This window comes from Roseobacter sp. EG26 (assembly GCF_049830555.1).
In the GTDB taxonomy this organism is placed as follows: Bacteria; Pseudomonadota; Alphaproteobacteria; order Rhodobacterales; family Rhodobacteraceae; genus Roseobacter.
In genome coordinates, this window is record NZ_JBNBLH010000006.1 from 170,665 (window position 1) to 281,216 (window position 110,552).

The 110,552-nt window shown below is 58.0% G+C and carries 114 protein-coding genes (2 of these 114 only partly in view); 48 read left to right on the forward strand and 66 right to left on the reverse strand.

From position 1 onward, the window contains the following. The 3 genes in view from ACOTTU_RS15055 to gspK are tightly spaced (each overlapping or abutting the next) and all read left to right on the forward strand, a layout consistent with a single transcriptional unit that may run on beyond the window. A protein-coding gene (locus ACOTTU_RS15055; protein WP_425659212.1) for a penicillin-binding protein activator crosses the window boundary here: on the forward strand, window positions 1-67 show its 3' end. The gene continues 998 nt to the left of window position 1, outside the view; only the last 67 of its 1,065 coding nucleotides appear in the window; the start codon falls outside the window, past its left edge; the stop codon is at window positions 65-67. Next, entirely contained in the window at window positions 64-546 is a 483-nt protein-coding gene (locus ACOTTU_RS15060; RefSeq protein WP_425659214.1) for a PulJ/GspJ family protein, read from the forward strand. Before ACOTTU_RS15055 ends, ACOTTU_RS15060 begins: the two co-directional genes overlap by 4 nt. Further along, window positions 543-1,376 carry a type II secretion system minor pseudopilin GspK gene (gene gspK / locus ACOTTU_RS15065; RefSeq protein WP_425659216.1) on the forward strand — a complete coding sequence of 278 codons (834 nt, stop codon included), beginning with the start codon at window positions 543-545 and terminating at the stop codon, window positions 1,374-1,376. The genes ACOTTU_RS15060 and gspK overlap by 4 nt, the downstream gene beginning before the upstream one ends. A 53-nt stretch (window positions 1,377-1,429) precedes the next feature. On the opposite strand, the gene ACOTTU_RS15070 is transcribed toward gspK, so the two are convergent. Together ACOTTU_RS15070 and ACOTTU_RS15075 are read right to left on the reverse strand one after the other, a co-directional pair. After that, the gene (locus ACOTTU_RS15070; protein ID WP_425659218.1) at window positions 1,430-1,657 is read right to left on the reverse strand and encodes a hypothetical protein; all 228 of its coding nucleotides are present in this window, start codon (window positions 1,655-1,657) and stop codon (window positions 1,430-1,432) included. Window positions 1,658-1,682: 25 nt separating this feature from the next. Beyond that, on the reverse strand, window positions 1,683-3,266 hold the full coding sequence (locus ACOTTU_RS15075) for a DUF4331 domain-containing protein (RefSeq protein ID WP_425659220.1): 1,584 nt from the start codon (window positions 3,264-3,266) through the stop codon (window positions 1,683-1,685). A gap of 263 nt (window positions 3,267-3,529) precedes the next feature. On the opposite strand from ACOTTU_RS15075, the gene ACOTTU_RS15080 reads away from it, so the two are divergent. Next, window positions 3,530-3,976, forward strand: a complete 447-nt coding sequence (locus ACOTTU_RS15080) for a prepilin peptidase (RefSeq protein ID WP_425659222.1) — start codon at window positions 3,530-3,532, stop codon at window positions 3,974-3,976. Here the strand turns inward: ACOTTU_RS15080 and ACOTTU_RS15085 are convergent. From ACOTTU_RS15085 to ACOTTU_RS15110, 6 genes are all read right to left on the reverse strand, one after another. Beyond that, the gene (locus ACOTTU_RS15085) at window positions 3,973-4,491 is read right to left on the reverse strand and encodes a cupin domain-containing protein (RefSeq protein WP_425659224.1); all 519 of its coding nucleotides are present in this window, start codon (window positions 4,489-4,491) and stop codon (window positions 3,973-3,975) included. The two genes, ACOTTU_RS15080 and ACOTTU_RS15085, sit on opposite strands and share 4 nt — an antisense overlap. Then, window positions 4,488-5,087 (reverse strand): RNA polymerase sigma factor, encoded by a 600-nt coding sequence (locus ACOTTU_RS15090; protein WP_298914546.1) that lies wholly within the window; start codon window positions 5,085-5,087, stop codon window positions 4,488-4,490. The genes ACOTTU_RS15085 and ACOTTU_RS15090 overlap by 4 nt, the downstream gene beginning before the upstream one ends. 48 nt (window positions 5,088-5,135) lie before the next feature. After that, window positions 5,136-5,663, reverse strand: a complete 528-nt coding sequence (locus tag ACOTTU_RS15095) for a hypothetical protein (protein ID WP_425659226.1) — start codon at window positions 5,661-5,663, stop codon at window positions 5,136-5,138. 207 nt (window positions 5,664-5,870) lie between these two features. Continuing rightward, window positions 5,871-7,385 carry an ABC-F family ATP-binding cassette domain-containing protein gene (locus tag ACOTTU_RS15100; RefSeq protein WP_425659228.1) on the reverse strand — a complete coding sequence of 505 codons (1,515 nt, stop codon included), beginning with the start codon at window positions 7,383-7,385 and terminating at the stop codon, window positions 5,871-5,873. A 454-nt stretch (window positions 7,386-7,839) separates the two neighbouring features. After that, a complete protein-coding gene (locus ACOTTU_RS15105; protein ID WP_425659230.1) occupies window positions 7,840-9,057 on the reverse strand; it encodes an MFS transporter in 1,218 nt (405 codons plus the stop codon). A 224-nt stretch (window positions 9,058-9,281) separates the two neighbouring features. Then, window positions 9,282-13,286 carry a CARDB domain-containing protein gene (locus ACOTTU_RS15110; protein ID WP_425659232.1) on the reverse strand — a complete coding sequence of 1,335 codons (4,005 nt, stop codon included), beginning with the start codon at window positions 13,284-13,286 and terminating at the stop codon, window positions 9,282-9,284. A gap of 272 nt (window positions 13,287-13,558) precedes the next feature. On the opposite strand from ACOTTU_RS15110, the gene ACOTTU_RS15115 reads away from it, so the two are divergent. The 4 genes from ACOTTU_RS15115 to ACOTTU_RS15130 all read left to right on the forward strand — a co-directional run bounded on the left by ACOTTU_RS15115 (window position 13,559) and on the right by ACOTTU_RS15130 (window position 17,516). Further along, entirely contained in the window at window positions 13,559-14,629 is a 1,071-nt protein-coding gene (locus ACOTTU_RS15115) for an extracellular solute-binding protein (protein WP_425659234.1), read from the forward strand. Window positions 14,630-14,693: 64 nt separating this feature from the next. Next, on the forward strand, window positions 14,694-15,794 hold the full coding sequence (locus tag ACOTTU_RS15120; RefSeq protein ID WP_425659236.1) for an ABC transporter ATP-binding protein: 1,101 nt from the start codon (window positions 14,694-14,696) through the stop codon (window positions 15,792-15,794). Continuing rightward, window positions 15,795-16,652 (forward strand): ABC transporter permease, encoded by an 858-nt coding sequence (locus ACOTTU_RS15125; protein WP_298914565.1) that lies wholly within the window; start codon window positions 15,795-15,797, stop codon window positions 16,650-16,652. Between the two features lie 12 nt (window positions 16,653-16,664). Then, window positions 16,665-17,516 carry an ABC transporter permease gene (locus ACOTTU_RS15130; RefSeq protein ID WP_425659239.1) on the forward strand — a complete coding sequence of 284 codons (852 nt, stop codon included), beginning with the start codon at window positions 16,665-16,667 and terminating at the stop codon, window positions 17,514-17,516. 30 nt (window positions 17,517-17,546) lie between these two features. Here the strand turns inward: ACOTTU_RS15130 and ACOTTU_RS15135 are convergent, their stop codons facing one another. The 3 genes from ACOTTU_RS15135 to ACOTTU_RS15145 all read right to left on the reverse strand — a co-directional run bounded on the left by ACOTTU_RS15135 (window position 17,547) and on the right by ACOTTU_RS15145 (window position 20,045). Beyond that, window positions 17,547-18,680, reverse strand: coding sequence for a saccharopine dehydrogenase NADP-binding domain-containing protein (locus ACOTTU_RS15135; RefSeq protein ID WP_425659241.1), 1,134 nt, complete (start codon window positions 18,678-18,680; stop codon window positions 17,547-17,549). Window positions 18,681-18,756: 76 nt separating this feature from the next. Continuing rightward, window positions 18,757-19,404 (reverse strand): DUF4166 domain-containing protein, encoded by a 648-nt coding sequence (locus ACOTTU_RS15140; RefSeq protein ID WP_425659243.1) that lies wholly within the window; start codon window positions 19,402-19,404, stop codon window positions 18,757-18,759. A gap of 71 nt (window positions 19,405-19,475) precedes the next feature. Further along, window positions 19,476-20,045 (reverse strand): GbsR/MarR family transcriptional regulator, encoded by a 570-nt coding sequence (locus ACOTTU_RS15145; protein WP_425659245.1) that lies wholly within the window; start codon window positions 20,043-20,045, stop codon window positions 19,476-19,478. Between the two features lie 208 nt (window positions 20,046-20,253). Here ACOTTU_RS15145 and ACOTTU_RS15150 point away from each other — a divergent pair, with 208 nt between their 5' ends. After that, on the forward strand, window positions 20,254-21,318 hold the full coding sequence (locus tag ACOTTU_RS15150; protein WP_425659247.1) for a Hint domain-containing protein: 1,065 nt from the start codon (window positions 20,254-20,256) through the stop codon (window positions 21,316-21,318). Between the two features lie 131 nt (window positions 21,319-21,449). Here the strand turns inward: ACOTTU_RS15150 and ACOTTU_RS15155 are convergent, their stop codons facing one another. Next, the gene (locus ACOTTU_RS15155; RefSeq protein ID WP_425659249.1) at window positions 21,450-22,025 is read right to left on the reverse strand and encodes a TlpA family protein disulfide reductase; all 576 of its coding nucleotides are present in this window, start codon (window positions 22,023-22,025) and stop codon (window positions 21,450-21,452) included. A gap of 24 nt (window positions 22,026-22,049) precedes the next feature. Between ACOTTU_RS15155 and argH the strand changes: the two genes are divergently transcribed. From argH to ACOTTU_RS15180, 5 genes are all read left to right on the forward strand, one after another. Further along, window positions 22,050-23,462 carry an argininosuccinate lyase gene (gene argH / locus ACOTTU_RS15160; protein ID WP_425659251.1) on the forward strand — a complete coding sequence of 471 codons (1,413 nt, stop codon included), beginning with the start codon at window positions 22,050-22,052 and terminating at the stop codon, window positions 23,460-23,462. Beyond that, window positions 23,459-23,632: a hypothetical protein gene (locus ACOTTU_RS15165; RefSeq protein WP_298914591.1), complete on the forward strand. Its 174-nt coding sequence runs from the start codon at window positions 23,459-23,461 to the stop codon at window positions 23,630-23,632. Before argH ends, ACOTTU_RS15165 begins: the two co-directional genes overlap by 4 nt. Before the next feature lie 4 nt (window positions 23,633-23,636). Beyond that, window positions 23,637-23,969 carry a DUF2834 domain-containing protein gene (locus ACOTTU_RS15170; protein WP_425659253.1) on the forward strand — a complete coding sequence of 111 codons (333 nt, stop codon included), beginning with the start codon at window positions 23,637-23,639 and terminating at the stop codon, window positions 23,967-23,969. A gap of 122 nt (window positions 23,970-24,091) precedes the next feature. Further along, window positions 24,092-25,357 carry a diaminopimelate decarboxylase gene (lysA, locus tag ACOTTU_RS15175; protein ID WP_425659254.1) on the forward strand — a complete coding sequence of 422 codons (1,266 nt, stop codon included), beginning with the start codon at window positions 24,092-24,094 and terminating at the stop codon, window positions 25,355-25,357. Between the two features lie 40 nt (window positions 25,358-25,397). Further along, window positions 25,398-28,004, forward strand: a complete 2,607-nt coding sequence (locus tag ACOTTU_RS15180) for a TIGR02302 family protein (RefSeq protein WP_425659256.1) — start codon at window positions 25,398-25,400, stop codon at window positions 28,002-28,004. Window positions 28,005-28,018: 14 nt separating this feature from the next. Here the strand turns inward: ACOTTU_RS15180 and ACOTTU_RS15185 are convergent, their stop codons facing one another. Beyond that, window positions 28,019-28,897, reverse strand: coding sequence for a zinc-ribbon domain-containing protein (locus ACOTTU_RS15185; RefSeq protein WP_425659258.1), 879 nt, complete (start codon window positions 28,895-28,897; stop codon window positions 28,019-28,021). Window positions 28,898-29,063: 166 nt separating this feature from the next. Here ACOTTU_RS15185 and ACOTTU_RS15190 point away from each other — a divergent pair, with 166 nt between their 5' ends. From ACOTTU_RS15190 to ACOTTU_RS15205, 4 genes are read left to right on the forward strand one after another with little or no spacing between them, the layout of a single operon-like run. After that, window positions 29,064-29,741, forward strand: coding sequence for a cell division ATP-binding protein FtsE (locus ACOTTU_RS15190; RefSeq protein ID WP_298914606.1), 678 nt, complete (start codon window positions 29,064-29,066; stop codon window positions 29,739-29,741). Next, window positions 29,738-30,643 carry a cell division protein FtsX gene (locus ACOTTU_RS15195; protein WP_425659260.1) on the forward strand — a complete coding sequence of 302 codons (906 nt, stop codon included), beginning with the start codon at window positions 29,738-29,740 and terminating at the stop codon, window positions 30,641-30,643. The genes ACOTTU_RS15190 and ACOTTU_RS15195 overlap by 4 nt, the downstream gene beginning before the upstream one ends. Next, a complete protein-coding gene (locus tag ACOTTU_RS15200; RefSeq protein ID WP_425659264.1) occupies window positions 30,643-31,374 on the forward strand; it encodes a lysophospholipid acyltransferase family protein in 732 nt (243 codons plus the stop codon). Before ACOTTU_RS15195 ends, ACOTTU_RS15200 begins: the two co-directional genes overlap by 1 nt. Beyond that, window positions 31,358-31,975, forward strand: a complete 618-nt coding sequence (locus ACOTTU_RS15205) for an MSMEG_1061 family FMN-dependent PPOX-type flavoprotein (RefSeq protein WP_425659267.1) — start codon at window positions 31,358-31,360, stop codon at window positions 31,973-31,975. The genes ACOTTU_RS15200 and ACOTTU_RS15205 overlap by 17 nt, the downstream gene beginning before the upstream one ends. Window positions 31,976-31,991: 16 nt before the next feature. On the opposite strand, the gene lpdA is transcribed toward ACOTTU_RS15205, so the two are convergent. The 14 genes from lpdA to mdh form a co-directional block, all read right to left on the reverse strand. Next, window positions 31,992-33,380, reverse strand: coding sequence for a dihydrolipoyl dehydrogenase (gene lpdA / locus ACOTTU_RS15210; protein WP_425659269.1), 1,389 nt, complete (start codon window positions 33,378-33,380; stop codon window positions 31,992-31,994). Window positions 33,381-33,502: 122 nt separating this feature from the next. After that, window positions 33,503-33,916 carry an MAPEG family protein gene (locus ACOTTU_RS15215; RefSeq protein ID WP_425659270.1) on the reverse strand — a complete coding sequence of 138 codons (414 nt, stop codon included), beginning with the start codon at window positions 33,914-33,916 and terminating at the stop codon, window positions 33,503-33,505. Next, the gene (locus ACOTTU_RS15220; protein WP_425659272.1) at window positions 33,913-34,296 is read right to left on the reverse strand and encodes an MAPEG family protein; all 384 of its coding nucleotides are present in this window, start codon (window positions 34,294-34,296) and stop codon (window positions 33,913-33,915) included. Before ACOTTU_RS15220 ends, ACOTTU_RS15215 begins: the two co-directional genes overlap by 4 nt. 684 nt (window positions 34,297-34,980) lie before the next feature. Continuing rightward, window positions 34,981-36,492, reverse strand: a complete 1,512-nt coding sequence (gene odhB / locus ACOTTU_RS15225) for a 2-oxoglutarate dehydrogenase complex dihydrolipoyllysine-residue succinyltransferase (protein WP_425659274.1) — start codon at window positions 36,490-36,492, stop codon at window positions 34,981-34,983. A 22-nt stretch (window positions 36,493-36,514) separates the two neighbouring features. Next, the gene (locus ACOTTU_RS15230) at window positions 36,515-39,469 is read right to left on the reverse strand and encodes a 2-oxoglutarate dehydrogenase E1 component (RefSeq protein ID WP_425659276.1); all 2,955 of its coding nucleotides are present in this window, start codon (window positions 39,467-39,469) and stop codon (window positions 36,515-36,517) included. Then, a complete protein-coding gene (locus tag ACOTTU_RS15235) occupies window positions 39,466-40,041 on the reverse strand; it encodes a DUF805 domain-containing protein (RefSeq protein WP_425659278.1) in 576 nt (191 codons plus the stop codon). Before ACOTTU_RS15235 ends, ACOTTU_RS15230 begins: the two co-directional genes overlap by 4 nt. Before the next feature lie 12 nt (window positions 40,042-40,053). Further along, complete coding sequence (locus ACOTTU_RS15240; protein WP_425659279.1) at window positions 40,054-40,485, reverse strand: hypothetical protein; 432 nt, start codon at window positions 40,483-40,485, stop codon at window positions 40,054-40,056. A 1-nt stretch (window position 40,486) separates the two neighbouring features. Further along, the gene (gene sucD / locus ACOTTU_RS15245) at window positions 40,487-41,374 is read right to left on the reverse strand and encodes a succinate--CoA ligase subunit alpha (RefSeq protein WP_425659280.1); all 888 of its coding nucleotides are present in this window, start codon (window positions 41,372-41,374) and stop codon (window positions 40,487-40,489) included. Window positions 41,375-41,428: 54 nt separating this feature from the next. After that, complete coding sequence (locus ACOTTU_RS15250; RefSeq protein ID WP_425659282.1) at window positions 41,429-42,226, reverse strand: class I SAM-dependent methyltransferase; 798 nt, start codon at window positions 42,224-42,226, stop codon at window positions 41,429-41,431. Between the two features lies 1 nt (window position 42,227). After that, a complete protein-coding gene (locus ACOTTU_RS15255; RefSeq protein ID WP_425659284.1) occupies window positions 42,228-42,710 on the reverse strand; it encodes a hypothetical protein in 483 nt (160 codons plus the stop codon). Continuing rightward, on the reverse strand, window positions 42,707-43,144 hold the full coding sequence (locus ACOTTU_RS15260; RefSeq protein WP_425659286.1) for a hypothetical protein: 438 nt from the start codon (window positions 43,142-43,144) through the stop codon (window positions 42,707-42,709). Before ACOTTU_RS15260 ends, ACOTTU_RS15255 begins: the two co-directional genes overlap by 4 nt. Window positions 43,145-43,269: 125 nt before the next feature. After that, window positions 43,270-43,830: a hypothetical protein gene (locus ACOTTU_RS15265; protein WP_425659288.1), complete on the reverse strand. Its 561-nt coding sequence runs from the start codon at window positions 43,828-43,830 to the stop codon at window positions 43,270-43,272. 3 nt (window positions 43,831-43,833) lie between these two features. Next, window positions 43,834-45,027: an ADP-forming succinate--CoA ligase subunit beta gene (sucC, locus tag ACOTTU_RS15270; protein WP_298914653.1), complete on the reverse strand. Its 1,194-nt coding sequence runs from the start codon at window positions 45,025-45,027 to the stop codon at window positions 43,834-43,836. A gap of 329 nt (window positions 45,028-45,356) precedes the next feature. Continuing rightward, window positions 45,357-46,319, reverse strand: coding sequence for a malate dehydrogenase (mdh, locus tag ACOTTU_RS15275; protein WP_298914656.1), 963 nt, complete (start codon window positions 46,317-46,319; stop codon window positions 45,357-45,359). Window positions 46,320-46,492: 173 nt separating this feature from the next. On the opposite strand from mdh, the gene ACOTTU_RS15280 reads away from it, so the two are divergent. Beyond that, on the forward strand, window positions 46,493-47,248 hold the full coding sequence (locus ACOTTU_RS15280) for a sulfite exporter TauE/SafE family protein (protein ID WP_298914659.1): 756 nt from the start codon (window positions 46,493-46,495) through the stop codon (window positions 47,246-47,248). Window positions 47,249-47,333: 85 nt separating this feature from the next. Here the strand turns inward: ACOTTU_RS15280 and ACOTTU_RS15285 are convergent, their stop codons facing one another. After that, window positions 47,334-47,666: a hypothetical protein gene (locus ACOTTU_RS15285; RefSeq protein WP_298914662.1), complete on the reverse strand. Its 333-nt coding sequence runs from the start codon at window positions 47,664-47,666 to the stop codon at window positions 47,334-47,336. Between the two features lie 331 nt (window positions 47,667-47,997). Here ACOTTU_RS15285 and ACOTTU_RS15290 point away from each other — a divergent pair, with 331 nt between their 5' ends. The 15 genes from ACOTTU_RS15290 to ACOTTU_RS15360 all read left to right on the forward strand — a co-directional run bounded on the left by ACOTTU_RS15290 (window position 47,998) and on the right by ACOTTU_RS15360 (window position 59,120). Continuing rightward, a complete protein-coding gene (locus ACOTTU_RS15290) occupies window positions 47,998-48,855 on the forward strand; it encodes an HpcH/HpaI aldolase/citrate lyase family protein (RefSeq protein WP_425659293.1) in 858 nt (285 codons plus the stop codon). Window positions 48,856-48,861: 6 nt separating this feature from the next. Beyond that, window positions 48,862-49,419 carry an NnrU family protein gene (locus ACOTTU_RS15295; RefSeq protein WP_425659295.1) on the forward strand — a complete coding sequence of 186 codons (558 nt, stop codon included), beginning with the start codon at window positions 48,862-48,864 and terminating at the stop codon, window positions 49,417-49,419. Between the two features lie 16 nt (window positions 49,420-49,435). Continuing rightward, window positions 49,436-49,639 carry a DUF1737 domain-containing protein gene (locus ACOTTU_RS15300; RefSeq protein WP_298914671.1) on the forward strand — a complete coding sequence of 68 codons (204 nt, stop codon included), beginning with the start codon at window positions 49,436-49,438 and terminating at the stop codon, window positions 49,637-49,639. After that, window positions 49,639-50,673, forward strand: coding sequence for a MaoC family dehydratase (locus tag ACOTTU_RS15305; protein WP_425659297.1), 1,035 nt, complete (start codon window positions 49,639-49,641; stop codon window positions 50,671-50,673). Before ACOTTU_RS15300 ends, ACOTTU_RS15305 begins: the two co-directional genes overlap by 1 nt. A gap of 42 nt (window positions 50,674-50,715) precedes the next feature. Further along, on the forward strand, window positions 50,716-51,435 hold the full coding sequence (locus ACOTTU_RS15310) for a DUF4344 domain-containing metallopeptidase (RefSeq protein WP_425659299.1): 720 nt from the start codon (window positions 50,716-50,718) through the stop codon (window positions 51,433-51,435). 58 nt (window positions 51,436-51,493) lie between these two features. Then, on the forward strand, window positions 51,494-52,159 hold the full coding sequence (locus ACOTTU_RS15315) for a DUF1194 domain-containing protein (protein ID WP_425659301.1): 666 nt from the start codon (window positions 51,494-51,496) through the stop codon (window positions 52,157-52,159). A gap of 156 nt (window positions 52,160-52,315) precedes the next feature. Beyond that, complete coding sequence (gene sdhC, locus ACOTTU_RS15320; protein ID WP_298914681.1) at window positions 52,316-52,699, forward strand: succinate dehydrogenase, cytochrome b556 subunit; 384 nt, start codon at window positions 52,316-52,318, stop codon at window positions 52,697-52,699. Window positions 52,700-52,709: 10 nt separating this feature from the next. Further along, entirely contained in the window at window positions 52,710-53,081 is a 372-nt protein-coding gene (gene sdhD, locus ACOTTU_RS15325; protein WP_425659304.1) for a succinate dehydrogenase, hydrophobic membrane anchor protein, read from the forward strand. A gap of 59 nt (window positions 53,082-53,140) precedes the next feature. After that, the gene (gene sdhA / locus ACOTTU_RS15330) at window positions 53,141-54,946 is read left to right on the forward strand and encodes a succinate dehydrogenase flavoprotein subunit (RefSeq protein WP_425659305.1); all 1,806 of its coding nucleotides are present in this window, start codon (window positions 53,141-53,143) and stop codon (window positions 54,944-54,946) included. Continuing rightward, window positions 54,946-55,605: a hypothetical protein gene (locus ACOTTU_RS15335; protein ID WP_298914690.1), complete on the forward strand. Its 660-nt coding sequence runs from the start codon at window positions 54,946-54,948 to the stop codon at window positions 55,603-55,605. Before sdhA ends, ACOTTU_RS15335 begins: the two co-directional genes overlap by 1 nt. 17 nt (window positions 55,606-55,622) lie before the next feature. Further along, window positions 55,623-56,318, forward strand: a complete 696-nt coding sequence (locus tag ACOTTU_RS15340) for an FkbM family methyltransferase (protein WP_425659307.1) — start codon at window positions 55,623-55,625, stop codon at window positions 56,316-56,318. After that, complete coding sequence (locus ACOTTU_RS15345; RefSeq protein WP_425659309.1) at window positions 56,315-56,644, forward strand: hypothetical protein; 330 nt, start codon at window positions 56,315-56,317, stop codon at window positions 56,642-56,644. Before ACOTTU_RS15340 ends, ACOTTU_RS15345 begins: the two co-directional genes overlap by 4 nt. A 21-nt stretch (window positions 56,645-56,665) precedes the next feature. After that, window positions 56,666-57,445, forward strand: a complete 780-nt coding sequence (locus ACOTTU_RS15350; RefSeq protein WP_298914698.1) for a succinate dehydrogenase iron-sulfur subunit — start codon at window positions 56,666-56,668, stop codon at window positions 57,443-57,445. Beyond that, window positions 57,445-58,017, forward strand: coding sequence for a hypothetical protein (locus tag ACOTTU_RS15355; protein WP_425659311.1), 573 nt, complete (start codon window positions 57,445-57,447; stop codon window positions 58,015-58,017). The genes ACOTTU_RS15350 and ACOTTU_RS15355 overlap by 1 nt, the downstream gene beginning before the upstream one ends. A 257-nt stretch (window positions 58,018-58,274) precedes the next feature. Next, entirely contained in the window at window positions 58,275-59,120 is an 846-nt protein-coding gene (locus ACOTTU_RS15360; protein ID WP_425659313.1) for an urea carboxylase-associated family protein, read from the forward strand. A 4-nt stretch (window positions 59,121-59,124) separates the two neighbouring features. Here the strand turns inward: ACOTTU_RS15360 and deoD are convergent, their stop codons facing one another. From deoD to ACOTTU_RS15375, 3 genes are all read right to left on the reverse strand, one after another. Next, the gene (gene deoD / locus ACOTTU_RS15365) at window positions 59,125-59,829 is read right to left on the reverse strand and encodes a purine-nucleoside phosphorylase (protein WP_298914708.1); all 705 of its coding nucleotides are present in this window, start codon (window positions 59,827-59,829) and stop codon (window positions 59,125-59,127) included. Between the two features lie 86 nt (window positions 59,830-59,915). Continuing rightward, the gene (locus ACOTTU_RS15370; RefSeq protein ID WP_425659315.1) at window positions 59,916-61,883 is read right to left on the reverse strand and encodes a methylmalonyl-CoA mutase family protein; all 1,968 of its coding nucleotides are present in this window, start codon (window positions 61,881-61,883) and stop codon (window positions 59,916-59,918) included. A gap of 98 nt (window positions 61,884-61,981) precedes the next feature. Continuing rightward, entirely contained in the window at window positions 61,982-62,575 is a 594-nt protein-coding gene (locus ACOTTU_RS15375; RefSeq protein WP_298914714.1) for a GNAT family N-acetyltransferase, read from the reverse strand. Between the two features lie 45 nt (window positions 62,576-62,620). Here ACOTTU_RS15375 and ACOTTU_RS15380 point away from each other — a divergent pair, with 45 nt between their 5' ends. Both ACOTTU_RS15380 and ccrA read left to right on the forward strand, forming a co-directional pair. Continuing rightward, window positions 62,621-63,988, forward strand: coding sequence for a 1-acyl-sn-glycerol-3-phosphate acyltransferase (locus ACOTTU_RS15380; protein ID WP_425659316.1), 1,368 nt, complete (start codon window positions 62,621-62,623; stop codon window positions 63,986-63,988). 149 nt (window positions 63,989-64,137) lie between these two features. Continuing rightward, a complete protein-coding gene (gene ccrA / locus ACOTTU_RS15385) occupies window positions 64,138-65,418 on the forward strand; it encodes a crotonyl-CoA carboxylase/reductase (RefSeq protein WP_425659318.1) in 1,281 nt (426 codons plus the stop codon). A gap of 200 nt (window positions 65,419-65,618) precedes the next feature. Here ccrA and ACOTTU_RS15390 read toward each other — a convergent pair whose 3' ends face one another. Continuing rightward, window positions 65,619-65,792, reverse strand: a complete 174-nt coding sequence (locus tag ACOTTU_RS15390; protein WP_425659320.1) for a hypothetical protein — start codon at window positions 65,790-65,792, stop codon at window positions 65,619-65,621. Here ACOTTU_RS15390 and ACOTTU_RS15395 point away from each other — a divergent pair. The 4 genes from ACOTTU_RS15395 (at window position 65,791) to ACOTTU_RS15410 (ending at window position 69,559) form a co-directional block, all read left to right on the forward strand. After that, window positions 65,791-66,510, forward strand: coding sequence for a helix-turn-helix transcriptional regulator (locus ACOTTU_RS15395; protein WP_298914723.1), 720 nt, complete (start codon window positions 65,791-65,793; stop codon window positions 66,508-66,510). The two genes, ACOTTU_RS15390 and ACOTTU_RS15395, sit on opposite strands and share 2 nt — an antisense overlap. Window positions 66,511-66,624: 114 nt before the next feature. Beyond that, a complete protein-coding gene (locus ACOTTU_RS15400) occupies window positions 66,625-67,263 on the forward strand; it encodes an acyl-homoserine-lactone synthase (protein WP_298914726.1) in 639 nt (212 codons plus the stop codon). A 53-nt stretch (window positions 67,264-67,316) separates the two neighbouring features. Beyond that, window positions 67,317-68,861 carry an ATP-dependent DNA helicase gene (locus tag ACOTTU_RS15405; RefSeq protein ID WP_425659322.1) on the forward strand — a complete coding sequence of 515 codons (1,545 nt, stop codon included), beginning with the start codon at window positions 67,317-67,319 and terminating at the stop codon, window positions 68,859-68,861. Next, entirely contained in the window at window positions 68,858-69,559 is a 702-nt protein-coding gene (locus ACOTTU_RS15410) for an SDR family oxidoreductase (RefSeq protein WP_425659324.1), read from the forward strand. Before ACOTTU_RS15405 ends, ACOTTU_RS15410 begins: the two co-directional genes overlap by 4 nt. Before the next feature lie 42 nt (window positions 69,560-69,601). On the opposite strand, the gene ACOTTU_RS15415 is transcribed toward ACOTTU_RS15410, so the two are convergent. From ACOTTU_RS15415 to ACOTTU_RS15465, 11 genes are all read right to left on the reverse strand, one after another. Beyond that, window positions 69,602-70,360, reverse strand: a complete 759-nt coding sequence (locus tag ACOTTU_RS15415) for a TIGR02186 family protein (RefSeq protein WP_425659326.1) — start codon at window positions 70,358-70,360, stop codon at window positions 69,602-69,604. Continuing rightward, a complete protein-coding gene (locus tag ACOTTU_RS15420; RefSeq protein WP_425659328.1) occupies window positions 70,360-71,271 on the reverse strand; it encodes a sulfite exporter TauE/SafE family protein in 912 nt (303 codons plus the stop codon). The genes ACOTTU_RS15415 and ACOTTU_RS15420 overlap by 1 nt, the downstream gene beginning before the upstream one ends. 96 nt (window positions 71,272-71,367) lie before the next feature. Beyond that, on the reverse strand, window positions 71,368-72,336 hold the full coding sequence (locus ACOTTU_RS15425; protein ID WP_425659330.1) for an ABC transporter permease: 969 nt from the start codon (window positions 72,334-72,336) through the stop codon (window positions 71,368-71,370). Beyond that, window positions 72,336-73,430, reverse strand: a complete 1,095-nt coding sequence (locus ACOTTU_RS15430) for an ABC transporter permease (protein WP_425659332.1) — start codon at window positions 73,428-73,430, stop codon at window positions 72,336-72,338. Before ACOTTU_RS15430 ends, ACOTTU_RS15425 begins: the two co-directional genes overlap by 1 nt. 3 nt (window positions 73,431-73,433) lie before the next feature. Further along, window positions 73,434-74,999 (reverse strand): ABC transporter ATP-binding protein, encoded by a 1,566-nt coding sequence (locus tag ACOTTU_RS15435; RefSeq protein ID WP_425659334.1) that lies wholly within the window; start codon window positions 74,997-74,999, stop codon window positions 73,434-73,436. Between the two features lie 2 nt (window positions 75,000-75,001). Continuing rightward, on the reverse strand, window positions 75,002-76,000 hold the full coding sequence (locus ACOTTU_RS15440) for a BMP family lipoprotein (RefSeq protein ID WP_425659336.1): 999 nt from the start codon (window positions 75,998-76,000) through the stop codon (window positions 75,002-75,004). A 159-nt stretch (window positions 76,001-76,159) separates the two neighbouring features. Further along, window positions 76,160-76,555, reverse strand: coding sequence for a GNAT family N-acetyltransferase (locus ACOTTU_RS15445; protein ID WP_425659338.1), 396 nt, complete (start codon window positions 76,553-76,555; stop codon window positions 76,160-76,162). 11 nt (window positions 76,556-76,566) lie between these two features. Next, window positions 76,567-77,181 carry a tRNA (adenosine(37)-N6)-threonylcarbamoyltransferase complex dimerization subunit type 1 TsaB gene (tsaB, locus tag ACOTTU_RS15450; protein ID WP_425659340.1) on the reverse strand — a complete coding sequence of 205 codons (615 nt, stop codon included), beginning with the start codon at window positions 77,179-77,181 and terminating at the stop codon, window positions 76,567-76,569. Window positions 77,182-77,190: 9 nt separating this feature from the next. After that, window positions 77,191-77,640 (reverse strand): GFA family protein, encoded by a 450-nt coding sequence (locus ACOTTU_RS15455; RefSeq protein WP_425659342.1) that lies wholly within the window; start codon window positions 77,638-77,640, stop codon window positions 77,191-77,193. A gap of 7 nt (window positions 77,641-77,647) precedes the next feature. Next, window positions 77,648-78,211: a NifU family protein gene (locus ACOTTU_RS15460; RefSeq protein ID WP_298914760.1), complete on the reverse strand. Its 564-nt coding sequence runs from the start codon at window positions 78,209-78,211 to the stop codon at window positions 77,648-77,650. A 118-nt stretch (window positions 78,212-78,329) separates the two neighbouring features. Beyond that, a complete protein-coding gene (locus tag ACOTTU_RS15465; RefSeq protein WP_298914761.1) occupies window positions 78,330-78,785 on the reverse strand; it encodes a universal stress protein in 456 nt (151 codons plus the stop codon). Between the two features lie 144 nt (window positions 78,786-78,929). Between ACOTTU_RS15465 and ACOTTU_RS15470 the strand changes: the two genes are divergently transcribed. Then, a complete protein-coding gene (locus tag ACOTTU_RS15470) occupies window positions 78,930-79,325 on the forward strand; it encodes a BLUF domain-containing protein (RefSeq protein WP_425659344.1) in 396 nt (131 codons plus the stop codon). Here the strand turns inward: ACOTTU_RS15470 and ACOTTU_RS15475 are convergent. Together ACOTTU_RS15475 and ACOTTU_RS15480 are read right to left on the reverse strand one after the other, a co-directional pair. Next, window positions 79,320-80,186, reverse strand: coding sequence for a branched-chain amino acid aminotransferase (locus ACOTTU_RS15475; RefSeq protein WP_425659345.1), 867 nt, complete (start codon window positions 80,184-80,186; stop codon window positions 79,320-79,322). The genes ACOTTU_RS15470 and ACOTTU_RS15475 overlap by 6 nt on opposite strands. A gap of 64 nt (window positions 80,187-80,250) precedes the next feature. After that, on the reverse strand, window positions 80,251-80,478 hold the full coding sequence (locus ACOTTU_RS15480; protein ID WP_298914772.1) for a hypothetical protein: 228 nt from the start codon (window positions 80,476-80,478) through the stop codon (window positions 80,251-80,253). Window positions 80,479-80,602: 124 nt separating this feature from the next. On the opposite strand from ACOTTU_RS15480, the gene ACOTTU_RS15485 reads away from it, so the two are divergent. After that, window positions 80,603-81,319: a M48 family metallopeptidase gene (locus tag ACOTTU_RS15485; protein ID WP_425659450.1), complete on the forward strand. Its 717-nt coding sequence runs from the start codon at window positions 80,603-80,605 to the stop codon at window positions 81,317-81,319. A gap of 19 nt (window positions 81,320-81,338) precedes the next feature. Here the strand turns inward: ACOTTU_RS15485 and ACOTTU_RS15490 are convergent, their stop codons facing one another. The 3 genes from ACOTTU_RS15490 to rimO form a co-directional block, all read right to left on the reverse strand. Then, the gene (locus ACOTTU_RS15490) at window positions 81,339-81,689 is read right to left on the reverse strand and encodes a hypothetical protein (RefSeq protein ID WP_425659347.1); all 351 of its coding nucleotides are present in this window, start codon (window positions 81,687-81,689) and stop codon (window positions 81,339-81,341) included. 83 nt (window positions 81,690-81,772) lie between these two features. Then, window positions 81,773-82,015 (reverse strand): CDGSH iron-sulfur domain-containing protein, encoded by a 243-nt coding sequence (locus tag ACOTTU_RS15495; protein WP_425659349.1) that lies wholly within the window; start codon window positions 82,013-82,015, stop codon window positions 81,773-81,775. A gap of 137 nt (window positions 82,016-82,152) precedes the next feature. Beyond that, window positions 82,153-83,526 (reverse strand): 30S ribosomal protein S12 methylthiotransferase RimO, encoded by a 1,374-nt coding sequence (gene rimO / locus ACOTTU_RS15500; RefSeq protein WP_425659351.1) that lies wholly within the window; start codon window positions 83,524-83,526, stop codon window positions 82,153-82,155. A gap of 68 nt (window positions 83,527-83,594) precedes the next feature. On the opposite strand from rimO, the gene ACOTTU_RS15505 reads away from it, so the two are divergent. Continuing rightward, entirely contained in the window at window positions 83,595-85,523 is a 1,929-nt protein-coding gene (locus ACOTTU_RS15505; RefSeq protein WP_425659353.1) for an AsmA family protein, read from the forward strand. 108 nt (window positions 85,524-85,631) lie between these two features. On the opposite strand, the gene kdsA is transcribed toward ACOTTU_RS15505, so the two are convergent. The 9 genes from kdsA to ACOTTU_RS15550 form a co-directional block, all read right to left on the reverse strand. Then, complete coding sequence (gene kdsA / locus ACOTTU_RS15510) at window positions 85,632-86,465, reverse strand: 3-deoxy-8-phosphooctulonate synthase (protein ID WP_425659355.1); 834 nt, start codon at window positions 86,463-86,465, stop codon at window positions 85,632-85,634. Between the two features lies 1 nt (window position 86,466). Continuing rightward, window positions 86,467-88,119, reverse strand: coding sequence for a capsule biosynthesis protein (locus tag ACOTTU_RS15515; RefSeq protein ID WP_425659357.1), 1,653 nt, complete (start codon window positions 88,117-88,119; stop codon window positions 86,467-86,469). Then, window positions 88,097-88,756 carry an ABC transporter ATP-binding protein gene (locus ACOTTU_RS15520; protein WP_298914792.1) on the reverse strand — a complete coding sequence of 220 codons (660 nt, stop codon included), beginning with the start codon at window positions 88,754-88,756 and terminating at the stop codon, window positions 88,097-88,099. The genes ACOTTU_RS15515 and ACOTTU_RS15520 overlap by 23 nt, the downstream gene beginning before the upstream one ends. A 195-nt stretch (window positions 88,757-88,951) precedes the next feature. After that, window positions 88,952-90,199: a Na+/H+ antiporter NhaA gene (locus tag ACOTTU_RS15525; RefSeq protein ID WP_425659359.1), complete on the reverse strand. Its 1,248-nt coding sequence runs from the start codon at window positions 90,197-90,199 to the stop codon at window positions 88,952-88,954. Between the two features lie 91 nt (window positions 90,200-90,290). Beyond that, window positions 90,291-91,319: a permease gene (locus ACOTTU_RS15530; protein WP_425659361.1), complete on the reverse strand. Its 1,029-nt coding sequence runs from the start codon at window positions 91,317-91,319 to the stop codon at window positions 90,291-90,293. Then, entirely contained in the window at window positions 91,312-91,656 is a 345-nt protein-coding gene (locus ACOTTU_RS15535; RefSeq protein WP_425659363.1) for an ArsR/SmtB family transcription factor, read from the reverse strand. Before ACOTTU_RS15535 ends, ACOTTU_RS15530 begins: the two co-directional genes overlap by 8 nt. Before the next feature lie 192 nt (window positions 91,657-91,848). Next, the gene (carB, locus tag ACOTTU_RS15540; RefSeq protein ID WP_425659365.1) at window positions 91,849-95,181 is read right to left on the reverse strand and encodes a carbamoyl-phosphate synthase large subunit; all 3,333 of its coding nucleotides are present in this window, start codon (window positions 95,179-95,181) and stop codon (window positions 91,849-91,851) included. A gap of 181 nt (window positions 95,182-95,362) precedes the next feature. Next, a complete protein-coding gene (locus ACOTTU_RS15545; protein WP_425659367.1) occupies window positions 95,363-95,992 on the reverse strand; it encodes a VPLPA-CTERM sorting domain-containing protein in 630 nt (209 codons plus the stop codon). Between the two features lie 185 nt (window positions 95,993-96,177). Next, window positions 96,178-96,936 carry an alpha/beta fold hydrolase gene (locus ACOTTU_RS15550; RefSeq protein WP_425659368.1) on the reverse strand — a complete coding sequence of 253 codons (759 nt, stop codon included), beginning with the start codon at window positions 96,934-96,936 and terminating at the stop codon, window positions 96,178-96,180. Window positions 96,937-97,012: 76 nt separating this feature from the next. Between ACOTTU_RS15550 and ACOTTU_RS15555 the strand changes: the two genes are divergently transcribed. Next, entirely contained in the window at window positions 97,013-97,387 is a 375-nt protein-coding gene (locus ACOTTU_RS15555; RefSeq protein ID WP_425659370.1) for a hypothetical protein, read from the forward strand. A gap of 367 nt (window positions 97,388-97,754) precedes the next feature. Here ACOTTU_RS15555 and glyA read toward each other — a convergent pair whose 3' ends face one another. After that, window positions 97,755-99,050, reverse strand: coding sequence for a serine hydroxymethyltransferase (gene glyA, locus ACOTTU_RS15560; protein ID WP_298914815.1), 1,296 nt, complete (start codon window positions 99,048-99,050; stop codon window positions 97,755-97,757). 224 nt (window positions 99,051-99,274) lie between these two features. Here glyA and ACOTTU_RS15565 point away from each other — a divergent pair, with 224 nt between their 5' ends. Continuing rightward, complete coding sequence (locus ACOTTU_RS15565; protein WP_425659372.1) at window positions 99,275-100,036, forward strand: NAD kinase; 762 nt, start codon at window positions 99,275-99,277, stop codon at window positions 100,034-100,036. After that, entirely contained in the window at window positions 100,033-101,262 is a 1,230-nt protein-coding gene (locus ACOTTU_RS15570; RefSeq protein WP_425659374.1) for a Coenzyme F420 hydrogenase/dehydrogenase, beta subunit C-terminal domain, read from the forward strand. The genes ACOTTU_RS15565 and ACOTTU_RS15570 overlap by 4 nt, the downstream gene beginning before the upstream one ends. Before the next feature lie 10 nt (window positions 101,263-101,272). On the opposite strand, the gene ACOTTU_RS15575 is transcribed toward ACOTTU_RS15570, so the two are convergent. Genes ACOTTU_RS15575 through ACOTTU_RS15585 form a run of 3 tightly spaced genes read right to left on the reverse strand, consistent with a single transcriptional unit; the run spans window position 101,273 to window position 102,833 of the window. Beyond that, window positions 101,273-101,830, reverse strand: coding sequence for an SCO family protein (locus ACOTTU_RS15575; protein WP_425659376.1), 558 nt, complete (start codon window positions 101,828-101,830; stop codon window positions 101,273-101,275). Continuing rightward, complete coding sequence (locus ACOTTU_RS15580) at window positions 101,830-102,390, reverse strand: hypothetical protein (protein WP_425659378.1); 561 nt, start codon at window positions 102,388-102,390, stop codon at window positions 101,830-101,832. Before ACOTTU_RS15580 ends, ACOTTU_RS15575 begins: the two co-directional genes overlap by 1 nt. Further along, window positions 102,390-102,833 carry a hypothetical protein gene (locus ACOTTU_RS15585; RefSeq protein WP_298914828.1) on the reverse strand — a complete coding sequence of 148 codons (444 nt, stop codon included), beginning with the start codon at window positions 102,831-102,833 and terminating at the stop codon, window positions 102,390-102,392. The genes ACOTTU_RS15580 and ACOTTU_RS15585 overlap by 1 nt, the downstream gene beginning before the upstream one ends. A gap of 181 nt (window positions 102,834-103,014) precedes the next feature. Between ACOTTU_RS15585 and ACOTTU_RS15590 the strand changes: the two genes are divergently transcribed. Further along, complete coding sequence (locus ACOTTU_RS15590; protein ID WP_425659381.1) at window positions 103,015-103,224, forward strand: CsbD family protein; 210 nt, start codon at window positions 103,015-103,017, stop codon at window positions 103,222-103,224. Window positions 103,225-103,278: 54 nt separating this feature from the next. On the opposite strand, the gene ACOTTU_RS15595 is transcribed toward ACOTTU_RS15590, so the two are convergent. From ACOTTU_RS15595 to ACOTTU_RS15615, 5 genes are all read right to left on the reverse strand, one after another. Next, window positions 103,279-104,202 carry a LysR family transcriptional regulator gene (locus ACOTTU_RS15595; RefSeq protein WP_425659383.1) on the reverse strand — a complete coding sequence of 308 codons (924 nt, stop codon included), beginning with the start codon at window positions 104,200-104,202 and terminating at the stop codon, window positions 103,279-103,281. Between the two features lie 17 nt (window positions 104,203-104,219). Further along, window positions 104,220-106,112: a propionyl-CoA synthetase gene (locus ACOTTU_RS15600; protein WP_425659385.1), complete on the reverse strand. Its 1,893-nt coding sequence runs from the start codon at window positions 106,110-106,112 to the stop codon at window positions 104,220-104,222. A 69-nt stretch (window positions 106,113-106,181) separates the two neighbouring features. Next, window positions 106,182-106,502, reverse strand: coding sequence for a hypothetical protein (locus ACOTTU_RS15605; protein WP_298914839.1), 321 nt, complete (start codon window positions 106,500-106,502; stop codon window positions 106,182-106,184). Window positions 106,503-106,677: 175 nt separating this feature from the next. Beyond that, window positions 106,678-106,932, reverse strand: coding sequence for a hypothetical protein (locus ACOTTU_RS15610; protein ID WP_425659387.1), 255 nt, complete (start codon window positions 106,930-106,932; stop codon window positions 106,678-106,680). Between the two features lie 140 nt (window positions 106,933-107,072). After that, window positions 107,073-109,346 (reverse strand): NADP-dependent malic enzyme, encoded by a 2,274-nt coding sequence (locus tag ACOTTU_RS15615; RefSeq protein ID WP_298914844.1) that lies wholly within the window; start codon window positions 109,344-109,346, stop codon window positions 107,073-107,075. A gap of 185 nt (window positions 109,347-109,531) precedes the next feature. Here ACOTTU_RS15615 and ACOTTU_RS15620 point away from each other — a divergent pair, with 185 nt between their 5' ends. Further along, on the forward strand, window positions 109,532-110,552 hold the 5' portion of the coding sequence (locus ACOTTU_RS15620; RefSeq protein WP_425659389.1) for a cupin domain-containing protein. The gene runs 65 nt beyond the window's last position; the window shows 1,021 of its 1,086 coding nt (coding positions 1-1,021); its start codon is at window positions 109,532-109,534; the stop codon falls past the right edge of the window.

The window sequence follows — 110,552 nt, forward strand, 5'->3', positions numbered from 1 at the left end:
TCGAACCTGCATGCGTAATCTGGCCATTCTGCAGGTCAACAACGGCCGGATCGTCAAGGTCGGATGACAACGCGGGCTGGGCAGTCGGGTGTGACATTGATCGAGATGCTTGTCGCGCTTTCCGTTTTTTCGTTAATCGGTCTGGCAAGCTTCAATGTGCTTGATGCCATTGTGCGCACAGATCGACAGACGGATGGCCGCCTGGAGGCGGTTTCACAAATGGATTTGGCGCTTCGTATATTCGAGGCGGATGTTCTGCGATCACAAGGCCTTTCTGTACTCGAAGAGGATCGGATCACGCTGGTTTCATCAGCGGACCGTGTCACGTACTTCTCATCTCAGAAGGGGCTGCACCGCAGGATCGAGCGTTCCGAACAGCCGGCCCTCGTCCAACAGGTTCTGGTATATCCAGCGCGCGCGTTCTGGAACGTAACAGACGTTGGTGAAATTCAGGCGGTTGAAATCAACCTTTTGCCAGAGGGCGATACCAACCGGGCGATCCGCAGATTGGTGCCGCTGTCGTCCATCCCTCGTTGGCCAGAATGATCCCGCAGAGGTCCGACGATGGCGTTGCCCTGATCAACGTGCTTCTGGTCATGGCGATTTCCGCGGCACTCGTGCAGACGATGCTGACCTCGCAGGAAACGGCTATTAAGGACGTTCGGCAGACCAAGGATCGCGCCCAGGCATATGCGCTTGCCAGAGGTGGGGTTGCCTCCTTGCGAACCGCTCTGAGGCGCGATCTGATGACTGCCCCGGAGAGTGATCACCTGCGAGAGCCATGGGCGCTGGTGGCCCAGCAAGAAACCGCGTTTGACTTTGGATCGTATTCGGTTTCCGTGACCGATGCGCAAGGACGGTTTGATCTCAACAGTCTCACAGGCAACGCCCTTACCCAAAAACGTGTGTTCGATCAGTTGCTGGGAGCGCTGGATCTCCCTCCTGAGTTGGGAGCGGAGATTGTCGATGTCGTGGCTCGTAAGGGGCCGCTGCCGTCTGTTGACGCGTTGTTGATGTATGGGATCAGCGCTAATTCGGTTGCCGTGCTCGACCCCTATGTGACGACGCTGCTGCAACCGGCTACGATCAATTTGAACACCGCCTCGGAACCCGTGCTTGAAGCGGTCTTTGCCAACGCAATTGTTGCCCGTAGCTTAGGCGCACGTCGGGCGTCGCAGGGTTTTCTGATCCGTGCCGATCTTTCTGATCTGGGGGTGGTGCAACCAGCGCTCGCAGGCTGGCAATCTCACAACTATGATATCTCGGTGACAGCAACTGTAGGAGATGTAACGATGACCTATGATCGTCGGGTGCTACGCGACCCCAAGTCGGGGCGGGTGATTGATCTGCCTTCTGAGCAATCGCCAAATAAGTAGGCGCCGCAGGATTTTCCCGCGACGCCTGAAGGTCAACACTGTCTTGGCTCAACTCAGAATTCGAACGGTTCTGCTGTGCGGTTCAGCGTCAGTGTCGCGAGGTCGACATTGATGGGTGCGTCGTTGCGACCCTGATTGAACGCTGTCTGAAAATCGCTTCCAAGGGCGGCGAGTGCGGCTGCAAGGCCGGTCTGGCCCCCGACCGCATCATCACCGGAACATGCAGCCAGAAGGGCGGCTATCAGCGCGAAACAGCCTGCTCTTACATAGGGAGTATTCATCGGGATTTCCTCTCTTTTATCAGGATCAATTGGGCGATCCTGGGATTGGCGAGTTCAGGTATGGGAAGCGGTTTTGCAATTCAGTGGCAGCAATGGGCGCGCCATCGGTAAAGGCCTCTGCACCGACAGGCGCGTCAGCTTCCGCACAAAGCCCGAGGTTGATCAAATCGCTTGCCTCATCCTCGACCGCCCCGTCGATGCCCAGCTCTGCACCCAAAGGCACGGGATGGCAGAGCGCGCCCATGGCGACCCGCAACGTGACATCAATGATGTCATCGCCCGGGCGACGCCCGTTGGGGAAACCCGCAAGATCTTCGCCGACGACACCCAGCGTATGCTGGTTGGCCCTCGGCGTTGGCACGATCGCGGTATTCAGACGCAACATCTCTGCCTGCTGCACATTCGCGGGCTGGTTCAGACCAGGAAAGCCGGTCAGGAAAGTCGTGACAAGATCCTGCCGCGGGAAGTTCGAGGGCGCGATGTTATCTGTCGCGCCCAGATCACCCCGGAACAACAGATCGACCAGCGCAGGGAAGGAAGGGTTGGTCACATATGTCGCAAGTTCAACGTCATCAATTGGCTCCGATCCATTGAAGCGATCCTTGTCGGGAATGCCGATGACGACCTCGTTGACCAGAGGTGTAGAGATACGGGACTGTTGTACCCACGCGCCACCAATCTTCGAGGTCGCCTCATAGCCCGGTGTGGCATCTTCCAGTTCGGCCTGGGCAAGGCTCGAAGTGGTCCAGCCGCCAATCACCGTCTCATCCCCAGAGGTCAGGCAGGAAATCGGCATTTCCAGCGCGATGGTCGATACGTTGACTTTGCCGAAGACGTCATCATTGGCACGGCTCTGCGTGATACCACCAACCTGACCGCCACCATCGCCCGCTCCGGGCGCGCTGTCGCCTTCGATGGGCACAAGGTTGATAAGGTCGAATACCTCGCCGAGGTTCAGGGCAAACGCATCTGAACGCTGACCGACAAAGACCCGACCGGGTGTGTCGCAGCCGGGCACATCAACATCGTAGATGAACTGATCGGCGTAACCGTCATAGTCGGGCAGGGTTTTCAGGCCGACGTGATCGAGTGGCTTTGTGAAGGAAGTATCGCTCGAACCGGAACGGGTCACGGCGCTACGGTTGCCACTCCGGCGGTCGCCCGTAACCAAAGTAATGCCATAGCTCTCGGATTCGTTCAGCAGAGACTGATCGTTGGGCAGAATGCTTCCTGCGTATTTCAGCGGAATGGCTACCTGTTCACCGTTGATATCCAGGCCAATGCCCGGGCCGCCGTTTGCCAATTGGTTGTCGAACTCAAACTGGAATGTCAGATCCTCGATGGCGTCGCCGTCGTTGTCGATGTGGATCTCATAAAGCGCGTCTGCATCCATCGTATAGTAGCTCGGTCCGCCGTAATTGACCTGCAAGGGTTGGTAGTTGGCCAGGAAGGTCACGTAGTCTTCGCGCCCGGGCTCGTAGCTGCGAAAGATGTAGAAATCTGTGCCATCCACTTTGGGATGCTCGGTAATGGCAGGTGCCTCACGATGAGACGACGCGGTGACCGGCGCTGCAGCGGCCATGATGGCTGCGGCTAGCAAGTTGCTCATGGCAAGGGGTCGGTTGGTTTTCATTTTCGTTCCTCACGTTTCAGTTCCACGCAAAGCGTCTCCGTTGGCAAAAGAAGCATCTTTTGCCTGGGCTTTGCGCGACAGCGGTTTGGGTCCAGTCGCGGGTTTCCGCCGAGGGATTGTTCAAGCTGTAATCACTAAAACGGCAGGCTTTGAGAATTAGTTTCAGCCCGCGCAACAAATTCAGGGCACGTCACGTATTGCTAGTTAGATGAGGCCACTCGTTGGAAAAGAAGACGTATATGCCATATGAATCCTTACCGATCACCGTCACAATCTGGCTGGCAATGATGCTGCTCTGGATCAGCGTCTGGGATATAAATCACATGCGAATTCCAAATATTGCCAATGGTTTGCTGGTGATCTCGGGTCTCATAGTCTCGGCGATCTACGCATCCGGTTGGCCTGTGCAACACCTATTCGGGGTCGTCTCAGGCTATCTGGTTTTTGCGGTTGTCGGAGAGATATATTTCCGGTGGACAGGCACCGACGGCTTAGGTCTTGGAGACGCCAAACTGCTCGCAGGGGCAGGGGCGTGGCTGGGGTGGGCAGCGCTGCCCGGGCTGGTCGCCTTGGCAGCAGTATCGGCACTTTGCTATGCGTTGATCCTGAAACGGCAAAAACTGGCCTTCGGTCCGTGGTTGTCGGCCAGTTTCTTGCTCAATTGGGTGCATCAGGCCCATATCTAGGCGCTGATCAAAACCAAGCATCCGTTTGGCATCGTGATTTCATGATGCTCGGTCCCTGGCATTGAGCACTGTGCGTCTCCTGCCGTGAAGAGCTTGCCGTTCATCCAGAATTCACCCTCGATAATAAACAGATGCTCAGAGCGATCATGGATATGTGGTTTGATCCGCGCGCCGGGAAGGCAGCGCAACAGATACATACACCGTCCGCTCTGAGGATCACGCGTGAGGATTTTTTTCCAGATCAGGTCCGACCGTTTGGTCCACTCCCCCTCATCGGCTCGCTGTACCTGCGTTGCGGCCTTCGGTTCAGCGTCGAGTTCACGTTCAATGGCCGCAAACAAATCGGACGGTGGCGTGGCGGACGGAAGAGATTGAGCCAATGGTGCCAACTGCGCGAGCGTTTCGTCAGCTCCATTGCCCAATTGCGGCATGGTGCCCGGAATGGCGGGGATCGTGTCGAGATTACTAACCATTTTATCCTGTGAACGCATTGTATTGTCGGTATCCTGTTTCATTCCATTGCCTCGCGTAGGGCTGCCAATCCGCGTCTGACCCAGCTTTTCGCGGTGCCGACGGGAATATCCAGTACACCCGCGAGCTCGATGTAGGTGTAACCCTGAAAATAGCAAAGCATCAGCGCCTTGCGATGGTCGGGACGCAGGTCCGCAAGGAGGCGCCGGATCACCAGACTGTCGAGCGTGTGGCTTGCCGGGTCATCAAGGTCGGAGAACTCCGGGACGTCATCTGTGAACTCTACAAAACCACGCGTACGCTCGGACCTTAGCCTGTCGATTGCGCAGTTTCGGGCGATTGTGCCGATCCAGGAAAGCGGGTTGCCGCTGTCCGGGCGATACTGGTGTGATCTTTTCCAGATGCGCACAAAGGCCTCTTGCGCGACGTCTCTGGCCAGATCGCGATCTCTCATAATGGCAAGGATCACGCCGAATACATAGCGCGAACTCAAGTCATAAAATCGGCGAAATGCGGCTCGATCACCCTCGGCGCAGGCCGCGAGCAAATGCGCCAGTTGTCGGCATTGTTCTGTCGCGGCCATGGGCTTGGTTTCGCTTTTCTTCGATTCCGATGCGGGCACCAGTCTGGTCACTCCCACGGCAGTCTCCCCGTTCTGTTGGCATCTAGCAAGGACGGGAGCCGTGGGTCAAAAGTTGCAGGCCATCAGGATTTTTTCACCAGAATGCGTTCTTGGCAGCTGCGCATGCGGTTCAGTTTTGCCGCGCAGAGAGGGTTTTTCGTTTTTGTGACCACTAGTTAGAGCGATGGTCAGATGAGAGTGATCTTGGCACTTGGTCGCAACAAATGCATGCAAGGCCGCGCCGCGCAGGGTAACCACGCCCAACGACAGCCAGGCTTCGTCTGCTTCCGAACGGATGCTTATTTCTAAACCGTCGCGACTGTTTCCTGAAATACCCAGAGCGATCAAAGCGCCGAAGGCAAAGGCCAGGAACAATGGCAGCGTTGCGCACCACTTTTCCACTGATCTTACGGGCTGCGCTTGGCTCGTATCGAGTTCTGCTTCAATTTCCTCCAAAAGCTCATGTTGAGGGCGTTTCAAATCCAGCAACTCAGTCAGCGGTGCGAGCAGCCGCAAATCAGCTTGCGTGGGCTCCGTTCTCTGATCTTCCCGCTGGCGCCGCAGCAATGATGTGATGTGAGTTTTGAATGCCATGTTTCGCGACGGGGTTATGCGTTTTCGGTTTGTATTAGAATATGACGGACGGACTTCGCGGACGGATGCAAGTAACGTAGCGGAAATCGTCAAGTCCCCCGACTGCGATGAGCCACCTGGCGCTCTTGAAACTTAAGCAAAACTAATTTTGGCGGCCTAAAAGGTGATGGCCCAAGCCGCGGGTGGGGATCGCCTTGCGCTTTTACGTCAGCCCGACATCTCAGCAGAGAGAAAGGCTTTCGGATCGTCCACTTCAATCAGTCGTTTCTGCTCGATCTGCCAATAGCGGGTGCCCACGTTGCGCAGGAAACTCCGGTCGTGGCTGACGACCAGGCAGGATGCACCGTGGCTGGTTAGCTCTTCCTCCAATGCTTCCTGTCCTTCGATGTCCAGATGGTTTGTCGGTTCGTCGAGCAGATAGAAATTGGGGTTTTGCAATCGTAACACCAGCATCGCCAGTCGCGATTTCTGTCCACCTGACAACGCGGCTATCCTGGTGTCCTGCATCTGAATGTTGACGCCGGCCCCGGCTAACAACCCGCGTGCGCGCTGGTCACCAACATCGAATTGGCCCGCCACGGCACTCATGGGCGTATCCGCATCGTCCAGCTGGCTGAGGTGCTGATCAGAATATCCCAGAACAACGCTCGGCGCACAGCGTATCGCGGGCTCTTCTCCCAATAGTGCCCGGTGGATCATTTTGACGAACTGGGTCTTTCCCGTTCCGTTGGTGCCCAACAGGACAACCCGGTCACCCTGGTTGATCCACTTTGTCCCCGTGCGAAACAAGTCGCGCTGATCCGGAGCTGTCACACGGACGTCGGGCAGCGTGATCAGTGATTTCGCGTGTGTGCCGCTGTTGGCCAGTTTGATGTTCCCGGCACCTCTTTCGTGATGGGCGGGTTTGGCGGCGGCCTCGATCTTGGCTGCGCGGTCACTCAGCTGCTTGGTTTTGGTGATCAGCAAGTCAGAGCCGGAATTGATCCCGATGTTCTTTAGCTTGGCCGCTTGTTTGCGTAACTGGCTGGCCTTGTTCAGGTCATTGGCAAAGCGACGGTCATCGGCGGCGTCAGCCTCTTCCAGCGCGGCTCTGGCCTTGGTGAAGGCCAATGGAAATATGCGGCTGCGATCCGCGCGCAAAAACAAGGTCCGATTGGTGGTTGAGTCCAGGAACGCCCGGTCATGGCTGATGGTAACGACGGGCGTGTCGCGCGGCAGAGCACCGAGCCAGTTTTGCAGCAGTCCGATCCTGTGCAGGTCAAGGTGGTTGGTCGGTTCATCAAGCAACAGAATATCTGGCTCGGTGATCCACGCTGCCGCCAGCAGGGCCGTGCGTTGCCATCCTCCGCTCAGATGAACAAGGTGTTCTTGCTGTAGCGCGTTCGGAACCTTGAGGTCATCCAAGACCACATCGACCCGCCAGCTTTCATAGTCGGCTTGCTCCTGGGGGAGCGCTGACAAAACCCAGTTGTAGAAGGATTTTGTCAAAGCTTGCGCGGGAACATCCTGCTTCACATGTCCGACACGCAAGCCTCGGGCGCGGGTGATGTCACCCGTTGTGGGTTCGAAACTGCCTGCCAGGCAGCCCAACAAAGTGGACTTTCCCCGCCCATTGGCGGCAACCAGACCGATGCGGTCGCCCTTGGAAATCGTAAATGTGAGATTGTCGAATAGCGGATCACCCAAGGTCACCCCAAGGGATTGAACATTGATTAAGGTCATAGTGGTCTCTGCACATAAATATGTTGCCGCGCTGTGCGGCGGAATGGGCAGACCGGTAAGTGGTCAGCCCTGCAAACGGATCTGCAGGGCAGTACGGGGACCATGCTGAAGTCGGCGGATGATACGCATGCTCAGCTTTTGCCCTCCCGTTGTGAGTGTTTGACCTTCGCTTTGAAAATTAAGCGGGTGCTGCGGGTTGGTCAAGTCTCGGATCCGAGCATAGCAAAGGACGCAATCGTCGCTATCGATGAGAAACTGCGCTGGCATCATTCCTCACGGGGAAGTTTTTATGCCAGAAGGTGCGGTTCGCGCGTTTTATAGAACAACCTGATGCGCCATGGCGCGACGTTGTGAGCCATCATTCTGCTGGGCCTAGAGCATAAGCCCGATGTGATGCCGGAAACCAAGAGCTTGAGACATCAATCAAAACAAGCTTTGAGCTGAGCTTACTTGTTCAATCCAGACGCAGCTTGAATAGCGCGTAGATCAGCAGTAACGCGCATGCCGACCCTGCAAACAGGAATGTGGCACGAAGCGCTATTTCGCGGCCGAATTCATGTTCCAGCATCGACACCAGCAGACCGCCCGCCAAGGCACCCAGCGGCATCGAGCCCCACCCAAAGAAACGGTAAATGCTATTGACCCGGCCGAGCAGATTAGCCGGGATGCGTCTTTGCCGCCAAGACACCGTGATCACATTCCAGAGCATCGCCGCCGCCATCACAAAGAACAAGGCGATGGCCATTGCCATTCCGGAATGACTCAAACCGATCGCCGCATAGCCAACGCCCCAGGTGGCAATTGAAAGATACAGGCAAGGCTGTGTTCCCAGCATTGAGATGAACCGCGGCGCCAGCAGGCTTCCCGTGATGGCCCCGACTGCGGCGACAGACAGGATCATGCCATAGGAAGAGGCGGATATGACCAACACGTCCTGAGCAAACAGAACCTGAATGGTGATCGTTGCCGTGGCGATGAAATTTGCGATCCCCAACACAACCGCAAGCCGCAACAATAGGGGATCGCTTCGCATGAAAGCGATCCCTTCCATCAGTGCTTTGCGGAAACTTGTCTGAACACGGGCACGTGGTTTGAGGGAAATCATCCACACCAATCCGGCGGCCAAAACCAGTAACGCGGCATCAAGGCCAAAGGGGATACCAATGCCGGCGGCGATCAGTATACCCGCCAAGGGTGGTCCAATAAACTGACCGGTCAGCTGTTCACTGCTCCAGAGTTGGCCATTGGCAACCTCCAGGTCTTTGGAGTCCACGATGGACGGCAGCATTGTCTGAGCGGCATTGTCTCTGAGGACCTCCGCAGAACCCAGTAAGAAAGCCAGCCCTGCCAACACCCAGACCGCGCCCTCCACATGGTCATTCATGGCCAACATAAGGATTGCTAATACAATCGCCGCACGCAGAAGGTCGGCGCGGGCAATTAGTTTTTTGTGATCTGCGTTGTCGATCACGACACCTGCGGGTATGGCAAAAAGTAACCATGGTAGCCGGCCCGCTGCCGCCACGGCGCCGATGGCCACGGGGTTTTGAGACATCAAAGTGGCAAGCCAGGGCAATGCGAGCAAGACGAGGCCGTCGCCAAGGTTGGTCAACGTGCCTGCGCCAAATAGAAGGCGGTAGTTTCTGTTTCTGATCAGAAGCGGCGCTGCCATATTGACCTCATTCTCATCTGCAAGGGTAGAGCGTCGCACGGCAGTGCGGTCACTGCAAGCCAGCAGACACTAGATGAAGCAAAACGCTAATTAGCCAAATCAGGCCGTTTGATTGAAAGGCAAAATGGGGCGAACACGCTGAAGCATGCAGGCGATCAGATTTGCCGAGACATCATAAAGCAGGACGAATGTGAACAGCGCCCCGGTGACGCTGTTCGCATCATCTATCCTTGTGGACTGAGGCAATGGCTTGAGGCCGTGTTATTACCCTCGTTGCCCTCTGACACGGTATCTTGAACATCAACCGTGATGGTGTAACTGCAGTTCGACCCGTTTGCATAACAAGAGGATGGTATGGGTACCGTGCGTATGACGGAGCCCCCAATTCCGAGTGCGGGAACATTGATTGGCCCGCTCAAGACACCTTCGAAGTCGACCTCTAACAGACTTGCATTTGCATTTGATCCGCCAGCGTTGCGGACCTGGATGCGCAAATTCTGCGAAGGTCCCGGAGTGGGTCGCCGTGCGCAATAGCCGCTACCCGGCAAGCCCTCGATGGTGGTTTGCTGAGCGGGCAACGGAAAGAGATCCGGTTGCAAGGCGGGATCGCAAGCGCAACGGGTTATGCCATCACCGTCCAGATCCATGCAGAACTGGCCTCGCTGGCACTGTGACGTTGTCTCACAGGTTTGGTTGGACGAAACACATTCGCCTCCTGGGTCGCTGCCCGGATCACCTCCAGGATCGCCACCCGGATCGCCGTCGCCGCCGGGATCGGGGCGAGGACAGTCGTCAGGATCTGAACATTCATCGGGAACGCCGTTGTCGGGCTGCTCGGGCGTCCACCCCCCACCTGTTCCCGCACCACAACCGGTGCGCCAAATTTCATCGTCAGAAAATGTCCCGCCGCGAAAATAGGGCGCTTCCTCAATGTGTCTGCGACTGTCGGCAAATAACCAACGACCCATGTCACCCGGCACATTGGGATCAGCTGGGCGATTGACAAAGAGCCATCCGTTTTGTGCGCAGGCGTAAAAAAGATACGGGCCACGCGGGTCCACATCCTCATTATCCTCATTGGCGGCATCAGGCTCAAGGCGATTGAAGGTGAAATCCGGCTCAACCGCTTTGACATCAATCAAGGGCAATCTGTTCATGAAACCATTGCTCATGTAGCGCAGATGGACTTCCGTAAGGGGAATATTTTCTCCTGCGGTATCCGCTATCGAGATGATCCCCTGAACCGTTCCCTCATTTCTGTGGCGCATGTTCTCGTAAATCGCGCCGTAATACTGGCTCAGCCTGATCCGCTCTCCGGAGACGGCCATGCGGTAGCGATAGTGCTTGAAATTGCCGAATATCGTGTCGGTGTAGCGGAACGAGAAATTGCTTTTGGGGTTGTGATCCCTGACCCGCTGGACAAGCGCGTCCAATGATCGGAAAGATCTGCCGGGGACGATTTCCCAAAACCCCCGTGAAACCTTCTTGGACCATAGACCAATCGCCTTTTTTCGAATGCGTGCGGTGACCACGTAAAGCGGTTCCTGTCCGTTGTCGCGCATCAGGTCACGCAGGTCATATACGCGGAAAGAGGCCGAACCGATGCTGAAATCCGAGCGTGGCACGGAGTCCGCCTCCCACGCCGCAGGAATGTCCTGAGGGAAATCGAGATCCTTTTTGGAAAACGGTGCAAGATAAGTATCGAGCAGGCTGAGGATGTTTGGCGCAAGGTTAAGAATCTTGTCCCAAAATCCTGATTCTACATCAAACCATTCAAGGTCGTCCGGAATGTTGTCTTGTCTGCGGACCTGATATCCATAGCTGAAATTCTTGTAGGTCGCGATATTGGCGGATTTGTAGAACCTGCGGACATCGCCACGCATCATTGGCATGTTTTCCATTGCGGTCTTGAGGTTGAAGCTCGCATCGGGCTGCTCCCAAGTACCGAAGGGTGCGTAGAAAAGGGCTTCATCGGTATCGCCGTCACCATCCTGATCTAGGGTGTCCGGGTGGGTCGGCACCGACGTCAAAACGCTATAGGGTTTTGACAGATAGTCGTATTGTTCGACCGCCTTATTGCCGCCATTGCAGGTCGAAATGGCGGGCGGGAAAGGGTTGGTGGGGATGCCATAAGGGCGATCTTCGCCACCCGAGAAGAAGTCATTGAACAACCGGTCATAGAGCGGATTGTAGATGCCGCCGGCGACATTCATGAAACCGGGTCCTGCGAAGTAGAATTCGGGCACCCGTTCATTGTTGCCGATGGAATCAAACGGTTGATCGGACGTGAAATAGCCCGGTGTGACAATGCCGCCGAAGGGTCTGACCGGATAGTGATCGCTTTCGTATTGCGACGTCATCCGCGCGAAATAACCATCCTGTTTATCGAGCAGAAAATCGTGAATCGCCCGTGGCAGCTCGTAGTTTGAAAAGAGCAGGAACAGGTTGGTGGCCAGTAGGGGACCGGGCCTGTCATCGCTGAGTTCCTCAACTGTGGCGGGTATACCTTCGGCAATCGAATCGAGAATTTCGGGATTGGCTGATTTTCCATCTTCGATTGCGGGTTTGTCACTACCGGGTATGCCCTCGATGCCGCTGTCCCGCTTCCAGGTATAGAACCGCCAGGGGCAGCTTTCGACAATACCGGGGCCTGTCTGTGCGTCCGCGGTGAAACAGCTTTGCGGGTCATTGCGAAACTGCCGAAAGCCGAAGGGGCTGTCATTCCATTTGTAGGCACCTGACAGCCAGCCAAAGGCTTGTCCGGCGGCGTCCCGATTGTAGAGGCTGAGTTCATCGACGTATTGGCAATTGCGCCGTTGCGGCGAAAACCGCCGACCCTCCAGAGATTGGAATGCGAATTTTGTGGCCGCGAAATGCAGGGCATTCTGGGCCTCGGTACGGATCAGGTCATCCTGAGCATATGAAGCGAGGGCAATGAGGGCTCCGATCGTGTAGCCGTGATAGGGCCGCGCGTTGGTCTCAAAAAACCCGTTGTGCATGACGCGGGCGATGACATCGCGCAGTTTTTCTTGCAACGGAGTGCCTTCGGTTGCGAACCAATCGATCGGGTCCACACCGGGTGGCGCGATATCATCCAGATCTTCGGGCGCCCCGCGTTTGCCAGAAGACAGCCACTGATTGATCAAGTAATAGTGGGCCAGTGTCATCAGCACGTGGTTCTCGGTTTCGGCCAAGGCAAAGTCGATATGGGTGGCTTTCAGAGAAATGCTCTGCCCGTACCAAAGTTCTCTTTCGAAGTGCTGACCGGAAAAGGGAACCGCGCTGCCAGCCCATGTTGCCGGTGTTAGATACCCGATCAACGGCCCGGTGCCAAAAGTGTCCTTATAGATCAGCCGTTCGACGCTTTGCGTGGTCAGAAGGTCAGGGCGATCCTGAAAGATGTGCAGAAAATGGGTGATTAGCGAGAGGATGAAGTCGTAGTCAGCCGGAACGCAGCCTTCATCAATGTTTTCATGCGTGCCCGCATCTGCAAAAACTGAGATGCCTGCATCCTGGATCCAGATATTGACATCGTCGCGCATCATCTGGGCACGCAAGTTCAGGTTCGGCTCCTGAGCATAGGCTTGCGGCAATTCCCAAATCCAACTGTCGCCAAACGTCGCGGCGTCCACCCGGTCAACCGGCATGGAAGACGCGATGAGGAGTGCTGTCATGCGTGGGAAAGCGGACCGGAGACTTTTTTCAAAGTCCTCGAAGGGCACTTCTTTGCAATCTTCGGAAATGCCGGAGACATCGCCATCCCAATAGTCCCCAAAAAAGAGCTTTCGCCGAATGTCATCAATCTCTGGTTGCTGGGCCAATGCCGTTGAACATTCCAGTCCGGGCGGGGTGAATTCCGGCAGGGCACCATCCGTCAAACAGGCCACAACAATTGCTCTGGTCAATGCGCGAATGGCGGGTTCATCCGATACGTAGGCAAAAGGCAGGTTTGCGGGTTCGGTACGTACCTGCCTTGGATCAATGAAGTGGTTCAGCGCATGCTGTACCCCTTTAATTTGGCGACAAGGCAGCGTCGCGCGCGCCGTATCCGTATCGGTTGGCATTTGTGAGGGCGTGCGGCAACCTGCGGCGCTCAACCCTGCCAGATCAATCATCGGGCCGGGGCCAAGGGCGACCTCATCGGCGGGCTGGGCGTCTCCGGTATGGCTGATGGCCGAGAGAAAAATCGAAAGAACAAAAATGCGGAAAGTCAGGTGAAAAAGTTTCATCGCAATATCCAATCCAAATACCGCTGCGATAAAAAAGGGTCGGAAAATAATGACCCGGAAAGCTTCAGCGGGCGGTCTTAGGGTAAATCTATTCGCGGATTCGAGCAATTGAGGTGGAGAATCCAGGGGTTCAGCGGCGGGAAGTCGCTCTCTGCGAAAACCATGAAATCCCAATTGTGTCGGACATCTGGTGTTTCGGTTTGACCAAATGATCAAAAGTAATCACAGTGTCACGGCATCCTAATCAGGACTCTTCAACAGGGACGGGAACTATGAAAAAACAAACCCTTACAATTTCAACTGCGGTCACTTTTGCCCTCATGGGTGTCGCGACATCGACGTCAGCCGACACGCTCCGGCTTTTGACATGGGGTGGTTATGCACCCGAAGAGGTTGTCGCGAAATTCGAAGCGGAGACCGGACATACAGTCGAGGTGACCAAATCCAACAATGAGGAAATGATCGCCAAACTACGCGCGACAGGTGGCGGCGGGTTCGATCTGGCGCAGCCAAGCCAGGACCGTATTGCCGGGCCGCAACAGGAATTTGGCATCTATAAGCCGATCGATTTATCCAAAATTGACGCAGCGCAGTTCATCCCGTCCATGATGGAAGCGACCAAGCTCAACACAACCGTTGACGGCGCAGTCTACGCGGTGCCGCACGTTTGGGGCACCAGCGGCTTGGTTGTCGACACGAAGAACGCGGGCGCGGTCAAAGACTATACGGATCTTTGCGGCGGTGATGTGGCGGGCAAAGTATCTTATCGCCTGAAACGCCCGACCCTGATTGGGTTCGCATATGCGATGGGTCTTGATCCCTTTGCGGCCTACGGCGATGAGGCGGCTTATACTGACATCATGTCCAAGGTTGAAGCCAAGCTTATTGAGTGCAAGGCAGGCGTGAAAACCTACTGGGGCGGCGGCGACGAGTTGATGGGTCTGATGCGGTCCGGCGAAGTGGTGGCATCAATGGCCTGGGACACGGGCGGCTGGAAGCTGAACGCCGACAATCCTGACATCACATTTGTGGCCCCTGCATCTGGTGCGCTTGGCTGGGTGGACACATTCGTGCTGCCCGCAAAGGGAAAGGCGGATGACGCGGCTTATGCCTGGATCAATTTCGTGATGCAGCCGGAGGTGGCTGCGATGATAACGGCGGCCGCGGGTAATTTCACTGCCGCCCAAGGGGCTGATGCATTTGCTGCTGATGATCTGAAAGCACGCTATCAGGCGAGCTTCCCGCCAGAAGCCATCGACAACATCAAGTGGTATCCGCCGGTTCCCGCTGGCCTTGAAGCCATCGAGGGCGGTGTTCTGGACCGCGTAAAAGCGGCCAACTGAACCAACCATTTCAAGTCAGGCGCCCGCCGGAACGCGGGCGCCGCTATCCTTACAGTGATCTCCTATGACCCCAGACCTTGAATGCACCAACCTGACAAAGAGGTTTGGTTCCACGACTGCTGTTGAAGACGTTTCATTTGCCGTACCACAGGGATCGTTCTTTTCGATCCTGGGGCCATCAGGATGCGGCAAGACAACGATCATGCGCATGATCGCCGGGTTCCTGGAACCTTCCGGGGGAGATATCCGCATCAAAGGCAGGTCTGTGCTGGACGTGCCGCCAAACAAGCGCCCGGTGAATATGGTGTTCCAGCATCTGGCGCTTTTCCCGATGATGAACATTGCCGACAACATTGGATATGGCTTGCGGCGCGCGGGCTTGTCGAAAACTGAAATCGACAGGAAGGTCGGTGAAGGGCTGGAGCGGATCGGTCTGCCGGGGATTGGCGCACGCAAGGTCAATGAGCTCTCGGGTGGCCAGAAACAGAGGGTCGCCATCGCAAGATGCATGGTGCTGGAACCAGACGTGCTGCTCTTGGATGAACCGCTTGGCGCGCTCGATCTGAAACTGCGCGAGCGCATGAAGGTTGAGTTGAAAGCGTTGCAGGCCGCGTTTGACACGACATTTGTGTATATCACCCACGACCAGTCAGAAGCGCTGGTGATGTCCGACAATATCGCGGTGATGAACGAAGGCCGTTTCGAGCAGATGGGCACGGGGCGTGATCTTTATTACCGACCGGATACAGCCTTTGTGGCGGGGTTTGTGGGTGACACGAACCGTTGGCGTGGACGTATCGAGAAACAGGAAGGCGCGCAGATCGAGTTGCGCACCAACAGCGGCATGGTTTTGCGCGGCGCGACCCACGGCAGGCACCTGACTTCGGGCGATCCTGCGGATATCTTCGTGCGCCCCGAAGCCATCCGGATTGCGCACCACAAGAATGACCTGCAACATTTCGACAATCGGATTTCGGGCAAGGTCACGTCGCTGCTCTTTAACGGGGCTGCCAGCCGGGTTCTGGTGGGCACGTCGGAAGGCAGCGAAGAAATCGAGGTTAACCTGCCGCAATCGGGCGAATTCGCGACACTGAGCAAGGGAGCGGATGTCCATATCGGCTGGGCCAGCGATCAGGGCAATTGTTTTGCCGCCAGAGGCGCTTGAATGCGCGATCAGGCAAAACTGGGGCTGGCGCTTTTGCTGACACCGCTGCTGTTGTGGCTGTCGCTGCTCATTTTCATCCCGCATGTGGATGTGTTTCTGGTCTCGCTGCGCGAACGTGTCGGCGTCGGGCAATATGAAACGAGCTTGGCCAATTACCTGACGTTTTTTCGCGAACCGCTTTATCTGTGGACATTTCTGCGCACCGCGGTGATGTCGGTTCTGGCAACGCTGGTGACCCTGGTGATCGCCTTTCCGGTGTCCTACTACATCGCCAAGATGGTCAAGGGGCGGGTGCAATCGGCGTTGTTTCTGTTGTGTCTCGTGCCCTTCTGGGTGTCCGAACTCGTGCGGACCTTTGGCTGGATGATCCTGCTGCGCGAAACCGGTGTGTTTTCCAACCTTCTGCAATTTGCGGGCCTCGCTGACGGCCCGGTGGAAATGCTCTATAACGACGGCGCTATTATGGTCGGGTTGGTCTATACCTCGATGCTGTTCATGGTTGTGCCGCTGGTGACAACGCTGGAAAGCCTGCCGGATGAGGTTGTCGAGGCGGGTTACGATCTGGGTGGCAGCGGTCTGAGCGTGTTACGCGAAATCATCATCCCGCACGCGATGCCGGGGATCGTATCGGGGTGTATCGTCGTTTTCATGCTGAGCCTCGGGAACTACCTGACCCCCACGATGCTGGGCGGCAAGGAAAGCCTGTGGTTCACGGAACTGATCTATTCGCAGTTCATCGTTCGGTTTAACTGGGAGTTGGGCGCGGCTTTCGGGTTCATGCTGCTGATCCTGTCCTCCGCCATTGTCTGGGGCATGCTCAAACTCACGGGCCAGTCGCTCGAAAAGACGATGGGATAAGGAGCTGGCACCATGATCCCTTCCATCCCCCAACCGCGTTTTCTAACCGCTGCCTATGCGGCCTATGTCACATTGTTCTTCGTGTTTCTGGCCTTGCCGCTGATTGTCGTTGCGGTTTTTGCCTTCAATGACAGCCAGTTTCCATCGCTGCCCTGGGAAGGGTTTACCTGGAACTGGTTTTTCGGATCCGAACGCCCGATGATCGGAGTTTTCCACGAACGATCTATCCTGCGCGCCATCGGCACGTCGGTTTTTGTCGCGGTTGTGGTTTCCGCGCTGTCGGTCTGTGTCGGCGCCTCCAATGCCTTTCTGTTCAACCGATACAGGTTTCGCGGGCAGGGCGTTCTTTATGTTCTGATGCTTTTGCCGCTTGTGATCCCTGGCATCGTGCTGGGCATTTCGATCCTGGTGTTTTCCAGCCGGGTGGCAAATGGTCTGTGGGACGGATTTTCCGTTGATGTGGAAGCCCTTCGCCCGGGGCTTTGGCTTGTCGTCCTGGGGCAGTTCTCTTTCATCACGACCATCGCAACACTGGTCATCGGCGCGCGATTGCAGAAGTTTGACCAGACCCTGGAAGAGGCCGCATTGAATCTCGGGGCCGGGCGGCTGACAGCCATCCGCACCATCACATTGCCTTATCTTGCTCCGGCCATGATCGGCGCATTCGTGGTTGCATTCCTGATGAGCTTCGAGAATTTCAACACTACTTTGATGCTCGTCGGTTCAGACGCACCCCTGACCATCGCCATGTTTGATCGCCTCAAGGAGGGCTCGACGCCTCTGCTAAATGCGGTCTCGCTTTTGCTGATGGTTGGATCGTCCTGTCTTGCATTGGTGATGATCGCCTTTCAGAAACGTGGATAGTCGGGAAGCTCCCTTTGGAATCGCACAATCCTATTGGGCGCCATGCGCGATATCGACCCGCGTGGTGATTTGATACCCCTCTGTTTCCGCAAGGATATCAGCGAGTTCCAGATGGCGATCCGCCAGACAGGCACCGGGGGGCGTTGCATGCGCCAGCAGCTTTCGCACCGTTGCGGCTGCGGGCAGGATTGGCACAAATGGCCCTTGGTTGTCCTTGGCCAGTAGGGACCAGGTCGCCAATGTCGCTTGGGCCTGGCCATCGATCCCGCGGACCGCGACGCGCATCCCGCCGCGATCAGAGGTCGCAAGGCGTGTGATCTGTCGCAATCTCAAAAGAACCGGGATCAAACGCTTGAGATTGCGAACGAAACCTCTCCTTCGCAGGAGAGCCAACGCTTCGATGCCGAATTGTTCGATGGGTGATTCAAGGCCAGCAGAAAAAGAAACACGCCCGCGCACATCGTGGCGCGGCCCTAAAAGTTCTGCGTCCAGAGTTTCCACGGGCGCTACCCGCCGTATTCCAAGGTCAGGGATATTTACCCGTTCCCCTCCAGACCACCCAATGGCGCTGCTCAAAGCGCCCTCGCGCCAACAGGGAACGGAATGCCCTGCATAGCTCAAAATCGCGGCAATGACCGCTCGACCGACCTCACTTTTCCCACCCGGTGTGATGCATAAATCAATGTCATCAACGCGCTGCCAGCCCTCCGCCAATTGGCCTACAACGCAGGCAGAAAGGGCGGGCGTTGAACTTGCGCCTGCGAGCGCCGACACTTGATTTTGGCGTGCGATCGCATCGAGTTCGGTCTCAAACCGGGTCAGGTAATCTCTGGCATCTGCAAGATCGACGTAATCTGCGCCCGATTGTATGGCGGCGCGTGCTGTTTCGTAGCTTGAGCCCTGAAAAGGACCCGAGCAATCGACAACAATGTCTGGGTTGATCTCCTCCAACCGAAACCCAAGGTCCGAACCTTTTTCAAGTACTGTGGCCCGAACCTTGGCGGTAGAAGAAAGATTTTGCAGCTGTGATATGCATGCGCGCGCTTTTGTCTTTGAGCGTGACGAGAGGACCAGTTCCATGTCATTCCAACGCGCGAGATGCTGCGCGAGCCGGCGACCAAAAACCCCCGTCCCACCGATGATGAGAACACGTTTTTTCTTCATGGTTCCAACCCTCGTGGGCTATTGATCGCCCGTGCTGTCTTTGCAAAGACAGCATATGCGCGGTGCGGTTCGGGTTTCACGGGGTCGCATCCTGAAATATTGCGTCCTGGCTCAGCAGAGTGCCAAGCAACCTGTTTTGCAAACGGAGTGAAAAGCGGAATTTGCCGCCACCGAGATCATGATGTCCGATGGTCAGAGCACCCGGGCTGAATAGACGCGGGAACCGGATGCGCCATCCCAAAGCGGAAATGAAGTAGTGATCACTTTTGAACAAAAGAGCCGCGTTGGACACTTCGACACGTAGAGCAATTCCGATGCCATATCCGATGTATTCTTCGAGACCGGTCGGTCCGGCAAACCGTTTTGAACTGTGGACCATTTGGGGGAAGCCGGATCTTCGGCCATATTGACGTATCCAGAACTGGCCCTGACCCGCCGAATCTTCGGTGACGACAACCACCGCCGAACGCCCGACGCAGGACAAATCAAATGGCAAGGGCGCACCGATGATGCGGGTCGCATGGGCAAGCAATTTGCCAGCCCAGTTCATTTCCATTTGCTCGATGGTGCCCTGGTAGGCGATGCTTGCGCCGCCGCGGACGCGTTTGCCAAATCTATGACGGATTGGGTCGGGAAGCCGCCGCCATTGTTCCGCTCCCAGAAGGGTGCTGAAACGTTCGTCTTTGACCGGTTCTTCAAATTGGTTTTCATCATCATAGTGCATAATATCCTCACAATCGTTAAAGTCTGAACTTTCTGCATAAAGAGAAATGGAGGCGCAAAAAACGACCTCGTTCATCTCCCGTTAGTGGACAGCAGCGAAATCACCTTGTTTCCCATTTTCATAAGCAGGTTCAGTTTTGCTTTCGGAACCTTCAGCATTTGCCCATACCAGGTATCCACCGTGGCCAGAAAGCTCTGCATTTCCTTCATGCGCTCAAGAACTTCTGGATTCAGGGTGGATTCCGTGTGGGCGCGTTCGACACATTCGGCAATGGCAAAAATCGCCGGGTCGATCTCACGTTCCTTGCGGCCCTGTGCGATCCGCATCGCCATTTCCCAAACGTCGGTTTCCGCAGCAAAGTGCTCTCTGCGGTCACCTGGAACGGGGACTCGTCGGATGAGTTTCCAGCCGGCCAGTTCCTTGAGCGAATTGGAAACATTTGAACGGGCGATTCCCAATTCGTCAGATATCTGCTCCGCGTTCAACGGGCTGATACTCAAGTATAAAAGAGCATGAATTTGCGCGACTGAACGATTCACGCCCCATTGCCCCCCCATGTCACCCCAGTACAGGATGAACTGGGATTTTGCAGAAGCTTCCGATATGTCATCTATTTCTGTCATGACAGAAATATCGAACATTTCTGACCTTGTGTCAAGTTTCCCGGTTAAAGTCCGTGATTGGCGGGGCTGACGCCAAGGTTGCTAGAGCGGAATTGAACAAGCTGATCTGAAAACGCATCAGAGTCTGAGTGCAACATCTTGGAATCTCCGAGAAAAATATACTTCACAGATTGATCCAGCATTGCTATGCCTTTGGTAATAAAAAAACTAAAGCAGGCAACAGGCAATGAAGACGGGCTTTCGTGGCACGTTCGTAATTTCTTGGTCGCAGACGGAAGTAGACGGCTTGGAGGCCGCGCCAGTGTGTTCGCTCAATGTGGGTGCGGCGTGGTCCTGGCGCGGGGATGCGGTACAGGTAGACGGACCTTCCGGCGTTTTGCGGTTGGACCGGGCGGACGGATCAGAGACATTGCGCCAACGCGCAGCAAAAATGGTGCACCGACTTGTTGGTACGGCTCTGGAGGCCGACCCGGGAGCGCAATCAGCAGGCGCAATAGAGAGTGGCTTGGCGGACAGCAGTTTTGTCGTGACCGACGGAGCGCAAAGTTACACGGTCACCCTCATCGCGATCGGGCGCGGCGCGCAACCATTGTTGATGTTCCTTGATGAGTTGCCGCCCCGCGGGACCGACTTATGGATCGTGCATCATACACTTGAATCTAAGGGAGCAACCAAGGATCGGGCTGAGGGTTGTGGTGTCATTTGTTTCACCTCCGGCACTCGCATCAGCACGCCAAACGGGGTCAGGTTGGTACAGGATCTGAGCGTTGGAGACCTGGTGCAAACAAAAGACAACGGTGCTCAGGCGATTGAATGGATTGGCAGCAGACGTATGACTGGCGCGCGTCTCTTTGCGATACCGAGCTTGCGCCCGGTGCGCATTCGAGCAGGCGCGCTGGGTGTCGAGAGGCCGGATCAGGAGCTGCTGGTATCTCCCCAGCACCGAATGCTTATTTCCGGACCAGCAGCGATGGATCTTTTCAACACCTCGGAAGTGCTGGTCGCTGCGAGAGATCTGATAGACGGACATCACATTGCGGTCGATTTGCAAGTGCGGGAAATAACCTACATTCATGTACTCTTGCCCGGCCACAACATTTTATGGGCAAACGGCGTTGCTACAGAGAGTTTTCACCCAGCAAATGCTGACATAGCGGCCCTGGAAAGCTCTGATCGGGCCCGATTGCTGGCCCATAATCCGGATCTGGCCTTCGACCCTCACCGCTACGGCAGTTACGCGCGTCGAAACCTGACATCCTCCGAAGCTGCCATTCTTGCCCATGCGGCTTGAAGGCCGCTGCCGCCGACGCTGGCTGATCCCGCGGCGATGTCTTGTCTTGCCAAGAGCCGGGCGCTTGGTCAAAAAATCAAAAGCGCGGGTTTGATGTCCGTTGTCCCAGGAAAGCTGCGAGGACCAGTCGTTTAGCTCTCTGGCTTGATGACCTCGGCAATGATTGCTTTCGCGCTCTCGCTGGCCCAATCGGCATCCCCGCGAAGCCGGGCAACCTCACGCCCGTCGGGATCAATCAGAACCGTAATCGGTAGACCGAAAATCCCCATCTGGCTCGCGAGCGATTGACGCGGGTCCTGATGACGCGGCAGATTGTCGATACCGGTTTCCTCGAAAAACTTTTTGATGCCTTCGGGAGAGTTGCGCCCGGTTGCAATTGTCACAACCTCAAAGCTGTCGCCCCCAAATTCGGCCTGCAATTCCGACAGCTGGGGCATTTCCTTGCGGCAGGGGGCACACCATGTGGCCCAGAAGTTGAGCAGAATATATTTGCCCCTGTAGGCCTCCAGCGTTTGTTCGCCAGCGTCATCCGCCAAAAGATAGGATGCGGAGGATGTGGCTTCCGGCACCTCGTGAAAAACCAGTTTCCGCATGTCGCCATCCCGGAGCAATGCCGCCTGCGCCAGATCTGCGCGTGCGTCTAACGGAGCCGAGATTGCGCCCGCGCCAAGGGCCGTATAAACGAGCGCAGCAAGTATTCTTTTCATATCCCCTCCGAAGGGTTTTCACAGATGACCGACACGCCCGACACGAGTTCCTCCAATGCCTCCAACCAGATGTGGGGCGGTCGCTTTGCCGCCGGGCCGGATGCGATCATGGAGGCAATCAATGCCTCGATCGGGTTTGACCAAAGGATGGCGGCGCAGGACATTGCAGGGTCGCGGGCGCATGCCGCGATGTTGGAAGCGACAGGCATTTTGCAAACTAGCGATGTTGATGCCATTCGGGAAGGTCTGCTCACAGTCTTGTCAGAAATTGAAAGCGGGCGCTTTCAGTTTTCTACCGCGCTCGAAGATATTCACATGAATGTTGAAGCGCGGCTCAAGGAAATCATTGGCGAACCTGCCGGGCGGTTGCACACCGGGCGCAGCCGCAACGATCAGGTCGCAACGGATTTCAAGCTTTGGGTGCGTGACCAGCTGGATGCCGCGGAAGGCGGGTTGCGGGCGTTGATCAAAGCGCTTCTGGCACAGGCGGAGGCTGGCGCTGATTGGGTCATGCCGGGCTTTACGCATTTGCAAACGGCGCAACCCGTCACCTGGGGTCACCATATGATGGCCTATGTGGAAATGTTCGGGCGCGATCTGAGCCGGGTACGTGATGCGCGGGCACGAATGAACACTTCTCCTCTGGGGGCCGCAGCTTTGGCAGGCACCTCATTCCCCATCGACCGGCACATGACAGCCCGGGCACTTGGGTTTGATGCGCCGGCTGCCAATTCGCTGGATGCGGTCAGTGATCGGGATTTCGCTTTGGAATTTCTCGGCACCGCGAGCATTTGCGCGATGCACCTCAGCCGCTTTGCCGAAGAATTGGTGATCTGGTCTTCCGCCCAATTCCGCTTTGTTACCCTGAGTGACCGGTTTTCAACCGGATCGTCCATAATGCCGCAAAAGAAAAACCCCGATGCGGCCGAGCTGATCCGCGCCAAGGTCGGCCGTATTTTCGGAGCGAATACGGCGCTGATGATGGTGATGAAGGGATTGCCGCTGACCTATTCCAAGGACATGCAGGAGGACAAGGAGCAGGTTTTCGACGCAGCCGACAATCTGATGCTGGCGCTTGCGGCGATGACCGGAATGGTCACTGACATGACCGCGAACCGGGAGAGCCTGGCGGCAGCTGCGGGCTCCGGGTTTTCCACTGCAACGGATCTTGCAGACTGGCTGGTACGTATACTTGGCCTGCCTTTCCGGGAGGCGCATCATATCACCGGAAGCCTTGTTGCACTGGCCGAAAGCAAAGGTTGCGATCTGCCTGAACTGAGCCTTGACGACATGAAATCCGCCCATCCGGACATCACGATTGACGTTTTTGACGTGCTCGGTGTGGAAAATTCAGTTAATAGTCGTACATCCTACGGAGGCACCGCACCGTCTCAGGTGCGCGCGCAAGTTGCCCGTTGGAAGGAGATGATCACGTGATCCGTTTGGCAACTGTAATGATGGTGTTGACGCTGGCCGCTTGTGGGGCGGATGGCGAACCCATTGCGCCGCGCGTCAACGGGGGCGTCACCATAGATCAGAACGGCATTTATCCCAGCGCAAGCGTGGGGCTTTCCAAGGGACCATTGTCGCTGTGGCTAGGGCTGTAGCTTTGTGTCGCCCCTCAGGCTGATCTATCTCGCCCTCGCCATCTGGGGTACCATCCATCCGATGAGCTACTTCTTGCAGTGGTTCAACGAGAATGGCTATGATCTCATGGCCATGGTGGATGCCTGGCACGCGAACGCGGCCTCAAGCGGCCTGGTCTGGGATCTGACCATCGCCGCCAGCGCGCTGACCCTCTGGGTGATTGTCGAAAGCGTTCAGCAAAGGCGCTGGATTGGCCTTCTGGCCGTGCCAGCAACCTTTTGTATCGGCGTAAGCTGTGGACTGCCCCTTTATCTGTTTTTGCGCGCGCGCCCGGGCCAGGGCGATGCCCTATCCTGACATTTGGGTTTCTGAATGAAACCACCCAGCAACAGAGACGCGCAATCCACGCGTCCTGCAATTGCGTTAGAATGCCGGTCTGATATGAGGCACTGGTTTTAACTCGGTCAGGTGGGCGGATTATGGATCATTTTCTTTATCGTGAAGGCGCGCTGTTTGCCGAAGATGTGCCAGTGGCCGAGATTGCGAAAGCTGTAGGCACGCCATTTTACGTCTATTCCACGGCGACGCTGCTGCGCCATTTCCGTCTCTTCGACGATGCGCTGGAGGGGACGGACCACCTAGTGTGTTACGCGATGAAGGCGGCCAGCAACCAAGCCATCCTGCGCACCCTTGCGCTGGCCGGCGCTGGCATGGATGTGGTCTCGGGCGGCGAATACCTGCGGGCCAAAGCCGCCGGGGTTTCGGGGGAAAAGATCGTGTTCTCTGGGGTTGGCAAGACCGCCGAGGAAATCAGACTGGCGCTTGAGGGCGGTATCCGCCAGTTCAACGTGGAATCCGAGCCGGAGATGGCTGTCTTGAATGCAACGGCCCTCGCGATGGGAAAAGTTGCGCCGATTACGATCCGGGTCAATCCGGACGTGGACGCGAAAACCCACGCTAAGATCGCCACTGGAAAGTCTGAAAACAAATTCGGTATTCCCATTTCCCGCGCCCGTGAGGTTTACGCTCTGGCAGCCTCGATGCCGGGGTTGGAGGTCATTGGTATTGACGTTCACATCGGCAGCCAGCTGACCGATCTCGCGCCTTTTGAACTGGCTTATCAAAAGGTTGCGGAATTGACGGAAGTCCTGCGCGCGGAGGGGCACTTGATCCGTCGTCTTGATCTGGGGGGGGGATTGGGCATTCCCTATGCGCGCGACAATCAGGCGCCCCCGCTGCCGGTCGATTATGGCGCCATGGTCAAGCGTACTCTGGGTCATCTAGGCTGCGAGATCGAAATCGAACCCGGGCGGCTGATCGCCGGAAACGCAGGCTTGATGGTCTCCGAGGTCATCTACGTGAAATCCGGTGAGGATCGCGATTTCCTGATTATTGATGGTGCCATGAACGACCTTATCCGCCCGGCGATGTATGAAGCCTATCACGATATCATTCCGGTTGTTGAACCAGCGCCCGGGGTCGAGCAGGTCAAATATGATATTGTGGGGCCTGTATGCGAATCCGGTGATACTTTCGCCCGGGCGCGGGTCATGCCGCCGGTCGCAGCGGGCGAACTTGTCGCCTTTCGTTCTGCCGGGGCATATGGTGCCGTGATGAGCAGTGAATACAATTCCCGGCCCCTTATTCCCGAAGTTCTGGTGAATAAAGATCAATTTGCGGTTATTCGCCGACGTCCGACCTTTGACGAAATGATAAATCGCGATACCATCCCGGAATGGCTCTAATCGCGTATTCCCGCGGTTATGGACCAGCGGAGAGCAAGCGATGGCGTCTTTTTCAAACCATGATGCGCAGCGCAGCCTTAGGGCTGTCCGCTGGCCTTTGCGACTCACTTGGCTGGGAATGCTGGCCGAGGCGCTTGTTCAAAGCCTCTGGCCGCTCCTGACGGTTTGCCTTTTCGTTCTGGGTGCCCTGATGCTGGGGCTTCAGGATGTTGTGATCGTGGAAGTCGTCTGGGCCGCCGCGGTCATTGCCGGGACCGGTGCTCTTGCAACGCTTGGGTACGCCTTTGTCAAATTCCGCGTGCCATCGAAGGCGCAGGCAGTCGCCTGTCTTGATGCCAGCCTTCCGGGGCGCCCGCTTCAGGCGCTGTCGGATCAACAGACGATTGGAGCAGATGACGCCGCATCGACCGAAGTGTGGCGGGCACATCAGGCGCGCATGGCAGCGCGGGCAGCCAGTGCCGAACCGGTGGCGGCTGATCTGCGGGTTTCTGCCCGCGATCCTTATGCGCTTCGCTACCTGGCCATTCTGGTGTTTGGAATAGCCCTTCTCTTTGGCTCCATCTGGCGTGTCGGTTCCGTGGCACAGATGGCCCCGGGTGGCGCAGGTCTTGCCGCGGGGCCAGTTTGGGAAGGCTGGGCTGAAAGCCCGCGTTACACCGGGCGCCCGACGATCTATCTCAACGATATCGCCGAAGGGGCGTTGCGTGTGCCTGTTGGCAGCCTCATCACGCTGCGGCTCTATGGAGAGGTCGGTGCCCTCACCTTATCGGAAACGGTATCCGGCCGGACCGACGTTCCGCCCGCATCTGACCCCGCGCAGGATTTCACCGTTGTTCAGAATGGCATGGTCACCATCAACGGTCCCGGCGGGCGCAGTTGGGAGATCGAGGTCATTCCCGATGCGCCGCCCCAGATTGCGGTCCTGGCGGACCCTGACGCCTCCGCCATGGGGGAAATGACATTGCCGTTCGAGGCAAGCGACGATTACGGCGTCGAGGCCGGTGAAGCGCGCTTCACGCTCGATCTGGCATCGGTGGAACGGCATTATGGCCTGACAATTGATCCGGAAATGCGTCCTGATCTTATTGTGCCTCTGCCAACCCCGATCGCGGGCAACCGACGCGCCTTCGAGGAAAATCTGATTGAGGATTTTTCCGAACACCCCTGGGCCAATCTGCCTGTGCTGGCGCATCTTTCGGCCCTTGATGGCGCGGAGCAAAAGTTTGAGACAGCACCGCGCCCGATGGTTTTGCCGGGGCGCCGTTTCTTTGATCCGGTCGCGGCGGCGGTCATCGAACAGCGCCGAGATTTGCTGTGGTCGCGTGTCAACAACGGGCGCATCAGCCAGATTTTGCGCGCAACCTCCTATCTGCCGGAAGACCTGTTTCGCAAACAGACCGACGCCTTGCGCCTGCGCAAGGTGATCCGTCAGTTGGAGACTTTTGCCAACTATGGCCTCAGCGATGACATGCAGGAAGATCTGGCGCAGGAGATGTGGGATTTGGCGCTCATTCTCGAAGAGGGTGATCTGGCGGATGCTGCCGAGCGCATGCGCCGGGCACAGGAACGTCTGAACGAAGCCATCAAGAACGGCGCATCGGACGAGGAGATTGCGGAATTGATGCGTGAGCTCCGCCGCGCGACGGAAGATTATCTGCAACAGCTCTCTCGTCAGGCGCAGCGTCAGCAGGAAGAGAACCAAAACGGCCCGCCCGGAGACCAGCAGAATTCCATGCAGATGACCCAAGATGACCTGCAGCGGATGATGGACCGCATTCAGGAATTGATGGAACAAGGTCGGATGGCTGAGGCGCAACAGGCCCTGCAGGAATTGCAGGAAATGATGGAAAATATGCGCGTCACCCAAAGCCAACAGGGACAGGGCGGGCAAAGTGCCGGCGAGCAGGCCATGGAAGGTCTGTCAGAAACGTTGCGTGAACAACAAGGGCTTTCCGATCAGGCTTTCCGTGATCTTCAGGAACAATTCAACCCCGGTGCGCAGGCTGGCGAAAGTGAAGGCAACGAAGGGCGCAACGGTGGGCAGGGCCAGGGTCAAAGTCATGAAGGGCAGCAGGGTCGCGGTGAAGGCGGAGACCAACAAAGCGGGGCGCAGGATGGTGATCCGTCGCAGGGACAGCAAGGGCAGGGCACAGAGGGATCTATCGCTGAGCGTCAGCGTGCGCTGCGTGAGGAATTGCGCCGTCAACAGCAAAATCTGCCGGGAGCTGGCACCACCGAAGGGGATGCGGCCAGAGGGGCGTTGGATCGGGCCGGTCGTGCGATGGATGACGCCGAAGAAGCGCTGCGGAACGACGATCTGGCGGAAGCAATCGACAATCAGGGTCAAGCCATGGAGGCGCTGCGAGAAGGTATGCGTGCCTTGGGCGAAATGATGGCGCAGCAGGAACAGAACCAGCAGCCGGGGCAGGGGACACAGCAGTCCGACCGCCGTGCGGAAAACCGCGATCCACTGGGTCGCGAAGCAGGTAATTCAGGCGCGGATGGGGACAATGGCCCCTTGGCACTCAACGATGATGCCTATGGTCGGGCGCGCGAACTTCTGGATGAAATTCGCCGCCGTTCGGGACAGGTCGAACGCCCGGAAGTCGAGCGTGACTATCTCAAACGGTTGCTGGATCGGTTCTAGCCGTCTGCCGGTTTTTAGCGACTGCTTGAATCGGCGGCGGCATCGAGCCAACTCAGAACGCCCTCGGCTTTGGTATCGAGCCACATACGCCCTTGATCGACGTATCCGACATAGGCACTGATCCATGGATCGGCCTGCGGCAGGGTCTCTGCGACCGGCTGCGCGTACACATAAAGACAAACGAGTACCACAACCGTAAAGATTGCCGTCAGAAACCCGCGCCCGAAGCGACGCTTTTCTTGCGCTTCGACCTGAGCGGTCTGGCCGGGATCATCGTTAGGTGAGCGGTCGCTGTTGGACCTTAGCGTGGAGTTGATCTCTTCGATATCGGGGAGCAGGTCGCGGCGTGATCCGATGGCCGCGGCTGTCTCTATGGCGAATTCGGCCGGATCTTCGCCACGCATCCGCGCCATGCGGTCTCGCGCTTCGCGTGCACGTTTGCGGGCCTCATTGCTGCCATCCGCGTCGTCCAGCCCCAAATCTGGTTGGCTCTCCACGGTCCCGGAAGTTTCGTTTTGACGTGCCCGCGCTTCCAGCTCCGCTTCTTCGCGCAGCAGGTTTGCAATATTGGGATCCAGTGATCTGCGTGTGGGTTGCCCGATGATCTCGTCGTCCTGAGGTGTTTCGGGGATCTCGTCGGCCACCGGGGCAGGGTCTGCCTGGGGCTCTTCATCCTCGCGTGGTATCTCGGCGGGGTCTTCATCAGGTCGAATGACCTCTTCATCCGGCTGCGGGGCCAGTCTCTCGGCCTCTTCTGCCTCTGCCACCGCGTCGGGGTGTTCCTGAAACCAGGTCTTCCCGCAATTGGAGCATTGTACATCCCGCCCATCCAGTGGCATCACAGCATCGGGCACTTCGTATTGCGCGTCGCAATTGGGACAAATCAAGCGCATGTTACATCCTGCTGCATATCAACCCCGGTTCCTGTTGTTTTTTTCTGCACCATATTGCCATCATCGCTGTGCGAAAAGTGTTAACTGCGAACAATGCAGGTATGTGATGCATTGAAACCAGACCGGTGCTGAGGCACAACAGCGCAGAAGTTTTTCGGGGGACCGTGTGATCGAGCTGAATAATGTCGCCTACAGCTATGGCGGCGGCGCGCTACTTTCTGAGATTTCGCTCAAACTGGCTCCGGGATCCTTTCATTTTTTGACTGGCCCATCAGGCGCCGGGAAAACGACCTTGCTCAAATTATGCTACGGCGCACTATTGCCGACTTCCGGTGAGGTGACATTTTTCGGCGACGATCTGCGCAAAATGGAGCGCGATGGGATTGCGGTTCTGAGACGTCGCATGGGTGTCGTGCATCAGGATTGTCAATTTCTCAACCATCTGTCAGTTGCGGAAAACATCGCCTTGCCGCTCAGTGTGTCTGGCCGTCACGTGGATGCCGCAGGCGATGATCTGACAGAGCTGATGGCCTGGGTTGGTCTGACGCACCGCGCGGATGCTCTTCCGCCAGAACTATCGGGAGGCGAGCGGCAACGCGCGGCGCTCGCACGCGCTGTGATCATGTCACCAGATGTCATTCTTGCCGACGAGCCGACCGGCAACGTGGATTGGGAAATGTCGCAACGTCTGCTCAGGCTGTTGGTGGAACTCAACAAGATGGGAAAGACCGTATTGGTCGCAACCCATGATCTCAGCCTCATTCGCGCCGCCAAAAGCCAGGTTCAGGCCCGGGTTCTGCGCATTGCCAACCAGCGCGTCCAACTTGCCGGAGCCGACCTATGAAAGTCGTCAGCAAAGATTTGCGCCGTCTTGTCTGGGGGGATCGTCAGGCTGACAGGGTTGTCCCGCCAACGGGTTTTACCGCCCATTTGACCGTGTTTGCTGCGGGTGCCATGGCGTTCCTTGCCGTTTTTGCGATGGCTTTGTCACTTGCCTCCGGTCGACTGGCTGTGCGTTGGGGCGACGAACTGGCGCGTTCCTCAACCATCCGCATCGTGGCCCCACTCGATCAAAGAGCGGCGCAAACCGAGGCTGCTTTGGGCATTCTGCAAACCACCGCTGGCGTGGCTTTTGCGCGGGCTTTGGATGACGCCGAGCAACAGGCGCTTCTGGCCCCGTGGTTTGGTGCTGATCTGGACCTTCAGGCCTTGCCGGTGCCGAGGCTGATCGAGGTCATCGAAGAAGACAGCGGGTTTGATGCGGCGGGGTTGCGTTTGCGATTGGCGGCAGAGGTTCCGGGTGCCGTTCTGGACGATCATACACAATGGCGCGCACCGCTTGTGCAGGCGGCCAATAGGCTGAAGCTGCTGGGGTGGCTGTCGGCAGCCCTATTGGGTGTCTCGGTGGCTGCAATGATCACACTGGCCGCCAATGCGGCGCTGGCTGCCAACGCGCAAGTCATTGCCGTTCTGCGGTTGGTTGGGGCCACGGACCGCTACATTGCTCAGGCATTCATCCGGCGCTTTACCCTGCGCGCTTTTGGCGGGGCTCTGGTCGGATCCGTTATCGCGATGACAGCTTTGCTGTTTTTACCCGCAGCTTCCGACACCGGCGGCTTTCTAACCGGTCTGGGCTTTCAGGGCTGGCATTGGTTTTTGCCTTTCACCATTCCCCTGCTTGCCGCTTGTTTTGCTTTCGTCGCGACGGGCGCTGCGGCGGGCCGCGCACTGAAGAGGTTGGCGTAATGTTTCAATACGTTCGGTCGGTGATATTCATCATTCAAATGTATATCTCCATGCCGGTTGTTGGTCTGCTCTTTGCACCCTGGGCGATGTTCAGCCGCAAGGGTGCGTATGCCGCCTGCAAAACCTATTCGCGCTACGTTTTCTGGACAGCAAGCTGGATGGTCGGTCTGCGTTGCGAAGTGCGCGGCACGGTGCCTCAGGGAGAGGCGCTGATTGCCGCCAAACACCAGAGTTTCCTGGACATCATGATGATCTTCACTGCGCTCCCGGCAGCGAAATTCATTATGAAAAAGGAGATACTCATGACCCCGGTCATTGGGCAGTACGCCCGGCGTCTGGGCTGTGTTGCGGTGGATCGTGGCAAACGCGGTGCGGCCATCGAAAAGATGGTGGCAGATGTGAATGCGGGCCGTGCTGAACCCGGGCAGCTGATTATCTATTCGCAGGGGACGCGCGTACCGCCGGGCAAGAAAATGCCCTACAAGGTCGGTACAGCCGTCTTGTATGAACAGCTAAACCAGCCATGCGTACCTGTGGCCACAAACGTCGGTGTCTTGTGGCCGAAGCGCGGCATGTTGCGCAAACCCGGCGTCGCGGTTGTGGAATTCATGCCACAGATTGCTCCCGGCATGGAGCGGAACGCCTTCATGAAAGAGCTGGAGACATCGGTTGAAGACCGCTCCGATGCATTAATGGCTGAGGCGGGGTTTGAGCGTGACGAGACGTCCTGAGAAGATTGAGACAACGGACGCATTGCTGGAGCTTTACGGCAAGCCCGGCGCACCGTCGCTGCGCAAGGTTGCAGGCCGCATGACGCCGCTCTATCGCAAGTGGATCATGGCCTCGAAGCTTTGTGTTCTGAGCACGGTTGGTGCGGCAGGCACCGATGGCAGCCCGCGCGGTGATGACGGGCCGGTGGTGCTGGAACTTGACCCCGAGACTCTTGCAATGCCCGATTGGCGTGGCAACAACCGGTTGGATTCACTGCGAAACATTATCGAAGATGGGCGTGTTTCTCTGATGTTCATCGTGCCGGGGTCGAATAACGTCGTCCGGGTGAACGGGCAGGCGTGGCTGACGGCTGATACAGAAATCCGGCAGCGGTTTGCCAAGAGTACAAAGCTCCCCGTGACTGTGATCATCATTGAAATCGAAGAAATCTACACGCAATGCGCGCGGGCTTTCATGCGGTCCGCGATTTGGTCTGGGGTTGATCAGACCGATGCGCTGCCCAGTGTCGGCCAGATCCTGGCGGAAATGACCGATGGGGAAGAAGGCGGCGCACCCTATGATGATGCGTGGGGAGCGCGCGCCGCGAAAACCATGTGGTAGCCCAGGGTGGGCCGGGTCACATATGGATGGCACCATCCCCACAGGCAAGTGCTGCTTCACGCACAGCTTCGGAATAGGTCGGGTGCGCGTGGCAAGTCATCGCAAGGTCTTCTGCTGACGCCCCGAATTCCATGGCAACGCAAATCTCATGGATCAGATCACCTGCCGCAGGTCCCAGGATATGCGCGCCTAATATTCGGTCCGTTTCCTTGTCTGCCAGTATCTTAACAAAGCCGTCACCGGCAAAATTCGCCTTCGCCCGCCCGTTGCCCATGAAGCTGAACTTGCCAACCTTATAGGCACGGCCTTCTTCCTTGAGCATCTCTTCAGTGGCACCCACATTGGCCACCTCCGGATGGGTGTAGATCACGCCCGGGATAACGCCGTAATTCACATGACCATGCTTACCTGCAACCTGTTCGGCGGCGGCCATGCCTTCGTCTTCGGCTTTATGCGCCAGCATCGGCCCTTCGATCACATCGCCGATCGCATAGATACCGGGGACATTGGTTTCCCACTTGGCATTGACCGCGATCTGGCCGCGCTTGGTCATCTCCACGCCCAATCCGTCGAGGCCCAGACCTTCGGTGAAAGGTTTGCGCCCGGTCGCGACCAGAACGACATCCGCATCGACCACATGTTCGCTGTCGTCCTTGAGCAGTTTATAGGTCACTTTGGCCTTGGTTTTTGTGGCTTCCGTCTTCTGAACGGCGGCCCCCATGACAAAGGTAAGCCCTTGCTTTTTCAGCGTTCTCTGGAATGTTTTCTGGATTTCGCCGTCCATGCCGGGGGTGACGAATTTCAAAAACTCAATCACGGTGACCTCGGCCCCGAGCCGCGCGTAAACAGACCCCAGTTCCAGCCCGATCACACCCGCGCCGATGACCACCATCTTCTTGGGCACCTTGCCCAGTTCCAGCGCGCCGGTGGAGGTCACAACGACCTTCTCATCGACCTCGACACCGGGTAGGGACGCAGGCTCTGACCCCGAGGCAATGATGATGTTCTTGGCCTCATGCACCTCGTCACCGACCTTGACCTTGCCCGCCTCAGGGATCGATCCCCAGCCTTTCAACCAGTCCACCTTGTTCTTTTTAAAGAGAAATTCGATCCCCTTGGTGTTCTGCTCAATGGTCGTGGATTTATAGGACAACATCTGTTTCCAATCGACCGACGGGGATTTGCCCTTCAGACCCATTGCCGCGAAATTATGCTCCGCCTCATGCAGCATATGGCTGGCGTGCAGCAGCGCCTTGGAGGGGATGCAGCCCACGTTCAGACAGGTGCCGCCGAGCGTATCGCGCCCCTCCACACAGGCCACTTTCAGACCCAGTTGCGCACAGCGTATTGCGCAGACATAGCCGCCGGGTCCGGAGCCAATGATGATGACGTCATAACTTGCCATGGGTCTCTCCTTGAAGGTATTTCAAAGTCTTTTTCCGCTATGCACACCTTGTGCACTATCTGTGCACCGACCGTACACCGTTCAAACCAAATCGATCTCTATTGACCTGCATACTCACCTGCTCAGATCAGGGCTGCAAGCAACATTACGCAGGTTGCCGAAAATCCCGCACACCAGATGAGCGACCGCCAGGGTACCAGCCCGAAGGCATAGGCCGGCACATAGGCCACGCGGGCGGCAAGATAGATCCAGGCGCAGGTCCGTGTCACAGGGCTGGATTGCTCCGCAAGGGTCACGACCAGCACCGCGATGGTAAAAAGGATCAGCGCTTCGAAATGGTTGTTCATGGCGCGGAACAAACGGCCCGTGCGGTCAGAGACCAATGCATCAAGTTTCGCGGCACCGAGGGCCTTGGGATCACGCGACCCAAGGGTTTTGCCGGTGCCCAGTTCCAGATTGGCAGGCACCGCCATCAGGCCGAATTGGACCACCTGCAGCAGAGCGGCCAGCGTCAGCGCCGTCAGCTCAGGGGTCATAGCGCCAGCAGGTAAAGTGCGATGGTGGCCACAATCCCCACCGTCCAGGCAAGGCTGCGGATACCGGTGATGCGCAGCGCGTAGGCGGGCAGATAGACCAGTCGTGCGATCAGAAAGACCTGTGCGGCCAGCAGGCTGGCGTTCGATGTGCTCTGGGTCACTTCCAGCAGCAGAACGGCGGGCGCAAAGAGCACCATGGCCGTGACAGAATTGCTGAGCGCCCGGTCAAGCCGCCCCGCGATGCCGGAGACGCTGCGCTGCTCATCGCGGCTGGAGAGCAGATACCCCATGCCCAATTGCGTCATGGCACCAGTGGCTTGCAGGATCAGCGTGAGAATGACCAGAAGGCCGTAGAGGGCGAGGATCTGGATTTCGGTCATGTGGCTCTCCTCAGCCTACTCATTCGGATGCGTTCGGCTTTGATGTGAGGCACCTGCGGCCCGTCCAGCGTCCGACCTGTGTGGTCGGGCGCGTTCAAATCCATATTTTATTCTTCTTCGACGTTCACGCCAAAGTCTGATCGGTAGCATGATTGGTCCGGTCACTGCCATGATCAAGCAAACCATTGCGAGTCGACGATCATGATAGGACCCGCCGCTTGTTCCGCCGTCCCAGCCCAATTGAAAGTATCCATAGGCGTATGTCGCGCAGTAGAGCCAGAACAAGACTGACAGGAAAACGTACCACTTTACTTTGAAAATGCGCGGGGCGTCGGAAGTGTCTTCGGGCAGCCCGATACTAAGATTGTGCAAACGCCTTTCCTGGTCTTCCTGACTTGGTGGCGGTCTGGCTGGAACATGCTCCGAAACCGCCGGGGCTGCCACTCGTGTCCTTGATGTTGTTTTGTTCTTCACCTGGTACTCACAATGCCGCATTTCTCCGACCGAGGCCGCGCCCGACCTCCCCGTTTTGCCGGAGGCAAACCTTTGGTTTGACGGGGAGGGCGCACCTGCGTGTGCCTTGGGCTTACGCCCCCTGCGGCCTCAAAGGCTCCCCCGGAGCCTTTGCAAGACGGCCTCCGGCCCGAGGTCGGACGCGGCCCTCTGATCGACCTGGGTGCCAGCTTACAAATCCATCAGCAACCGCCGCGGATCCTCCAGCGCTTCTTTCACCCGCACAAGGAAAGTCACGGCGCCTTTGCCGTCGACGATCCGGTGGTCGTAGGAAAGTGCCAGATACATCATCGGGCGGATCACCACCTGACCTTTGATCGCCATGGGCCGGTCCTGAATTTTGTGCATGCCCAGAATGCCGGATTGCGGGGGGTTCAGGATCGGCGAGGACATCAGCGAGCCGTAGACGCCGCCATTGGAGATGGTGAAGGTCCCGCCCTGCATCTCTGCCATGGACAGTTTGCCATCCCGCGCCCGCGCGCCTTTCTCTGCAATCGCCTTTTCGATGGCGGCGAAACTCATGGCATCGGCATCGCGAATGACCGGCACCACAAGCCCCGTGGGCGTGCCTGCGGCGATGCCCATATGTACGAAGTTCTTGTAGACGATGTCGGTGCCGTCGATCTCCGCATTCACTTCGGGCACTTCTTTCAGCGCATGCACACAGGCCTTGGTGAAGAAGGACATGAAGCCCAGTTTCACCCCGTGTTTTTTCAAAAACAGGTCCTTGTATTCATTCCTGAGCGCCATGACCTCGGTCATGTCGACCTCGTTATAGGTGGTCAGCATGGCAGCGGTGTTCTGACTGTCCTTGAGGCGTTTGGCGATGGTCTGCCGGAGCCTTGTCATCTTCACCCGCTCCTCGCGGGCGGCATCATTGGCGGCCACGGGCGCGCGGGGTGCGGCAGGGGCAGCAGCGGGAGCCGGAGTCGCGCTGGCTGCGGCGATGGCCGCGTTTACGTCTTCTTTCATCACCCGCCCGTCACGGCCGGACCCTGTGACCTGATCGCGGCTGACACCGGCTTCCGCCATGGCCTTGCGGGCGGCAGGCGCGTCCTCCACATCCTTGCCGCCGCTGGAGGGCGCAGGGTTGACCGGCGCTTTTGGGGCAGCAGCGGGGGTTGCGGCAGCTCCGGCACCGGCGCTTAGGACCGCGAGTTTGGCGCTGGCGTCCACGGTCGCGCCTTCGGGGGCCAGAATTTCGGTGAGCGTGCCGGAGGCGGGCGCTGGCACCTCGACGCTGACCTTGTCGGTCTCCAGCTCGCAGAGCATCTCGTCCTGTGCCACGCTGTCGCCGATTTTCTTGAACCAGGTGCTGACCGTGGCCTCGGTGACGCTTTCCCCCAAGGTGGGCACCATGACGTCCACGGTGCCACCTGCCGCCGCAGGCGCGTCAGCGGCCGGGGCGGGCGCAGCGGCGGGAGCTTTGCTCACGGCACCTGCGCCCCCTTCGGAGATATTTGCCAGCAGAGCATCCACCCCCACGGTCTCCCCTTCGGCGGCAACGATTTCGGCGAGGGTTCCGGCCACGGGGCTCGGCACCTCAACGGTCACCTTGTCGGTTTCCAGCTCACAGAGCATTTCATCCACGGCAACCGCATCGCCGGGTTTCTTGAACCAGGTGGCGACGGTGGCCTCGGTAACGGATTCGCCCAGTGTCGGGACGCGAACTTCGCTGGTCATGTGTATTTTCCTTCGCCCATGATTACTTGAGGGTCAGCGCGTCATCCACGAGCGCTGCCTGTTGTGCTTTGTGCTGGCTGGCCAGACCGGTTGCCGGGGACGCGGATGTGGCGCGCCCGACGTAAACGGGCCGCGTATGTTTGGCCTTGATGCGTCCCAGAACCCATTCGATGTTGGGTTCGATAAAGGTCCAGGCCCCCTGGTTTTTCGGTTCTTCCTGACACCAGATCACTTCGGCCTGCTTGAACCGTTCCAGCTCCTTGACTGCCGATTGCGCCGGGAAGGGATAGAACTGTTCGACCCTGAGCAGGTAGATGTCGTCAATCCCGCGCGCATCGCGTTCTTCGAGCAGATCATAATAGACCTTGCCCGCGCACATCACCACGCGCTTGATCTTGTTGTCGGCCACCAACTTGGTGTCGGAATTGCCCTGCTGGGCGTCATCCCACATCAGGCGGTGGAAGCTCGACCCGGTGGTGAATTCTTCGGCCCGGCTGATCGCCAGTTTGTGACGCAACAGCGATTTTGGCGTCATCATGATCAGCGGTTTACGGAAAGAACGATGAATTTGCCGCCGCAGGATGTGGAAGTAATTCGCCGGTGTGGTGCAATTGGCCACGATCCAGTTGTCCTGACCACACATCTGCAGGAAGCGTTCCAGCCGCGCCGAAGAGTGCTCCGGCCCCTGGCCCTCGAACCCATGCGGCAACAGGCAAACCAGACCGGACATGCGCAGCCATTTGCTTTCACCTGAGGAAATGAACTGGTCAAACATGATCTGCGCACCATTGGCAAAATCACCGAACTGCGCTTCCCAGAGTGTCAGCGCATTGGGCTCGGCCAGTGAATAACCATATTCAAAGCCCAGCACCGCATATTCGCTGAGCATCGAATCGATCACTTCGTAATGCGCCTGGCCGGCTTTGATGTTGTTGAGCGGATAATACCGCTCCTCCGTCTCCTGATGCACAAAACCGGAGTGGCGCTGCGAAAAGGTACCGCGCGTGCTGTCCTGCCCGGCCAGCCGCACCCGGTAGCCTTCGGTCAGCAGCGAGCCGAAGGCCAGCGCTTCGGCCGTGGCCCAGTCGATGCCCTCGCCGCTCTCGAACATGCCCTTCTTGGCCTCCAGCAAGCGCCCCACGGTCTTGTGCATGGGAAAGCCGTCCGGCGCGGTGGTCAGCGCGCTGCCGATCTCGTTGAACGTGCCCTTGGCAATGGCGGTTTTGCCGCGCTGATACCTGTTCTTCTGCTTGTCCAGATGCGACCACTTGCCATCCAGCCAGTCGGCCTTGTTAGGCCGGTATTCCTTCCCGGCCTCGAACTCTTCGTTCATATAGGCCTGAAACGCGGCCTTCATATCCTCGATCTCGCCTTCCGGGATCAGACCGTCCTTGACCAGCCGTTCGGTATAGAGCGTGAGCGTGGTCTTGTGCCCCTTGATCCGCTTGTACATCACCGGGTTGGTGAACATCGGCTCGTCACCCTCATTATGCCCGAACCGCCGGTAGCAGAAGATGTCGAGCACCACATCCTTGCGGAACTTTTGGCGGAATTCCGTGGCCACCTTGGCCGCATGCACCACCGCCTCCGGGTCATCGCCATTGACGTGGAAAATCGGCGCCTCGACCACCAACGCATTATCCGTCGGGTAAGGCGAGGAGCGCGAGAAATGCGGCGCGGTGGTAAAGCCGATCTGGTTGTTGACCACGATATGCATGGTGCCGCCCGCCTTATGCCCCTTGAGGCCTGAAAGCGCGAAACATTCGGCCACCACGCCCTGACCCGCAAAAGCCGCGTCCCCATGCAACAGGATCGGCATCACGGAGGTGCGCGCATCGTCGTTGTTCTGGTCCTGCTTGGCGCGCGCCTTGCCCAGAACCACCGGATTGACCGCCTCCAGATGCGAAGGGTTGGCCGTAAGGGAAAGATGCACGGTATTGCCGTCAAACTCGCGGTCTGACGACGCGCCGAGGTGATATTTCACATCGCCCGAGCCATCCACATCCTCGGGCTTGAAGCTGCCGCCCTGAAACTCGTTGAAAATCGCCTTGTAGGGTTTGGCCATCACATTGGCCAGCACGGAGAGCCGCCCCCGGTGCGGCATGCCGATCACGATGTCCTTGACCCCCAGCGCACCACCACGCTTGATGATCTGCTCCATCGCCGGCACAAGGCTTTCGCCGCCGTCCAGACCAAAGCGTTTGGTGCCCATGTATTTGACATGCAGGAATTTCTCGAAGCCTTCGGCCTCCACCAGCTTGGCCAGGATCGCCTTGCGTCCTTCACGGGTAAAGGACACTTCCTTGCCGAAGCCCTCAATGCGCTCTTTCAGCCAGCCCGCCTCTTCGGGGTTGGAGATATGCATGTATTGCAGCGCAAAGGTGCCGCAGTAGGTCCGCCGCACGATCGACAGGATTTCGCGCATCGAGGCGGTCTCCAGCCCCAGCACCTTGTCGATGAAGATGGGCCGGTCCATGTCGGCCTCGGTGAAACCGTAGGATTTCGGGTCAAGCTCGGGGTGCGGTGTCATCTCGCGCATGCCCAGCGGGTCAAGATCGGCCACCAGATGGCCGCGGATGCGGTAGGCGCGGATGATCATCAGCGCGCGGATACTGTCAAGCACGGCGCGTTTGATCTGATCATCGGTGACCGCAACACCGGCAGCGGCGGCCCTGGCCTTGATCTTGTCGCCCGCGCCTTTGAGTTCGGCCTCGGGGGCCCATTCACCGGTCAGCGCCTGCGTCATCTCATCGCCCGGCTGCGGCGGCCAATCCGTGCGCGCCCAGCTTGGCCCCTGCGCCTCGCGCTTGACGGAGACCTCATCATCCCCCATCGCCTTGAAAAACGCCTGCCACGCGTCATCAACCGCGTTCGGGTCATTGGCATAGCGCGCGTACATCTGTTCAAGATATTCCGCATTGTGCCCCTGCATGAAGGAGGAAGCATGGAACTGGTCGTTGGGGGAGTGTTCGGTCATGGGGTTACCTCTGTTGGGTTGGGACCGTATTTGTTGGGGCCGGGTTGGGATTTCTTGCAAAGCCAGACAAGCAGAGTGAGCCAGCAACCGAAATTGACAAGAACGAAGAATCCTCCGACGGGGCCTAATTGCACGCGTACATTCCCGGTAGTTTGGAAGGCTTCAATTGTTCCGGTCCAGCCAAGTGTAGCAATGAACAAGATTGGAACGGCTGCCAATATTGCCACTACAGGCATCAACTGCCACCAGCCGCTACGTCCAATATCGTGCAGGCGCCTGCAAGCGACTGCAATACCAGGCACAAAAATAGCGAGCAAGAATACTGCTCCCAGAACGCCGCTGTTGTAGCTCAGATTTTGGGTTTCTTCGATAGATCGTGTGCCATCTTGAGCAATGACCAATTGTTGCTCTACTTCGAGCGTCGGGCCAAAGATGATGCTGTTTACTATTGTCAGAATGACCATGACGATCAGCCAGAATAGCCAAAACTTCCAATACTCGGATCGCGAGGCGCGTCCCGAGAAGGTGACGTACTTGGCAAAGCAGACGCGGATGGATTGGGTGAAGGTCATTTTAAGGGCCAATCATTCCTTTATCCAGTAGCGCACATCTTTACCAAGAAAGGCCGTTGAAGCTGCTTCGTGCTCTGGCTTTGTGCGCGGGTCCGCATAATATCCCGAGGCGTTCACGCATTTGAACTCCCAGCGCTCCGGTAAATTAGCACCATCGTCGATCACCGGCGAAGACAGGCTAAGGGGTCGTGTTGCGTCTATTTTCTTGCAGATATCGGCGGTGCGACTAACGGCCTGATTGGTTCCTCCCGCAGGAGACGGGAATATCTTGCCATTGTTTGGACCGTCGCCAATGTACAGGAACTCAGCTCGAGTTGGAGAGCTGGTTTCGCCTGTGCAGCCAGTAACGGCCAGACAAAATAAAGCGACGGCCACTGCATTCAGCTTGTGATTGCGCCAACACGAGCCGCTGGTCCAAAAATTGTGATCGGTAACTTGCACCACGTTAGCCTTTCTCAATCGCCTCTTTCACGGCCTCGCCCAGCGTGGCGGGGCTGTCGGCGACGACGATACCCGCCGCGCGCATGGCTTCGATCTTGTCTTCGGCACCGCCCTTGCCACCGGCAACAATGGCACCAGCGTGACCCATGCGGCGGCCCGGAGGGGCGGTGCGGCCCGCGATGAAACCCGCCGTGGGCTTCCAGCGGCCCCTTTTCTTTTCATCTGCCAAGAACTGTGCCGCGTCTTCCTCGGCGCTGCCGCCGATCTCGCCGATCATGATAATGCTTTGCGTCTCGTCATCGGCCAGAAACATCTCCAGCACGTCAATGTGTTCGGTTCCCTTGATCGGGTCGCCGCCGATGCCCACCGCCGTCGACTGGCCATAGCCCAGATCGGTGGTCTGTTTGACCGCCTCATAGGTCAGCGTGCCCGAGCGCGAGACCACACCGCAGGAGCCGCGTTTGTGGATATGGCCGGGCATGATGCCGATCTTGCAGGCGTCGGGCGTGATCACCCCAGGGCAGTTCGGCCCCACGAGCCGCGATGCAGACCCTTCGAGCGCGCGCTGCACCTTCATCATGTCCAGAACCGGGATGCCTTCGGTGATGCAGACAATGAGTTCCATCTCCGCATCAATGGCTTCCAGAATGGAATCCGCGGCAAAGGGCGGGGGCACGTAGATCACGGAGGCATTGGCCTGCGTGGCATGGCGCGCTTCATGCACGGAATTGAAGACCGGCAGATCGAGATGCGTCTGACCGCCTTTGCCGGGCGTGACACCGCCGACCATCTTGGTGCCGTAAGCAATGGCCTGTTCGGAGTGGAATGTGCCCTGGCTGCCGGTGAGCCCCTGGCAGATCACGCGGGTGTTTTCGTCAATAAGTACGGCCATTTTGGTTCCCTTTTTGGTATTTCAAGGTCCGGATGAGATGTTGAGTGGTCTGGGTCATGAGGTGCCTGCTTTGCGCAAAAGCACGGTGATGTTGTCATCCACCGGCAGGGCGATCCTGTTGATCAGTTCGGTTGTGAAACCGGCCTTGCGGCAGGTCTCGGTCAGCGTTTTCAGGGTGAAATAGTTGACGTGGTCCGGATGCCGGAACCCGCACCATTTGGCCCCCACCACACGGCGGTTCAGCGAGCCGAAGTTCGGCACGCGAATGTAGACGGCACCGCTATCCTTGAGCGCGCGATGCGATCCCTTCAGAACCTGCATCACTTCGGTTTCATGCTCCAGATAGGAATGCATGATGATCCCGTCGAACTGGCCTTCATCAAACGTCCAGATCGCCTCGGCCCCCGCGCCATGAGCGCAATAGCCGCCCTGCTGCCGCATGTAGGCGTCGGCCTGGGCATGCAGGGATTTGGACAACTCGATACCGTAGGGCGTCATGGGCGGGGCGATGCGCGCGCCATGCCCGCAGCCGATATCAAGCACATGCCCGTCGTTGAACCACGCCCGATACCTGTCGTGTTTGTTGCGATGGGTCAGGCCCAGTTTCTGACGCAAGGCGCGAATGCCGGGGCTGAGCGAGGTGGAGCCTTTCGTGGCTTCCTTCTTGACCTCATAAGTCTTTTCCCAGGCGAAATCCTCTTCCAGCGCCTCATAGGCCACGGGATTGCGCAGATAGGTCATGTCGCAGGCGGTGCAGCGCACAATCTGCCAGTCGGGCGGAGAATATTGTTCCCAGGGGGCAGCGTCTGTTGCTGCGCAACAGGGGCAGGGGCGGGGTGCAGCATCCAGCATCTCAGCCGCCCTCCCAGCCACGGGGCAGCCTGTCGACCGCCATGAAGGTCTGGCCGTCGCGGGTGCCTACATGCACCACCGCGACACGGCCCCGGAGCAATTCGCGCCCTTCGATGAGCGCGGTTCCCGACGCCTCGGCGTGGGTGTCGGGCAGGTCAATTGCGAAGCCGAAGACAGGCGGCGTGGCCATCTGCTTGCGCAGGGCTGCAATCGCTGTGTCTGTGTGGTCCCCATCAAATCTCACTTCGCAGCGCCGCTCGATTTTAGGAGGCGTATCGGGTGCGGGCTGCAGGGTTTTATCCCAGAACGTCAGATCGAATGGCAAGGGGCTGCCTGCACGCGCCTCCATCCGCATGCGGGCCTCGGCGGCGGTCTGACCGGCCTTGAAACAGATCGCGTTGAAACTGTCGATGGCCGTGCTCGCCACCGTCCCCGCCATTACCGGCGACGCTAAAAGGCAGGATATGATCAGGCTGCGGATCATGACGCCCCCGGCTGGAATAGGATCAGGGCATAGCGATACCATCCGAAACTTTCAGTCCGCTCGGTGGCAATCAGCTGAGGTGGATCGGAGGGCACGGACCAGGCTTGCTCGATGTTGTCGCCCAGCGGGGCGGGATCAACGGGCTGTGCCTCTGGATAGGTCTCGGCGACGAAATTCTGGAACCGCGTGGTCTGACCTGTGCGCGACTCCGCCTGCACAAGGCACATGGTATCCGACACCGCAACGGCGGGGCGCCGATCATCAACGACGTAGGCTTTGACACCCGCAACTTCCTGAGGCAGAGGCACATATCCGGCATTGCGCAGCTTTTGCTCCGACGCGCTGCGATCTTGCGGACCCTGCACGCAAAACCGATCAAACGCCCGGATCATCGACGCGGGGTTGCTTTTGGGCACCAGATTGGCACGCCACATATTGCGCAGCTCCGCCGTGTCGGGCGAGGTGCCTTGAGCAGAGCAGGCGGGCAGCAAAAAAATGCAGGTCAGTACCAAACCGATTCGTCGGTGTCGTCGCAATGTTGATATGCACGCCCCCATCTTCATTTCAAAACGAACTGCTCGGCGTTGTTCAGAGACATTGGGGGTGTCAGATACACGTGGTGACTTGTTCCGTCGATTTTGGCGCGTGTTTCAAAAATCAAAGCGCTTCCATTACGCAGATGATAGGCTGCATCATTCTTCGGCGCGCGCATCTTTTGACGCGGATTGCCCCCCAGCGCCCGGCTTGTCGCAGCGAGAAATGCTTTCTGCACCGTTGCACCGTCCTTTGGACCAAGGAAGGCCACACCGCAAACCGGCGTGGTGTTGTCGAAACGTGCCGTCATCGCCACAACTGATTTTCTACCGGTCCGATATACCTGCCCGCCAAAACGATCCAGCCCTCGAAGGGCAAAAGGCACGAACCCCTTTGATTGCGCAGATGCCGCGACTTGCGAAAAATCAGGCAGGGTCTCTATGCACATCTCGCGAAAGGTTGCCGTTGCCAGATCAAGTTCGGTGACGGCCAGCGTGTCTACAGCGGGATTAAAGGGCTGCGTTGTCGTACAGCCCCCCAAAACGGTCAGCAGAATGCTGACACAACCGTTGCGAATGAACGTCATCGTTTAGCCCTTTACAGCTTTCACGATTTTCTGCGCGCCGTCTTTCAGGTCGTCTGCCGCGATCACGTCGACATCCGAATTGTTGATGATGTCCTTGCCCTGCTGCACATTGGTGCCTTCCAGACGCACGACTAGAGGCACTTTGAGACCGACCTCTTTCACAGCCGCCACAACGCCCTCGGCAATCACGTCGCAGCGCATGATGCCACCGAAGATGTTCACGAGGATGCCTTTGACGTTGGGATCGGAGGTGATGATCTTGAAGGCTTCGGTGACTTTTTCCTTGGTGGCCCCGCCACCCACATCGAGGAAATTCGCAGGCTCGGCACCATAGAGCTTGATGATGTCCATCGTCGCCATGGCCAGCCCCGCGCCGTTCACCATGCACCCGATCTCGCCATCCAGCGCGATGTAGTTGAGGTCGTATTTCGACGCCTCCAGCTCCTTGCTGTCCTCTTCGGTCACATCGCGCAACTCGGCAATATCGGGGTGGCGATAGATCGCATTGCCGTCAAAACTGATCTTGGCGTCGAGCACTTTCAGATCACCGCCGTCGGTCACGATCAGCGGGTTGATCTCCAGCATCTCCATGTCTTTTTCCATGAAGGCGTTGTAAAGCAGCCCCATCAGACCCACGCATTGTTTGACCTGCTTGCCCTCCAGACCCAGTGCGAAAGCGATGCGGCGGCCATGGAACGCCTGATACCCCGAGGCCGGATCAACGGAGAAGGACAGGATTTTTTCGGGCGTGCTGGCGGCCACCTCTTCGATGTCCATGCCGCCCTCGGTGGAGCAGACGAAGGACACGCGGGATGTTTGGCGGTCAACCAGCAGCGCCAGGTACATTTCGGTGGAAATGCCCGAACCGTCTTCGATGTAGATGCGGTTGACCTGTTTGCCCACGGGTCCGGTCTGATGTGTGACAAGAGTGCGGCCCAGCATTTTTTTGGCTTCCTCGGCGGCTTCTTCAACCGATTTGGTCAGGCGCACACCGCCTTTCTCGCCAGCGTCACCTTCCTTGAATTTGCCCTTGCCACGCCCCCCGGCGTGGATTTGCGCTTTGACCACCCACAGCGGACCATCAAGCGCACCTGCGGCTGTCTTGGCCTCTTCTGATCGCAACACCACCCGACCGTCCGAAACGGGTGCCCCGTAGCTGCGCAACAATGCTTTCGCCTGATATTCGTGGATATTCATGGAATAGGGTCCCGTGCTGTTTGGATCAGATCTTGCTGGATTTAAAGCGGCAAACGGGATGGTATGGAACCGGTTTTTCCATTTCGCGGGAGATCGGTTGGTGAAAATCCAATTTTGTGATCACACGGTGAAATGCTGTGATCACAAATCACGTGATGCGAACGAATCTCTTTAAAATGAGGGGATTCGCAGCCTTTCGATCCTTCGGGCGCTGCGCATGGATTTGTCGATAGGGGTCTCTTTGGCGGAGTCGCTCGGCGACCAAGGGGTGTGCCAAAAGAAAAGGGGCCTGCCGAAACACGCCCCTTCCTGTTCAATGTAAGCGGAACTTATGACAGGCTGCCGTCGATCCCTTTGCAGGCCTCAACCAGGCCTTTGACTGCGTTGACCGAATTGTCAAACATGGTCTGCTCATCGCTGTCCATGGAGATTTCGACAACCCGTTCGATGCCGCCCGCACCGATGACAGTCGGTACGCCCACGTAAAATCCGTTCAGACCATAGGCCCCGTCCACATAAGCAGCACAGGGCAGAACGCGTTTTTGGTCTTTCAGGTAGCTTTCCGCCATCTCAATGGCCGAGGTTGCGGGCGCATAAAAGGCGGAACCGGTTTTCAGCAGCCCAACGATTTCAGCACCGCCATCACGGGTGCGTTGGACGATTGCGTCCAGCTTGTCCTGGGTTGTCCATCCCATCTTGACCAGATCGGGCAGGGGGATGCCAGCCACGGTGGAATAGCGCACGAGCGGCACCATGGTGTCGCCGTGACCGCCCAGAACAAAGGCCGTGACATCCTTCATAGAAACGTCGAATTCGTCCGCCAGGAAGTGACGGAACCGGGCCGAATCCAGCACACCCGCCATGCCGCAGACTTTCGCATGGGGCAGGCCGGAGAATTCGCGCAGCGCCCAGACCATCGCGTCGAGCGGATTGGTGATGCAGATGACGAAAGCGTCCGGCGCATGGTCGCGGATGCCTTCGCCCACGGATTTCATGACCTTGAGGTTGATGCCCAGAAGATCATCGCGGCTCATGCCCGGCTTGCGGGCCACCCCGGCTGTTACGATGCAAACATCGGCACCTGCGATATCCTCATAGGACTGTGTGCCCGACATCGCTGCGTCGAATTTGGCAGATGGTCCGCTCTCTGCGATATCGAGTGCCTTGCCTTCCGGAATGCCTTCCGCAATGTCGAAAAGGACGACGTCGCCCAATTCCTTGAGTGCTGCCAGATGGGCGAGCGTGCCGCCGATCTGGCCGGCGCCGATCAGTGCGATTTTGGGTCTGGCCATGAGATATTTCTCCGCGTTCGGTTGAGATTGCGCCTGTGCTATCCAATAGCGCGTGCCAGCGCAAGTTGCGTTGCGGTGTTGTGTTCGCCAGCGCGATATCGTGATCTTCGCTCAGGCGAATCGCGAATTTCCGGCAGGGCCGCAGGGCGGTCTGCGCGAAAAAGGGGCAACGAATGCTGGTGCTGGACTGGGTATTTTTTGCCGTAGCGGGGCCTGCTGTTGTGTTCGCAGGTATTTCCAAGGGCGGATTTGGGTCAGGGGCGGCGTTTGCGGCCGCCAGCGTGCTGGCGCTGGTCATCGAACCGGGTCAGGCGCTGGGCGTGATGCTGCCACTCTTGATGCTGATCGATCTGTCTACATTGCGTCCCTATTGGCGAAAATGGGACGGGCGGGCTGCCGTCTTGCTGATACTGGGAGGGCTGCCGGGCGTGGCTCTTGGTACCGCGCTTTACCGGATTGCGGAGCCGGATGTCTTTCGCGTTCTGATCGGCGCGATTTCCGTCGGCTTTGTGCTTTGGCAGCTGTCGGTCAAACGCGGTTGGGTGAAAATGGGGAACCACAAGCTTCCCAACTGGGCCGGCGCGCTTGCGGGGGCCGTAGCAGGTTTCACCAGTTTTGTAAGCCATGCCGGTGGGCCGCCGGCCGCTGTATATCTGCTGTCAAGAAAGGTGTCGAAGACCCAATATCAGGCGACAACCGTTCTGGTTTTCTGGGTGATCAATATTGCAAAATTCGTACCATATGCCTTTTTGGGCATGTTCACCCTGCAAACCGCAACAGCGAATCTGGTGCTGGCACCCTTCGCCCTTTTCGGAGCATGGCTGGGTGTGCGTGCCCATTACATGGTTCCCGAGCGGCTTTTCTTCGCCCTGACGTATGTCTTGCTGAGCCTAACGGGGATCAAGCTGATATGGGACGGTCTTACCTGAGTGCCGATGTCATCGGCACCCGCGGAATTTTATGCCCGCAGTCGCGCGGCAGGGCCTGATACGGCGAGAAACACCGAGCTTGAAATCAGGCGTCGTTACCCTTGGCGGGCAGTGCTTCTGCAAGCGTCTCGAAGGACTGACCGGAAGCGACAAGACATGTCAGACCGTTCGGCGTGGTCACCGTGATGGTCCAGGTGCCGGTCTCGTCAGAAGCAAATACTTCGATCACGGCGTTGTTTGCGCCCAGCCCCATGGACTGACGGGATTCGCCGTAGCCTTCTGCAAGCCGGTCAACAACAGCCTCACGTGGTGCACAATTTCGCGCATTTTGCGCAGCTGCATCGGTGGTTGAGGCGATATAAATTGCGGCTGCCGCGCTCAGGGCGCCCAGATGCAGCATCTTTGTTATGCGTGTCATAATGTGTCTGCCTTCATTCGAAAGGCTGCACCCTTTGTCATCTGGCCCAACCGGATTCCCGGCGATGACCGGGCGGCCCCGGTTCAAGATAAATGTCTGCAACATCCCTTTGATACCGAGCGCACAGCGGCCTTGCTGCAACATCTGCTCCTGGAGACATTCGACGCGACCAGCATCCGTCTCAGGGTTGAAATAATGGTTAATCGACCGAACTCAAAAAGATTGCATTTGATCTTTGCTGCGATGCGGCATGATTCAGCTTGAACTTTCCTTAAAAAAATGCGCAATTCTGCGCAACTTTGTAACAACCTGCCTAACTGGAACCGTTCCGATGACTGCACAACCCCGCCCTTTGCGTTCTGTCCTTTACATTCCTGGCTCCAAGCCACGCGCACTGGTGAAAGCCAAGTCATTGGCAACCGACGCAATTATCTTTGACCTCGAAGATGCAGTGGCCCCTGACGAAAAAGCAGCCGCCCGGGAATTGCTGGTCAAGGCGCTCGACGAAGGCGGCTATGGGGCGCGGGTGAAAATCGTGCGGATCAATGCGCTGTCCACGCCCTGGGGTCTTGCTGATGCTCAGGCCGCGCGTGATATGGGTGCGGATGCGGTGCTTTTGCCGAAGGTCGACGGCCCGGCAGATCTGGACGCATTGGCGGAACTGATAGGTGATGTGCCGCTTTGGGCGATGATGGAGACACCGCTGGGCATGCTCAATGCCAGCCAGATTGCGGCGCATCCGTGCTGCCACGGGATGGTGATGGGGACCAATGATCTGGCCAAGGACATGAACGCCAGACACCGGGCGGATCGCTTGCCGCTGATGACCGGTCTGGGTCTTTGTGTCCTGGCCGCCAAGGCGCACGGGGTGGCGATCATCGATGGGGTTTATAATGCCTTCAAGGATGAGGAAGGTCTTGCGGCGGAATGTGCACAGGGCCGCGATATGGGATTTGACGGCAAAACCCTGATACATCCGGCACAACTTGATATCGCCAATACCGCCTATTCGCCGTCGCCATCCGATCTGGAACTGGCCGCGCGCCAGATTGAAGCCTATGAAGCTGCGGTGGCACAGGGGCAGGCCGTTGCCGTTGTTGATGGGCGGATCGTTGAAAATCTACATGTTGCAACTGCCCGTGAAACACTGGCAAAGATGGACGCAATCCAAGCCCTCGCAGCGGAGTAGCCCCCAATGATCATGCTGATTGCCGGACTGGCCCTTTGGACCCTCGCGCATTATTTCAAACGCCTCGCCCCGGAACGGCGCGCGGCACTGGGGGAGCCGGGCAAGCTGGTCGCAACCATTGGTATTGTCGCGGGCCTCATTCTGATGATCCTGGGCTACCGCGCGGCTGAATTCATCCCCATCTGGCAGCCTCCCGCGTTCATGGTGCATGTGAACAATACTCTGATGCTGCTGGCGCTTTGGACGTTCGGATCAAGTGCGGCCAAAGGGGCCAAGGTCTGGCCCGCCACCCGGATCAGGCACCCGCAACTGACCGGGTTCAAGATTTGGGCGTTTGCGCATTTGCTGGTCAACGGCGATCTGGCATCGATCCTGCTGTTCGGCGGCTTGCTGGGATGGGCCGTGGGGTCGGTCATCCTGATCAACCGGGCGGAACCCGACTGGACCGCACCGGACCCTGCTGGCACCGCCCCGCGCATCCGGCTCGCGGTGATTACGCTCGTCCTTTTTGCCCTGATCGCAACGGTGCACATCTGGCTGGGCGTCTGGCCTTTCCCTGCCTGAATCCCCGGAGACTGCCATGAAACTCTACCGATTTCTGTCCGAAGAGGATACGTCGGCCTTTTGTCACAAGGTGACGGAGGCACTGAACAAAGGCTGGGCTCTGCACGGCAACCCGACCCAGACATTTGATCATGCCAGCGGCGTGATGCGTTGCGGGCAGGCGGTGGTGAAAGAGGTTGACGGCACCTACACCCCCGACACCAAGCTGGGAGAGCAGTGATGGCCCCAAAAACCAATCCGGGGCGCTTTTTTGAAGACTATGCCGTGGGTCAAACCATCCACCACGCGGTCCCGCGCACGGTCAAGATGGGCGAGCGCGCGGTTTATCACATGCTCTACCCGGCGCGGCATGCGCTTTATTCGTCGGACCAGTTTGCCCAGGGTTGCGGGCTGCCCTTCAGCCCGCTGGACGACATGATCGCCTTTCACATCGTTTTCGGCAAAACCGTGCCGGATGTGTCGCTGAACGCCGTGGCCAACCTGGGCTATGCCGAGGGGCGCTGGATCACGCCGGTCTGGCCTGGGGACACGTTGCGATCGGTCTCTGATGTCATTGGCATCAAGGAGAATTCCAACGGCAAGACGGGCGTTGTCTGGGTGCGCACCACGGGCCTCAATCAGCATGACGAGACAGTGCTGGAATACGTGCGCTGGGTGATGGTGCGTAAACGCGATGCCGCCACCCCGGCGCCTGAAACGGTTATACCTGATCTGGCGCAGGTGATCCCGGCAGATCGGCTGGTGATCCCCCGGAGGTTGGATTTTTCGGGGTATGATTTCACGCTGGCGGGGGAGCCGCATCGCTGGGCCGATTACGAGATTGGCGAGCAGATCGACCATGTGGATGGAGTGACGGTGGAGGATGCCGAACACATGATGGCCACGCGCCTGTGGCAAAACACAGCCAAGGTGCATTTTGACACGACGGCGCGCCCTGACGGGTCCCGCCTGATCTATGGCGGGCACGTGATTTCCATGGCCCGTGCGCTCAGCTTCAATGGGCTGGCCAACGCGCAGATGGTTGTCGGCCTGAACGGCGGTGCCCACGCCAATCCCTGCCTTGCGGGCGATACGATCCGGGCGTGGTCGGAAGTGCTGGACAAGGCTGAAACCGACGCCCCCGGCGTGGGCGCGCTGCGTTTGAGGCTGGTCGCGACGAAAGGCGGCGAGGCCTTTACGCTGAAGGGCGAGGATGGCAAGTATCTGCCCCATGTGCTGCTGGATCTCGACTATTGGGCCCTTGTGCCGCTGTGATCCCATGGCAGTTTTGACGGAAAAGATCACAAGGAGACCTGCATGTTTGCCAGGCTGATTGCGGTTTTGGTTGCCTGCGGTATGCTGTTTGGTGGTGCGGCAAGTGCCGAGGACAGGAAAGACGGCTTTGTGTCCGCAAATGTCCTGGCCATCCTGTACCACGAGATCGGGCACGCGCTGATCGAGGTCATGCAGCTACCGGTGCTGGGACAGGAAGAAGATGCCGCTGACGTGCTCAGCGTACTGCTGATTGACGCCTTTTTCGAAGAAGACGATGCGTCGGAGATCATGTATGATGCCGCCTTCGGATTTTTGCGCGAATCCGAAGAGAATGAAATGGCGCTGTGGGATGTGCATGGCCCTGACCTGCAACGTTATTTCACCATGGTCTGCCTGTTTTACGGGGCTGATCCGGACGCCCGGCAGGAATTGGCTCTGGAACTGGAGCTACCGGAGGAACGGCTGGAGACCTGCCCTGAAGAATATGATCTGGCCAATGACAGTTGGGGCGCGGTGCTCAATGACATCGCGGCGGATGCACCGGGGGGCTCCTTTGTTCTGGAAGGCGACAGCGACAGCTTCATCGGTCGGATACTGGAAGAGGAAGTGGCCGCCCTGAATGCCGATTTCGTTTTGCCGCAGAGCTTGTATCTGTCGGTGCAAAGCTGCGGCGAGGCCAATGGCTTTTTCGATCCTGAAACCCTTGAGGTCATTCTTTGCGAAGAACTTGACGGCTATTTACGCGATCTGGCGGCATTTTGATCGGCTGACGCAAATTAATCCTTGCGGGTTTGGTACGCAGATTGCGTAGTCTGTGCCCATGATACGGCTCCTTACATCTATACTGGTCCTGATCAGTGGCCCTTGTGCTGCCCTCGCCTGTCAGCTTGCGCTGGTGCTGGCTGTGGATGTGTCGGGCTCGGTGGACGACCGTGAATATCAGGTCCAGATGCAGGGTCTCGCGGCGGCGCTGCGGGATGGGATCGTGATTGATGCGCTGATCGAGCAGGAGGCACAGGTGACCCTGATCCAGTGGACCGGCAGTTCCCGGCAGCGCCAAACCGTGCCCTGGACCGGGGTGCGCACCGCCGATGATGTCGAAGCGCTGGCCGAAACGATTGCCACCAACCGCCGGGTCTGGCGCAATTACTCGACCGCTATCGGTGAAGCCTTGATTGCCGCCGAAGACGCGCTTGCCGCCGTGCCGCAGTGCAAACGGCGCGTCATTGATGTGTCAGGCGATGGCATTTCCAACGAAGGGATCCTGCCGCGCGCGCGCCATGCGGCACTGGCAGCCAAGGAGGTGACGGTCAATGCCCTTGCGATCGAAACTGACGATGAGGATGTCACCGGCTGGTTCTACGAAAACCTGATCCGGGGTGAAGGCGCATTTGTGATCACCGCCAATGGGTTCGAGGATTATCCTGCTCAGATCAGACGGAAACTGCAGCGCGAAACCACACGGCAACTCAGTCACTTGCCGTAATGTGATCACGCGTGTTCCGCGTGTGATCACAAATCTGCAAAGATTAACGATTTTTGTACAAACCGCGCTAATAAACCGCGCATCAGACGGGCCGGGGCGCGTGACATTGCTGTAATAAGAAGTAAAAAGAGAGGCAGGGAACAAAAGGAATCTAATATGGCTGATGTCAATCGGGGTAACCGCCCCTTGTCGCCACATCTGACGATTTATCGCCCGCAGCTGACTTCCATGACCTCCATCCTGACGCGGATCACCGGCAATGCGCTGCTGATCTCCTCCTTGCTGGTGGTCTGGTGGTTTCTGGCCGCGGCAACCTCGGCAGAATATTTCGCTTATGCGGATGCGGTGCTGACCAGTTGGTTTGGCGATCTGGTGATGACCCTGTCGCTTTGGGGGCTTTGGTATCACACACTGGCCGGTCTGCGGCATCTGGTTTGGGATCAGGGCATCGGCCTTGATCTGGAGACAGCCTACAAGCTGGGTTACGCGGTGATCGGTGGCTCGGTGGTGCTGACCCTGCTGACCATCGTGGTGATATAAGGAGCCTGCCATGAGTTATCTGACAGACCGCAAACGCGCCACGGGCCTCGGGTCGGCCAAAACCGGGACGGAGCACCACTGGTCCATGACCGTCAGCTCCGGCGCACTGCTGATCCTGATCCCGCTCTTTGTCTTTACGTTCGGCCCGATGCTGGGCGCGTCCTATGAAGAGGTCACCACCACGTTCAACCGCCCGTTCCCGGCGGTGATTGCGGGCCTCACCATCATCGTGACGTTCAAGCATTTCGCGGGCGGTGTGCAGGCGCTGATCGAGGATTACGTGCATGGGCTGGCCCAGAAGATTACCATCGTGGCGATGACCTGCCTGTCCTATGCGGCCATGGCGGTGGGGCTTTATGCCATCGTGCGCCTCGCACTTTAGAACACATGCCGCGTGTCGCTGACGCGCGTGCCCTCTGATTGAGACCGGGAGAGACTTCCATGGCTGCTTATGAATATGAAACACATGAATACGATGTTGTCGTCGTAGGCGCCGGTGGCGCCGGGCTGCGGGCGACGCTGGGCATGGCGGAACAGGGGCTGCGCACGGCCTGTGTGACCAAGGTTTTCCCGACACGGTCCCATACCGTTGCCGCGCAAGGGGGGATCGCCGCATCCCTGTCGAACATGGGGCCCGACAACTGGCAGTGGCACATGTACGACACCGTCAAAGGGTCTGACTGGCTGGGCGACACCGACGCGATGGAATATCTCGCGCGCGAGGCCCCCAAAGCGGTCTATGAACTGGAGCACTACGGCGTGCCGTTCAGCCGGACCGAAGAAGGCAAGATCTACCAGCGCCCCTTTGGCGGCCACACCACCGAATTCGGCGAAGGCCCCGCCGTGCAGCGGACATGCGCTGCCGCAGACCGGACGGGCCACGCCATCCTGCACACGCTCTACGGCCAGTCGCTCAAAAACAACGCGGAATTCTACATCGAATATTTCGCCATTGATCTCATCATGTCGGATGATGGCGTCTGTCAGGGCGTTCTTTGCTGGAAACTGGATGACGGCACGCTGCACCTCTTCAGCTCCAAGATGGTTGTGCTTGCGACCGGTGGCTATGGGCGCGCCTATTTCTCCGCGACCTCCGCGCACACCTGCACAGGTGACGGCGGCGGCATGACCGCGCGGGCCGGATTGCCGTTGCAGGACATGGAGTTCGTGCAGTTCCACCCCACGGGCATTTACGGTGCGGGCTGTCTGATCACAGAAGGTGCGCGCGGCGAAGGCGGCTATCTGACCAACTCCGAAGGCGAGCGTTTCATGGAACGTTACGCGCCGCAGTACAAGGACCTCGCCCCCCGCGACTACGTCAGCCGCTGCATGACCATGGAAATCCGGGAGGGCCGCGGGGTCGGCAAGAACGGCGATCACATTCACCTGAACCTCAACCACCTGCCGCCCGAGACATTGAAACTGCGCTTGCCGGGCATTTCGGAAAGCGCGCGCATCTTTGCCGGTGTGAACCTCAACAAGGAGCCGATCCCGGTCCTGCCGACCGTCCACTATAATATGGGCGGTATTCCGACGAACTACTGGGGTGAAGTGCTGGCCCCCACATCGGATGATCCCGACCGCGTGTCGCCGGGTCTGATGGCCGTGGGTGAGGCGGGTTGCGCCTCGGTACATGGCGCGAACCGTCTGGGCTCCAACTCACTCATTGATTTGGTGGTCTTTGGACGCGCCGCCGCGATCCGGGCAGGCAAGATTGTCGATCCTGAAAGCGCTGTGCCTACGCCCAATGCCGCATCGGTTCAGGCCGCGCTCGACCGCTTTGACAACACGCGCTACGCCAAAGGGGCGATGCCGACCGCTGAGTTGCGGCTGGAAATGCAGCAGACCATGCAGAAAGACGCCGCCGTTTTCCGCGCCAACGACACGCTGGCCGATGGCAAGAAAGCGATGGAGGAAGTGGCCGACAAATGGGCCGATGTGGGCGTCACCGACCGCAGCCTTGTATGGAATTCCGACCTGATGGAGACGCTGGAACTGGCGAACCTCATCCCCAATGCTGTGGCGACGATCACCGGCGCAGAGGCGCGCAAGGAAAGCCGCGGCGCGCATGCGCATGAGGATCACCCCGAACGCGACGACAAGAACTGGCGCAAGCACTCGCTCATTTGGTTCAAAGGCAACAAGGCCTCGCTGGGCTACCGCGGCGTGCACGAACAGCCGCTGACCAGCCATAATGACGGCGGCATTGATCCCAAGAAGATCGCCCCCAAGAAGCGGACATTCTGATGCGTGGAATTTTGACTATAGGGGCGTGTGCCGCACTGATTGGCTGCGCGACACCGGGCGCGGATGTGATCTTGTCCTTGGACGAAAACACGCAGGCCAGCGCATTGCGATCGTGCCATGCGGGTTTGGGTATCGAGGGGCCATTCGCCCCGCAAAAAGTGGCTCTGGACGATGGGCGTGTCTCGGTTTTCGTGGCCAACGAAAACGGTATCTCGCTGGCAGAAGCCCGCAGCGTCAATCGCTGTGCAAGGGACCGGCTTTTGGCAACTTATGGCGCTGGCAGCGATGTTTTTGCCCGCAGCGTTCCGGACCAGAATGCGGCGATCCTTGCCTGCAAGAACGAAAGGGGCGTGCCCGGTCCGTTTGAAACAACCGTCTTTTCCTATGGATCGCGTGCAAGCGAGGTGTTGATTACCCCTGCGGGCGCGGTCACCGAAAATGATGCCCGTGCGATCAACGCCTGTGCGCGGGCAAAGCTGCGCGGCGCTGCACCGGCAGCGGCGGCGGCCAGCCAACCTACTTTGGCCTCGGCTTCGAGCGCCCCAATTGCTGCGCGACAAAGTGCTGCACCGCGCGCGCCGGTGGCCAACAATCCCAACTGTCCTCGGGGCTACCGGGGGCTGTATCGTGGCAACCTCTTTTGCACCGGCAAGCGCTGAGGGAGCGGGTTTAGGAAATGCTTCAGGATCTGCGCCGCACGCTCAAGTCTGAAGGGATGGTCGCGCATCCGATCAAGACACGTCCGCCTTATCTGCGGGGATATGGGTTTGCGCCGGATGTCGTCATGGATGTGGGCGTCGATAATGGTACGCCTTGGCTATACCGGAGTTTTCCGCAGGCACGGTTTGTTCTGATTGATCCGCAGCCTGCCAGTGCGGAGCGGGTGCGCGACAAGGGCCATCTGGAGGAATTTCATTTTCATGCCTCTGCTCTTGGCGCGCAGGAGGGCAAGGCCACGCTCATGGTGCCGCATTCCGATAAGGGTGAACACCCTGCTATGGCAAGCCTCTTGCGGCGCACCGATCAGCGGGCCAAGTCGTTCACCAAGCTGGACAAGCATTACGTTCCGGTCAGAAAACTGGATGATATTGCGGTGGCTTATTCCGGAAATCTGGGCCTCAAGATAGATACCGAAGGGTCGGAACTGGAGGTTTTGAAAGGGGCAACGGAAACCCTGAAACGCTGTGAATTCGTCATTTTGGAAATGTCTCTGACGCAGCGATTTGCAGGCGTTGGCATGCCTTCGGAAGTGGTCGCCATTTTGGCCGATGCAGGTTTGGAATGGCGGGACGTACTGCACGTTGGTGCGCCCGCTGGCAAGAAAGCGCGACCGCGCTATATGGATGTTCTTTTTACAAGGTGGGTGTCATGATCCGATTTCTTCTCCCGGTAATGCTGGTTTTATCGGCGTGTGCCGATGTGCAGCAAGCAACCGACACGGCCGGTCGCAACGCGGCAAAATCGATCCTTCCCGAAGCGTTGGCCGTTTATTTTCCACAAGTGCCGAAGCAGCTTTTCCAACCCTTCACCAATTGCATTGTCGATAATGCAGACGCCAGCGAAGTGCAGTCGCTTGCCGCTGACGCGATCACAGGTGTGGATGAAGGCACGGCCACAACCATTCGCGCGGTGCTGACCCGCCCTGCAACACAACAATGTCTGGCAGCCGCCGCCCCCACGGCGTTGCAGACCCTTTAGACCAGACAGGAGACCTCGACCATGGTTCAACTGACGCTCCCTAAGAATTCGCGTATGACAAAGGGTAAAACCTGGCCCAAACCGGATGGTGCGACCAACCTGCGGAAATTTCAGATCTACCGCTGGAACCCGGATGATGGGGAAAATCCAAGTGTCGACACCTATTTCGTCGATCTCGATAGCTGCGGGCCGATGATCCTGGATGCGCTGATCAAGATCAAGAACGAGATTGACCCAACGCTGACCTTCCGCCGGTCCTGCCGCGAAGGGATATGCGGCTCTTGTGCCATGAATATCGACGGGATCAACACGCTGGCCTGTATCTACGGCATGGATGAGGTGAAAGGCGATGTGAAAATCTACCCGCTGCCGCATATGCCCGTGGTCAAGGATCTCATTCCGGACCTCACCCATTTCTACGCCCAGCACGCCAGCATCATGCCGTGGCTGGAGACAAAAACGAACCGCCCGGCCAAGGAATGGAAGCAGTCCATCGAGGACCGCAAGAAACTCGACGGGCTTTATGAATGTGTGATGTGTGCGTCGTGTTCGACCTCCTGCCCAAGCTACTGGTGGAACGGCGACCGCTATCTCGGGCCCGCAGCGCTGCTGCACGCTTATCGCTGGATCATCGACAGCCGCGACGAGGCCACGGGCGAAAGGCTCGATGATCTCGAAGACCCGTTCAAGCTTTATCGCTGCCACACGATCATGAACTGCGCCAAGACCTGTCCAAAGGGTCTGAACCCGGCCGAGGCGATTGCCAATATCAAGAAAATGATGGTGGAGCGCCGCGTCTGATGCGCCTGCCGGGGTTCCTGGCGGTGGCGACGACCCTGTTGGGGCAAACCGCCGCTGCCGAGGACCCGATGGAGTTGCAGCGCTGCATCTGGCGCTGTCTTGCTTCGAACGGTCCGGCCACAAATCCGGCTTACCATCGATGCGTTGACCAGCTTTGTATTGCAGCAACCCCAGCTCCGCCCGCCCAAACCACGCCCTGGTCATTTATTAGTGTCATGATGGCCCAGGTGCTGGATGTCCGCCCCGGGGAGGGGGCACCAAAGCTGTTTCCCGATCACGCTGATCCGGTGCTTGCACAGAACGCGCTTGGATTTCACTATTTCCGCAACCGCTATGGCGGCACGATGATCGAGATGAACGTCGGTCTCTTCCAGCAGATTGAGGGCGGCTGGCGCTACTCCGGTCCGGTCCTCGGGCTCTTTGGTGTCGAACCTCGGGACGTGAGTTTTTCGCCAGGGCGCATCGACCTGACAACCACGGTCCACGGTTTCAACGAACCGCAATGCTGCCCCTCGACACCGGCGCGCTGGTCGGTGAATATTGCCACCCGCACAGTTGCCCGTCTTCAGTAACCCCGGAGCGCGTTGGATCGACCGCATGCATATCATCATCGGCCTTCTCATCGCATTTCTCATCGTTGCAATTTATGCGCGTCGTAACCGGGCGACCCGAGGCTGCCGCTGGCGGGAGGACCGTAGCGGTGATCGGGGGAGTTTGCGCAAATACCGCTGTGCGGCTTGCGGCGCAGAGGCCTTCACCGCCACCAAAGGGCCGCCTCGGGATTGCAAATCCGACCTGCCCCCCGCTTAATCACCGTGAAGGAGCCGCCATGTCTGAACCCAGTGACGCAGATAGTCGCCGTGCGATTGCCCCGGTCATCTGCTACCCGCCGGAAACGCTTACCCAGCCCGACATGGCGCTGTTCACCGCCGCAGGCCAATCGCTGACAAAGACGGATGAGGTTTTGGTGCCGCCCCGCGAGGCGCGTGTTTTCTCCGTTCCGGCGGGTCATTTTTTTCGGATCATCTCGGTGGAAGGCTCGCAGGTGGGTGATCTGAACCTGCATCATCTGCATGATCTGACCGAACGCTTCTATTCGGGGAAAACGCGCGCGCTGCACGGCACCCACATCACGACCGGTCAGCGCATGTGGTCCAGTTTCCCGCATCTGCGCCCGATGGCGACGATTACCCATGACACGCTGGGATGGTACGGTATCGACGCTTTCGGAGGCTCGGTTCATGACGTGATCGGCACGCGTTGCGACCCGTATACCCATGCGTTGCTGTCGGATGGCGGGCAATATCATCACTGCTGCCATTCCAATTTGATCCGCGCGCTGTCCGATCATATCGGCGTGCCGCGTGCAGAGGCCGAACCGCTGGTGCATGATGTGCTCAACGTCTTCATGTGCACCGGGTTTACCCGCGACACGGGCCAGTATTTCATGAAAGCGTCACCGGTCAGGCCTGGTGACTATCTGGAATTCTTCGCCGAGATTGATCTCTTGGGCAACCTCAGCGCTTGCCCGGGCGGCGATTGCTCGTCCGAACATTCCAGCGATGAGGCGAACTGCCATCCATTGTTGGTCGAGATATTCGCGCCGCAACCCGGGGCGCTGGACGGTTGGGAGCCACCCGCTGTGAACGCATATGACGGAACGCACGGCCCCTGAGATTTCAGGTGAATGCCGCCTCCAGCGCGATTTCAACCATATCGCCAAAGGTCTTTTCGCGATCTTCGGAGGGCAGCGCTTCGCCCGTTTGCAGATGATCACTCACCGTCAGGATGGCCAGCGCCCGTCGCCCATGCCGCGCGGCCAGCGTATAAAGTTCGGCTGCTTCCATCTCGACGCCCAGAATGCCGTGGCGGGTCATCTGTTCATCAAGGTCAGGGCGTTCGGCGTAAAAGACGTCCGACGAATAAATCCCGCCCACATGGGTCCGGGTGCCTTTGGCCTTGGCTGCTGTGACCGCTGCGGCAAGCAGATCGTAATTGGCCGTGGGCGCGTAATTGATCTCCTTGAAGATACCGGAGGAAGGCGAGGTGATCGTTGTAGCGGACATGGCGATGATCACGTCACGCACCGCGACATGCGATTGCATGCCCCCGCAGGACCCGATGCGGATCAGCGTCTGCGCGCCATATTCGGAGATCAGTTCGTTGGCGTAAATCGACAGCGACGGCATGCCCATGCCAGACCCCTGGATCGTCACGCGGTTGCCCTTGTAGGTGCCGGTGAAGCCCAGCATGCCTCGGACCTCGTTGATCAGCTTTGCATCTTGCAGAAAGGTCTCCGCTGCCCATCTGGCGCGATAGGGATCACCCGGCATCAAAACGGTTTCAGCAATATCGCCGGGAGCGGCGCCAATATGAACGGTCATTGTATGGTATCCTCAAGCTCTCGCGGGCAATCTGCCCGGCCCTTGGCGCGGTCACAAGAAAAAAGATACCAAAGGCACTTTAGTGCCTATTCCGCCGCCACCGCCTGAGGATCGGCCAACGTCACAATATCCATCATGATGGTGTTGAGTTCAAAATCCTTGGGCGTGTAGACCCGCGCCACGCCCATTCCGCGCAAGCGGTCCGCGTCATCATCAGGAATAATGCCGCCAACGATCACCGGCACATGGCCCAGACCGGCCGCCAGCATCTGATCCATGAGGTCTTCGACGAGGGGGATGTGAGAGCCTGACAAAATGGACAGCCCCACCACATGCGCTTGATCTTCCTGCGCTGCGGCCACGATTTCGGCAGGGGTCAGACGGATGCCATCATACGCGATGTCCATGCCGCAGTCGCGCGCGCGCACGGCGATCTGTTCAGCACCGTTGGAATGACCGTCAAGACCGGGTTTGCCGACCAGAAACTTGAGCCGCCGTCCAAGCTTGTCGCTGACCGTATCGACAGCATCGCGCAAATCATCCAGCCCTTCGGTCTTGTTTGACCGCGCACCAGAGACGCCCGTTGGCCCGCGGTATTCACCGTGAACGGCGCGCATCTGGGCGGCCCATTCGCCGGTGGTCACACCCGCCTTGGCCGCCGCGATGGAGGGGGCCATGACATTGCGCCCCTCTGCCGCGGCGGCGCGCAGATCGGCCAGCGCGGCCTTGACGGCGCTTTCGTCACGTTCTGCGCGCCACGCGTCAAGACGCGCGATCTGTTCGGCCTCCACCGCCGGGTCCACCACCATGATGCCGCCATCGCCGGTCATCAACGGGGAGGGCTCGCCCTGCGTCCACTTGTTGACACCCACAACCACGGTTTCACCGGCTTCGATCCGGCCCAGACGCTCGGCATTGCTGTCCACAAGGCGCGCTTTCATATAGTCGATGGCCTCAATCGCACCGCCCATCGCATCCAGCGTGGCCAATTCGTGCCGCGCCCCTTCTTTCAGCGCCGCAACCTTGGCATCCACCGCTGGGTTGCCATCAAAGAGATCGTCGAATTCCAGCAGGTCGGTCTCATAGGCCATGATCTGCTGCATGCGCATGGACCATTGCTGATCCCAGGGGCGCGGCAGGCCAAGCGCTTCGTTCCAGGCGGGCAGTTGCACAGCGCGCGCGCGGGCCTTTTTGCTCAAGGTCACGGCCAGCATTTCGATCAAGATGCGGTAGACGTTGTTCTCCGGCTGCTGTTCGGTGAGCCCCAGCGAATTCACCTGCACGCCGTAGCGGAACCGGCGGAATTTCGGGTCTTGGACGCCGTAACGCTCCAGACAAATCTCATCCCATAGGTCCACGAAGGCGCGCATCTTGCACATCTCGGTCACGAAACGGATGCCGGCGTTCACAAAGAAGGATATCCGGCCCACGAGCGCGGGGAAATCCTCTGCCGGAACGCGGGGTTTCAAAGCATCCAGAACGGCCGTGGCAGTGGCCAGCGCAAAAGCCAACTCCTGTTCCGGCGTGGCTCCAGCCTCTTGCAGGTGATAGGAACAGACGTTCATCGGGTTCCATTTGGGTACGTTCGTGTAGCAGTATTCGGCCACATCCGCGATCATCCGCAGGCTGGGCGCTGGCGGGCAGATATATGTCCCCCGGCTGAGATACTCCTTGATCAGATCGTTCTGCACCGTGCCCTGCAATGCGTTGACATCCGCGCCCTGTTCTTCGGCCACGGCAATGTAGAGCGCTAGCAACCACGGCGCTGTCGCGTTGATCGTCATGGAGGTGTTCATCTGTTCCAGCGGGATATCCTGAAACAACGCCCGCATATCGCCAAGGTGGCTGACGGGCACGCCAACCTTGCCTACTTCACCCCGCGCCAGCACGTGATCGCTGTCATAGCCGGTCTGTGTGGGCAGATCGAATGCCACCGACAGCCCGGTTTGCCCCTTGGCCAGATTGGCGCGGTAGAGCGCATTGGAGGCCTGCGCCGTTGAATGCCCGGCATAGGTGCGGATCAACCAGGGGCGATCTTTCTGGGTCTCTGACATGGGAACCTCGTGAATCGTGCAAGCAATTTTATTACGCTAGCGGATGAATATCTGGAATATTATGCCAATGTCAATTCGCTGCGTTGCGGCATGGCGACTTAAGACGCCGGACACCGCCAGATCATTTGAGTGGCACTTTCAAATCGGAAAATGTAGCGGAACGGGCCGGTTTGTTCGGTCTTTTGCGGCTCGAAGCCCTGCCGAACATAGAGAGCCCGCGCCCGCGGATTGCTGTCTATGACATCAAGCCGAACGCCCGTTTTTTCGAGTTCCATCGCTTTTTGCTTGATTGCTTCCAGCAATGCGCTTCCCACACCAAGCCCACGCGCCTCTGATTTCACGCAGATTCCGTCCATAAGAAAGATGTCCGGGGCCAGATCACGTTCAATCACCGACAAGATCAAGCCGCGCCAGAGACCGCCCCAAGCGCCGAAGATCTTGCGCAGATCATCATATTCCCCGCCGACCAGCGCGCCCTTGGAGGTCTTGAAACCTGCGATGCCGAGCAGCTGGCCCTCGGTGTCTCGCGCAACAAGCGCAAATTCCGGGTCCAAAACATCGCACAGAAACGCCAGTGCTTTTTCTTCTGGCCCAAGGACACGTCCCAGCTTGAATCCAAACGCCTGCCAGTAAAGCGCCGCTACGGTTGCCCGCTCATCAGGCGTAAACCCGGTTGAGATACTGTATTCCATTCTTTTCATATTGTCCTGAAGCGCCGAGCCTGCAAGGGTCGAAACATGACGCAGGTCGTAGAACTCCCGCTTTGGCTCTTTGTGCTGATTGTGCTCTTTGCGGCCGTGACGTTCGCGTCGCACTTCCTGTTTCCCTCGGTGCGCTGGTTTTTTCGACGACGGCTGGAGCGTGCGGTCACACGATTGAACGAGCGGCTGACGCGTCCCATCGAGCCTTTCAAGCTGGCGCGGCGCTATGACATGATCCAGCGCCTGATTTATGATCCCGAAGTCACCCGTGAGATCGTCAATTATGCCAATGAGCATAATGTGCCTGAAAACGTCGCCTTCGAAAAAGCGCGAAGCTATGCGCGCGAAATCGTTCCGAGCTTTAGTGCTGTGGCCTATTTCAGCATCGGCATTCGGTTGGCGAGGCTGTTGGTCAACGCGATCTACACGGTTTGGACAGGGCCGAAAAATGAAGAGATTGTCCGGGATATCCCGCGCGACGCGACAGTGGTTTTTATCATGAACCACCGCTCCAACATGGATTATGTGCTGGTGACCTATCTCGCGGCGCAAACCTCCACCCTGTCCTATGCCGTGGGCGAATGGGCGCGGGTCTGGCCGCTGAGCCGTCTGATCCGGATGATGGGGGCCTATTTTATCCGGCGCCGGTCACGGGGTGCACTTTATCGCAAGGTGTTGGCGCGCTATGTGCAGATGGCAACCGCAGGCGGTGTGGCGCAGGGAATATTTCCCGAAGGTGGGCTCAGCCTCAATGGTCAGCTTATGCCACCGAAACTGGGGCTTTTGGCCTATGTGCTGGAGGGCTATGACCCCGAGGGGCGGGATGTTGTCTTCGTCCCCGTTGCCATCAACTATGATCGGGTGTTGGAAGATCGGGTGCTGATCGCGGCGGCCGCCCGTGGGGATCGTCGTTTTGGTGCGCGCATTTCCGTGGTGGTGCGCTTCATCCTGAGTAAGTTCTGGCAGGGGTTGCGTGGTCGTGTCACGCGCTTTGGCACGGCAGCGGTCGCCTTTGGCAAACCGCTTTCGCTGCGCGACTTTGGCCCCGAAAAACCCGTCGAAGACCTCGCTGACACCTTGATGTCGCGTATTCAGGAGGCCATGCCGGTTCTCGCTGTGCCGCTTGTTTGCGATGCCTTGCAGAGACAAAGCCTGCCGATTTCGGAGGCAGACCTTGCTGCGCGGGTGAAGACAGTAGCGACCCAGCTTCAGCCACAGGTTCCGGATGCCACATTCAATCACCTCGCAGAAGCCGTAAATCAGGCGCTCGTTCAACTGCGCAAACATGGTGTGGTCGCGCAGGTGCCGGAAGGCTGGCAGGTCAAAACAGGACAGGCGGACGTCGTGTCCTATTACGCGAGTTCGATCGCGCTCCGGTCGAAAATGGATGCAGTTGCAGAATAATTTCTGCGGTTGCTCGGTCATAAAGTTACGTTTTTGATCCCTCTGGTGTTGCAATGTTGCGCAACACTGCATATCCAATCCTGATACCGCTGCGATTCTGCAATGCGGCATGAATGAGTTTGGAAAACAGGGAAAGGCTGGAGGCTGGCATGGCATTGGATACAACCATCGCGCAATATGATGCGCCGGAAAAAGACCTCTATGAGATGGGCGAAATGCCTCCGATGGGTTACGTGCCCAAACAGATGTATGCTTGGGCAATCCGGCGGGAACGTCATGGTGAGCCCGACACGGCGATGCTGGAAGAAGTGGTTGATGTCCCACAGCTGGACAATCAGGACGTGCTGGTGCTCGTGATGGCAGCAGGGATCAACTACAACGGCGTTTGGGCCTCGCTAGGCCAGCCGATCAGCCCCTTTGACGGGCACAGGCAGCCCTATCACATCGCCGGGTCTGACGCGTCGGGCATCGTCTGGGCGGTTGGAGACAAGGTGACGCGCTGGAAAGTCGGCGACGAAGTGGTCATTCATTGCAATCAGGACGATGGCGATGACGAAGAGTGCAACGGCGGCGATCCGATGTATTCTTCAAGCCAGCGGATTTGGGGATATGAAACCCCGGATGGGTCTTTCGCGCAATTCACCCGTGTCCAAAGCCAGCAGCTGATGCCGCGCCCCAAACATCTGACATGGGAAGAAAGTGCCTGCTACACGCTGACGCTGGCCACCGCATACCGGATGCTTTTCGGCCATGAACCGCATGATCTGAAACCTGGCCAGAACGTGCTGGTCTGGGGGGCCTCGGGCGGTCTGGGGTCTTATGCCATTCAGTTGATCAATACGGCGGGCGCGAATGCCATCGGGGTGATTTCGGACGAAAGCAAGCGCGAGTTTGTTATGAATCTGGGGGCCAAGGGGGTTCTGAACCGCAAGGATTTCAACTGCTGGGGTCAGTTGCCGACGGTCAACACTCCGGAATATGCCGAGTGGTTCAAGGAAGCGCGCAAGTTTGGCAAGGCCATTTGGGAGATCACCGGCAAGGGCGTGAATGTCGATATGGTGTTTGAACACCCCGGCGAGGCGACTTTCCCGGTCTCGACATTCGTGGTGAAAAAGGGCGGCATGGTTGTGATCTGCGCGGGTACAAGCGGGTTCAATCTGACCTTTGACGTGCGTTACATGTGGATGCACCAGAAACGCCTGCAAGGTAGTCACTTTGCCCACCTCAAACAGGCAAGCGCTGCAAACCGTCTGATGCTTGAGCGTCGTCTCGACCCTTGCATGTCAGAGGTCTTTACCTGGGCGGATTTGCCTCAGGCCCATATGAAGATGCTCCGAAACGCGCATAAACCGGGCAATATGTCGGTGTTGGTTCAGGCCCCAACGACAGGTCTGCGCACCTTCGAAGATGCGTTAGAGGCGCATCGTTAATACCTGAAACTTGAAGTTTTACACTACCTAACGCCCCCGAATCATGTATATGACTCGGGGGCGTTTCCCGCTATACGTGTGACGCACTTTAGTATCAACGACTTACATTTCTGGCCCTCACTATTTCTGGGGAGTTAATATCCGCGAATTTTCAACCCCCGTTCATACATGTTAGAGTTGTGTTAATCTTTCATTAACCTTTAAGGGGCGAGTCTGACATGAGAAGTGACTGGATTTTGGACGTTCTTACGGACTTGAAAACTTTTGCGACTGCCAACGATCTGCCGGTGCTCGCCGAACAGTTGGATGATACCGCAATTGTAGCCCTGGCCGAGATCGCCGCCCTTCACGATAGGACGCAAGGCACGGCTCATGGTAACGAACACGACGGTGGAGGAGGTTTTGGCGGCGCTGGAGCAGGCGGACACGCTTGAAGCCATCCAGGAGGCTATCCTCAAACTCAGGGAGTATTTCCGAATTGACAATATGGTCTACCACTGGGTGGATAGCGCCGGAGAGCAATACGGCTACGGCACCTACCCTTTGGAATGGGCCGCACACTATCAGGAGCAGAACTACATACGGATCGATCCGGTCATCGCCGGGTGCTACAAACGGTTTCACCCGGTGGATTGGAAAAGGCTCGATTGGTCCGGCAAGGCAGTAAAGGCGTTTCAGGCGGAGGCAATTGAATACGGAATTGGAAATCAGGGATATTCAATTCCGATTCGCGGACCTAACGGGCAGTTCGCTCTCTTTACGGTGAATCACACCTGCGACGACACGGAATGGGAAGAGTTTACAGAAACTAACCGGCGCGAACTTATCTTGATCGCGCATTATTTTAACCAAAAGGCACTGGAGTTCGAGCCGAACCGCGCACCGGAACAATCGCAGCCCCTATCCCCGCGTGAAATCGACGCGATGACACTGCTTGCGATCGGCTATAGTCGCGCGCAAGTCGCTGATACGCTTTCGATTTCTGAGCACACACTGCGGGTCTACATCGAAAGCGCCCGGTTCAAACTCGGTGCTTCAAATACAACTCATGCCGTCGCCCGGGCACTGAGCCGCGGGCTCATTGTCGTGTAATTTTCGACCGTTTTTGACGTTCAATGGTTACCAATCCGCACGAGCGGGTTGGGCGGTGTTAAGCATCCTCAAGCCATCCTTTGTTCACGCCTCGCACTGACCAAAGGATACGCAATGCTTCGTTACATCTACGCAGATCAGCTTGATAACCACCCCAAACTCAAAGCTTCCATGTTCAAAGATCGTGCGGATCAGTTCAAGGCGCGGCTGGGATGGGAAGTGGATGTAGATGACGCAGGTTACGAGCGTGACGAATATGATGCGATGAATCCGCTCTATGTCATTTGGGAAATGCCCGATGGCACGCATGGCGGATCCATGCGGTTCTTGCCGACCACCGAACGCACCATGGTCAACGACCATTTCACCCAACTCATGGGGGGCGGGACAATCACCAGCCCGCTGATCTGGGAGTGCACCCGGTTCTGCCTTAACCGTGATGCGCCCAGCCGGGTCGCCGCAGCCCTGATGCTCGCAGGTGGTGAAATCATGAACGGATTTGGGGTAAGGCATTTTGTGGGCGTCTTCGATGCACGCATGGTACGCATTTACCGGATGATCGGGTCGTCCCCGGAAGTTTTGGGCAGTGAAGGCAAGGGCCGCGACCAAATCAGTGTTGGTTTGTGGGAATTCACGCCACAGGCGCAGGCCAAGATTGCCGCGCGCGCCGGGGTTTCTCTGGAATTGTCCCGGCTTTGGTTTGACCGCGCGTTTGGCCGCGTTGAAACGCGCCAGCTTGCGCAGGCTGGCTGAAACAGCGCAGGTCGCATCTGGTCCCCGGCGCGTCCCCCCTGTAGGGTCGCGCCATGAGCGAACCGGCCCTTACATTTTCCGATGACCAAGCCTCCGCATTTGATAGCGTAACCGACCTGCTGCGCAGTGCGGGCATTGATCTGGACGATCAGTTGCTGACCCCGCCGCGGGGGACTGCCACCTCCGTCATGGCGATCACGGGTAAGGCGGGTTCGGGGAAAACCCTATTACTTGCAGAGCTTTACAAGGCGCTGGAAGGGGCAGGCGTCGACGTGGTTTCAGGGGATTACGAATCCCGGAAACGGCGCGACAAACGAACCCTGGCCATCCTCGCGCCCACCAACAAAGCCGCAAGCGTGCTGCGTCTGCGCGGGGTGCCTGCCACAACCATTCACCGTATTCTCTATACGCCGGTCTACGATCCGGAATATGAACGCATCGCAGAATGGCTGGCCACAGGCGGCGACGATCGCCCGGAAATAGAGGGGCTGACAGATGTCGCTCTTGATCGCGCTGCGGCCTTCTATGCGACAAACAAGTCAATCCCCGGCGCTCTTGCGGCCGCGGGCCTGCGCGGCTCAGATTTCATTACTGGCTGGAAACGGCGCGAAGAACCGTTGGACATCGGGTTTGTCGATGAATCCTCTATGCTGGATGACAAGCAGTTCGAGGACCTTAAGGAGATTTTCCCCACGCTTTTGCTGTTCGGCGATCCGGCTCAGCTTGCGCCGGTAAATCAGTCCGGTGCGATGGTCTTTGAAAAGCTGCCCGAAACGCAGGTGCTCAGCTTGCAGAGGATCCACCGGCAAGAGGCTGACAACCCCATTCTTGATCTGGCCCATGCGCTGGGTGATCCCGAGGTGGGTTTCGAAGACTTCGAACGCATGGTCGAGCAGGCGGCGCGCCGCGACGAACGTGTGGTTTGGGGGCAGAGGGTTGAGGTTGATCTAATGGCACGCAGCCCGGTTCTGGTGTGGCGTAATGCGACACGCATCCGGCTGATCAACGCGTTCCGGCAAGTGCATGGTGCACCGACAGACGCTCTGCTCGAAGGCGAGCCCCTGATCTGCGACGGCCTGGAGCTGCCGCTCAAGCATCGCAAAAAACGCCTTGATCTCGAAGCGCGCGGATTGATCAAAGGCGCGCAGGTCATCTATCTGGGTGAAGGTCGCAAACCCGGCTTCAGCCGCCTGCATGTGATGGGCGCAGAGGATCCTCAGGTATCTGCAGCCTCGATTGTGAAAATCGAAAAGCCCGATGAAGAGGAGCCGTTCATTCCCTTTGCCGCGCGCATGGGGGCGACGTTCCTGCATGGGGCTGCTGTAACCATTCACAAAGCGCAGGGCAGCCAGTGGGATACAGTACAGGTCTTTGCGCCAGATCTCTACGCTGCGGCGCGCATGGGGCGGTCTGAGGCCGGTCAACCCTTGTGGAAACGTCTGGCCTATGTTGCGATCACCCGGGCGCAGGACCGCCTGATATGGGTTGTGCGCAACCGTCTGTCGATGCCGACAGGCCCTCTGGCCGTAGATGATCTGCGCAGCTTGAGTGCACCCGCGCTGACCCTGAGTGAACCGGAAGTGGAGAATATACCGTGAAGTCGATTATCATTACCGGGGCGAGTTCAGGAATTGGTCGTGCAACCGCTGAAGTCTTTCTGGATGCCGGTTGGCGCGTGGGCCTGATCGCGCGGCGTGCGGAGCGGTTGGAGGCTTTGGCAGACAAATACGACAGTGCCGTGGCCCTGCCAGCGGATGTGACGGATGCTGTGGCGATGGCGGATGCGTTTGACGCCTTTGGGCCGCTCGACGTGCTGTTCAACAATGCGGGACTTTTTGGGCCTGCGGCCACAATCGACGAGGTGCCGCTGTCCGAATGGACGCAGGTCATGCAGGTCAATATCGGCGGCATGTTCATCGCCGCACAACTGGCATTTCGGCGGATGCGCCAGCAGACCCCACAAGGCGGGCGGATCATCAACAATGGCTCGCTATCGGCCTATGTGCCGCGCCCCAATTCGGTCTGTTACACCACCACGAAACACGCGGTGACCGGCTTGACCAAGACACTCTCGCTGGATGGGCGACCGTTTGGTATCGCCTGCGGTCAGATCGACATTGGCAATGCAGAGACCGAATTGCTGGAAAAGCTCAAAAAGACGCAGCCCGGCACCGAAACAATGCATGTGCGCAATGCCGCCAACTCGGTGCTGCATATGGCGCAGATGCCTGCCGAGGCTAATGTGCAGTTCATGACGGTGATGGCGACCACAATGCCCTACATCGGGCGCGGCTGACGACAGATACCGCCGCATCCCACCGACGCAGGAACGCGCTCGCTACGCCCGGAAAATCCTGAACACCGCTGACGCCAACCATCCCGCACTGATCGCAATGGCTAGCGACATCAGCCCATAGATCAGCGCGTTTTCACGTGACAGCTTGAACAACCATCTTTCCAGACCAACCTTGCGGACGTAGATGCTGGTTTCATATTTCGAGATCACATTGCCGCCACGGGTCAGGAAGATACGTGTCTTGTAGTCGCCTTCCGTTAGTGCCGCCGGCAGTTTGATCGCGGTTCGAAATAGCGTCTGCTCATCAATGCTGATCGTGCCTTCGTTCAGCTGATACTGGTTCGCTTTGGATTTGATACGGATCAATGCATCGGTGAACTTCGTGGCATCCGCAATCGTATCCGGTGCGCCGACCGAGCGGATTGCCCGGGGAATGGACACGCGGTGCCGAAGGTCTTCGGTGTCAGTCAAGGACAGTCCGAGCAGGGTGCTGGTCGACACTGCATAAAAGCTGGGCGCCCGGTCGACTTCCACGGCATCTGTGTTCACCCAGATGCCCAGCCGTTTTTCCTTGCGCCGTACGACAACTTCTTCCGACGGGCCGGAAACGGTTACGATAACCTGTAGTCGTGGCTCAGCCGGGATCGGTGCTTCGCGTTTGACCGCACCGAAGATGAGGATTTCGGAACCGTCAAAACTGGTATCGATCGAGACGGTATCCTTGCTTAATCCCAGCACGACTTCTTCGGCCAGGGCAGGCAAGGTGAGAATGAAAATGAGAAAGGCCGCAAGGTATCGCATCAGTGACCTGCCGCGCCGATGGAATAGAGCTCCGACGGCATCAACAGCAGATCGAGGGCAAGCTTGCCGCAGACCACCAGCACCATGATGGCCAGCAGGATACGCAATTGTTCCGCCTTCATCTTGACGCCGATGCGGGTGCCGATCTGGGCCCCGATGACGCCGCCGACCAGCAACAGAACGGCCAGGACGATATCAACGGTAAAGTTGGTTGTGGCGTGCAACAGGGTCGTGAAGGCGGTCACGAAAATGATCTGGAAAAGCGAGGTTCCGACAACCACCTTGGTGGGCATGCCAAGCAGGTAGATCATGGCAGGGACCATGATGAAACCGCCGCCAACCCCCATGATGGCTGCCAGAATACCGACGGAGATTCCGACCAGAACCGGCGGGATCACCGAGATATAAAGACCAGAGACGCGGAAACGCATCTTGAAGGGCAGACCGTGAATCCAGTTGTGTTTTTTGCGGGCCGGAGCCTTGCCGGATTTGGTTTTGCGGATCGCGTTCAGGCTTTCGATGAACATCAGCCCGCCGATCACCCCCAGAAAGACCACGTAGCAGAGCTTGACCAGCAGATCGACCTGCCCCTGCGCCTTGAGGTAGTTGAAGACCAGGACACCCAGTGCGGCCCCGATCAGGCCACCTATGAGCAACACCGTGCCCATCCTGAGGTCCACGGTTTTTCGTTTCAGATGCGCCAGAACGCCCGAAAACGAAGAGGCAACGATCTGATTGGCTTCGGTAGCAACCGCCACGGCGGGCGGAATGCCGATTATGAATAGCAGCGGTGTCATCAAAAAGCCGCCGCCAACGCCAAACATACCCGAAAGAATGCCCACAATCCCACCAAGGCCCAGCAAAAGGAAGGCGTTGACCGATACTTCGGCGATGGGAAGGTAGATTTGCATGTCCCCTGTTAGTGCAAGGTCGGGTGTGAAATCAATGCCTCTTGCTGCTGCGCAGAAAAGAGGACTGATACAATAGGCGAAACTGGCCTTATGTGTTTAGCGTTCCTTCACATATGGTTCGCCGCCGGCACGGGGTGGAATGGCTTTGCCGACAAACCCTGCAAGGATAATCACGGTCATGACATAGGGCAATGCTCCCAGCAAAGCGCCTTGAACCTTGATGCCAAGGACCGCCTGAATGACATCCGGCCGGGTTTCCAGCGCGCCGAAAAGGCCGAAAAGAAGTGTCGCATAGAGCGCGTGCCAGGGACGCCATTTGGCAAAGATCAGCGCGGCCAGCGCAATAAAGCCACGACCGGCGGACATGTCCTTGACGAAACCGGCCTGAAGCGCCGTCGACAGATAAGCCCCGGCGATGCCGCACAGCACGCCGCAGATCATCACCGCCGCATAGCGCAGGCCAACGACGGAGACGCCGGCAGTATCGACCGCGGCCGGGTTTTCCCCCACGGCGCGCAGACGCAGCCCGAAACGGGTGCGGAAAAGGATCCACCAAGTGAGCGGTACCATGGCAAAGGCGATGTAGACCAGGATGGAATGGCCTGAGATCAGCTCCTGGTAGATCGGTCCGAGAAAGGGAATGGCCCCAATGCTCTCGGCGAAGGGTAGGATCAGGGGTTCGAACCGCCCACCACCCATAAGCGAGGGCGTACGCCCGCCCTGGCTGAACCAGTCCTGCGCGATCAGAACTGTCAGTCCGGCGGCCAGAAAGTTGATCGCAACGCCCGAGATAAGCTGGTTGCCGCGAAATGTGATCGAGGCCAGACCGTGCAGCAGGCTGAACGCCATGGAGGCGGCGATGCCCGCCAGCAACCCCAACCAGACGGAGCCGGTCAGCGCGGCGATGGCGGCAGAAAAGAACGCCGCCGCCAGCATTTTACCCTCAAGGCCAATGTCGAAGATGCCCGCGCGTTCGGAAAAGAGACCGGCAAGACAGGCTAGCAATAACGGCGTGGCCAAGCGCACGGTGCTGTCGAGAAGCTGGATAAGGGTCAGGAAATCCATCAGGCTTTCCCCCGGCGCATCATCAGGAATATCCGCTCCAGCGGCATGCGCACCATGTTATCGAGCGCGCCGGTAAAGAGGATCACCAGCGCCTGGATCACCACGATCAGTTCGCGCGGGATGTTCGTCCAGAGCGCCAGTTCCGCCCCGCCCTGATAGAGAAACCCGAAAAGCACGGCGGCCAGAAACACACCAAAGGGGTGGCTGCGCCCCATCAGCGCCACGGCAATCCCGATGAAACCGGCCCCTTCAACGGCGTTCAGCACCAGCCGCTCCGCTTCGCCCATCACATTGTTGATGGCCATCATCCCGGCCAGCCCGCCGGAGATCAGCATGGCAATCATGGTGATCGCTGTGGGGGAAATACCGCCATATCGGGCCGCAGGTTCCGATTTGCCATAGCTACGAATTTCGTAGCCCAGCCAGGTACGCCAGAGCAGGAACCAGACCAGCACGCAAGCCAGCACCGCAATTAGGAAAGTCACATTCGCCGGGGCAGCCTTGGAAAAATTGATGCCGATGGGGGCCAGCAGATCATGCAGGGTCGGCAGATGTACGGTTTCCGGGAAACGCGCGGAGGCCGGGTCCATGCTGCCCTGCGGGCGCATGACGTTCACCAGCAGGTAGTTCAGCAGGGCCGCAGCGATGAAGTTGAACATGATCGTCGTGATCACGATGTGGCTGCCGCGTTTGGCTTGCAGATAGGCGGGAATTGCGGCCCAGGCGGCTCCGAAGATTGCCGCGCCTACGGTTGCGCCCAGTATCGCCAGCGTCCAGTGCGGCCAGGGGATAAAAAGGCACACGAGCGCCACACCCAGCCCGCCCAGCATTGCCTGACCTTCGCCGCCGATATTGAACAATCCGGCATGGAAGGCGACCGAAACGGCCAGCCCGGTGAAAAGGAAGTTGGTGGCGTAATAGAGCGTGTAGCCCCAGCCATAGGTGCTGCCCAATGCGCCGGTGACCATGAGGTTCACCGCCGCAATCGGGTCTTCGCCAATCGCCATGATGACCAGCGCCGACAGGATCGCCGCCAACAGCAGCGAGATGAGCGGCACGAGGATCACCTCGGCCCATTTTGGCATCACTTCCATGCGTTAGCTCCCCACACCGGCCATCAGAAGCCCCAATTCTTTTTCGTCGGTCTGGGCAGACTGACGCTCCCCCATGATGTGCCCGTCAAACATCACCGCAACACGATCTGCCAGCGCCAGAATTTCTTCAAGCTCGACAGAGACCAGCAAGATTGCCTTGCCCTTGTCACGAAGTGCCACGATCTGCTGGTGAATGAATTCGATGGCGCCGATATCCACACCCCGTGTCGGCTGGCCGATCAACAACAGGTCCGGGTTACGTTCGATTTCGCGCGCCAGAACAATCTTTTGCTGGTTCCCGCCTGAAAAGTTCTTTGCGGCCAGCGCCGGGTTTGGCGGGCGCACGTCGAAACGCGTCATTTTTTCTTCGGTGTCACCCTTGATCGCGGCGTTGTTCAGCAACAGACCCGACTGATAGGCAGGGTCGCGGTGATAGCCAAAGGCGGTGTTTTCCCAGGCGGAAAAATCCATGATCAGCCCCTCGCGCTGGCGGTCTTCGGGCACATGGGCGATGCCGCGCGCGCGCCGAGACCGGCCATCTGCCTTTTTGCCGCCAAGTTCCAGAGGTTGGCCATTGATGCGAATATCACCGGTTGCCGCGGCGTATCCTCCCAGCACTTCCAGCAGCTCGGACTGCCCATTGCCCGCAACACCGGCAATGCCCAGAATTTCACCGGCCCGCACTTGCAGATCAATTCCCTTGACGCGCTCGACACCGGCATCATCCACCACACGCAACCCCTTGATGTCCAAAATGACATCGCCGGGTGTGGCCGGGGCCTTGTCAACACGCAGCAAAACCTTGCGGCCGACCATCAGCTCTGCCAGTTCGGCGGGCGAGGTCTCGGCGGTTTTGACGGTCGCGGTCATTTCACCGCGCCGCATAACGCTGACCGTATCGGTGGCTTCCATGATTTCACGCAGTTTATGCGTGATCAGAATGATGGTTTTGCCCTCTTCGCGCAGGCGATCCAGAATGCGAAAAAGCTGATCTGCCTCCGCAGGGGTCAGCACGCCCGTGGGTTCGTCCAAGATCAGAATATCGGCCTGACGATACAGCGCCTTGAGGATTTCGACACGCTGTTGCATGCCCACACCCAGATCCTCGATCACCGCGTCGGGGTCCACATTGAGGCCGTATTCGTGTTCCAGTTCTAAAAGCGTCTTGCGGGCCTTGGACAAGGAGGGTTTCAGCAAACCGCCGTCTTCTGCGCCCAGAATGATATTTTCCAGCACCGTGAAATTCTCGACGAGTTTGAAGTGCTGGAAAACCATCCCGATGCCTGCCGCAATGGCTGCCTGGCTGTCCGGGATTTCGGTTTTTTGTCCGCCGATGAAAATCTCACCCTTATCGGCTTTGTAAAATCCGTAGAGGATCGACATGAGGGTGGATTTGCCCGCGCCATTTTCGCCGATGATCCCGTGGATCGTGCCGGGCATGACGCGAATGGAGATATCCTTGTTGGCCTGAACCGGCCCAAAAGCTTTGGAAATACCTTTGAGTTCAATGGCCGGAGCAGAACCCGGAGCGGCAGTTTCCTGCCGCCCCGACGTGTTTTCAGCGCTCATGCTCAGAAGCTCAGAGCAGGGCAGCTGTCGTCCGAAGTGTAGTCGTGAACCGCCGTCGATCCATCGACAATGCTTGCCTTTGCAGCATCGACCTTGGACTTCATATCGTCGGACACAAGGGCGGCATTGTGTTCGTCCATTGCGTAGTCAACGCCTTCATCCGCGAGCGTCATCGCGCGGAAACCGGGCTTCACATCATCGCCCGCTTTCATGATGTCATAGACAGCCACGTCCACGCGCTTGAGCATGGATGTCAGAACCTTGCCGGGGTGCAGCGGGTTCTGGTTGCTGTCCACACCAACGGACAGGATGCCTTCATCGGCGGCCGTTTGCAGAACACCAACACCGGTGCCGCCTGCTGCGGCAAAGACCACATCTGCGCCCTGGCTGATCTGCGCCTTGGTTAGCTCAGATCCTTTCACCGGATCGTTCCAAGCCGATGGCGTGGTGCCCGTCATGTTGGAAATGACCGTCGCATCGGGGTTCACCGCCTTGACACCCTGCGCATAGCCGCAGGCGAACTTGCGGATCAATGGCACGTCCATACCGCCGATAAAGCCAACGGTACCAGATTCAGACGCCATGCCCGCCATCATACCCACGAGATAAGACCCTTCGTGCTCGGCAAAGCCGATTGTCAGAACATTGTCCTGATCAGGTACCCATCCGTCGATGGTGACAAAAACGGTGTCAGGGTAATCGGGCGCAACCTGCCCGATTGGATCGCTCATGGCAAAACCGGTTGTGATCACCGGATTTGCGCCAGCTTCTGCAAAGCGGCGCAGCGCCTGTTCGCGCTGCGCTTCGGATTGCAGTTCGATTTCCAAATACTTGCCACCGGTTTCGTCGGCCCAACGCTGCGCGCCATTATAAGCGGATTCGTTGAAAGATTTGTCGAATTTGCCACCCAGATCAAAGATCAGCGCGGGGTCTGCCAGTGCGGCACCAGCTGACAGCGCAAGCGCTGCGGTGGCGCCGAGGAATTTATGCATTAGGGTCATTCAGGGGTCTCCCAGTTGTGATTTTGGGGTAACGTTTCGGCAGTGTTCGGCGTCTCGTCACCCAGTATGAGCAGAGGTAATCTGTTCCTGCGTAAATTAGGGCCTAGCTGACGGGCAGGGTCAACCGGTTTTTCAAGAGATGCCGGGGGTTTTGGCTTGTTACCCGTGGGTTAGCTCAGCGCGCATGATCACCGCATCGACCGGATTGCGATCACGGCGCTTGTAATAGCCTTCCCGCCGCCCGCATTCCGCGAATCCATGTTTGACATAGAGCGCCTGTGCCGCGTCATTGTCAGCGGCGACTTCGAGAAATGCCGCCTTTATCCGAGGGATCGAGAGCCATCTGACCATCAGGGTGGTCGCAATCCCCTGTCGCTGCCGCGCAGGATGAACCGCGAGGGTCAGCAATTCTGATTCCCCAGCAACCGTCGAAATCAGCGCGAATCCATCCACCTGGGTGAGCAGATCAATATGGTTGCCCGCCGTCAGATCGGCGAACTCGGTCTCTGACCACGGTCGATCGTCATGGAAGGCAGCGGCATGTATTTCGGCCATCTGCGCTGGCGTCACGGCAGAATCACCGGTGGGGCATCGCGCGCCGGGGCGGCATCAGCGGGCCGCAGATAAAGCGGTGCCGGGCGAGGGGGCGTATGCTGGTATCTCTCGGCCGTCAGCCGGGCGATGGAAACCGCTCCTTGATGCCGGGGTGCCTGCCCGGTTGCGCCGACAAGAGGTCCTTTGAATTCCGGCAGCTCATCTGCAGGAACCAGAATCGGTTTCTGCGCAACTTCGCCGTCAAAAACTTCCAGATACAATTGATCCCGGCGCGCAGCGATTGCACAGGCACAGGGACCGCTGGTTCCCAATCTGAGCGCGTCAAACCCCGAAACGCCGACAGCGGGGATGCCCAGCCCCAGTGCCAATCCACGCGCGGCTGACACCGAGATGCGGATGCCGGTGAAATTCCCTGGACCAATTCCGACCCCAACCGCACTGAGATTTTTGAAATTGAGGCCAGCGCTTTGCAACAGCTCTTGGCAAAGCCCAATCAATCGTTCGGCCTGACCTTTTGCCATGTGTTCTTCGGCCTGTGCGACGATCTGGTCACCGACCAGAACCGCCGCCGCACAACATGCCGCAGAGGTATCAAAGGCCAGGATGATGGGGCTTGGGAGTGGCATTGCGCGGCGCTATCTGGCCGGCTCGTCGGAAAGAAGCGCGTCTCTGCCGCTGTTTTGTTGCCTGGGCAGCCCATCCGCGAGATGCAGCCAGGCGTAGGTCGAGGCCGCATGGCAATGCATCGAAGGTTGCAGCTTATCTGCCTGATCCAGAAGCCCAAGTGGCACGTAAACCTGGCCGGGCAGATAGTCGTATCGCGCGGCCAGAGGCGAGCCGCAGTCCTTGCAAAACCACCGATCCACACCCGGATGGTGCGAGCACGGCGGGCCCGGATCAGGCGAAATGGTCAGTATGGCTTCGGAAAACCCTGCAAAAGCGGCCAGCGGCGCGCCAGTGACGCGCTTGCAATCAGAACAATGGCAATAGACAACGCTTAGAGGTTCGGAAGATGCACGCAGCGATTTTGCCCCGCAGTAGCACCTGCCGGTGATCTTTTCCTGTTGATTGCTGTCGTTTGCCATCAAGGCGTTACGGAGCGACCGGGCGGACTTCGGTAACTTCCGGGATGTAATGCCGCAGCAGGTTTTCGATACCCATTTTCAGGGTGAGCGTGGATGACGGACATCCCGCGCAGGCCCCCTGCATGTGCAAATAGACAACGCCGCGGTCAAAGCCGTGGAAGGTAATGTCGCCACCGTCCTGAGCCACCGCCGGGCGCACGCGGCTGTCGAGCAATTCCTTGATTTGACCCACAATCGCACCGTCTTCGCCAGTATGTTCGGCATGTCCGGAAACAGGTGTGTGGTCCCCGGCCATAACCGCCTGACCGGATTGAAAATGCTCCATAATCGCACCCAGCAGGGCGGGTTTGATATGATCCCAATCGACCGCATCTTCTTTCGTAACAGTCACAAAGTCCGTCCCGAAGAACACGCCGCTTACACCTTCAACCGCAAAAATTCGCGTGGCCAGCGGTGATTTGTCAGCTGTGTCCGCCGTTGGGAAATCGGCTGTCCCCATTTCCAGCACGGTCTGTCCGGGCAGGAATTTCAAGGTGGCCGGGTTTGGGGTCGATTCTGTTTGGATGAACATGGGACATCTCCTGAAGCTGATCCAGATATGCGGATCAGTGCCTCCTAAGTCAAGGTTTGGAATCATTCTAATCTGTCAAATCAAGCCGGATCACGCCCGGACACGTTTGATTTGTGGATCAGGTGATGGCTTCCAGTTTTTCTTTGCTCAGATCGCCGGGCACGATGGTAATCGGAATAGGCAACGCACCTGCACTTTTCGTCAGTTGCGTCACAAGCGGGCCGGGGCCCTTCTTGTCCGTGCCGGCACCCAGAACCAAAACGCCGATTTCGGAATTTTCGTGAATCCGGGCAAGAATTTCTTCCACCGGACGTCCTTCGCGGATCACCAGTTCGGGATCGATTCCCTGCCGGTCACGCATCCATTTGGCAAAGACCTCGAAATGCACCTCAATGCGTTCACGGGCCTCTTCGCGCATGACCTCGCCCACGCCGATCCAGTGATTGAACTCATCTGGCGGGATGACGGAGAGGATTTCGACCCCGCCGCCTGTATGAGCGGCCCGCATGGCTGCAAATCGCATCGCATTCAGGCATTCGCGACTGTCATCAAGCACGACGAGAAACTTACGCATCTTTCGATGTCCCCCTTTATTGGCCAGATCATGACCTCAGATTGAAGGAGGCGCAATCTCATTCTACGGCATCGTTTTTCTGGACAGACGGTCTCGCAAGCGAGATGGTAGTGTTAAGTTCTCGGGGGGGCAGGCGGGATGCCCATGCTGCAACTTATATATGCGTCGCGGCCATTTGGTTACGATTTGAACATGCTGGCCAGTATTTTGGCCACATCTCGCGAGCGCAATGCCCGCGCCGATATTACAGGTGCCCTGATTTGCCGGTTCGATATCTTTTTGCAACTGCTTGAAGGGCCCAAAGCTCAGGTCGAGTCCACATTCGAACGGATTTGTGCGGATGATCGGCACGTGGACGTTCTGCCGCTGGTCTCGGAACCGGTCGAAGATCGGCTTTTTCCGCAATGGGCCATGAAACACGACCCCGCTGTTTCGTGGCTTTGGTCGCCTTTGGAAATTCACATGGGCGCGTTGGAAAACGCAAGCGTCCGGGACATTCGCGCCATTTTCCTCAAGGTCGCCTTGGCCGACGGGTCATAGAGGCTCCGAGGCTGCCCAATCCCAATACATCTCACGCAATCTGCGCGCCATGGGACCAACCTGATACTGTGTGTTCTCAAAGGCCTTAACAGGTGTGATCTTTGACATGTTCCCGGTCATGAAGACCTCATCGGCCCCGTGAAAATCATCAAAGCTGAGAACCTGTTCGTGCACCTTGATCCCGTCTGCGGCCATGTTTTTCATATGGCGCGCTCGGGTAATGCCTGCAAGGAAAGTGCCGTTGGCGATTGGCGTGAAGACTTCACCGTCCTTGACCATAAAAACATTCGCCGTGGCGGTTTCCGCGACATTGCCCATCGCATCGGCAACAAGCGCATTGCCAAATCCTCGGGCGCGGACCTCCGTCAGCATCCGCGCGTTATTGGGGTAAAGGCACCCGGCTTTTGCGTTGACGACGTTGTCCTCCAGAACCGGTCGCCGGAACCGCGTGCGCGCTAAAGTGGTTGCCGCATCGGCCGGAGCCATGGGGATCTGCTCAAGGCTAATGGCAAATCCCGTTTCTTCGGGGCGTGGCACGATCGCTGTCTCGTCGCCATGAATGCCCCAGTACATCGGCCTGATGTAGACGGCGTCGTCGGGTCCGTAATGCTTGAGACCTTCGCGCACGATATCGATCATTTCTTCGGTTGTTACAGTGGGCGTCAACATCAGGGCCTCCGCCGATTTGTTGACCCGGGCACAGTGCGGCGCAAGGTCGGGCGCGCGGCCTGCAAAGAACCGTGCGCCGTCAAAAACGGTCGTTCCCAACCAGGCGCCATGGTCAGCGGCGTTCATGATCGGCACATCGCCGCGGTGCCATGTGCCGTTGAAATAGGTCGTAATGTTTGATCCAACGCTCATATGCAGGGTCTCCTGACCTGAGTGCATCTCCGACGCACGGGTCTGTTGTTTCTTGTGATATCCGTTAGCGGGCCCGGTAGACACCTTCCGGCAGATTCAGCGCGGCAGTCAGGTCACGCCATTGTTCTGGCGACAGGGAAATCGACACGGTTCGATCTGTGCGCGAATCGTATTGGTTCAGCAGGATGGCGCTTTCCGTCGCGTGGACCGTGACGTCCTCCTGCAACGGGGCTTTTCCATCATCCACAAGTGTGACAACTGTGGCATCAAATTCGTGCTCAATCGTAAACATGAGCGCAGACTACGCCATGTTTGTTGCAATGCAAGAGGGACAAAGCTGCGTGATCGGGGTGGTCGCTGACGATGAAAGTGCTAATGTCATGCGCGGTAAACGCAGTTCCGGAAGGAAGCAGAAAATGCGATTAAACAGTGTGGTGCCTATTATTGCGGCAATGGCCCTGGCAGGGTGCGAAGTGACGACAACATCATCGCCGGTCAACAGTCCCGCGCCTCAGGCGCAGTCGAGTGGCAGTACGATTTCGGCTCAGAATGCGACACGCGCGTTCCGCAGCGTCGTCAGCACCGTCGAACCAGTGGCAGAGCGCGAATGCCGGGCCCGTACTTCGCGGGTCAATTGCGATTTCAAAATCCTCGTGGATGAAAGGCCAAACCAGCCCGCAAATGCCTTTCAGACGCTGGATAAATCGGGCCGCCCGATCATTGCCTTCACTCTGGCGCTGATAAAGGATGCCCGGAACACGGATGAGCTGGCCTTTGTGATGGGGCACGAAGCTGCGCATCACATCGCAGGTCACATCGCGCGTCAGCAACAAAACGCTGTCGCGGGTGCCGTCATTGCCGGGAGCCTGGCGGTTCTACTCGGCGGGACCGGGGAGGCGGTCGAATCTGCGCAGCGCACCGGAGCACAGGTTGGCGCGCGGACCTACTCGAAAGATTTCGAACTGGAAGCCGATGCGCTGGGCACAGTAATTACAGCGCGCGCAGGCTATGATCCCTTGCGGGGCGCGGAATTCTTCACGCGGATACCTGACCCGGGAGATCGGTTCCTCGGCACCCACCCGCCGAACCGACAGCGCCTTGAGACCGTGCGGCGGACGGCGGCGGGCTTATAGAAACCGCAACCAGACCGCGTTACCTGGGCTTATTGCCATCAATCCATTTCGACATCATCACCTTGTCTCGAAAACACTCATGCGGAATTTCACGGCGTTTGATCCGTGCAATCCGTTCGGCAAAGGCAACCTGCTTGGAAGATGGGTAGTTGGCAAATTTGCCGGAAGGTGCTTTTGGCTTGTGCGCGTCGATCCATCGGGAAAGGGCCGCGCGGTCCGCGGCGGCGCGCCGGGGAATGGTCGCACCGGTTCTCAAGGCGATGGTTTGCGCGTACCGCACCTGTTTTTCCGTGGCTGGTTGTGGTTCGCCAATGGGTAAAGCGCCCTGTTCAGGCGCAAATAGGTTCGGAAATTGAGGTTCAAATGACATCATATGCCTCCGATCTGTTCCATTAATAAATAGAACATAAAGAGAACAAATTCAAGATGCGCCGCGCGTTGGATGATTCCAGATCAAAGTTTTGAGTGGCTGCCATCGCAAAGAGGCGCTTTTTCGGTCGCTTTGCATCCGCAGAAAAACAGCGTTTTGTCGGCCTCGGCCGTATATTTCAAGGGTGAGAAAGAGGTTTCCTTGTGCGATCCGTCGCAAAAGGGCTGTTTGGAGGAGCGACCGCAGCTGCACCAGAAGTAGGTTTTTCCTTCGGTTACGTCGACGCGGTATGGCGATTTCTGTGCGATCTTTGGCGTATTGGTCATGTTGGCTCCGTCACAAGTGAATTGGCTTGGCCGCAGAAGTCGGCATTGCGAGCATACCGGAACCTCACCAAAATCCCGCGTCAAATCTGAACCGGTTCTTTGTTGCGGGCGGGCTCTGGAAAGCCCCGGACAGACGTTTAGCCCACCAAACGGCCCCAAAGGTCGTATTCACCGGCCTCATCGACCTTCACGGTAACGATGTCTCCTACGGACAGGCGGTCGAAGTTTTCATCTATAAAGAGGTTGCCATCAATCTCAGGCGCATCGGCCATGGTGCGACAGGTCGCCGCCTCATCATCTATTTCGTCAACAATCACGTCCAAATGTTTGCCGATTTTGGCAGTCAGTTTTGCCTCGGAAATGGCTTGCGCCTTGAGCATGAAACGCTCCCACCGATCCTGTTTTTCATCCGCAGGCACATGGTCGGGCAAAGCGTTGGAGCGCGCGCCATCGACGTTTTCGTATTGAAAACAGCCAACCCGGTCGAGTTGCGCTTCATCCATCCAGTCCAGTAGAGTTTGAAATTCCGCTTCTGTTTCGCCGGGATAGCCGACAATAAATGTAGAGCGCAGCGTCAGTTCGGGGCAAATTGCCCGCCAGGCCGCGATCTCATCAAGGGTTTTTGCGGCGGCGGCGGGGCGTGCCATCCGTTTCAAGACGTCGCCATGCGCATGCTGAAACGGAATATCCAGATAGGGCAAGACCAAACCATCGGCCATCAGTGGGATCAGGTGGCGCACATGCGGGTAAGGGTAAACGTAGTGCAGGCGTACCCAGGCACCCAGAGAGCCCAGATCGCGTGCCAGATCGGTGATATGTGCGCGGCGACCGCGATCTTCAGCATGTTTGATATCAACGCCATAAGCGGAGGTATCCTGACTGATCACCAGCAGTTCCTTGACACCGTTCTCCACGAGTTTTTCCGCCTCACGGATCACCGCATGAGCCGGGCGTGACTGCAAGCGGCCCCGCATGTCCGGGATGATGCAGAACTTACACTTGTGATTGCAGCCTTCGGAGATTTTCAGATAGCTGAAATGGCGGGGTGTCAGGCGAACGCCAGATGCAGGCAAAAGATCGACAAAGGGATCCGGGCTTGGCGGCACAGCGTCGTGCACGGCATCCAGGACCTGTTCATATTGATGCGGTCCGGTGACCGCGAGCACGTTGGGATGGGCCCCAGTTATATAGTCGGGTTCTGCCCCAAGACATCCGGTGACGATGACACGGCCGTTTTCCTGCAAGGCCTCACCGATCGCCGACAGGCTTTCCGCCTTGGCACTGTCGAGAAATCCGCAGGTGTTCACAATGACGGCATTGGCTCCTGCATAGTCGGGCGAAATCCCGTAGCCTTCTGCGCGCAGGCGCGTGAGGATGCGCTCACTGTCGACCAGAGCCTTGGGGCATCCCAAGCTTACCATGCCAATCGTGGGCTGGCCCGGGCGGGTGGGCCCGGGTATTTGGGGCTTGGGGGCCAGATCGGGGCGCAGATTGGGTGGGTTTGTGCTCATGACTTGGGCTATAGTGGAAGTGAGGGGCTCCGAAAAGGGGCCTCATGGGCATAGGTGAGGGTGTGCGTATGAAGTGGGTTTTCCGGTTGATCGGATTGCTGGTCGTGATCGTTGTGGTCGCTGTGGTGTCGTTGTTCTTTCTCCCCGCGGAACGGGTGGCGCGGATTGCAACCGAACAGCTGCGCAATTTCACGGGGCGGGAGGTGTCAATCACCGGCGATGTGGCGTTGACGTTTTACCCGGTTCTCGGCGTAAGGGCTGGCGGGCTGGAGGTTGGGAACGCTGACTGGTCCGAACAAGGCCCGATGCTTCAGGCGGCGAACGCAGCTATTGGCGTGGATGCTCTGGGATTGCTTCGAGGCGAAATTCGGATCACCAATATCGAGGCGGAAAGCCCAACGATCCGGTTGGAGCAACGCAAGGATGGCCGCGCGAGCTGGCAATTCACTGATTCTTCCGGCGAGGCGCAGATCGCCACGGAAATGGCCCCTGAACGGGCATCCCATCCCATCAGTATTGAAAGGCTGAGGGTGACCGATGCCCGATTGATCTATGACGCCGAGGGCAGCGATCTGGTGTCCTATGAAGGTGTTGATCTGACGCTCGACTGGCCCGAGCGACTGGGTGCGGCAGAGATCACGGCCGTGCTGCGTCCCACGGCGCAACCGGTGATGGTTGGTGCCGCTATCGACGGTTTTGCCGGTTTTATCACCGGGGAGACACAGACCTTTACCGCTTCCGTAACCACGGCGGCTGGCAGCGTGTCATTTGGCGGGCGCGCCAGCACCGCGGGGGCTGTGGCCGGGGCCCTGACCCTCAAAACGGACACGACAAAGGCCTTTCTTGAAGCCTTGGGATTGCCCGGCGTCGACTTGCCGAGCAATCTGGGGCGTGTGATCAACATGACCACGGATCTGACGCTGACACCGGATCGCAAGCTGTCGCTGCGCGACCTCAAGGTCGATCTGGGAGACAACAGCCTGACGGGTGCTGCGGATATCGAACTCAATGGCGTGCCGACCATCAATGCCCAGCTCGATGCCGGTGCGCTTGATTTGAAACAGGACACCGCGGAGCCATCAGGCGGCAGCGGCGGCGGTTCGTCGGCGGGTGGAAGCGCCTCAAGCGGTTGGTCGACAGAGCCGATTGATGCCAGCGGTCTGGCGGCTTTCAACGGCGAAATTGCCCTGTCAGCTCAAAGCATCGACCTGGGTCAGTTTCAACTCGGTCAAACCCGCACCATTTTACGCAATGATCGCGCGCGGATGGTCTTTGAATTGCGCGAAGTGCAAGCCTACGGCGGTGATGTCACCGGCGAGTTTGTGATCAACAACCGGTCCGGCCTGTCGGTTGGCGGCAATATGGGCGCGCGGGCCATTCAAATGCAGCCCCTGCTTTCCGATGCTGCGGGATTGAACCGGCTTACAGGGCAGGGGGACGCCAAATTGAGCTTCCTGGGGTCGGGGTCTTCGGTGGATGCAATCATGCGGTCTTTGTCCGGAGACGGCTCGCTGGCGATTGGGAAAGGCACGATCCAGGGGATCGACCTCGACCGATTGATGCGGTCGGGTGATGTCGGGGCGGGTACAACCGTCTTTGACAGCCTGACGGGGACATGGGCGATTGCGTCAGGTGTGCTGAACAACAAGGACCTGCTCTTACAGCTCAAGAACTACCGTGCAACCGGGGCCGGGAACATTGGCTTGGCCGCACAGAATATGGATTACACCGTGACACCGATTGCCTTGCGGGCGAACAGCGGACAGGGCATTTCCATACCAGTGCGCTTTGTCGGGCCATGGTCGGACATCTCCATCCGCCCGGACCTCGAGGCCGCCTTCGAAGCGGAATTGGATGCCAAGAAGGATGAATTGAAGGACAAGGCCAAGGAGAAGCTGAACCAGAAGCTGGGTGTCAGTGCACAGCCGGGTCAATCCGCAGAAGATGCCGTGAAAGACAAGGTCAAAGACAAACTGTTACGCAAGCTATTTGACTAAAGCGTTTCGACGCTACCTTGAGACGTTATGCATCGCTGGTGTCGGTCTTGCCGCATATACCTGTGAGTGGGGTCGCCAGACGCTGCACAGTCAACTGAGTGCGCAGGGTCAAATGCGCAACGGGTTGGCCTTTGCCATGGCGTCAAACTGCATCAACGTCTCGATGAGCTTAGGCATTTGATCAAGATAAATCATATTGGGCCCGTCGCAGGGTGCATTGTCCGGATCCTGATGGGTTTCCATGAAGATGCCGCCCACGCCCACGGCTGCGGCTGCGCGCGCCATGACCGGGGCAAATTCGCGCTGCCCGCCCGAAGAGCCGCCACGCCCGCCCGGCTGCTGCACCGAATGGGTGGCGTCCATCACCACCGGGTAGCCCGTCTGCGCCATCTGCGGCAGTGACCGCATGTCGACCACAAGCGTGTTGTAGCCGAAGGTTGTGCCGCGCTCGGTCAGCAGAATGCGCCGGTTGCCGGTGGATTCGATCTTGGTGACGATGTTCTCCATCTCCCAAGGTGCCAGGAACTGACCCTTCTTCACGTTGATCGCGGCGCCGCTGTTGCCAGCGGCCAGCAGCATGTCGGTTTGGCGACAGAGAAAGGCTGGAATCTGGATGATATCGACCACATCTGCGGCGATGGCGCATTGCGCCTCGGAGTGTACATCGGTGATGACCGGAATCTGGTGGGTCCGGGCCACAGATTCCAGCACTTTCAGGCCTTCGTCGATCCCCATCCCGCGCGCGCCATCCAGCGAGGTGCGGTTGGCCTTGTCATAAGAGGCCTTGAAGACATATTGCGCGCCCGCCGCATCACAGGCTTCTTTCATCCTACCCGCGATCATCTGCGCGTGATCCGCGCTTTCCAGCTGGCAGGGGCCGGCAATCACGGTGAGTGGTCGGTCATTGCCGATTGTCAAATCGCCGACAGAAACATGGGTCATATCAGGAGGTCACCTGTTCGCGCAAAATGGAAGCAGTAAGCGAGATCATCAGGTAGATGCCTGCGAAGATCAAGAAGGCAACAATGGTGTTTTCGAACTTGCGGGGATAACTTGGCTCTTCCGATGGCACCGGTTCCACGCTGGTGGTCAGATATCGTACCTGCCGGTTGGCCTCCATCCGCGTCTGCTCCATCTGCTGCAACGCAGATTGCAACAACATATCGCGTGTCGCAAGGTCGGCCTGCGCCATTTGGATGCGCACGCTGAGCTGCGCGAGGGAGTTCTGGCCCTGGCTGGCATCGGTCATGCGAGCATTGAGCTCGGCCAACTGCTCGTTCAGGCGCCGCACATCGCCTCTGGCACCGTCTACCCGTGACTGGTTTGGTCGCGTATTGTCGAGCAAAGCCGCAAGTTGCAGCTCTTTTTCAAGCAGTTGTATCTCGACTTGGTTGATTTGGCCTCGCAGCGCGGCAATTACCGCTTCCGGATCAAGCGTCGCGCCCTCGATCTGCAGTTTAACCAAAGCTTCCTGCGCAAGGCGGCGCTCCTCTTCGGATTTTTCAAAACTTGCCTGCGCTTCAGACATCTGGTCGCCGCGCTTTTGCTGGCTAAGAGAATTTACCCGCTCCTCCGCATAGTTGATCAGCGCGGCGCTGATGTCCGCGCTCACCTGTGGATCGGCGGCGATGACTTCCATGCGCAACACGCCTTCTGTCGGATCATAGCCAACCTTGACGTTCTTTTTGTAGGTCTTGAAGGCCTGCTCGTTCGAAGGATCAGCGGCCAGGCGCTGGATCGGATCAATGCTCGGTTGCGCGAAATGGGATTTGAACCCAACATCGGCGTCCAGTCGCAACATGGCATCCTTGGATTGCAAATAGGATTGAACCGCGATGCTGTCCTGAGACGTGGCAAACTGGGTGCCGGACAGCAAGCCACCGATACCACCTCCCTGATTGTCGGCCTGAAGTATCAGGAATTCCGACTTGGTCGAATACATTGGCGTGGCAACCGCATAGTAATACCAGCCCGCAAGGATTGTTGGCAGGAATACGAAGAACGACAGACGGGCCAGAAGCATGCCCATCTTGCGGCGGCGGCGTTTGGTGATGTCGCGCTGAATCTCCGAAATCTGCCGATTGCGTAAATCTGCGGGGTTCAGTTCGGTTGACGGCAGAGTTTCCTTGTCCATCGGCAGTGTTTGCGGCAGCTGGACCCGTCCTGTCTCACCGGCATTGCTCGTTTTCCCGTCAGTTTTTACTTTACCGTTTTGGATCGGATCATCCGGGTTTTGCGGGATAACCAGCTCCAGCATGTTCGACCGCTGGAACGGATCAATGCCCCGACTGCGCAGCAGCCGCACAGCGTCGAAATCCGACGTCGCGGCGAGACCGTTCTTGTGAGCCACTCTGCGGGCCATGCGCAATTGGCGGCCTGTCAGCCCTTCACGCCGGATTGCATCAAGCTCGGCAGCCGCGTTTTCGGCACTGGGTGCACGCGCTTTTGGCGTGGCTGCCGGTGCATCCGTTGTCCTGGGTTTTGCCGCGTCCGGATCTTGGGTCGCGGGGCGCTCCGCAGGAGCAGCCTTTTCCGCGTTAGTGCCCGGCGTTGTCCGCTTGATGCGGAACTTTCTAGCTGTGGGTTTGGTAGTCATAAAGCCGTTTCGCTTCTTCCAACGTGTCGAACATGTGAAATTGACCCCCGACCAGAACGGCCGCAGAACGGGCAAATTTCTCAAGCGTTTTTGCCTGATGTGACACAATAATGATTGTTGTGGTGCGCAGACGTTCTTGCAGAATCTCGCCCGCTTTGCGGTTGAACTCAACATCTGTCGTGCCGGGCATGCCTTCGTCGATCAGATACATGTCAAAATCCAGCGCCAGCATGAGCGAGAACGAAAACCGTGCGCGCATTCCGGCTGAGTAAGTGCCAAGTGGCTGGTCGAAATACTCGCCCAGCCCACATAACCAGCGGCAAAAACTTTCTACGTAATCCGGGTCAAGCCCGTACAGACGGGCGATATAGCGGGCATTCTCCATCGCCGAGACCTTTGTCACGACACCGCCCATAAAGCCCAGGGGGAAGGAAATATTACACCCGCGGCGGATTTCGCCTTCATCGGGTTTTTCCAATCCAGCCATCATGTTGATCAGGGTTGTTTTGCCCGTTCCGTTCGGTGCAAGGATGCCAAGCGAGTTGCCAAGCTCAACCTTGAAAGACACATGGTCAAGGATCACCTTGTGTTGGGATCCCGTCCAAAATGATTTCGATACATTTTCGAACGCCAGCATGACCTGCTCCGGTTGCGCGTTGACCCGGACATGGGTCTGCCTGCCCTCTGTTATCAGAGGTTGTTTACGGATTATCTACCTTGTTGGGCAATATTATGTCTTAATTAGAAACAAATGTACAACGGATACGCGGATCGCCATTTTTTGCGAGTGGCGGGTTTTCGCCCGTCCAAGTCTGGCCAGCCTGTGTATCCTTCAACCCGGTTGTTTTTGAACGCGTAGCAGTATGCCGGCGATGATGCTCACAATCGCTGCGGCAAAGCTGAACAAGGCCCCCATTTTTGCGGCATCCTGAACGTCACCCGGTGCAAATGCCACTGAGGCGACGAAGAGAGAGACCGTGAAACCGATTGCCGCCACGCAGCCGATGACAATCAGGTCGACAGTGCGCATACCCTGGGGCAATCCCAGCCGCAGGGGGCCCGCTGCAATCCAGCCGAAGATCAATATGCCGACAGGTTTGCCGATGAGCAGACCGGCCAGGACCAGCCAAGTCGCGTCCCCGATGGAGGAAAACTGAACACCTGCATTCAGAAGGCCGAAGAAGAAGAGCACAATCTCAACCGGACCTTTGAGCCCATGTTCGATCTGGTTCAAAAGGTCGGTGAGGTATTTTTCGGCCTCGGCAAAAATCCCGAAGGCCCGATCCGCATGGGGAATTGTTGGAACAATTGGCAGCAGGCCAAGCGCAGGGTGCAGGCCGGATCGCATGAAGCCGTACCAACTCAGACAGGCAGCGATAAAGTAGGGCAGAAAATGCAACCTGGTACGGACCCAGGTTGACGTGGGGCGTGCCTGATTGCCACGGTCCAGACGGCGCGGCAGCCAGTTGGCGAGAAGGTAGACAGCGATGGCTGCCCCGGCAGAAAACAGCAACCACGTAGGTGCAAGCTCGCCCGAGGGGTAGAAAACCGCCAGGATGATGAGCCCGGCGGCGTCATCTGCAATCGCCAGAAGCAACAGGAACCGCACCGCCGGGTGGCCGGCACCAAAGACGATCCGACCCACCAGATAGGAAAACGCGATGTCTGTGGCGGTAGGTATCGCCCAGCCGTTTGCAACGGCATTATAGGTGTCCGACCCCAGCAGCAGTGCCAGGCCAAGGTAGACGGAGATCGGGCCAACCATACCGCCAAGCGTTGCAAACAAGGGAGTTGCCGCCTTTTTACCGCGCAAGGAGCCGTTTTTCAGAATGACGGCTTCCCAGACCTCCTTGGCTGCGATGGCGAAGAAGAATGCCATTAAAACATCGTTGACGAGGTAATGCAGGGTCAATGTGCGGTGGCCGTCATGCAGGTGTCCGATCGGCGCATGATCCCAGATTTTGAACTCAACGAAATGGTGATAGCTGTCGTAATCCAGGTTCGCCCACACCAACGCGATCAGCGCGCCGATGATCAGCAGAAGTGAATAGTTGGTCAGAAAGCTCCACACCCGATACATTGACGCCCCCCTGTCATTTCAACCTTGCTACGCGATGCGCGGGAGCTGATCAACGGGGGGACGAAATTGTGATATCGACGGAGGTGAGGGCTTATGCAATCGCCTGCCAGATCATGCCTGCGATGACAGATCCGATCAGCGCGTAACCCAGGTAGGCAAGGAAGACCTTCGGTTTCACCAGTGCCCAGACCGCAATGGCTGCGGGAATACAACTGACCCCACCGGCAATCACAAAGGACATGGCAGCACCGGGGGCCATACCCTGGGCCAGCAGGGCGTCAACCAGCGGTACGGCGGCGTAGCCGTTGAGGTATGCCGGGGCGCCGACCAATGCCCCCATGAGGATGGGCCAGATACCTTCGCCGCCCAACAAACCGGCAATCATCTCTGCGGGGACATAGGCGAGCATCATCGCCTCGATGACATATGCCAGCGTCAGCCATTTCAACAAGAAGAGGGCGTTTTCCAGCGCGGTGTCCTTGAACAGGGCGCTGCGCTCTGATGCCTGCCAGAACCGCCAGACCGGGGCCCCGCTGAAAGGTTCCTTGACGCCGCAGCACCCACCGACGGCGGGGCGTTCTCTCAGCGGGTTTGAAAACACCGGTGTGTTGGCAAAGAGCATTGTGCCAAAGCCGCCCAGGACACCGAGACCGATGGCGGACAGTGCTTTTGCCGTTGCAAACTCCCAGCCCAGAGTTCCGGATGTGATCGCGAACATTGCAGGGTCCATCAGGGGAGACGCCAGCCAGAAAGCCATGACAGCTCCCAGCGGCGCACCCACAGCCAGCAGCGCTGCAATGAAGGGGATCACTTCGCAGCTACAGAAGGGGGACAAGCCGCCCAGCAAGGCGGCCATCACGATCATGCGTGCCTGATTTCCTGAAAAGGCCTTGGCGAGGAGGTTTTCGGACCCGGATGCCTTGAGGTAGGCCACAGCGAGGACTGCAAAAAGAATGAAAGGCGCTGTACCTGCCAATGCTTCGATCAGAAAGGTGAGCGTTGGCGTGAACTGCGGAGTGTCGAAGACGGCAATTAGCAACAGAAGCGCCAGAGTGACACCCCATGCGTTGAGCTTGGGAAAACGGCGAGCGCTGTCTTGGGTATGGGTTGTATCAGCCATGATCGTGATCTCCACAGGGGGAAGGGCTGTCAGCACAGCATTCATTCAGCAGGAATTCCGAAAGGCCCTGCACCTCTTCATAGGCAATTGCAGCACAGATGATACTGCGCCCTTGTTTTGCCTGCGTGACCAATCCGGCGGATGCCAGTATTTTCATATGATGCGTCAGGGTAGACCCCGTGACGCCGGTTCGGGTGCCAAGCTCACCGATGCTGAGGCCTTCCGGCCCTGCACGGACTAGGCTCCGCAAAACAGCGAGGCGTTGTTCTGAGCCGAGTGCAGCAAAGCGCGCGGCAGCTATGGTGAGATCAAGATCTTCGGGTGTATTTATTTTCATGATTCTAGAAATATAGAATCAATGCTTCGCTGGCAAGAGACATTTCGATGAAATTCGAAATAATGATGATCGCCCTGATGGCTCAAAAAAATGCCGAGATCACAGCAATGGTGGGCGGGGTCGGCAGTGTTTCTTGGGTCGCCATCTCAATGATCAGGCCTGATCCTTCCTGGGCACCCCGCCCGGCGAACCCTATCCCTGCAGCGCCTTGACGCCGACATCACCGTCGGCCTGCGCGCGGATGGCGAGGGCAGCGGCATAGCTGCCGGCCGCGGTCGTGAAATAAGGTATCTTGTCGTAAAGCGCGATGGAGCGGATGGATTTGCTGTCCTCCACTGCCTGCGCGCCTTCGGTGGTGTTCATCACCAGATGAATGGCCTCGTCCTTCATCATGTCGGTCACGTCGGGGCGGCCCTCATAGACCTTGTTGACCACACCGCAGGCTAGTTTGTGATCTTCCAGCCATTTGGCGGTGCCGCGGGTTGCGACCAGCGAGAAGCCCTGATCAAGCAGGATACGTGCGGCAGAGAGCATGTCGTCGGTTTTATCCGCATCCTTGATCGACAGGAATGCGCACCCCTTGGAAGGCAGGATCGTGCCTGCGCCCATCTGCGCCTTGAGGAAAGCGCGCGGGAAATCGCGGTCCCATCCCATGACCTCGCCGGTGGAGCGCATTTCGGGGCCCAAAAGCGTGTCCACGCCCGGAAAACGGGCGAAGGGCAGCACGGCCTCCTTGACCGAAAACCACGGCATGTTCGGATCGGCCAGCGTCATCGGATCGCCCAGGGGCAGGGTGGCCTCATAGGCGGCATCGGCGTCATAGGGGGCGCGCTGCGGGAAATTGCTGAGCGGTTCACCGGCCATGATGCGCGCCGCAATCGAGGCAATGGCCGAATCCGTGGCCTTGGCGACAAAGGGCACGGTGCGCGAGGCACGCGGATTGACCTCGATGAGGAAAATCTCGCCGTCCTTGATGGCGAACTGGATGTTCATCAGCCCCACAACGTTCAGCGCCTTTGCCAGCGCGTGGGTCTGGGTTTCGATCTCTGCTATCACATCGCGGGGCAGCGAATAGGGGGGCAGGGAGCAGGCGCTGTCGCCGGAATGCACGCCCGCCTCCTCGATGTGCTGCATGATCCCGGCCACATGGACGTGTTCACCGTCACAAAGCGCGTCCACATCCAGTTCAACCGCCCCGGCCAGATAGCTGTCAAGCAGCACGGGGCTGTCGCCCGACACCACCACGGCGCTGGTGATGTAGCGTTCCAGACTGGCCTGATCGCGCACGATTTCCATCGCGCGCCCGCCCAGCACGTAAGACGGGCGGATGACCAGGGGAAAGCCGATATCCTTTGCAATTTCAAGCGCTTCGGCGTCGGAATGGGCAATGCCGTTATTGGGTTGTTTCAGGCCAAGCCCCTGAACCAATTGCTGGAACCGCTCGCGGTCTTCGGCCAGATCAATGGCGTCGGGGGTGGTGCCGAGAATGGGGATGCCCTCTTCGTGCAGAGCCTGCGCGATCTTGAGCGGCGTCTGTCCGCCGAACTGCACGATCACCCCGTGCAGGGTGCCGTTTTCCTGCTCGACCCGCAGGATTTCCATGACATGTTCGAAGGTGAGCGGTTCGAAATAGAGCCGGTCGGAGGTGTCATAATCGGTGGAAACTGTTTCGGGATTGCAGTTGACCATGATCGTCTCATAGCCCGCATCCGTCAGTGCGTAGCAGGCATGGCAGCAGCAATAGTCAAATTCGATCCCCTGACCGATGCGGTTGGGACCACCGCCCAGAATGACGACTTTCTTGCGGTCGGACGGGCGCGCTTCGCACTCGACCTCGCCAAAAACCGGGGCTTCATAGGTGGAGTACATATAAGGCGTTTGCGCCTCGAATTCGGCTGCACAGGTGTCGATGCGCTTGAAGACAGCAGTCACGCCTTCGGCATGGCGGGTCTTGCGAACCTCACTCTCGGTTTTGCCCGAAAGCTCGGCTAGGCGAGCGTCGGTGAAACCCATCATCTTGAGGTGTCGCAGACCGGCGGCATCGCGCGGCAGCCCGTTCATGTGGACCTGCGCCTCAGCCTGGATGATCTCGCGGATACGGGCGAGGAACCACGGGTCGAACATGGTCACCGCGTGGATATCTTCGTCGCTCATGCCGTGGCGCATGGCCTGTGCGATCGTACGCAGCCGGTCAGGGGTCTGCTGGCTGATTGCCTTGACAATGGCCGCGGTGTCAGGCGCGCCGGGGATGTCAATCTCGTTGAAACCGGTCAGCCCCTCTTCCATGGAAGCCAGCGCCTTTTGCATGGATTCGTGGATCGTGCGGCCAATCGACATGGCCTCGCCGACAGATTTCATTGCGGTGGTGAGGTCCGGCGTGGAGCCGGGGAATTTCTCAAAGGCGAATTTCGGGATTTTGGTGACGACATAATCAATGGTCGGCTCAAATGACGCCGGCGTGACCTTGGTGATATCATTGTCAAGCTCATCCAGCATGTAGCCCACCGCAAGTTTTGCGGCGATCTTGGCAATCGGAAATCCTGTCGCCTTGGAGGCCAGCGCAGAGGAGCGGCTGACCCGTGGGTTCATTTCAATCACCACCATGCGACCGTCTTCAGGGTTCACCGCCCATTGCACGTTGGAACCACCGGTCTCCACGCCGATCTCGCGCAGCACTGCGATGGAGTGATTGCGCATAATCTGGTATTCTTTGTCCGTGAGCGTCAACGCAGGGGCCACGGTGATGCTATCGCCGGTGTGCACGCCCATCGGGTCTACGTTTTCGATGGAGCAAACGATGATGGCGTTGTCGGCAGTGTCGCGCACCACCTCCATCTCGTATTCCTTCCAGCCCAGAAGGGATTCATCAACGAGGATTTGCCCCACGGGTGAAGCATCCATACCGGACCGGCAGATCGCCTCGTAGTCATCGCGGTTGTAGGCCACGCCACCACCGGTACCGCCCATGGTGAATGCCGGGCGAATGATCGCTGGCAGTCCGACCTCTTCCAAGGTTTCAAGGGCGATCGCCACACCTGCGGCCAGATCCTTCTTGCCGTTTTCATCTTTCGGGGCGGTGACAATGGCAGCTTTGGGGTTTTCAATGCCCAGCCGGTCCATCGCTTCGCGAAAGAGCTTGCGGTCCTCGGCCATCTCGATGGCGTCGCGTTTGGCCCCGATCATCTCGACGTTGAACGTGTCCAGGACACCCATTTCTTCAAGCGCCAACGATGTGTTGAGACCGGTCTGCCCGCCCATCGTCGGCAGCAATGCGTCGGGACGTTCTTTTTCAATGATCTTTGCCACCATCTCGGGCGTGATGGGCTCGATATAGGTGGCATCCGCAAGGCCCGGGTCGGTCATGATCGTCGCGGGGTTGGAGTTGACCAGAATGACCCGGTATCCCTCCTCCTTGAGTGCCTTGCAGGCCTGAGCGCCGGAGTAGTCGAATTCGCAGGCCTGTCCGATCACGATGGGGCCAGCTCCGATGATCATGATGGAATTGATATCGGTTCTCTTTGGCATGATCAGGCCCCTTATCTTCTGGACACGCCCGTGTGTCCAAATTGTCCTGCGTTATAGGCAAGCGCGGGCGCTGCGCAAGGGGGGAATGACGCTGTGGGCAGGATAATGGAAGACAATACGCACAGACGATAAAAAGGCGACCGCATCAGGGTCGCCTACGCCATCCTTTTTGGGATGTATCTCAGGATTTCTTGCGACGCCGCATCACGCCGAAACCAGCAAGAGCGGTGCCCAACAGCATCATGGAGGCGGGGATTGGCACAGGCGACACATCTACCAGTTCCACATCGTCGAGAGATATGGTGGTTTCGTCATTTGGTACGTCGTCCTGTACAAAAAACTGTGGTTGCGAACCACCGCCAATGCCACCCGGAAACCCGCCAAACGACCCGAACCGCAGGCGGTCAAGGGGAATGCCCGCAAATGTACGCGGTGTGAAAACCTGCGGTACATTCAAGACGTTCAGCGCTTCGGAGATAACTTCCTTATCATCCAGGAAACCTGTCACGGTGACAACATCGCCAAACAATTTGTCGGTGCTCAGTTCAACCGATTTGAATTCGAAAGGTTTGTCCAGAGACACAACTTCAAAAAACGAGACAGTCGTGTCCGAGAAAGAAGCGAGGTTGACTTTGATGTCGCCGTCATCCGACCCAAACGCAGCATTCTGAGCTCTGAACTCGACGCCTGCGGATTCAGCACCCTGCACGCTGTCGGCAATGGAGAAACGTTGAAAATTAAGGGATGACGCAGCCACGGCTGCCGTCAGGCCAAGCCCGGCAGTAAGTACAAGTGTGAACAAGTTCTTCATAAATCCCTCACCAACGAAATCACCAAAAAACTGACATTACGCATTACAGAAGACTCCAAAAACACGAAAAATGCAAGAAATTTGATAAAAACTTATTGAATTACAGTGTATTTAGCCGTTTTCAACGCCGCAATGGCACCTGTTGATAACTATTGTTCTCAACTGCGAAACAGTGATCGCCAAGACTAGTCCAGTTTGAAAAAAGCTCTCAGCGCTGCTTCAAACTCACGCGGTTTATCCGCGTGAAGCCAGTGACCGGCAGCTGGCAGTTTTGCAAAACGCGCAGTTGGAAAGAGTTTTTTGATGATGGGGCGGTGTTCTGGGGTGACGTAGTCGGAGTCCGCCCCGGTCAAGAATAACGTTGGCTTGTCGAACTGGCCAGCGATCTGCGGAAAGGAGAGTATCTTGTCCATTTCCTCGGCAAGTACGTCCAGATTCAAGCGCCAGCGTTTAGCGTTATGGTCGAGAGACTGTGTAAAGAAACTCTGCAACGCGGGTTCGACACCCAATTCTGCAAGTTGCTTCTCTGCATCTGACCGGCGTGTGATCTGCGTCAGATCAACGCCGCGCATTGCAGTGATGAATTGTATCTGGCTGTGGGTATAGGCTACCGGGGCAATATCACCGACGACCAATCGTTCGACCAGCTGAGGGTTTTCCAAGGCCAACACCATGGCGGCCTTGCCCCCCATGGAATGCCCGACAACATGTACGGGGCCGCCGATCTTCTCGATCATTTCTGCCAGATCACCGGCCATATCGGCATAGGTGTGTGTCGGTTTCCAGTCGCTGTAGCCATGGTTGCGCTGATCAACGGTGATCACATGCGCCACGTCGGACAGGCGTTTGGCGATGGCCCCCCAGTTTCGTCCGGACCCGTAAAGACCGTGAACGATCAAAACCTTTGGCGCATCTTTGGCACCGAATTCATAGGAGTTCAGCATGCGTAAGGGCTAGCGGATTCGATCCTCATCTGCCAGCCCTATTGCGCCGGATCGACCGGGATGGTTAGGTTTTGCTATGAAATCACCTGACGATATAGAACAGATGGCGCAGGCGCTGAAAGACGCGATGCAAAAGCACCTGGGCGTTAAAGGGCGCAATCTCGAACACGCGGTTCGAAAGGCCGGACGTCGCCTGCCCAAGAAGTTGCGGGCCCCTGCAAGGCTGATGGTTCAGGCAGAAGCCGTCAGCGGCAATCTAAAGCTCTTGCGGCAGCTTGATACAAGTAAGATTGAGAGTGCCTATGCAGACCTTTCTGCGCATCTGTCAGCGATTGATCGTGCTGCCGAAAGGCGCGCGCGCATGCTGTCAGTGCTGGCGGTCATAGCTTTCAACCTGATCATTGTTTTTGCCGCCTGGGTGATCTGGCTGAAGGCGCGCGGTTCTATCTGAATGTCAGTCAAAACCCGATCCTAACGGATGCGCGCCACCCCGATACCTTAAAAGTAACCCGGAAAACCGGATGCCTTAGTCGCCAGATGAACAATTGGCCGTTCACCATGCCGCCATTGCAGGCATCAGGAGTTTCGGCCGCAAAACGGCGCTATAGCGTTTCGACTTTACGTTGGATCGCTTGTTCGCGGCTTCTCCCTTCGGTGACACGCGAAAAGCGATGTTCGATGTCTCAAGGTAAAGTCGAAATGCTGTAGTATTTCATATTTGTCGTTTGGAGACGTCAGCCGATTGCCACGTTGCTGCCAAATGAAACGCCCCCAAGGGGAAACCCAGGGGGCGCTCTCATTGCAAAAGAAGATGGTGGTCAGAGGTTTGGATACATTGGAAAACGCGCGCAAAGCTCCGCAACTTCGGCCTTGACCTTCTCTTCGACCGCCGCGTTGCCTTCTTCGCCGTTGGCCGCAAGCCCGTCGACAACTTCGATGATCCAATCCGCGATCTGGCGGAATTCGGGTTCGCCAAATCCGCGCGTGGTTCCGGCGGGGCTGCCCAGACGAATGCCCGAGGTGATGGTTGGTTTTTCTGGATCGAAAGGCACGCCGTTTTTGTTGCAGGTGATATGCGCCCGGCCCAGAGCCTTTTCGGTGGCGTTCCCTTTGACGCCCTTGGGGCGCAAGTCAACCAGCAGCACGTGCGTGTCGGTGCCATGGGTGACCGTGTCCAGCCCGCCCTTGATCAGTTGATCGCTGAGGGCTTGCGCATTGGCGATGACCTGCTTGATGTAGTCCTTGAATTCCGGGCGCAACGCTTCGCCAAAGGCAACGGCTTTGCCGGCGATGACATGCATCAGGGGGCCGCCCTGAATGCCGGGGAAGATGGCTGAATTGAATTTCTTCGCCAGCGCCTCGTCATTGGTCAGGATCATCCCACCGCGCGGGCCCCGCAAAGTCTTATGCGTTGTCGTTGTGGCCACATGGGCATGCGGGAAGGGGCTGGGGTGTTCACCCGCCGCTACGAGGCCTGCGAAATGTGCCATGTCCACATGCAGATAAGCGCCCACCATATCGGCAATCTCGCGCATGCGGGCAAAGTCGATCTGGCGCGGAATGGCGGAGCCGCCCGCGATGATCATCTTGGGTTGGTGTTCTTTGGCGAGCGCTTCGACCTGATCGTAATCGAGCAGATTGTCTTGTTGGCGCACGCCGTATTGCACCGCATTGAACCACTTGCCCGATTGGTTGGGACGCGCGCCATGGGTCAGGTGACCGCCCGCATCCAGGCTCATGCCGAGGATCGTGTCACCGGGCTGCAACAGCGCCTGAAATACCCCTTGGTTGGCTTGCGAGCCGGAGTTCGGCTGCACATTTGCAAACCCGCATTCAAAGAGCTTGCAAGCCCGCTCTATCGCCAATTCCTCTGCAATATCAACATATTGACAGCCACCATAATAGCGTCGGCCAGGGTAGCCTTCGGCATATTTATTGGTCATGATGGAGCCCTGCGCCTCCAGCACGGCCGCTGAGACGATGTTTTCCGAGGCGATCAGTTCAATCTCGTCGCGCTGACGGCCCAATTCCTTGGTGATCGACCCGAAAATTTCAGGATCACTGTCAGCCAGTCTGGCCGTAAAGAAACCGGGGGTTCGGTGGGGGGCATTCATAGGTCGTCTCCCTGTCAAAAAGAGCGTTGATTTGCCGCTGCGTAACGGAAACCGCAAAGGGGTAAAAGATGGTAAAGCGACGCATGGCGGGGTCAGTGCGTCGTTCTAGCGTTTTGGCAAAGACCCGCGCAAGACCGGGCAAAGGCAAAACAGACGTGATGCGCTGGTCAGCGGATCGGATATGTGTTTGTTTTGGGACGCAAAGTGCTTGATCGGAAACATTGATGCCGCAGAAAATCGCCTTTACCGCCAGCCGCGCGGATGTCGCCCAAACTGCGCGGGCGGCGTTGATCACGCGCTATGGCGACGTGGAGCTTCAGGAGGCGGAGGTGATCGTGGCGCTGGGCGGTGATGGCTTCATGTTGCAAACACTGCACGATGTGCAGCCCCTGGGCAAACCGGTCTACGGCATGAACCGGGGCACCATCGGCTTTCTGATGAACACCTATTCCGAAATTGACCTGCCAGAACGGCTTGCCGCCGCAGAAGAGGCGGAACTCAACCCGCTGAGCATGACGGCGACGCGCGCGGATGGCACGTTGGCCAAGGCGCTGGCCATAAATGAAGTTTCGCTGCTGCGCGCCGGCCCACAGGCAGCCAAGCTGAAGATCACGGTGGACGGGCGCGTGCGCATGGCCGAACTGGTCTGTGACGGGGCGCTGGTGGCCACGCCCGCAGGGTCAACGGCCTATAACTACTCCGCGCATGGTCCGATCATCCCGATCGGCTCGGAAGTGCTGGCGCTGACCGCGATGAGCGCGTTTCGTCCGCGTCGGTGGCGCGGTGCGCTGCTGCCCAAACACGCGGTTGTGCAGATCGACGTGCTGGAGGCGGAAAAACGCCCCGTCATGGCTGAAGCGGATGCCAATTCGGTCACGGATGTCACCTGCGTGGAGATCAAATCCGACCCAAGCGTGGTGCACCGCATTCTGTTTGATCCCGGTCACGGGCTCGAAGAACGGTTGATCAACGAGCAGTTTACATGATCCAGACACCCTCCGTCGGTCCCGCTGCCCCGCGCGGGCTGTGCACCGACTGTGGCGTGTCGCGCATGAAAGATGCCAAAGCCTGCGGGCGGGCCTGTCAATTCATCGCGCCGGATTATCCGCTGCTGGAAACGCAGGTGCACGGGCGCAGGCGCGGGCCGGGGGATGAGCGCTTTTTCGGGCCGTTTCAGGCCATGTACCGGGCCGAAATGATCCCTGCAAAAAGTGGCGCGCAATGGAGCGGCATCACCACGTCGCTGGCAGCACATCTGCTGGACGCGGGCAAGGTGCAGGCGGTTTTGACGATGGTGCCGGATGCGCAGGATCGCTGGCGACCGAAACCGGCGTTGATCACCCAAGCCGCGGACATGGCGCAGGCGCGGGGCATGCGGATGGGCTATGCGCCGCTACTGGCGTTGCTGGAAAACGCGCAGGAACAAGGGTTTACCCGAATTGCGGTGATCGGCATTCCCTGCCAGATTTATGCCTTGCGCGCCTTGGAGAAAGACCTGGGGCTGGACCGGCTCTATGTGATTGGTACACCCTGTTCGGACAACACCACCACAGAGAATTTCCACCATTTTCTGGGCCTGCTGGAAGATGCGCCGGAGACGATCACCTATCTGGAATTTCGCGCCGATTACCGGGTGGAGTTGCGTTATCGGGACGGGCGCAAGAGGCTTATCCCCTTTCTGGCGCTGCCGCTGTCAAACCTGCCTTCGGATTTCTTCCCGCTGACCTGCCGGACCTGCGTGGATTACACCAACGTGCTGGCCGATATCACGGTCGGTTACATGGGCGGGACGGGCGCACAATGGGTGCTTGTGCGCAACGACCGGGGGGCGGAAATGCTGGCCGGACTTGGCGATAAGGTCGCACTTGGCGCGCCGGATAACGCCGGGAAGCGTGCAAATGCCGTCAAGGGGTTCATCGCCAATACCAAACGCGCGGCGGGCGGGCTGCCCCTGCGGCGCATGCCGGACTGGCTGCGCCCGATTGTGAGCTGGTTGCAACCGCGCCTTGGCCCGAGGGGGCTGGAATTTGCGCGCGCGCGCGTGGAGATGAAAGCCGCTGAGACCGTTCTGCATCTGCGCCGGGAAGAGCCTTCCAAGATGAAGAACATGATCCCTGAGCATGTCTGGGACATTGTTGCGCCCTACGGGTTGACGCATCGGACAAACGAAAGCCCAGCATCGCGGGGCGATACCGGGCAATCACCTGACTGATAATCTGCCCCTAGCTTTGCGGGACAACATACCCGCGCACAATTTCCACTGTGCGTTCTGTGTCCAGTATCGGCGGAAGCAGCGTCAGCATCTCTCCGTCACTGTCCAGCAGATGGATGAAACTGCCATGCGCGTATATCCAGCCGTATTCCGGGTCTTGAAACAGGGGGGTAACCTCGACTGAGAACGCCTTGTAGGCAGTGTTCAGCGCTTCTTCGTCACCGGTGAGTCCGATAAAGTCCGGATGGATTTCCGCCAGCGGAGCGCCCATCGTTTCCACTCGGTCCTGATCCGGTGCGACGGTAATCATGACGGGCGTGATCTCGATCCCTTCATCGGCCAGCGCATCGACGACCTGAGCCATCAGCGGCAAGGCCGCCGAGCAGATGTTCAGACAATTGGCGTACCCAAAGAACAATAGCTGCGCGTTATCACCAGGATCAGCCTGCGTGCGGGTCTGCCCATGCTGATCCGTCAGCTCGTAGGGCCCACCAAGATCAAAGGGCAGGGGCGCTTCGGCCTGCACGGCGGACCCGGCAAAAAGGGAAAGTAGAAGGGCGCGCCACATCAGAAATTTTCTTCCGCATAGGTTGCATCTTCTTCGAGGCCCAGACCCAGATAGCCCTCTATGCCGATGATTTCCTTAATGCGCGGATCACGGCGAAACCACGGACCTTTGCCTTTGGCTTCGGGGTATTTCGCGGCCCATTTCTTGGTCCATTTATTGGCTTTTATCCAATCGGCATCCGCTGATTTGATGCGCTGAACAAGATAGACGTTGCTCGCACCCAAATCCTCATCTTCAAGCATCAATCCATCAACCTCGACGATCTGGTTGCAGAAAGGTGCCAGTTCTTCGGAAGCGCCGGTAAAGGCGGGCTGGCTGTTTTTCATCGCCAGGACCAATACGTCATCCGCGGTACGGACCAAACCCATTTGACGTGATCCTGCGCCGCAGTCATCAGAACAATCCCCGGTCAGCTCGCATAGTACATCGACAACACGTGCTTCAAACTTTGCGGGTACCTCGGCATAGAGGTTCCAGCTTTTGGCATTTGATCCTTCCGAGAAATCCTGAGCGGCAACAGGGGCCGCGACAAGAGCGAATAGCATTCCAAGTTTACGCATCATTTTGGCTCCGGAAATGAGAAGGAAGGAATGGTTCCGTAATCTTCATGGGTGCGGTTTTCGATATCGGCATCGCTGACCACTTCGTTGACGACGATGTAATTCTGCCCGTCGCGTTCATAGAGCATGCCATCGGCCGTAACCGTATGTGCCGCAAGGCTGAGTTGCGTGTCGCCACTGGCGGAGGCATCATCCTGCGCAATCTTGAGAACCATGTAGACGGTGCCGTCCTCGGCCAGAAGGCCGACGGGAATACCCCCTGCCGAACACCACAGCGCACAGGTGTGATGCGCCGAGCCCACAACGGCATCAGGCCCGCCCATAACACCGGAATAATAGCACCAGGTGTCGATGATCTCCCCCGTCACCTGGACGCGGGTGCCTTCACTGGCCCATCCGGGCAGTGCAAGCGAGGTTAAAAGCAGGGAAAGGGTCAGGCGCATAAATGGGTTCCTCCGAGACGTTGAGAAAAGCCTAGAGGGCGGCGTCGGATCGATCAATCAACGATTGTTAAACGGTCGATCACTTTTTGCGGAACCTTTCGGGAGCGCGATTTGTTGAGACGGCAAGAGCATATGATGCGCATGTGTTCGGTTAATCGGGATCAACGACAAGGAGAGACCCATGAACTGGAACATCATCAAAGGCAACTGGAAGCAACTGACCGGGACGGTTCAGTCGAAATGGGGTGAACTGACCGACGACGAGATTGATCAGGTGGCGGGAGACAGAGAACGCCTGACGGGTCTTATTCAGGAACGCTATGGCATCGCAAAAGACAAAGCAGAGCGCCAGATCGACGCTTTTGTTGCAGAGTATAAATCAGCCGCGTAATTTCCTCGTGGCGGTTGATTTTTTAAAAGGCGGTCCCCGCGCGGGGCCGCCTTTTTATAATCGGGAGGCTTGGCCTTGGTGGCTGAATGCCTGCGCTGTCTGCGCTGCAATTATCGCCGCCTTTGCAATGTGGCGGGCGCTTTGGTGTCTGTACCTGGCAGCGAAGTGCAGCGCGGAGGGTAGCCAAAGATTTTCCAGAGCCATCAGCTTGTCGGCAACCGCGCCGCGCTCGACCATGATGCGGGGCAGGAGGGCGACCCCCAGCCCGTCAGCCGCCATCTGCATGCAGGATGTCAGCGAACTTGAGGGCACAAAACAGGAGGTCTGTATCCCCAGCGACCGGGCGTGGTCCGCAAGCTCGTTGTAAGATTGCGTGTGCCGCGCATGGGTCAGGAGGCTGTGCCCCGTGAGCTCACTGACACAGTTTACCCCCGCAAGCGCCCGGGCCAAACCGCGCGCCGCTGCCCACACGTAAGGATAGTCGCCGATCACCACGTTGCCGCGCACATTTGAAGTGAAGGGCGCATTCTGTATGGTCAGATCAAGCGCGCGCTCCCCCAGGGACGTGTCAAGCTGCCGGGACAAATCAACGGTCAATTCGACGGTGAGCGATGGGTAAGCCTCTTTCAGATTCCGCAGATACTGATGCAGCCATGTGGCGGCGACAAGCTCGGTAACTCCCAACCGCAAGCGCCCTTCTACCAAATCTGCGCGCGCCGCGACTTCGGTGAGGATTTCCGCTTCATGAAGAACACGCCGCGCGACCTCAAGAATTTCGGCGCCTTTGTCGGTCAGGCGGACCGAACCTGCGTCGCGGTGCATCAAAACGATGTTCAACCTGCGCTCAAGCCCGGCGATGCGGGCGGAAACGTTGGGCTGTGTGGTATTGAGTTGTTGCGCGGCGCGGCGAAAACTGCCGAGGTCTGCCACCCAGACCAGTGCTTCAAGCTGCTTTAAACTGACTAGGTTTCCGATCATCTGCGCTGCATGTCAGCTCATTCTCTCGCGTAGCCAATGGTCTGCAATGCCGCCCTGATCTCGTCGAGAATAACAGGGTCATCAATTGTTGCAGGCATCTTGAACGTCTCGCCATCGGCGATCTTCACCACCGTGCCCCGCAGGATTTTGCCCGACCGGGTTTTGGGCAGACGGTCCACCACGAGAGCGTTTTTGAACGCGGCAACAGGCCCGATCCTTTCGCGCACCAGTTTGACGCATTCCGAAGTGATTTCATCATGCGGACGATTTACGCCACTGGTCAGGCAGACAAGACCGAGCGGCGATTGGCCCTTGAGCTTGTCCGAGACGCCAACAACGGCGCATTCGGCCACATCCGGGTGGGCGGCCAGAACCTCTTCCATCGCACCGGTGCTCAGGCGGTGCCCGGCGACATTGATCACATCATCTGTGCGCGCCATGATATAGAGGTAACCTTCCTCGTCGATCATGCCCGCATCGCCGGTCTCGTAAAAGCCGGGGAAGGTGGACAGATAGCTTTTGCGGAACCGGTCCGCCGCGTTCCACAGCGTCGGCAACGTGCCGGGCGGCAAGGGCAGTTTGATGGCGATGGCCCCCAATTCACCCGGTTTTTGCGGATGACCCGCTTCGTCGAGGATTTGCACGTCATAGCCGGGCATGGCCACGGTGGGTGAGCCGATCTTGACGGGCAGGGCTTCGAGACCGGCGGGGTTTCCGGCGATCGTGTAGCCTGTTTCCGTCTGCCACCAGTGATCGTAGACCGGCACGTCGAGAATTTCCTGCGCCCATTCGATGGTGTCAGGGTCCGCACGTTCGCCCGCCAGATAGAGCGCGCGCAGACCCGAAAGGTCGTATTTCTGCCGCTCAAGCCCCTTTGGGTCTTCTCGTTTTACGGCCCGGATTGCCGTCGGGGCCGTAAAGAAAGAACGCACGTTATGTTCCGATATGACGCGCCAAAAAGTGCCTGCATCTGGTGTCCCGACGGGCTTGCCCTCAAAGACAACGGTTGTGTTGCCATGGATGAGGGGCGCGTAGCAGATATAGCTGTGCCCAACGACCCAGCCAACATCTGATGCGGCCCAAAACACGTCACCGGGATCGACATTGTAGATGTTTTTCATCGTCCAATGGAGGGCGACCAGATGACCACCGGTCGGGCGCACAACACCTTTGGGCGCGCCTGTTGTTCCGGAGGTGTAGAGGACATAGACCGGGTGATTGCCTTCAACCGGGATACAATCTGCGGGTGCAGCGCCCTCTTGGGCTGCGTGCCAGTCCAGGTCACGTCCGGGGATCAATTCCGCCTGGTCCTGATCTCTTTGCAGGATTATGCAAACATCCGGTTTGTGGTTTGCAAACTCGATTGCGCCATCCAGAAGGGGCTTGTATTTCACAATGCGCCCGGGCTCGAGCCCACAGGAGGCCGCAAGGATTGCCTTGGGCTTACAATCGTCGATCCGCACGGCGAGTTCATTGGCGGCAAACCCGCCAAAAACCACCGAGTGAATCGCCCCGATGCGGGCGCATGCCAGCATCGCTTCCAACGCCTCGGGGATCATCGGCATATAGATGATGACACGATCCCCCTTGGTGACGCCCTGTGCCACCAACGCGCCCGCGAGTGATGCAACGCGATCTCTGAGTTCAGAATAAGTCAGACTGGATTTGGTGCCGGTGATAGGGCTGTCGTGAATGATCGCCGGTTGGTCTCCGCGCCCCGCCTCGACATGGCGATCGACGGCATTGTAACAGGTGTTGACCAACCCATCGGCAAACCATTCATAAAGGTCATCACCGCGATCAAAAAGCGCGCGACTTGGAGGGGTGACCCAATCAATAGCCTGTGCTGCCGTCATCCAGAAACTCTCCGGATCAGACAGGCTGGCCTGATAAACATCGCGATAGGTCATGGCGTTGTCTCCCCCTCTTGCTGTGGGTCCATGGTTAAGCCCAAGGCGAGGGGGAGAGCAAGGGTCCGGTCAGCCCGGGTTGCGGATAATCTCGCGGATTGGTGTTGCTGCGGCCCCTTCTACGGTACGCGCCGCGCTGGAATTCAGCACCCGCTTGGCCACTTCTTCACAATCGCCGGGGCGGGTTGTGTCACATCCCCAGGCTTTATTGTAGACGCGTACTTCGCCCGTCAGGACTGTCCGGCCTCTTTGCTGGAATTCCCGCGTAATTGTTTTGTAATCCTGGCCATAGACGCTGATGCTGCCGATCTGGTTGGCGGCAAATCCGGTCGAGGCGCTCATAATCAGGGCGGCGCCGAGGGCTAGGGAGGGTACATGTATCAGTTTCATTGTTAAGTCCTTTTCTTTGTTCAGGGTGCAAAGCATTGGACATCTGTGATCCTTCGCCGCCACCTGTACTGAGATGTAGGAGGCCGACGGGCGCATTGCGCGCGACGTGACAGTTTCTCGCCTGCAAGTGAACCGCCGTGAGGGTAACGGTTTGGCTTGACCCTTCCGCTATCCTCTAAAAAGGCAGCTCTTCCAAACCTCTGCGCACGGCAGCCTCACAATCCCCGGGACTGTTGATCCGGCACAGGTAATAAATACCGTCAACACGTGCGCTTGTGGTCTCGTAGGCGCCGTTCGGCCCCTCAATGGTCCGGGTTCGAAGCTGGTATGTATCACCGTCCACAACGATTGGACTGAAGGTTTCGTTGGAGACCGATGCGCAAGCGCTCAAAACGAAAAGGCTGATCAGTGTAGCCGATCTCTTCAACATCTCTGAACTTCCTTCCTGCTTGAAACCGCACCCCAATTTAGGGGTAATGTGAGGCGCTCAACAACCTCTAATTGAGCGCGGGAAGTTAATGGTTCTGATGCGCGGCCTTCCTGATGGCCATCATCGCATCTTGGGGGCCTTCAGCCGTAATGCGCAACGGGTGTGCCGGCAATTGCCGACATGTTTAACAGGCCGCGCGCGGTGATTGACGGGGATACGATATGCGCCCGGTTGCCCATCCCCATGAGGATGGGGCCAACCTCGAGGCCGCCGCCCTTCATCTTGAGGATATTGCGCACACCTGACGCTGCATCCGCATGGGCAAAGACCAGCACGTTCGCGGCGCCTTCCATGCGGTTTGCAGGCATGATCCGGGCGCGCAGTTCGGGATCAAGGGCTGTGTCAATGTTCATCTCACCTTCGTAACAGAAGTCGTAGTCGCCGCTATCGAGCAGCTTGATAGCGCCGCGCAATCGTCCACCGGTTCCTTCGCCCTGGTTGCCAAATTGAGATTGCGAGCAGAAAGCGATTTTGGGCTCGATGCCGAACCGCCGAACGTGCCGGGCAGCACCAATGGCAATTTCGGCGATTTGTTGTGGATCGGGGTGTAGATGAACCTGCGTATCCGCGACGAACAATGGTCCATCCTCAAGGATCATTAAAGACAATGCGCCAACTGGATTAAGTGTTTTATTTCCAAGTATTTGCTGGATGTAATTCAAGTGCCACCTGAACTCGCCAAATGTGCCGCAGATGACACTGTCGGCTTCTTCGCGATGCACCATCACGGCGGCAATTGCTGTCGTATTGGTACGCATGATTGCCCGTGCAAGATCGGGTGTCACGCCCCGGCGCGCCATCAGATCATGATAGCTTTCCCAGTAGTCGCGGTAGCGCGGATCGTTCTCGGGATTGACCAGATCGACATCTTTGCCCAGCCGGATGGTCAGCCCTGCCTTTTCGATGCGCCGCTCGATCACGTCGGGGCGACCGATGAGAATGGGGCGCTCCACCGTCTCTTCCAGCATGGCCTGGCTGGCGCGCAGGACACGCTCATCCTCGCCTTCCGCAAAGACGATCCGGCGCGGTGACGTGCGTGCGGCCTGAAAAACAGGGCGCATGAGCAGAGCGGATTTGAAGACAGACCCGTCGAGCTTTTGCCGGTAGGCTTCGAGATCGTCAATTGGACGCGTGGCCACTCCGGTTTCCATGGCGGCCTTGGCCACTGCGGAAGACACGACACCCACAAGGCGCGGATCAAAGGGCTTCGGGATCAAATAGTCCACACCAAATGTCAACTCTTCCCCCTGGTAGGCTGCGGCAGCTTCAGCGGAGGTTGTCGCACGGGCCAGTGCCGCGATCCCGTCAATACAAGCAAGCTGCATTTCATCGTTGATGGTGGTCGCCCCCACATCCAATGCGCCCCTGAAGATAAAGGGGAAGCACAGAACATTGTTCACCTGATTGGGAAAATCTGACCGCCCGGTTGCAATGATGGCCTCTGGTGCCACTTCTCGTGCGAGATCGGGCAGGATTTCCGGTGTCGGGTTGGCCAGCGCGAAGATGATGGGGCGGTCCGCCATCTTTTCAACCATCTCAGGCTTTAGGACTTTGGGACCGGAAAGCCCCAGGAACAAATCAGCATCGGGGATCACGTCATCCAATGTGCGCAGGTCCGATTTCTGGGCAAATTCCGATTTTATCGGGTTCATGTCGACTTCGCGGCCCTCGTAAACGAGACCATGAATGTCGCAAAGCCAGACGTTTTCGCGCTTTACACCGAGTTTCAGCAGCATGTTAAGGCAGGCGATGCCCGCAGCACCGCCCCCGGTGGACACAATTTTTATGCTGTCAAAACTTTTGCCCGCGACATGAAGGGCATTTTTCGCGGCGGCTCCGACCACGATGGCCGTGCCGTGCTGATCGTCGTGAAAGACCGGGATGTTCATGCGTTCGCGGCAAATGCGCTCTACCGTAAAGCAATCGGGTGCCTTGATATCTTCAAGATTGATCGCCCCGAAGGTCGGCCCCAGCGAGCACACGATATCGGCCAGTTTTTCCGGGTCGGATTCGTCCACTTCGATGTCAAAACAATCAATGCCTGCGAATTTCTTGAACAGGACGGCCTTGCCTTCCATGACCGGTTTTGAAGCCAGCGCGCCGATGTTGCCCAAGCCCAGAACGGCAGATCCGTTGCTGACGACCCCGACAAGGTTACCGCGCGCTGTGTAGCGTGAGGCCGTTGCTTCATCTTCCTTGATTTCGAGGCAGGCCTCTGCAACGCCCGGAGAATACGCCCTTGCCAAATCACGGCCATTGGCGAGCGGCTTGGTGGCGCGGATTTCAAGCTTCCCGGGTTTTGGAAATTCGTGATAATCAAGGGCTGCTTGACGCAGATTATTGTTGTCGGTCATGAAATGGGCGCCTCCTCCAGAGATAGTTTAGCATTAAACTACTCCTGCGGGGACGCCAAGGTGCTGTTTTGCGATGCATGCGCCGTGCCTGGCTGGTCGCAATAATTCGGCTTAGTCGGGCAGGGCCCGGTTGTCTTCGCGCATGTGCTGGCGCAGAGTTGCGCCAAGTGAACCGAGGACGAATGATGAGCGATATCAAGGCCGAATTCCTGTTGCCGACGCAAGAGCTGCGCAACGATATTCCTTTTTTTACCAAAGTGTTGGGTATGCGCATCGATATGATTTATCCCGCAGATGATCCGACCGTGGCAGTGTTTTCCGGACATGGTCTGAGGATACGCGTGGATAAGGCTGCCGAGACAACGCCCGGCCATATTCGGATACTTACCGAAACGCCCGAAACCTTTGCGGATGGCAAGAGGCAACTGACCGCGCCCAATGGCACAACTGTTGATATTCTGCCGATGCATGAACCGCTTGTGATGCCCGAAACTGTCCATAGTTTTGTTGTGAGGCGTCTCGCGGATCAGGCGCCATGGATCATTGGCCGCGCGGGCATGCATTATCGTGATCTGATACCCGACAGGCTGGGCGGGTCCATCATTGCCAGTCATATCCGCATTCCCGATGGGGGCCCGGTACCGGATATGGTGCATTACCACACAGTCGGGTTCCAGTTGATCTTTTGTTACAAGGGGTGGGTTGATCTGGTCTATGAAGATCAGGGAGAGCCGTTTCGTCTGCATGCTGGAAATTGCGTGATCCAACCGCCGCAGATACGCCACCGCGTTCTCTTTGCCTCCGAAAATATCGAAGTGATCGAAATCGGCGTTCCGGCAGAACATGTCACGACCATCGATCACGAGATGGATTTGCCCAATGGCCCTGCCGATCCGGTCCGGGAATTCAGCGGCCAGCGCTTTGTGCATCATAAGGCGGAAGAGGCGATTTGGGCCCCGTTTCGCGTGCCCGGATATCAAAGCCGCGACACGACAATCGCGGAGCACACCGCCAATGTCGCCGGCGTGCATGTGGTGCGTCGCGGCGACAACGATCCCGGCTGGACGCGGCATAACAGCGACATTCTTTTCACCTTCGTTATGGAAGGCAATATGGTTCTGGAAGGCGAAGGACGGGACCCTTACCCGTTGGCGCCGGGAGACGCTTTTGTGATCCCGCCGGGTATGCGGGTGCGTTATTCTGATC

What these genes read in the sequence shown, in the direction of transcription:
- ACOTTU_RS15405 (WP_425659322.1), top strand. Translation starts at nt 67,317, where the DNA reads ATGAGCGAACCGGCCCTTACATTTTCCGATGACCAAGCCTCCGCATTT.
- ACOTTU_RS15440 (WP_425659336.1), bottom strand. Translation starts at nt 76,000, where the DNA reads ATGACCCTAATGCATAAATTCCTCGGCGCCACCGCAGCGCTTGCGCTG.
- ACOTTU_RS15375 (WP_298914714.1), bottom strand. Translation starts at nt 62,575, where the DNA reads ATGGAATACAGTATCTCAACCGGGTTTACGCCTGATGAGCGGGCAACC.
- ACOTTU_RS15070 (WP_425659218.1), bottom strand. Translation starts at nt 1,657, where the DNA reads ATGAATACTCCCTATGTAAGAGCAGGCTGTTTCGCGCTGATAGCCGCC.
- ACOTTU_RS15285 (WP_298914662.1), bottom strand. Translation starts at nt 47,666, where the DNA reads ATGACACGCATAACAAAGATGCTGCATCTGGGCGCCCTGAGCGCGGCA.
- ACOTTU_RS15545 (WP_425659367.1), bottom strand. Translation starts at nt 95,992, where the DNA reads ATGAAGAACTTGTTCACACTTGTACTTACTGCCGGGCTTGGCCTGACG.
- ACOTTU_RS15265 (WP_425659288.1), bottom strand. Translation starts at nt 43,830, where the DNA reads ATGACGTTCATTCGCAACGGTTGTGTCAGCATTCTGCTGACCGTTTTG.
- ACOTTU_RS15380 (WP_425659316.1), top strand. Translation starts at nt 62,621, where the DNA reads ATGACGCAGGTCGTAGAACTCCCGCTTTGGCTCTTTGTGCTGATTGTG.
- ACOTTU_RS15370 (WP_425659315.1), bottom strand. Translation starts at nt 61,883, where the DNA reads ATGTCAGAGACCCAGAAAGATCGCCCCTGGTTGATCCGCACCTATGCC.
- ACOTTU_RS15235 (WP_425659278.1), bottom strand. Translation starts at nt 40,041, where the DNA reads ATGACCTTCACCCAATCCATCCGCGTCTGCTTTGCCAAGTACGTCACC.
- ACOTTU_RS15585 (WP_298914828.1), bottom strand. Translation starts at nt 102,833, where the DNA reads ATGCGCCTGACCCTTTCCCTGCTTTTAACCTCGCTTGCACTGCCCGGA.
- ACOTTU_RS15505 (WP_425659353.1), top strand. Translation starts at nt 83,595, where the DNA reads ATGAAGTGGGTTTTCCGGTTGATCGGATTGCTGGTCGTGATCGTTGTG.
- ACOTTU_RS15280 (WP_298914659.1), top strand. Translation starts at nt 46,493, where the DNA reads ATGCTGGTGCTGGACTGGGTATTTTTTGCCGTAGCGGGGCCTGCTGTT.
- ACOTTU_RS15395 (WP_298914723.1), top strand. Translation starts at nt 65,791, where the DNA reads ATGGTAACGAACACGACGGTGGAGGAGGTTTTGGCGGCGCTGGAGCAG.
- ACOTTU_RS15110 (WP_425659232.1), bottom strand. Translation starts at nt 13,286, where the DNA reads ATGAAACTTTTTCACCTGACTTTCCGCATTTTTGTTCTTTCGATTTTT.
- ACOTTU_RS15495 (WP_425659349.1), bottom strand. Translation starts at nt 82,015, where the DNA reads ATGACCAATACGCCAAAGATCGCACAGAAATCGCCATACCGCGTCGAC.
- ACOTTU_RS15415 (WP_425659326.1), bottom strand. Translation starts at nt 70,360, where the DNA reads ATGCGATACCTTGCGGCCTTTCTCATTTTCATTCTCACCTTGCCTGCC.
- ACOTTU_RS15565 (WP_425659372.1), top strand. Translation starts at nt 99,275, where the DNA reads ATGCCGCAGAAAATCGCCTTTACCGCCAGCCGCGCGGATGTCGCCCAA.
- glyA (WP_298914815.1), bottom strand. Translation starts at nt 99,050, where the DNA reads ATGAATGCCCCCCACCGAACCCCCGGTTTCTTTACGGCCAGACTGGCT.
- ACOTTU_RS15200 (WP_425659264.1), top strand. Translation starts at nt 30,643, where the DNA reads ATGTTTCAATACGTTCGGTCGGTGATATTCATCATTCAAATGTATATC.
- ACOTTU_RS15355 (WP_425659311.1), top strand. Translation starts at nt 57,445, where the DNA reads ATGCGCCTGCCGGGGTTCCTGGCGGTGGCGACGACCCTGTTGGGGCAA.
- ACOTTU_RS15485 (WP_425659450.1), top strand. Translation starts at nt 80,603, where the DNA reads ATGCGATTAAACAGTGTGGTGCCTATTATTGCGGCAATGGCCCTGGCA.
- ACOTTU_RS15400 (WP_298914726.1), top strand. Translation starts at nt 66,625, where the DNA reads ATGCTTCGTTACATCTACGCAGATCAGCTTGATAACCACCCCAAACTC.
- ACOTTU_RS15535 (WP_425659363.1), bottom strand. Translation starts at nt 91,656, where the DNA reads ATGAAAATAAATACACCCGAAGATCTTGATCTCACCATAGCTGCCGCG.
- sdhC (WP_298914681.1), top strand. Translation starts at nt 52,316, where the DNA reads ATGGCTGATGTCAATCGGGGTAACCGCCCCTTGTCGCCACATCTGACG.
- ACOTTU_RS15150 (WP_425659247.1), top strand. Translation starts at nt 20,254, where the DNA reads ATGAAGACGGGCTTTCGTGGCACGTTCGTAATTTCTTGGTCGCAGACG.
- ACOTTU_RS15145 (WP_425659245.1), bottom strand. Translation starts at nt 20,045, where the DNA reads ATGTTCGATATTTCTGTCATGACAGAAATAGATGACATATCGGAAGCT.
- ACOTTU_RS15460 (WP_298914760.1), bottom strand. Translation starts at nt 78,211, where the DNA reads ATGTTCATCCAAACAGAATCGACCCCAAACCCGGCCACCTTGAAATTC.
- ACOTTU_RS15180 (WP_425659256.1), top strand. Translation starts at nt 25,398, where the DNA reads ATGGCGTCTTTTTCAAACCATGATGCGCAGCGCAGCCTTAGGGCTGTC.
- ACOTTU_RS15590 (WP_425659381.1), top strand. Translation starts at nt 103,015, where the DNA reads ATGAACTGGAACATCATCAAAGGCAACTGGAAGCAACTGACCGGGACG.
- ACOTTU_RS15120 (WP_425659236.1), top strand. Translation starts at nt 14,694, where the DNA reads ATGACCCCAGACCTTGAATGCACCAACCTGACAAAGAGGTTTGGTTCC.
- ACOTTU_RS15350 (WP_298914698.1), top strand. Translation starts at nt 56,666, where the DNA reads ATGGTTCAACTGACGCTCCCTAAGAATTCGCGTATGACAAAGGGTAAA.
- ACOTTU_RS15600 (WP_425659385.1), bottom strand. Translation starts at nt 106,112, where the DNA reads ATGACCTATCGCGATGTTTATCAGGCCAGCCTGTCTGATCCGGAGAGT.
- ACOTTU_RS15465 (WP_298914761.1), bottom strand. Translation starts at nt 78,785, where the DNA reads ATGCGTAAGTTTCTCGTCGTGCTTGATGACAGTCGCGAATGCCTGAAT.
- ACOTTU_RS15530 (WP_425659361.1), bottom strand. Translation starts at nt 91,319, where the DNA reads ATGGCTGATACAACCCATACCCAAGACAGCGCTCGCCGTTTTCCCAAG.
- ACOTTU_RS15185 (WP_425659258.1), bottom strand. Translation starts at nt 28,897, where the DNA reads ATGCGCTTGATTTGTCCCAATTGCGACGCGCAATACGAAGTGCCCGAT.
- ACOTTU_RS15390 (WP_425659320.1), bottom strand. Translation starts at nt 65,792, where the DNA reads ATGAGCCGTGCCTTGCGTCCTATCGTGAAGGGCGGCGATCTCGGCCAG.
- ACOTTU_RS15310 (WP_425659299.1), top strand. Translation starts at nt 50,716, where the DNA reads ATGTTTGCCAGGCTGATTGCGGTTTTGGTTGCCTGCGGTATGCTGTTT.
- ACOTTU_RS15105 (WP_425659230.1), bottom strand. Translation starts at nt 9,057, where the DNA reads ATGGCAGCGCCGCTTCTGATCAGAAACAGAAACTACCGCCTTCTATTT.
- ACOTTU_RS15570 (WP_425659374.1), top strand. Translation starts at nt 100,033, where the DNA reads ATGATCCAGACACCCTCCGTCGGTCCCGCTGCCCCGCGCGGGCTGTGC.
- ACOTTU_RS15295 (WP_425659295.1), top strand. Translation starts at nt 48,862, where the DNA reads ATGATCATGCTGATTGCCGGACTGGCCCTTTGGACCCTCGCGCATTAT.
- ACOTTU_RS15130 (WP_425659239.1), top strand. Translation starts at nt 16,665, where the DNA reads ATGATCCCTTCCATCCCCCAACCGCGTTTTCTAACCGCTGCCTATGCG.
- ACOTTU_RS15155 (WP_425659249.1), bottom strand. Translation starts at nt 22,025, where the DNA reads ATGAAAAGAATACTTGCTGCGCTCGTTTATACGGCCCTTGGCGCGGGC.
- ACOTTU_RS15250 (WP_425659282.1), bottom strand. Translation starts at nt 42,226, where the DNA reads ATGCTGGATGCTGCACCCCGCCCCTGCCCCTGTTGCGCAGCAACAGAC.
- ACOTTU_RS15360 (WP_425659313.1), top strand. Translation starts at nt 58,275, where the DNA reads ATGTCTGAACCCAGTGACGCAGATAGTCGCCGTGCGATTGCCCCGGTC.
- ACOTTU_RS15230 (WP_425659276.1), bottom strand. Translation starts at nt 39,469, where the DNA reads ATGACCGAACACTCCCCCAACGACCAGTTCCATGCTTCCTCCTTCATG.
- ACOTTU_RS15430 (WP_425659332.1), bottom strand. Translation starts at nt 73,430, where the DNA reads ATGGAAGTGATGCCAAAATGGGCCGAGGTGATCCTCGTGCCGCTCATC.
- ACOTTU_RS15475 (WP_425659345.1), bottom strand. Translation starts at nt 80,186, where the DNA reads ATGAGCGTTGGATCAAACATTACGACCTATTTCAACGGCACATGGCAC.
- ACOTTU_RS15260 (WP_425659286.1), bottom strand. Translation starts at nt 43,144, where the DNA reads ATGTGGCGTGCCAATCTGGTGCCCAAAAGCAACCCCGCGTCGATGATC.
- lpdA (WP_425659269.1), bottom strand. Translation starts at nt 33,380, where the DNA reads ATGGCAAGTTATGACGTCATCATCATTGGCTCCGGACCCGGCGGCTAT.
- ccrA (WP_425659318.1), top strand. Translation starts at nt 64,138, where the DNA reads ATGGCATTGGATACAACCATCGCGCAATATGATGCGCCGGAAAAAGAC.
- ACOTTU_RS15335 (WP_298914690.1), top strand. Translation starts at nt 54,946, where the DNA reads ATGCGTGGAATTTTGACTATAGGGGCGTGTGCCGCACTGATTGGCTGC.
- ACOTTU_RS15315 (WP_425659301.1), top strand. Translation starts at nt 51,494, where the DNA reads ATGATACGGCTCCTTACATCTATACTGGTCCTGATCAGTGGCCCTTGT.
- mdh (WP_298914656.1), bottom strand. Translation starts at nt 46,319, where the DNA reads ATGGCCAGACCCAAAATCGCACTGATCGGCGCCGGCCAGATCGGCGGC.
- lysA (WP_425659254.1), top strand. Translation starts at nt 24,092, where the DNA reads ATGGATCATTTTCTTTATCGTGAAGGCGCGCTGTTTGCCGAAGATGTG.
- rimO (WP_425659351.1), bottom strand. Translation starts at nt 83,526, where the DNA reads ATGAGCACAAACCCACCCAATCTGCGCCCCGATCTGGCCCCCAAGCCC.
- ACOTTU_RS15610 (WP_425659387.1), bottom strand. Translation starts at nt 106,932, where the DNA reads ATGTTGAAGAGATCGGCTACACTGATCAGCCTTTTCGTTTTGAGCGCT.
- ACOTTU_RS15575 (WP_425659376.1), bottom strand. Translation starts at nt 101,830, where the DNA reads ATGTGGCGCGCCCTTCTACTTTCCCTTTTTGCCGGGTCCGCCGTGCAG.
- carB (WP_425659365.1), bottom strand. Translation starts at nt 95,181, where the DNA reads ATGCCAAAGAGAACCGATATCAATTCCATCATGATCATCGGAGCTGGC.
- ACOTTU_RS15095 (WP_425659226.1), bottom strand. Translation starts at nt 5,663, where the DNA reads ATGGCATTCAAAACTCACATCACATCATTGCTGCGGCGCCAGCGGGAA.
- ACOTTU_RS15100 (WP_425659228.1), bottom strand. Translation starts at nt 7,385, where the DNA reads ATGACCTTAATCAATGTTCAATCCCTTGGGGTGACCTTGGGTGATCCG.
- ACOTTU_RS15085 (WP_425659224.1), bottom strand. Translation starts at nt 4,491, where the DNA reads ATGAAACAGGATACCGACAATACAATGCGTTCACAGGATAAAATGGTT.
- ACOTTU_RS15470 (WP_425659344.1), top strand. Translation starts at nt 78,930, where the DNA reads ATGCTGCAACTTATATATGCGTCGCGGCCATTTGGTTACGATTTGAAC.
- argH (WP_425659251.1), top strand. Translation starts at nt 22,050, where the DNA reads ATGACCGACACGCCCGACACGAGTTCCTCCAATGCCTCCAACCAGATG.
- kdsA (WP_425659355.1), bottom strand. Translation starts at nt 86,465, where the DNA reads ATGACCCATGTTTCTGTCGGCGATTTGACAATCGGCAATGACCGACCA.
- ACOTTU_RS15345 (WP_425659309.1), top strand. Translation starts at nt 56,315, where the DNA reads ATGATCCGATTTCTTCTCCCGGTAATGCTGGTTTTATCGGCGTGTGCC.
- odhB (WP_425659274.1), bottom strand. Translation starts at nt 36,492, where the DNA reads ATGACCAGCGAAGTTCGCGTCCCGACACTGGGCGAATCCGTTACCGAG.
- ACOTTU_RS15490 (WP_425659347.1), bottom strand. Translation starts at nt 81,689, where the DNA reads ATGTCATTTGAACCTCAATTTCCGAACCTATTTGCGCCTGAACAGGGC.
- ACOTTU_RS15135 (WP_425659241.1), bottom strand. Translation starts at nt 18,680, where the DNA reads ATGAAGAAAAAACGTGTTCTCATCATCGGTGGGACGGGGGTTTTTGGT.
- ACOTTU_RS15435 (WP_425659334.1), bottom strand. Translation starts at nt 74,999, where the DNA reads ATGAGCGCTGAAAACACGTCGGGGCGGCAGGAAACTGCCGCTCCGGGT.
- ACOTTU_RS15075 (WP_425659220.1), bottom strand. Translation starts at nt 3,266, where the DNA reads ATGAGCAACTTGCTAGCCGCAGCCATCATGGCCGCTGCAGCGCCGGTC.
- sucD (WP_425659280.1), bottom strand. Translation starts at nt 41,374, where the DNA reads ATGGCCGTACTTATTGACGAAAACACCCGCGTGATCTGCCAGGGGCTC.
- ACOTTU_RS15425 (WP_425659330.1), bottom strand. Translation starts at nt 72,336, where the DNA reads ATGGATTTCCTGACCCTTATCCAGCTTCTCGACAGCACCGTGCGCTTG.
- sdhA (WP_425659305.1), top strand. Translation starts at nt 53,141, where the DNA reads ATGGCTGCTTATGAATATGAAACACATGAATACGATGTTGTCGTCGTA.
- ACOTTU_RS15520 (WP_298914792.1), bottom strand. Translation starts at nt 88,756, where the DNA reads ATGCTGGCGTTCGAAAATGTATCGAAATCATTTTGGACGGGATCCCAA.
- sdhD (WP_425659304.1), top strand. Translation starts at nt 52,710, where the DNA reads ATGAGTTATCTGACAGACCGCAAACGCGCCACGGGCCTCGGGTCGGCC.
- ACOTTU_RS15515 (WP_425659357.1), bottom strand. Translation starts at nt 88,119, where the DNA reads ATGACTACCAAACCCACAGCTAGAAAGTTCCGCATCAAGCGGACAACG.
- ACOTTU_RS15445 (WP_425659338.1), bottom strand. Translation starts at nt 76,555, where the DNA reads ATGGCCGAAATACATGCCGCTGCCTTCCATGACGATCGACCGTGGTCA.
- ACOTTU_RS15615 (WP_298914844.1), bottom strand. Translation starts at nt 109,346, where the DNA reads ATGACCGACAACAATAATCTGCGTCAAGCAGCCCTTGATTATCACGAA.
- ACOTTU_RS15255 (WP_425659284.1), bottom strand. Translation starts at nt 42,710, where the DNA reads ATGATCCGCAGCCTGATCATATCCTGCCTTTTAGCGTCGCCGGTAATG.
- ACOTTU_RS15080 (WP_425659222.1), top strand. Translation starts at nt 3,530, where the DNA reads ATGCCATATGAATCCTTACCGATCACCGTCACAATCTGGCTGGCAATG.
- ACOTTU_RS15595 (WP_425659383.1), bottom strand. Translation starts at nt 104,202, where the DNA reads ATGATCGGAAACCTAGTCAGTTTAAAGCAGCTTGAAGCACTGGTCTGG.
- ACOTTU_RS15455 (WP_425659342.1), bottom strand. Translation starts at nt 77,640, where the DNA reads ATGGCAAACGACAGCAATCAACAGGAAAAGATCACCGGCAGGTGCTAC.
- ACOTTU_RS15605 (WP_298914839.1), bottom strand. Translation starts at nt 106,502, where the DNA reads ATGAAACTGATACATGTACCCTCCCTAGCCCTCGGCGCCGCCCTGATT.
- ACOTTU_RS15290 (WP_425659293.1), top strand. Translation starts at nt 47,998, where the DNA reads ATGACTGCACAACCCCGCCCTTTGCGTTCTGTCCTTTACATTCCTGGC.
- ACOTTU_RS15305 (WP_425659297.1), top strand. Translation starts at nt 49,639, where the DNA reads ATGGCCCCAAAAACCAATCCGGGGCGCTTTTTTGAAGACTATGCCGTG.
- sucC (WP_298914653.1), bottom strand. Translation starts at nt 45,027, where the DNA reads ATGAATATCCACGAATATCAGGCGAAAGCATTGTTGCGCAGCTACGGG.
- tsaB (WP_425659340.1), bottom strand. Translation starts at nt 77,181, where the DNA reads ATGCCACTCCCAAGCCCCATCATCCTGGCCTTTGATACCTCTGCGGCA.
- ACOTTU_RS15480 (WP_298914772.1), bottom strand. Translation starts at nt 80,478, where the DNA reads ATGTTTACGATTGAGCACGAATTTGATGCCACAGTTGTCACACTTGTG.
- deoD (WP_298914708.1), bottom strand. Translation starts at nt 59,829, where the DNA reads ATGACCGTTCATATTGGCGCCGCTCCCGGCGATATTGCTGAAACCGTT.
- ACOTTU_RS15340 (WP_425659307.1), top strand. Translation starts at nt 55,623, where the DNA reads ATGCTTCAGGATCTGCGCCGCACGCTCAAGTCTGAAGGGATGGTCGCG.
- ACOTTU_RS15525 (WP_425659359.1), bottom strand. Translation starts at nt 90,199, where the DNA reads ATGTATCGGGTGTGGAGCTTTCTGACCAACTATTCACTTCTGCTGATC.
- ACOTTU_RS15060 (WP_425659214.1), top strand. Translation starts at nt 64, where the DNA reads ATGACAACGCGGGCTGGGCAGTCGGGTGTGACATTGATCGAGATGCTT.
- ACOTTU_RS15215 (WP_425659270.1), bottom strand. Translation starts at nt 33,916, where the DNA reads ATGACCCCTGAGCTGACGGCGCTGACGCTGGCCGCTCTGCTGCAGGTG.
- ACOTTU_RS15580 (WP_425659378.1), bottom strand. Translation starts at nt 102,390, where the DNA reads ATGCGTAAACTTGGAATGCTATTCGCTCTTGTCGCGGCCCCTGTTGCC.
- gspK (WP_425659216.1), top strand. Translation starts at nt 543, where the DNA reads ATGATCCCGCAGAGGTCCGACGATGGCGTTGCCCTGATCAACGTGCTT.
- ACOTTU_RS15125 (WP_298914565.1), top strand. Translation starts at nt 15,795, where the DNA reads ATGCGCGATCAGGCAAAACTGGGGCTGGCGCTTTTGCTGACACCGCTG.
- ACOTTU_RS15420 (WP_425659328.1), bottom strand. Translation starts at nt 71,271, where the DNA reads ATGCAAATCTACCTTCCCATCGCCGAAGTATCGGTCAACGCCTTCCTT.
- ACOTTU_RS15555 (WP_425659370.1), top strand. Translation starts at nt 97,013, where the DNA reads ATGAAATCACCTGACGATATAGAACAGATGGCGCAGGCGCTGAAAGAC.
- ACOTTU_RS15550 (WP_425659368.1), bottom strand. Translation starts at nt 96,936, where the DNA reads ATGCTGAACTCCTATGAATTCGGTGCCAAAGATGCGCCAAAGGTTTTG.
- ACOTTU_RS15140 (WP_425659243.1), bottom strand. Translation starts at nt 19,404, where the DNA reads ATGCACTATGATGATGAAAACCAATTTGAAGAACCGGTCAAAGACGAA.
- ACOTTU_RS15115 (WP_425659234.1), top strand. Translation starts at nt 13,559, where the DNA reads ATGAAAAAACAAACCCTTACAATTTCAACTGCGGTCACTTTTGCCCTC.
- ACOTTU_RS15220 (WP_425659272.1), bottom strand. Translation starts at nt 34,296, where the DNA reads ATGACCGAAATCCAGATCCTCGCCCTCTACGGCCTTCTGGTCATTCTC.
- ACOTTU_RS15195 (WP_425659260.1), top strand. Translation starts at nt 29,738, where the DNA reads ATGAAAGTCGTCAGCAAAGATTTGCGCCGTCTTGTCTGGGGGGATCGT.
- ACOTTU_RS15300 (WP_298914671.1), top strand. Translation starts at nt 49,436, where the DNA reads ATGAAACTCTACCGATTTCTGTCCGAAGAGGATACGTCGGCCTTTTGT.